Raw genomic sequence first — 115,343 nt, forward strand, 5'->3', positions numbered from 1 at the left:
GGGGATTACCGGATTACCTTGAATGCGGTAACGGCGGATGAGAACAAAATCATCTTTTTGTATACAGCGAATGTCGCGAAAGGACAGGAGATCTATGGTATTAGCAGTGCGAGAATCAAAAATCTGGAAACCGGATATGATCTTGAGAACGGGGGCGGGATCGGCGCCCATGCTAAAAACAATGGACACGATGATAAGCGTATTTTCTACGGGCAAGGCGCTGTCTATCTGGACCGGAGCAAGCCGTTCCCGGAGCAGGTTGAAGCCAATTTCCTGATTGCCTCGATGAATGAAGGGAAAATGAAAGATCTGGGGAAGAGCAAGGGTGTGAATTTAGCCGATGTGCATTACTCCCCGAGACTTAAGATCAGCTTCAAGCTTGACCCGAAATTCAAACAGCAGAAGACCGTCATTATCCAGCCGGAGGAAGATTTCATGCTGGAGGGCGTTCAGGTGATGCTGCAGCAGGTTGAACTCTCCCCCTTGATGATCCGCACTGTAGTCAAAATTAAAAATGAGTCTGAGGTTACATGGGAGAACAGGCAAAAGATATTTGGCGCCGCATACGGGGAAAAAATTCTGTCGATAACGAAGTACGGGGACAACGAGATCGGGTCGTCGCTCGGCTCTGGCACCCATGAAGGCTTTGTACAGAATTTCGGCAGCAATCTGCTGGATAAGCCGAAGTCAATCCATTTGATGATGAAGACAGGTACAGGCAAGAATACCAGAGAGATTAACTTGCCGATTCTGCCGTGAATCCCTTTATCTATTCCCATCTCTAAAAAAAAGCCGAAACTTCCGATATCGGAAATTCCGGCTTATTCTCTCAGTATATTACTTCGCGGAGACCAGTGCTAAGTAGCTAACCGGACCAGTGGACAGCTTGATTTTGGTTTTGCCGTCATTGCTGTACCGGTACAGACAATCGTTATCCAGACCATTGATGTAATACAAGCCGGGAATATTGTCTGTAATTACAGAGTAATCAGACTCAACGCCCGTCATTTTGGTCAAGGATGAATCGGCATTCAGGACGTAAGCATCGGCTGCGGTGAACAATACGGTGGTGAGTGCGGCTCCATTCTTAACCGTTCTGATATCTTGAACATTCGTCAGCGGCAGCGCCTTGGAGGAGGTGATTTTGCCGTTGGCCAGCGTGCTGATGTAGGCTTTGCCTTTCGAATCTGCATAGACCAGCTTATTCGCGGCAATCTCGCTGATGCTGATCACGCTGTTCTGGCTGAGCTGCAGGATTTTCCCGTTCTTATCGATCAGGAAGCCCTTGCCGGTGTTATAGTCCAGCTCATCGCCGGTGGCGTCGACTTTAATGCCTTTGTTGAACAGAAAATAATGGTCGGACCAGGTACCGGCAATAGCGGCGTTGGATTGAAGCGGATTATTGGCATTGGCTGCTTTGGGAGCTCCACCGGTAAGGGGGAGGGTATAGAGCACCATGGAGTTCAGAGAATACTCGGTTTCGGCAGGTTTGTTGTCAATCATAAGGTTAATACTTGTAGCGTATGGATGATAAAATTTGCTCTTCTGAATAGCTCCGCTGGCAATCCACTGAATGACCCCGCTCCCGTCGCGGGACCTCGAAGCAACCCAGGTTGTGTTGTTCTTCAGCGCATTGTAGTAGATCCGCCCGCTCAAGACGTCGAAGGTCCGGAAATTCACATCGGCATTGTCTGCTATCAGTGTAAGCTGTGAATCATCGTCAGCGTCGGCCAAGGTGCGGTAGATGTGGCCTGTATCATCCAGGAAGTACAGATAAGGACCATCGAACAGGTAATAGAGGATATTCCGGTCCCCGAGGAAGTTAGTAATTAAAGCATCAGGATCGCTGAGGGACAGACGCTGTATCCCCATAGCGCCATCATAGTAAAAATACAGATATTTCCCGGTCGAGTCTAATCCGTTGCCGTCATAGTTCTCTGCGATCTTCTGTGTCTCACTTCCATCTGTCGTTACACGGTATAGAACATCGTTAGAGACATAATACACATATGATTTCGTAGAAGCAGCCGCTGCCGCCGTGTGTGACGGTCTGCCTCCCCCAACTGTACCGAGTGACGCCAGTAGCAGTACAAGCAGAAGGACACCTGTTTTTCTGGATAGTAAGTGTAAAGCCTTCATAGTCATTCTCCCCTTCAGCCAATGTGGTGAACATACGAACAAATCCTGTTCTAATAAGATATCGGAGAAACCCGCCGTTTCGAATATACAGCTTAAGCCCTAAAAGGCTTGCATGAAAGAGAAAATAAACCGTTGCGCTGGGACTCGTGGTCCGGTAGCATCAATGGGATAAGCAATAGATCAGGGTGGCCTGCTGAAGATAGATCAGGCTTTTCTTGAACCCGAATCCGGCAAAATATGGCGAAGCAATCACCTCTTCACTGACCTCCTCATTGCGGAAGAAGGGAGGACAGGGGTTCAGCAGCGCTCCGGGTCTTGTCTGCTTCATCCGGTCCAGTGTAATTTGATAGGCGCTGATATACTCCGGCGTGAGGAAATCCTTGGGCAATGAATCGGTAAGAATCACATCGCTCTCCGCTAACACGCTGTCCAGGCTCGTATGAAAGGTATAGCCCGGGTGACTGCCGCTGGCCATCTCATGACCTGGCGTGCAGACATGATGGAAGGATAGATTCAGGGCTTGCGCCGCCTCCAGCCAAGTTCTTGATATATTGCCGGGCGGTCCAACGAAGGTGTAGGTCAACTCCCGGTAGTTGTCCCGGAGGGTGCGCAGAGCATACAGGTCAGCCATAATCTCGCAGGGATGATTATGTGCGGTCATTGCATTAATAACGGGAACAGAGGCGTGTGAAGACAGCTCCTCCAGTTTGCACAGATCCGGGATTCTGGCAATGATGCCATCCCCCCAGTTCTCCAGGTAGCGGACGATATCGCCCGGCGCTTCTTTCTTGTCAAGCGTCTCCGGCGGAAAGGTAATGCAGGCCCCGCCCAGATCACTGATGCCTTTCTCGAAGCTGACCCTTGTACGCAGACTGGTCTGCGGGAAGAAGAGAATCATGGTTTTGTCTGCGAGCAGCGGTTCTGATTTTCGCAGACGAAGCCGGTCGGTTAATTCAAAGATATCCAGAATCTGCTCTGAAGTAAGCTGGTTGATATTCAAAAAATGCATCGGTGTATCCCCCGGTAGATGAGAAATCAGCAATAATTGCCGGTTGAATAAATATACAATAATCAGGAATAATATACAACCCATTTAATGTTAAAGAGTACATTCTACCGGCAGTTGAATTCAGAGGGGATGCGGCTGTTCAACCAGCGATTGATAGGAATATGTATACTGAAATGCTATGCTGTTTTCAACAGTGCGCACTGTACATTTTATGATCTTGGAGGGATAGCATGCTCGACTTGCGTAGAATTGGGGCTTATATATCGCGGCTTCGCAAAGACCAGGACTGGACCCAGCTGGAGCTTGCCGATCAACTGAATGTTAGTCATCAGGCGGTATCGAAATGGGAGCGGGGCGACTCGCTGCCGGATATTGGAACACTTCCGCAGGTTGCTAGGTTATTCGGCAGAACGGTAGACGATATTCTGAATGCAGGAGACCACGCAGACAGCCGGGAGCACCCGCACATAGGCTTGATTGTTGAGAAGTTCGCAGAGAACAGGCCGGGCCAGGTGGCAGAGCTGGTCAATACCGGTAAGCTGGAGATGGATGAGCTGGTAGAAGTAGCGCCGTTTGTAAAAGCAAGTACTCTGCAAAAGGTTACAGAAGGCATAGACAGCAGCGTGATTAAGCTAGAGGTGATCATGCGGCTGGCTCCTTTCCTTGGAACAGGTACACTAGATGAACTGGTTCATCAGGCGGAAAAGGAAGAAGTGACATGGAGTGCCATTACCGGGCTCGCTCCGTTCGTTAGCAGAGCCACCTTAAGCCGGCTGGTGGATACATCAATTGACGATTTCTCAGAGGTAGACGATCTGGTTGGCATTGCCCCGTTTCTTGAAAGAGAACATCTGGACCGGCTGGTTCAACAAACAGAAGGGCGCAGTCCAAGCTGGCAGTCCATTCAAGAGCTGGCTCCCTTTATAAGCAGGGGAACGTTAGGCAGCTTGGTAGACCGGGTTGCGGATGGCACTGCCGATGCACACCAGATCATGAGTCTTGCCCCTTTTCTGGACAGGGTTGGCCTGGAGAAGCTGCTGGACGGAGTCGAAGCTGAATATCTTAGCCCGGAGCTGCTGGCGAGCCTGGCTCCATTCCTTGATCAAGGAACATTGAGCAGAATGGTTACAAGCTTATTAAATAAAGCAAAGTAGACATAAGTGGAAACGGCTTTGCCGTCCTTTTAAAGGACGGTACCGTTTCAGCGAGAAATAGAAGAATAAGTTATCGTGTCACACATATTTGCAAAAAACAGAGCACCGGCCTATCCTGCGCCGGGCTCTGTTCTGCGTTAAATCTGGAGAAGCGTTGCTACAGCCCGAGCGTATTGCCCTTTTCCAGCCGCTGAATCTGCTGTTCGCCGTTATCTGCCAGCTCCCGGAACTGGATAATCGTCTCACGCATCTTGGGGAGCGCCTCCTGCTTGTAGGTGCTGATCGAATCCAGGGCAGAGAGGACGTCGGTGAAGGCCTGCTTCAGCGTATCGACCGAAATACTGGTTTCGAGCGATTGCTTGTGGATAGCTGCACCCTGCTCCTTTAGCATTCTGGAGGTGCCGCTGATCAGATTGTCGGTGGTCTGGTTCAGCAGCTCGATTTTTTGGAGGACGATCTTCTGGTTATACAAGGCGCTGGCCACTGTAACCGAAATTTTGAGCGCAGATACCGTAACATTCCTGGCTCTGTCGACTCCGCGGATCAGTTCCTTGTTGTTGCGGATGACAACCTCAATAGCCATAATGCCCTGCTGATTGACCACGAGCATCTGCTGCAGATCCATCACCCGCTGGCGCAGCGGGAACAGGACCTCCTCCGTAATGAACCGCACCTTATCCTCATCTTCACTGCGCTGCTTGGCCGCTTCAATCTGCTTCTCGATTTCCTCATCCATCAGGATGCCGAGCTGAATCTCCTTCTTAAGCCGCTTGGTCAGCTCCCGCAGGGTCTGCTGTTCAATCTCAAGGGTTGTGTTGTCATTCTTCAGCACGGCTTTGCCTTTATCCAGGGATAGAATAATATCTGAGATGACGGCATCAGCCTTTTGATATTTGGCGAAATAATTACGCAGGGGGTGGAAAAACTTGCCGAGGAACCCGCTTTTGGCGAAATCGACCGCGCTGGGGTCCAGATCCTTGAGTTGCTGATGCAGCTCGGTTAATCCCTTGGCGACCTGGCCGCCTTCATCCCCGGTCTTGGACAGATTGCCCACCGATACCTGAAGCAGGGAGTTCTTCTCCGACGAGGAGCGCATGGTGCCCATCCCGAAGCTGTCAATCGACTGCAGCACGGCCTTGCGTTTCTCGAGAGACTCGAAGTCCAGCTCCAGGATACTGGAGACATTATTAATCGCCTGCTCCTTAAGCCGGGTGACTTCCTCCGGCTCCGGCTGGACCTGCTCCTCGATGACCGATTTCAGCTTCTCGGGGCTGGGAATTTCCATGGTGAATGACATATGAACCCTCCTTCAGAATATAAAGTCTACATTTGCACGTTGAGCAGGTTTCCGATTTTGTAAACTACATCCTCTGTGTCAGCGTTGATATTGGCCGCCTCGTTGATGCTGGAAATGCTCTCCAGTGCCTTGATATTGGCATTATACCCGATGGTGTATACCGGAATTTTGTAAGTCTCGATCAGGCCCCGGATATCATCCAGGGAATGGCCTTCGTTGGTCTCCCCGTCGCTAAGCACGAAGATCAGGGGCTTCATATCCGGGTTCACCGCCAGCTCATCCTTCAGCATCTTCATCGCAACCACCAACCCGTCGAAGGTAGCCGTGCCGCCCACAGGCTGAAGGCTGTTAATCGCTCCTACGAACATGGACTGCTGATTGGTGTCATACTTGCCGATGGGCAGATTGATGGTCACATCACTGGAATAGGAGACAAAGCCGATGCTGTTGTCCTTGCCGAGGAATTTCTGGCCCTTCAGCAGAGACTCCTTGAGACGGTTCAGCGGCTCGCCGGCCATGCTGCCTGAGACATCGGCTACGAACACTGCAGCAATCGGTTTGCTGCCGTTCTTTTTCTCCTTCCAAAGCTTCTGGGCTGAGGAGAGAATGGAGCCGTCAACCGGTGCCAGCTCGGAGACGTAGTCCGCCAGGCCGTTGAAGCCCTTGTCCGCAGCCGTCTTCTGGTACTTATCCTGCTGGACGAATTCGCCGAACTTCTTGATGATCGCCAGCTTCTCCGGCGGCAGCTGCCCGAGTGCATACAGCGGGCTGTCATGTCTTACCCCGAACGGGGTGAATACATAGCCGCTGGTCAGATCCTTCGCATTGACGAAGGTCTGATACTCAAGGACGAAGGCATCCAGCATGCCGGATTTCGCCGCTTCCCGCATTTGCAGGGTGGTGGAGGCGATGAAGGGCACGTTGGCCTGGAACTTCTCGAAGCCTTGAACCGCCTTGTCTCCCAGCAGATCCGTACTGTCGAACGTACTCAGTGCGGTGACCAGGAAATTAAGCCCCGTGGAGCTGGCAAAAGGATCGGTGTACCCCATCGCCAGCTCATTAGCCGCAATGGCATCAGTAATCGTCTTCACGTTGATCGAGCCGTATTTATCGACCAGCTGATCGTATTTCTGTTTGCTCATTACCACTCCGGCTACGTTGCCGGTCAGGCGCTTCGTAACCAATTCGGCCTGCACGCCGCTGGCTTTGACCATCTCGCCCCATAGCTCATTAGAGGGGGTGAAGGCGTCAGGCACATATTTGCCGGAGCGGATATAATCGGCGGCCGTTCCTGAAGCGATATTGCGGATGGCGACAGAGACCGGCTTGCCGTCGACCACGGGATTGGAAGCGTTGAAATCAGCGGCGACCTCATTCAGCCAGCCGTCATTGCCTGTTCCTGACTTCTCCGTGGAGGAGAAAATCTCGACGAAGCTGTCCGTGGTGCTCTCTATGGAGATGGGGAACTTGGAGATATCGGGCAATGAATCGCCGATGGATGCCGGATCAAGATCGATCTGCCCTTTTACAGGCTCAGCACTGGTCACGTTGATATCCTTATAGATGCGGTTCAGTCTTTTGTCGGCGTCTTCGGCAGAGATTTCTGTCTTGGATTTGCCCAGATTGGACGTTAAGGTAATGCCGAAATAGACAAGTGCGAAGACGGAGGCGGCGATAATGCCGAGTATGAGCAGTGTTTTGCCTTTCCTCATAGGTTCATCTCCCTTTCCTTACTGATAGAGTTTCGTCTGCCCGATGAGGGCGGTCAATTCCTGCATGCATGGCATGTCTTCCACATTGGTATAATCTGCGCTGCCCAGCTGGGTAATCTCCAGCAGCAGCTGATCCAGCTTCAGCAGAATTTCCTCATTGGCCCCGAGGCTGCCTTTGACATAGGAGAGATATTCGTTGTATAACGCGGTTTTCTTCTGAATCAGGGAGCTGGAAAACCGGGTTGAAGCGTTACTGGCACTGAATCTGGCGAACTCCGCGGCATCGAATACACTGAGCTTGCCCAGCAGCCCCCGGATATTCAGGTAGAAGAGCTTCTCAACCTCCATAATGACGGAATGAAACTTGCGGAAGCTGAGCTCAGCCGGATCGAACCTGCGGCCCAGCACTTGGAGCAGGGCGGACTTCTTCTTCTCAATCCGCTCGATCTGATCCAGGGCGAGGAAGATATCGTCCTTCAGCACCTTCACATTCCGGTGGCGGCTCAGGCCGGCAATATAGTCCTCCCGCGTCTCTAATTGCACGCTGGCGGGCGTGGCAGCCGGAGGTCTGAAGAGCAAGGTGTAACTCCCGTATAGGACGACCAGCAGACTGATGATTAGCAGGGTTACTGCCGATGCCGTTTCCAGCGGACTTCCACCGATCTCGATACCGAGCAGGCCGGGAGATAGAACGATGACATTTAAGATGACAACTCCGGCAATCATGCCGAGGAGCTTAACGGGCCCGGATCTGTTCAGGATCTACACCTCCTCCATAGAAGTATATTTGGGGATAGCAGCTTGAATCACATGAATTGGGTTGGAATGAAGGCTATTACAGACTGCTACGTATCGAAACTTGTCAATGTTTCAAATTTTTACGATCGCGCCGGATTGAGGACGGGTCTTCACCATATGTAAGGCTCCTTTCGAATGATCTGCTGAATTGAGTTATATTTTATCATAATTTGGGAGAGCAGGTTCTGCCTTTGTTATTGTTCATGGCTGGAGAATTGATTAAACAGAGGTCTATGTCCCCTGAATTTCAAATTTAAAAGAATTAAGGCTTGACGCCAGCTTACTTGGCGTGTAACATATGAAGAGTCGTCAACCCGGCACTTAACTCATAACTCTATATTGTTCTCGTATAACCCCGCAGCTATTCAGCTTTCACAGGGCGGGGGTTTCTACAGGAAGCCTACTCTTCCTAACTACGATGATAAGGACCATGAACCAGTGGTCCCTGTCCCGGAGTTAGGATTTTTTGCGTGTTGCGGCTGTAATTCAAGTTCAGACGAAACAGAAGATTCAGGAGGCATAACAGACATGAAAGATATGAAATACTTAATCTCCGTACTTGTAGGGGCTATGAGCTACGGCATTTTATCAACGATTGTTGTATTGGCCTACGGGCAGGGTTACAAGCTGGGAGAGGTGGTCGGCACCCAGCTCTTAACCGGCTGTATTCTCGCCTGGCTGCTTGCGTTATATACCAAGCTCAGAGCGAACCGCAAACAACGCGGCACAGCGAACGTTACGGCACCCGCCAAGGCGGTTCCCACCCGGCTGACCTGGAAGCACAGAGTGCTGCTGATGCTGGCCGGTGCGCCAACCGTGGTTACCGGTCTGCTGTATTACCAGTCGCTCCGGTATATTCCGGCTTCGCTGGCGATTATCCTGCTGTTCCAGTTCACCTGGATCAGTGTGCTGATTCAGGCGGTCAGCAAACGTCAACGCCCTGACAAAATCACGGTGCTGACGCTGATCCTGCTGTTCGGCGGAACCCTGCTGGCTGCAGGTATTCTGAATCAGGGCGCTGCCGAGTTTAACCTGCTGGGGCTGATGCTCGGACTACTATCGGCAGTAAGCTACTCCATGTTTATTATCTTCAGCGGCAAAGCCGTTCCATCGGCCCATCCGGCCTACCGGAGCGCCTGGATGGTCACTGGCGGCCTGGTGCTGCTGTGTATCCTGTTCCCGCCGACCTTCCTGTTTAACGGCATGCTATGGGGACCGCTGCTGCTGTTCGGCTTCCTGCTGGGCTTGTTCGGCGCCTTTATCCCGCCGCTGCTGTTCGCTATCGGGGTTCCGCATATCGGCGGCGGTATGGCCGGTATTCTGGGCGCCGTCGAACTGCCTGTGGCTGTCTTAATGTCCTCGTTCGTATTGCAAGAGCATGTAAGTCTTCTGCAATGGACCGGAGTGGTGCTGGTGCTGCTGGGTGTGGTATTGCCGGAGCTGTATAAGCTGCGGTGGGGTAATGCTCAGAGCATGAGTTCGTCATCGGTCTGAGTTCAGGCGACAGGAAGAGGAGTGTTCCCTGTGAATAGGGGGCACTCCTCTTTGCAGGTTGATAGATTATGTAAGCGCAAACATTTTTGTTGCCAAAAGTGTAATTCAGTGCTATTCTGAATTTGGGATTGTTACTGCAAAGGCAAAACCCAAAACATGGTCACGTGTTTTGGGTTTTGCCTTTCTTTATGTTAAGGACCCTGCGGGACGCCGTAAGGATTCCTTGACCCGTCTAACATCCTGTAAGCAGTGCCAAATGAAATTCGGGGTAAAGGAGGGCAGCTTGGTTGATTATCGAGAAGATTTTCAATAACAATGCCATTATTGCCAAGGATTCAGGTAAGGATGAATTGGTTGTTATGGGACGCGGCATCGGCTTCAAGAAGAGCCCGGGTGATCCGGTGGATGTCTCTCTGATCGAGAAGACATTTGTACTGAAGCGAAATGACGCGTCCGAGAAATTCAAGGCCTTAATGGCGGATGCCCCCGCCGAATATGTAGCCTTAAGCTATGACATTATCGAGTATGCGAAGCAGACGCTGAAGGCCCGCCTGAGCGATTATATTTATGTGACCCTGACGGATCATTTGACTCATGCGCTGAGGCTTCATGAGCAGGGCATCCATAATGACAATCCGCTTCTCTGGGAGATTCAGCGCTGTTATCCGAGGGAGTATGCCATCGGACATCATGCTATGGGGATGATTGAGCAGGATACGCGTATCCGCCTGCCGGAGGATGAAGCCGGGAACATTGCACTCCACCTGATCAACGCGCAAATGAACAGCTCGGGCAACAAGATTGCAGATCTTACCAGGCAGACCCAGCAGATTGATGACATCCTCAATATTGTTAAGTATTCCTATAACAACGAAATTGATGAGCATACCGTCAGCTACGAACGGTTCATCACCCACCTGCGGTATTTCTTCCAGCGTTCGCGCAAGCAGGAGTCTGAGGAGTCCGTGGACGATTTTCTGCTCAAGCAGGTGAGGGTGAAATACAGGAAGGCGCATAACTGTGTGCTCAAAATCGAGAAGTATCTGGACCTGAAGCTCCTGGATGAAGAAATCCTGTATCTGACGATTCACATTCAGCGGGTAACGCAAAGACAAACTGAATAAAACCACTTGGATTGTTACTGGTCATGCAGGCGAAACCAAATCAGGCAGGAAGCTGCCGGGATGGTTTCGCCTTTTGCTTATCATTCATCAGGAAACGGGAGGATGTACTATGAAATATGAGGCACTAGCCAAGGATATTATCAAGCATGTCGGCGGCAAGGAGAATATCAACGGACTCAGCCACTGCGTGACCCGTCTGCGCTTCAAGCTGAAGAATGAGGCGGTGGCGAATACAGATGTGCTGAAAAACATGGATGGAATTGTAACGGTCATTCAGAGCGGCGGCCAGTATCAGGTCGTGATCGGCAATCATGTGTCCGAGGTCTATGCCCAGGTGATGACAGCGGGCGGATTGCAGGAAGGCGGATCAGAGACAGCCTCCGGCGAGAAAATGGGTCTGTTCAACAGCTTCATCGACATGATCTCCGGCGTATTCTCGCCGACCCTTGGCGTACTGGCTGCGACCGGGATGATCAAGGGCTTCACCGCCCTGTTTCTAACTGTGGGACTCCTTACCAAGGAGTCGGGGACCTACCAGATTCTGAATGCGCTCGGGGATTGCCTGTTCTATTTCTTCCCGATCTTCCTGGGGTATACCTCGGCTAAGAAATTCGGATCCAACATCTTTATCGGGATGGCGATAGGCGCTACGCTGGTGTACCCGTCCTTCGGCACGATCACGGCGGCGGGCGAACCGCTGTACACGCTTTTTAGCGGAACGATCTTTGAATCGCCTGTGTACATTACCTTCCTGGGGATTCCGGTCATCCTGATGTCCTATACCTCCAGCGTTATTCCGATCATCATCTCGACTTATATTGGCTCCAAGCTGGAAGCCTTCTTCCGAAAAGTAACGCCGAGCGTGGTACGTACCTTCCTCGTCCCGTTCTTCACCCTGCTGGTCACCGTTCCGCTGGCGCTGATTGCCATCGGACCGGTCTCCACCTGGGCCGGACAGCTGCTGGGGCAGGGAACCTTGTTCCTCTACAACCTCAGTCCGGTTATTGAGGGGCTGCTGGTAGGCGCGTTCTGGCAGGTCTTCGTCATCTTCGGGCTGCACTGGGGTCTGGTGCCGATTGCCCTCAATAACATGGCTGTACTGAAATCCGATCCGATTCTGGCGGCTTCCTTCGGCGCTTCGTTTGCCCAGACCGGTGCTGTGCTGGCGATTATGCTGCGGACCAAGAATGCCAAGCTGAAGTCATTGTCGATTCCGGCCATTATCTCAGGCATCTTCGGAGTTACGGAGCCTGCCATTTACGGTATTACGCTCCCTCGCAAGAAGCCGTTCATCTTAAGCTGTGTCGCGGCGGCGGTCGGCGGCGGTATCGTCGGTCTGATGGGCACCAAAGGCTATATTCTCGGCGGTCTGGGGATCTTCGGTATCCCAAGCTACATTAGTCCGGACGGGATGGATAAAGGCTTCTACGGCGCGATTGCCGCCATTGTAATCAGCTTCATTCTCGGGTTCATTCTTGTCTTCTTCTCCGGGTTCAAGGATGAGGAAGCGGCGGAGAGCAAGAGCGGCGGGACTGCCCGGAGCGTTTTGGTGAAGCAGGAGACGGTGGGAAGTCCGCTGAAGGGCCAGATCAGAGCCTTGTCGGAGCTGACGGACGAAGCTTTTTCTACAGGCGCAATGGGCAAAGGGATAGCGATTGAACCGCTGGAAGGCAAGGTGTACTCTCCCGTTGACGGGGTACTTACCACCTTATTCGCCTCCGGCCATGCGATCGGCATTACCAGTGATAACGGGGTCGATATTCTGATTCATGTCGGGAAGGACACGGTCAAATTGAAGGGCAAACACTTCACCCCCCGGGCCAAGCAAGGCGATACCGTCACCAAAGGCCAGCTGCTCATGGAGTTCGACGTTGCCGCGATCAGAGAGGCGGGCTATACGCTGACCACGCCTGTGATCATCTCCAATTCCGGCGAGTATCTCGATGTCATTGAGACGGACCAGAAGAGCATCGATTACCGCGAGAATCTGCTGACCGTCATGATCTAACCGGTATCCTAATCCAATCTCAGGAGGAACGAATATGAATAACAACGTGAATGTAAGTGTGAACAACAGAAGTTTTCCGGCAAATTTCCTGTGGGGCGGGGCAACGGCTGCGAATCAGCTCGAAGGCGGGTTCGATGCGGGTGGCAAGGGGTTAAGCACAGCAGATGTCATGACCGCGGGAACGCATACGGTCTCCCGGAGAATTACTCCGGTGCTGGAAGCCGGGGCTAATTATCCGAGTCATGAAGCGGTTGATTTCTATCAGCGGTACGAGGAGGATATCGCGCTGTTCGCCGAGATGGGCTTCAAGGTGTTCCGCATGTCCATCGCCTGGTCACGGATCTTCCCGAACGGGGATGATGCCGTGCCGAACGAAGAAGGGCTGAAGTTCTATGATCGGGTGTTTGCCGAACTCCACAAGCACGGGATCGAACCGCTGGTGACGATCTCCCATTATGAAGCACCTTACCATCTGGCTGAAGCCTATAACGGGTGGGCGGACCGCAGAACGATCGATTTCTACGTCCGCTACTGTGAGGTGATCTTTAACCGCTACAAGCACAGCGTGAAGTATTGGCTGACCTTCAATGAGATCAACATTCTTACCATGCCCTTCGGGACATTCATGGCCGGGGCGATGAAGCCGGAGGGAAATGCCGAGCTGACGGCATCCGCGCAAACTGACAATGAGCAGCTAAGATACCAGGCGCTTCATCACCAGTTCATCGCCAGTGCCAGAGCCGTGAAGCTGGGACATGAGATTCATAAGGATTTTCAGATCGGCTGTATGATTGCCTACATGTGCTCTTACCCGCTGACCTGTAATCCCGAGGATGTGCTGCTGGCCCAGCAAAAGGATAATCTGAGTAATTTCCTCTGCTCCGATGTTCAGGTGAGAGGTGCTTATCCGGGCTTCGCGCTGCGTTACTTCCGGGAGAAGCAGATTGAGCTGCAGATGGAGGCAGGTGACGGGCAGATTCTTAAGGAAGGCTGTGTGGACTTCTACACCTTCAGCTACTATTCGTCCACCTGCGTGAGTGCAGCCCCGGATCAGGAGTCGGTTGGCGGCAATATGTCGCTGGGTTTGAAGAACCCGTATTTGCAGGCAAGCGCGTGGGAATGGCAGATTGACCCGCAAGGCCTGCGGTGGTCCCTGAATAATATCTACAACCGTTACGGACTGCCGATGATGGTGGTGGAGAACGGGCTTGGCGCAGTAGATACCGTAGAAGCAGACGGTTCAATCAAGGATAATTACCGGATCGACTATCTGCGGGAGCATGTCCGGGCGATGGGGGAGGCGCTGGCTGACGGCGTGGATTTGATCGGATACACCTCTTGGGGCTGCATCGATCTGGTCAGTGCAGGCACCGGAGAAATGAAGAAGCGATACGGCTTCATCTATGTGGATAAGGATAACGAAGGCAAGGGTACTCTGGACCGGTCCCGCAAAGACAGCTTTTTCTGGTATCAACGGGTAATCGCCAGTAACGGAGCTGAGCTGGAGTAATCTGCGTCTGCCGTCAGCTCACTTTTACAAATATCTGTCTGCTGTTTCAGTCCGTCATCCCTACGGTATATGATTATTAATAAACATTAAAGGGGATTTCCTATGATCATAAAAGGGATCGAGAACATGGACGGCGGCAATATAATGAGCCAGATTCAGCAAGGCGGCAAATTCGTGATCTACACGTATTGCTTCTCTGTTGTCCTGATGACGTTCAGACGTAGCTCGGGCATCTATTTCATCAAGGCGGGCGAGGGCTCCGTCAAAAAAGGATTGAAGTACTCCCTGCTGACCTTCTTTGTGGGCTGGTGGGGGATTCCCTGGGGACCGATCTATTCCATCGGCGCGTTTATCACTAACTTCAAGGGCGGCAAGGACGTCACGAATGAAGTGTTAGCCGCCCTGTCGAATCAGAACGCTTCATAATAAAAGTACACATAGGAGAAGCTGTCCCGCAAGCCGTGAAATATGGCTGGTTGGGACAGCTTCTTGTGTTAATCATTTTTGCTGCTGCATACTGCGATATAATTCAGGTCCTTGCCTGTGGTGTTGAAGAAGGTATACATTTTCTTAAACTGCGCGCGGTTCTCCTTTTTGAGAGCATTCTTGAAAATACGCAGCGTACCGGCCACCCCTTCATCCCGGATCATCCCCTTAATGCTCATCAGCGACATCGTTCCGGTTACATGCTCAACCCGTTTGAAGCCGGTCTTGTTGAACAGGCCTTCCCAGTCTGCTACAGGCAGCGGTTCTACGTTCACATGAATGGTTTTCCGCAGCTCTGCCAGCTCCTCCGCCATATTCTCCTTTGCAAAAGTGATGTCATGCGTAAGCAGCACACCGCCCGGCTTCAGGACACGGAAGTATTCGGCTACCGCTTTTTGCTTCGCCGCCTGGTTCAGCATCGTCAGCATGGCTTCATTAATGACGACATCGAAGCTGTTATCTTCAAAAGGGAGCTTCATCGCATTCGCTTGTCTAACGTTAATGTACCCCTCCAGCTTCGCATCTCTGATGTTCTGCTCTGCCTTCGCAAGCGCCCTGGGGTCCATATCGATTCCAGTAATTTGGCATTTGTACTCCCGCGCAAGCTGGATAGAGGTGGTGCACATGTTGCAGGCTACTTCCAGTACCCGGCTGTCCTTATTTAGCTTCGCATGCCGGATCAACCAGTTCGTAGCAGCGACACCGCCGGGCCGCAGCCGCTTTTTACCGAGCTTGGCGAGGAAATTATGACCGACTTCCTTTTTCAACATGTCTCAATCCTTTCATCTCCGGCTTCACTACGATCAACAGCATTTGGAAGGCTTCTGTTGCATACAACGCGTGGGGAATATTGGCGGGTAAAATAAGGGTCTCCCCTGCCCGTACTGTATAAGGCTTGTCGTCAATCGTAATCCGTGCTTCGCCTGACAGAATATTGACCATGGCATCGCCGGGAGAGGAATGTCCGCCAATCGATGAACCTGTATCTACAGAGATCAGTGTCATGGCAAGGCTTGAGCGCTGAACCAGGGTCAGGCTGGATACCTGCTCCTGCTCTACAGTAATGATTTTGCGCAGATCCATGACTTCCGCTTGCGGGAGTCTTTTAATAAATTGCTCTTGTTCTTGTTCCATATGATTACCTCCAGGTTAAATGCTGATTTGCAGGAATTTGCAGCTGCTCTGTGCATTGAACTCATGCCAGGTGCCGGCCTGCACGATGACTGCTGCCCCGGCGGTTAATGCACAGGACTGGTCAGCGACAAGCATGTGAAGCTCACCCTCCAGAACGTGGATGATCTTGGATCTGGGCGAGGTCTCCGAGCTGATGGATTCGCCGGTGTCCATGCCGTACAGCACCCAGTCCTGGGCTTCCGCAGTGGTGGCAGCACCTTCAGGGAAGTGAAGTGTTCTGCTGGAAATCTGATAGGGCCGGATACTGATCATGTGACTGAAATGAACGACCGTTCCTTCCTTGATTTCACTCATAATGTCCTCCTGTATATTGCTTGATACTTAACATTTGATATAATGAGAATTAAAGTGAGAATCGTTCTCATTTATTGAATTGTAGCAGAGTTTCTAAGATGACTCTGTTGCCATGGCAACAGGAGGCGATAAATTTGCAGCAATATATGAACAAAATTCAAAATACAGTCCTGTTCAAAGGATTCCGGGGCAGCGAGGTGCAGCAGGCGCTCGGTTGTCTGCAGGGGTCGATTAAGGATTTCGGCAGGAAGGATTTCATATTCAGGCAGGAGGAGTACCTGGAGGCGGCGGGCATCATTCTGGAGGGGAATGTCCTGCTCTGCAAGGAGAACAGCTCCGGCACGCGCTTCATCTTCTCAGAGCTTGCGGACGGGGAGATTATCGGGGAGACAGCGCTTCGTCAGGAGCAGGAGCCCAGCGGCTATGAGGCGATAGCCGGGTCGGCATGCCGGATTCTGTTCATCCGAATGAACAACATCATCCGTCCGGGGCACACGACCTGCCATCTTCGCGGCCGGATTATTGAGAATATGCTGGCACTGCTGCTGGAGAATAACCGCTCGATGTATCAGAAGCTTGACCTGGTCTCCCACAAATCGCTACGGGAGCGGATCATTCACTACCTGAGCATTCAGGCCCGCAAAAACAATTCGCCCGCCTTCGAGATCCCGTTCAGCAGAAGTGACCTGGCGGATTATCTGACGGTGGACAGAAGCGCCTTATCCCGGGAGCTGCAGCGGATGGCGCAGGACGGGCTGATCCGGTTCACGCGGAATCAGTTTGAGCTGCTTACGGTAGACTATGAGCTAAGGTGGTGATCTGTGGTATCCTCACTGGAATAACCACTTAATTATTGATAGCACCTTATAATATGTTATAATGAATTTCTGATTTCATACTAAGTAGAATAGAGGTCGCCAAAGGATGAAAGTAAAAATTAACCGCAATGCAGCTAAGGTTCTAAAAGATATGTTGAACAGCCCGGAAGCGGAAGGCAAGAAAATCCGCGTGGTCATCACCCAGAATCACGGAGATCACGGACACTATGATGTAGCGCTGGATACACCTACTGAGCACGATGAAGTGGTCGCTACAGATAAGGATATCGAGATTCTGCTGGATACGCGCGAACCGCTGCTAGACGGCGTCTGGATTCAGTATTTCTATGTTCCGCAGGAAGGCTTCTTCATCACCAATCCGTCTACCGGATTCCTGGAGAAATAAGCGGCAGTTAACTATGATCTGTGCTGCCTTAGGGGCGGCACTGTCTGAAACAGCCTCATCCGGCTGGTCAGACGGTGCCGTCTTTTTGTGCTGGGCGAAAAGTCGTTGCAAAAGTATGCATTATCGTTGAATGCCTATATTAGCGGAGCGCGGATTTTTTATTATACTGTTCTTGTAAGCGATTACACACATATAGCTGGGGGGAAATTCTAGTGAATAAGAAAAAAGCAATGACACTGATGTCCAGTATCCTGATGGTCTCTCTGCTTAGCGCGTGCGGAGGCAGTAACGGCAATGCCGGCTCGGAGCCGAAGGCCTCAGCCGCAGCAACGGAAGCTACAGGAACGAATGCCCAGCCAGCCAAGGACGCCGGTGCAGTGGATACATCCCAGCCTGTAACCCTGAAGATGATCTTCGTAGGTCCGAAGCCGGTTGATTACGATCAGGTATTCGGGGAGATCAATAAGAAGCTCAAGGAGAAAATCAACGCCACACTGGAAGCCGAATTCCTGGACTGGTCCGACTGGGCGCAGAAATATCCGCTTAAGCTGGCGGCTAACGAGGACTTCGATCTGATCTATGCCGCCAACTGGGCAGGCTATAACGACCAGGCACTCAAGGGAGGGTTCCTGGAGCTGACGAACGAGCTGCTGGAGAAATATGCTCCGATGACCTGGAAGGCGATGCCTGAGGTAGCCTGGGGTCAGGCGAAGGTGAACGGCAAGCTGTATATGGTGCCTCAGAACCGCGGCGAAACCGTGGAGAAGCTGATTCTGTACCGCGAAGACCTGCGCAAAAAATATAATCTGCCGGAGATCAACAGCCCGGAGGCGTACGCCAACTATCTCAAGACTATATCCGGAAAAGAGAAGGGAGTTACTCCATTCGTACCGGAGACTGGCGACTGGAAGCTGCATAATCTGGACCGGATTCTGCTCAAGCAGCAGAACGAATGGAATCTGTTCGACCTCGATCTGCCGATGGGCTTCAAGCTGGATGATCCGGCCGGTAAAGTGTTCAACTTATATGAGACTCCTGAATTCAAGGAGCTTGTCTACTATTATAAAGATCTGGCCGAGAATAACGCCTGGTCGAAGAGCGCACTGAACAGCAAGCTGGATCATCAGCAGGAATTCAAGGCCGGCAAGGCAGCCTCCATCACCCACAATCTGGGTACGCTTGGCGCCTTGATGACCGATATGCGGGAGAAGAACTCTCCGTATGAGCTGGCTCTAGCCGATATCAATCCGGATAAGAAAAAATCGGTGGCCGTCTCTACGCAGAACGGCGTAGCGATTCACTCCACCTCCAAGCAGCCGGAACGTGCGCTGATGATGATCGATCTGCTCCAGAACGATAAGGAACTGCATGATCTGATCATGAACGGCATCACGGCTGTACACTATAATCCGGTCGGCGAAGATAAATTCACGAACGCCGAGAAGAATGCCAACTACACCGGCTTCTCGAACTGGGGCTTCAACTCCCCGCTGAACCGGGATAATGCCTCCTTCCCAGATGAAGCGAACGCCCTGACTGACAAATGGGAGAAGGAGGTCTATCACTATCCGCTGGAGACCTTCGTCTTCGACAACAGCAAGGTGAAGACAGAGGTGGCCAATGTCGGCAATGTGATGCTGCAATACGGCATTCCGCTGGAATACGGAACGGTGAAGGATGTAGACGCGGGTCTGGCCAAGCTCCAGCAGCAGGTTAAGGCCGCCGGTATCGATACCATCATCGCAGAGGTGCAGCGTCAGATTGATGAATTCCTGGCGAACTCAGGCCAATAACCTGACAGCTCGGTTATAGCTTATACGAACAATAGGACAGCGGTTCTCCCGTCTTGGGGAACCGCTGTTTCATGTTTTTTAGGCCCGTTCATTTTGCCGGGCCGTCATTCAGCTTGTGGTGCGGGCCGGCGGGATGCTCTGCGGGTTGTTGAACACATTGCCGGGATCATATTTCGCCTTGACTCTGCGTAATCTGGCATAGTTCGTTCCGTAATAGACCGGGCCGGAAGGCTTGATGCCCTGGTCAGGCACGTTGATGTAGCTTCCTACGATGAACGGCTGCAGCTTGCGGCGGGTGTTGCGGACGTAGAATATATTTTTGGCGGCGTCCGATTTCTTGACCCAGGAGCTGTTCCACTCCACATAGAATTTGGCCTTGCGCCAGTAGAAGGCGGTAGATTTAGGAGATTTACGGCTTACCGCCCCACCCCAATTGAGGAAAAAGAACCCGGCGTCCTTCCCCTCCACCTTCTCCAGGAACTCACGCATCGGCTTGAATGCCTGATCCGGGAACGGTTTCCTGCCGAAGCCGCTGGAGAACTGGTTACTGACCCGCTGGGTCTGCACCGGATCGGGAGCGAGCATGAAGCTGACCACCTGCGGATAAGGCAGGGAACGGATCGTTTGGACCGTGGGCGTTCCTACACTTGTAATGGGCTTCAAGAGGCGGACAGCCTCAGCCTTAGATCCGAGGAACAGTCCCAGCATGCTGACATTTCCACCCTTTTTGGGACCGATGGATAATTCGCTGCCCAGTCTCGTATTCACTGCGGGAGCCCAGCGCTGCCAGGTCTTAAGGACCTTCTCGAACTGGCCCCAGGGCCAGGTGATGCGGAATACCGTTGCTGTGGCAGGAGCCGGGCGTACTTTGAATTTGTAACGGGTGTACACGCCGAAGTTGCCTCCGCCGCCGCCACGGGAAGCCCAGAGCAGATCGGCATTCCTTTTCTTATTTGCAATAATGATTCTGCCCTTGGCATCGACCATTTCAAGCTCCACCAGATTATCGCTGACCAGCCCCAGAGTACGCTGAAGCGGGCCGATGCCGCCGCCTAGTGTAATGCCCCCGATTCCAACGGTAGGACTGTCCCCATAAGGTGACATATACCCTTTCCGGGCCAGCGTATGGGCGATTCTCCCGACCGTATTTCCGGCTCCGACGACGGCTGTCCCGGTTGTGCGGCTTAGCTTAATGCTGTTCATTTCACTGACATCAATGACGATGCCGCCGTTCACCTGGGACAGATTGACCTCCAGCGCATGTCTGCCGCCTCTGGGACGGATGGGAATCCCACGTTCGTTGGCCCATTTGATAGCATTCACTACATCCTGGGTCTTCTTGGCGAACACGAATACTTTGGGGAATCGGTCGGTATGCGGGTCCCAATTTTTGCGCGCGGCCTCATAACCCGGATCACCTTTGTAGATGACGCGTCCGGTAAGCTTCGTTGCTGAGTTCACTGGTTTCCAGCTCCTTTTGAGCGAATATGGGCATAGATATGACTTTGACTAGGTTAATGTATGCGGGGCTTTAGTCTATGGAGTGGGCTATAATACGGGCTATTAATGAGAATGGTTATCAATTATAATGTGATTAACCGTCAAAGGATACAGCGGAATAAAGATAAACGGGGAATAGTGATGAAGCTGAACGAACATATACAGTGGTGGAACCATGCATCGGTCAGGATTATGGATATCCGCAGAGGGAGGCTTCCGGCAGGCTCGGCGCTTCCATATTATCAGCTGCCTTCGAGTGCGTTCCTGTATGCTGCTCAGGGACAGGCGCAAGTGCAGCTGGATGAGCTACAGACTACCTTGAGACGTAATCAGCTTGTGCATGGCGGGCGGGGGGCTATTCTTGCGGTGCGTGCAGATGAAGCCTTCGAATACTTCCTGGTGCTGTACAAGGCAGTGCTGATGCTGCCCCAGTCCAACAGAGTGATAAGTCTGCTGGAGCAGGAGAATCCGGCCAGGCTTCAATACAGCTTCAGTCCCGCTTACACGCATCCCTTGCTGGACCGGCTTGAGCGGATGTACATAGAGTGGTTAACCGCAGATCCTCTGCAGCATCTCTATGTGAGATCGCTGTTTCTTCAATTTGTCCATGAAGTGCTGGTTCAGATGAAGCAGCAGGGGCTTGTTCCGGTTCAGCCGGACCTGCTGGCTCAAGCACTGCGGTACATGCGTGAGCATTACAGGGAGCCGATCACGCTGGACACTCTGGCTGAACAGTTTGATTGCAGCGTAAGCTATCTGAGCAAGCTGTTCAAGAGCCGGATGCAGGCAGGGCCCATCCGTGTACTGACACAGATCCGCATGGAGAGAGCTGCGCATGATCTGCTGTATAGCGGATATACCGTGCAGGAGATTGCGGAACGGACAGGCTATCCCGATGCCCATACCTTCAGCCGGAATTTCAAGAAGCAGTATGGCTGCCCGCCGGTACAATTCAGAATGAACATGGACGCGGAGCTGCTTGTACAAGGATCGCCTGTCGTTCATCCGATTACTGCCCTTGTAGCTCATAATTCCAAGTGCTATAGTATCCAAAGTAGTGAGAACTATTATCATTTACAGCGAAAAGGGGGATTACCAGTGATGCGGGGAACGAAGACGGCATCTATGGCTACAGCGGTTCTATTATTGTGTGTAACCTTGCTGCTAAGCGCATGTTCGGGGTCTGGTGCAGGAACATCGGCGAATAACGGTGCGGCAGGTAACAAGGCGCCATCATCCTTGAGTACGGCCATTCCTGGGGGCGAAACGGCGGCTCCGGGCTCCAATACAGGCAGTACGGCTGCAGCAACGAAAGTTTATACTGACGGCAAGGGGGAGGTTACCATTCCGGTAAATCCGCAGCGGATTATTGATCTGACAGGCAGCGCCATCGGCAATCTGCTGGTGCTCGGTGTGAAGCCGGTCGCAGCTTCGGATGACTCCTTGAAGAATCCGTTCCATGCGGGTCAGCTGGATGATATCGTTAATATTGGAGCGGAACCGAATGCTGAGGCTATTCTGAAGCTGGACCCGGATCTGATTCTGACTTTTGACTATATCGAAGAAGCCCAGTATGAGCAGCTTGTCCAGATCGCTCCGGTGGTCCGGCTGAAATACGGCGGGGGCACTCCGCAGGATCTGCTTCTGGAATTCGGCAAGATTACCGGCAAAGAGGCGGAGGCACAGCAGTGGATTGACGGGTGGAACGATAGAATTGCTGAAGTGAAGCCGAAGATTACTGAAGTTGTCGGTGACCAGACAGTATCGATTCTCCAGCCTTATGCGAAGGGCATCTATGCCTGGGGCAACAAGGGAGGAAGAGGCGGTGAGATTCTGTACGGGGACCTCGGCCTTAAGGCACCGGAGATTATCCGGACCACTTTGATTGACGGGGAAGGCTTCGGCGGGAACTTGTCGCTTGAGCTGCTGCCGGAGTATGCGGGAGACTATATTTTCACCAGCAACTGGGGCTGGGATGACGGGGATGCGAATGTTGTGTATGGCAGCAAGGACTGGAAGTCACTCCCGGCTGTGAAGAATAATCGCGTCTATTTCATTGATGAGAAGGGCTCCTATTATAATGACCCGATCTCTCTGGAAGCACAGCTGAAATTCATTGTGGAGAGCTTTCTGGGAACGGGACAATAATCCGGGTGTTGCGCATGAACGCGTAAGTAAGCCGGAATGATAAGGGGATCAATAGGCTCTTTGGAGCATGTTGATCTTTTTTTCGGAGACAGAGCTGCTGTACAACTTAATATTTACATTTCGTGTAATGTATATATACTTAACTTTTGAAGGATTCATATCTCCGGGTTAACCGGCAAGGGAGGATATTACAGACATGACATCAACCATTAAAGTAGGCATCGTCGGATACGGAAATTTGGGTAAAGGGGTACAGCAGGCTATTGAGCAGAACTCCGATATGGAGCTGGTAGCCATATTCACCCGCAGAGATCCGCAGCAGCTGGCAGACATCACAGGAACGCGCACCGAGCACATCTCAGCCGCCGAGCAGTACATAGGCAAGATTGATGTAATGATTCTGTGCGGCGGTTCCGCAACAGATCTGCCGGAGCAGACTCCGCAGCTGGCCCGGTTATTCAACACGGTGGACAGCTTTGACACTCATGCCAAAATCCCTGATTTCTTCGCTGCGGTGGACAAGTCTGCCCGCGAAGGCGGCAGCGTAAGTGTGATCTCCACCGGCTGGGACCCGGGCATGTTCTCCATGAACCGGCTGCTGATGCAGTCCATCCTGCCGGTAGGCGAGGATTATACGTTCTGGGGTACAGGAGTCAGCCAAGGGCATTCGGATGCGATCCGCCGGGTTCCCGGTGTGAAGGCAGGCGTGCAATATACCGTGCCGGTCCAGGAGGTTATTGACAGCATTCGCGGAGGCGAGACTCCGCAGCTGTCCACCCGCGAGAAGCACCGCCGGGAATGCTACGTAGTGGCTGAAGCAGGAGCAGACCGCGATGCCATTACCCGGACGATTGTGGAGATGCCGAACTATTTCGCCGATTACGACACAACGGTTCAATTCATTACGGACGAGGAGCTTGCTGCTGAGCATTCAGGGATGCCGCATGGCGGCTTCGTCATCCGCAGCGGAGTGACCGGAGGCGGAAGCAAGCAGATCGCCGAATTCGGGCTGAAGCTGGACAGCAACCCGGAATTCACCGCCAGCGTGCTGGCAGCCTATGCCCGTGCTGCTGTACGGCTGAAGCAGGAAGGCCAGACAGGAGCTAAGACTGTATTCGACATTCCGCTCGGCCACCTGTCCCCGAGATCGGCTGAGGAGCTGCGGCGCGAGCTGCTGTAGGCTACAAGGAGAGGGATAAATCCCGTTGATGGGGCCGGAAGTTGGCTGGATGGCTGAAGGAGAGGGATAAATCCCATTGGTGAGGCCGAAAGTTGGCTGGAGGGCTGAATTAAAGGGATTTATCCCATTGGTGGGGCCGGAAGTTGGCTGGATGGCTGAATTAAAAGGATTTATCCCGTTGATGAGGTCGAAAGTTGGCTGGATGGCTGAATTAGAGGGATAAATCCCATTGGTGAGGTCGAGTACGGCTGAGCGAGAGTAATGAGGAGCATTAGTGCACCTGAATTCACCGGAAGTCGGCTATATGAGCGAATGAGGAGCACAAGTGCTCCTGTTAGTACCTGAATCTGCTATTCGTACGCATACGTCCAACCGGATGCCCTCAGCATAACTACTAGCGAGCACAGGATCACCAACAAACCAATTGCTCAACCTAAAAAAGAGGTGTCCCCAGCCAAATGGCTTAGGGACACCTCTTCTTGTATCATTTAAGTCTATAACAGTTACACAATACCCTGCGCCAGCATGGTATCGGCAACCTTCAGGAACCCGGCGATGTTGGCACCGGCAACCAGGTTACCGGCGACGCCGTAATCCTCTGCTGCCTGAACGGTTCTGCTGTAGATATTTTTCATAATGACTTGCAGCTTCTCGTCCACCTCTTCGAAGGTCCAGGACAGACGCATGCTGTTCTGGCTCATCTCCAGGCCCGAGACCGCTACACCGCCGGCATTGGCTGCCTTGGCTGGAGCAAACAGCACCTGGTTCTCCAGGAACAGCTCCACCGCTTGGAGAGTGGTCGGCATATTGGCGCCTTCGCCAATGGCCTTAACTCCGTTCAGAATTAGAGTCCGGGCGGATTCCAAATCGAGCTCGTTCTGCGTGGCACACGGCAGAGCGATGTCGCAAGGCAGGCTCCAGATTCCGCTACAGCCTTCAACATACTCGGCATGCGGGTGCTCCTTCACATATTCGCTGATGCGCAGGCGATCTGTTTCCTTCAGTCTTTTGACCGTATCCAGATTGATGCCCTGCGGATCATGAATGTAACCGTTCGAATCACTGCAGGCAATCACGTGGGCCCCCAGCTGCTGAGCCTTCTCGATGGCGTAGATGGAGACATTCCCGGAACCGGAGATGACCACCTTGCTGTCCTTGAAGCTTGCTCCGCGTGATGACAGCATCTCTTGCACGAAGTATACACAGCCATAGCCGGTAGCTTCCTTGCGCGCCAGACTGCCGCCATAGAGCAGCCCTTTTCCGGTAAGAACACCGGCAGCATGCCCGCCGTGAATCCGTTTGTATTGGCCGAACATATAGCCGATCTCGCGCGCGCCTACACCGATATCCCCTGCAGGAACATCTGTATCCTGTCCAATGTGGCGGTACAATTCCGTCATGAAGCTCTGGGTGAAGCGCATAACCTCTTGATCCGATTTATCCTTGGGATCGAAGTCGCTGCCGCCCTTGCCGCCGCCCATGGGCAGGCCGGTCAGCGAGTTTTTGAAAATCTGCTCGAAGCCCAGGAACTTGATAATCCCGAGGTAGACCGAAGGATGGAAGCGCAGGCCGCCTTTGTAGGGACCGATGGCACTGTTGAATTGAATGCGGAAGCCGCGGTTAACCTGCGTATTACCGGCATCGTCCACCCAAGGGACGCGGAAGGAGATGCTGCGCTCAGGCTCAACCAGCCGCTCGAGAATCCCGTGCTTCATATACTGGGGGTGGCGGGTCAGAACGGGGGTGATGCTCTCCAGGAATTCCTGGACAGCCTGGTGAAATTCTGGCTCATGCGGGTCGCGCTTCTGGACCTCTGCATAGATCCGCTGCACGTACTGCACAGCCTCATTTGATACTTCTGACGATAGTGTAGGAACGATGGACACTTTGGCAAGCACTCCCTGTCTGATTGTAATTCGGGCTATCCCGTATTTAATTAGAATTTAAAAGAATTCTATAAAACCTTACATCAATTTGCCAATCAATTATTTTTGGCATAGTCATTAAGAAATTCTATGAACCTTACATACTATGCCAGCTATATGCGGCAGAATGTTAATAAACCTCTGGTCAATTCAAGATTGCAGCTCCCCCTGAATAGGGTATATATAAATATTGGAAACAGTATAAAGCATTGAGAGAGAGGCGTAAGCATATGCACTTATTAACTGTAGCAGAATTAGTAGATGTGGAGAACCACGCCTGGGAAGAGATCAGGGAGCTGCTGAGTCAGGGATCGCGCACCTACCGGCTGGAGGCGGCAGAAGCGGAACAGGCGGTACAGACGCTGGTCCGCTTGCAGGTCAGCACGAAATCCTATCTGGGAGCGATAGCCTACGAGACAGGAGGAATTGTGTTCGAGCATGGCTGGATTACGCTGCTTGGCGCGGGAGCCGAAGGCATCTTCGGAAGCCTGACCTCATGGAATGGCCTGTCTACAGCGGACAATATTCCTCCCCTGCCGGGAATGCTGATTGTGGCCTACGATGCGGCAGGCGGCTTCTTCGGCCTCGATACGGGGCGGTTCGGGCAGACAGGTCATATCTATTATTATGCCCCGGATGTCCTGAAGTGGGAGACAACGGAGCTGACCTATTCAGGCTTCATCGGCTGGCTGGCAGAAGGGGACTTGGATCTGTTCTACGAAACCTTCCGCTGGGAGGGCTGGGAAGAGGAGGTCCAGCAGCTTGAGCCGGGCCAGGTCATGGGCTATTACCCGCCGCTGTGGACGAAGGAAGGCAGCGGCCGGCTTAGCAGCAAAGAGCCAGTATCTATTCTGGAGGCCTGGCATTCAGCGGGAAGTGAGGGCACGGAATGAAGAAGAGTAAGGCGGGCAGAGAAAGGCTTAAGGTCGTCACGATTGCCGAAGAACCGCTGGAATGGATACCATATGTCACTGCAGCACGTGGAAGCCAGGATATTGTATATGAACGGCTACCAATATACCGGGGGGAGATTCTGGGGTTGCCGAAGGAGGTGGAGGCGCTGATTATAGCCTCTGACCTTCAGGGAATGGCTCTTCATGACAACGGCGAATACGGCGGCTCTCTGGTGGGTGAGAAGCTTCCGGAGACGCTGGAGCATCTGCTTCAGCTCCATCTGCCGGACGTCAATCAGGATAAGGTGCTGGTATGTTTATGCGGGGATTTATACGGGGATACTGCCGTAAGAGGTTCGAGCGGCGACCCGCTCCCGGTATGGAGAGCCTTCCGCAGCAGGTTCCAGGCGGTGCTGGGTGTGAACGGCAACCATGATGACCTGTCCCCTGAAGGAGAAGCTGAGCTTGCATCTACAGGGGGAATTCACCTGTTCTCTAAGCCGTCAGTCCTGTTGCACAAGGGATTGATGGTAGCGGGACTAGGAGGAGTTACGGGAAGAGGAGACCGGCCCAACCGCACCCCGGAACCTGAATATTTGGAGACGCTGGGACACCTGCTCCAGCGCGGGCCCCATATTCTGCTGCTGCATCAGGGGCCGGAGGTGCCCGCAGCAGGACTTCATGGACATTCAGCGACCCTCGCACAATTGGAAGCTGGACCGGAGCTTCTGGTCTGCTGCGGACATATTCATTGGCACCAGCCGCTAGCTGAGCTAGGGAACGGTACACAGGTGCTTAACACGGACGGAAGGGTGCTGATCTTCACCGCTGCCAGCCCGGACTGACATGAGCCGCCGCCGGGAACAAATGCTTCTATTTTGTCCAAGTCTTGTCCGTAAACTTTACAAACAGCATCGGAATAGATATAATTTAGGTATAACTTTCAGGGTTTGAAACAACAGAAAGGGGCCTAACGCCATTAGGCTCCTTTTGTATTTCCGGCCCATGTTAACAGGAGGGCGAAAGTCATTCACAAGGAAAAGATTATGGTATGTGTTCATTACGGCCCGCATGGCGAGCGTTTGATCCGGCGTGGAGTCCAGTTATCCGAGTTGATCGGGGCACCGCTGTATGTGCTCAATGTGGATAGTTCAGACAGTGATGAATATAATCAAAGCAAAGAAATGTATATGGCGGTCTGGAAGCGTCTGGCTGAAGAAGCCGGTGCTGAATTCATGGTGCGCAAGCGCCGCGGCCGCAAGACCACGGATGTGATCGTTGAAGCGGCAGAAGAACATGAAGTCACTCAGGTTATTATCGGGCAATCGGCCCAGACCTTATGGCAGGAGCTGACTAAACGCAACTTCGTCAATGAACTGATCAGCAAGATGAAGATGATGGATCTGCATGTAGTGGCAGTTCAGCGTATGCGCGCCGGTCTTGAAGAGACCCATGAAGAAGGGGTAACCGCTTATTTGGTGAAGAACGACGGAATGTATCAGCTCAGCGATGAGCCGGAAGGTTCAGACTTCATCAAAGGCAAATTCTTCCACGAATTACACACTGAATTTGAGAATGGCTTGTTCAAAATTGAGCAAGATGGTAAAGCAAGATATTTGCATATCTGTGAAGGCAACTTGGCAGATCCACTATAATTAGTCTTGTTGACAGGAAGTAAGTACCAGTGTTCACAACCTATATCACTGAAGGGAAAAGGAGGCTTGCCTTTGCTGCATATAACCGTTCTTGTTCCGTTTCTTATGGCCCTGCTGATAGCGCTTCTACGCGGGAGGGTACGCAAGCTCCACAGAGGATGGCTTGTACTGGCCGCACCGCTGATGTTATTTATCTACTTCTTTACCCGTATTCCGGTCATCAAGGGAGGGGATCTCGGATATGAGACATTGCCATGGATTCCTTCCCTTGGGATTGATCTGGTCTTCCATCTCGATGGATTAAGCCTGCTGTTCGCCTTGTTAATCACGGGAATGGGCACCCTGGTCTTTATCTATTCCATCTTTTATCTGGACAAACGCAAGGAAGAGCTGACTCCTTTCTATGTGTATCTGCTGCTGTTCATGGGAGCTATGCTGGGAGTCGTCCTATCCGATAACCTGATGGTGTTATACGGATTCTGGGAGCTTACGAGTGTCTCATCTTTCCTTCTGATTGCCTACTGGCACCGGAGACAGAAATCACGCTACGGCGCGCAAAAGTCGATGCTGATCACTGTCTTCGGCGGTCTGGCGATGTTCGCAGGCTTCCTGATGCTGTATGTGATGACAGGTACCTTCAGCATCCGCGAGATCTGGAGCCAGGTGGGCGACATCAGCGGACAAACGCTGTTCATCCCCGCAATGCTGCTTATTCTGCTGGGTGCCTTCACCAAATCGGCCCAGTTTCCGTTCCACATCTGGCTGCCTGATGCAATGGAAGCGCCGACTCCGGTCAGTGCGTATCTGCATTCAGCAACCATGGTCAAAGCCGGTTTATATCTGGTAGCACGGTTCAGCCCGGTGTTTGCGGGGCAACATGAGTGGTTTTGGATAGTGTCGGGCGTCGGCCTGATCACCTTGATCTATGGATCGATCCAGGCGATGAAGCAGACGGACCTGAAGGCTCTGTTAGCTTATTCTACAATCAGCCAGCTCGGTCTGATTATGGGATTACTCGGCATGGGATCGGCAGCTTCCTTTTATACAGGGGAACAGGCTGTATTCTATACCGCCGCAACAACGGCAGCACTCTTTCATTTAATTAATCATGCCATATTCAAAGGTTCGCTCTTCATGGTGGTCGGAATTGTCGACCATGAGACGAATACCCGTGATCTGCGCAAGCTGGGGGGGCTGGTGTCCCTGATGCCGGTAACCTTCACGTTAGCGCTGATCGGCAGCTTCTCAATGGCGGGCCTTCCGCCGTTTGCCGGATTCCTGAGCAAGGAAATGTTCTTCACGGCTGTGCTGAATATCAGACAGCTGGATATCTTCAGCCCCGGGGCCTTCTTTACAATATTCCCGGTGCTGGCGTGGATTGCAAGCATATTTACCTTTGCATACAGCATGATTATGGTCTTCCATACCTTCTTTGGCAAATATCAGCCGGAGAAGCTGGACAAAAAACCGCATGAAGCGCCCCTCGGCCTTCTGCTTCCGCCAGTAATTCTGGCACTGCTGGCCGTGATCACCGGCTTCTTCCCGAACATACTGTCGGGGACACTGATCGTGCCGGGGATGAATGCCATTCATCCGGAGCTTGCAGCCAGCTCGCCTTTTTACGTCAACATCTATTTCTGGCACGGGTTCACCGCCGAGGTCTGGATGACGCTGGGAGTGATCCTTCTCGGGATTATCGTATACCGCGTATATGGCCGGTTCAGCCTTGTGGATAAGGAATGGCGCAGCGGCCTCACGCTGACACAGGTATATGACGGGAGTATCCGGCTCGTGGAGGGACTGTCCCGTGCGGTGACAGGGCTATACATGACCGGTTCGATGCGTCATTATCTGATGTATATTTTCACCCTGATTATCGCCGTAGTAGGCGGTACTATGCTTTATTCGGAGGGCATTACGTTTGGCCAGGGGAGCTACGCTCCGGTCACCTTCTTTGAAGTTGTTGCCGTACTGGTCCTGCTGACCGGTGCGCTCGCTATACCATTCGCGAAGTCCAGAGTCTCGGCGATTCTGCTTACCGGAATGGTCGGTTACATGGTGACGCTATTGTTCATCCTGTTCCGCGCACCCGATCTGGCCCTCACCCAGATGATTGTTGAAGTGGTCTCGGTCACGCTGTTCCTGCTCTGCTTCCGGCATCTGCCGAAGCTGAAGCGGGAGAAGGTCAGGCTGCGGGTCAAGGTGCCGAGGCTGATCATCGCCTTAGGCTTCGGGATCACGATGACGCTGGTGGCGCTGGCCGCGCTAGGCAGCAGTCCGTTCGAGTCTATCTCAACCTACTATGTGGAGAATAGTTATAAGCTTGGCGGCGGCAAGAACATCGTCAATGTCCTGCTGGTGGATTTCCGCGGCTTCGATACCATGTTCGAAATTACGGTGCTGGGGCTGGCGTCGCTGGCCATCTACTCGATGATCAAGCTGCAGCTGGAGCAGGATCATACGCCTGTTCTGACCAGAAACAAACCGGAGGAGAGCACGCGCCGCTATACCCGCAGCAATGATGTGTTGCTGCAATCGGTGGCAAAAGTAGCCTTCGTGATCATCATCACTTTCTCCCTGTATCTGTTCTTCGCGGGTCATAATCAGCCGGGCGGCGGCTTTATCGGAGCCTTGATGGCTGCTGCGGCGCTGGTGCTGGTCGCGATTGCCTTCGGTACGGAGTTTGTGGAGAAGGTGCTGCCGGTCGATTACCGCAAGTTAATCGCAGTCGGGATTATGATCGCTTTTCTCACCGGAATCGGTTCCTTTGTCTTCGATGCTCCGTTCCTGACCCAGGCCTTCGGTTACTTTGAACTGCCGGTCATGGGCAAGACGGAGCTAACCACGGCGATGCTGTTCGATCTGGGAGTCTACCTCTCGGTGATTGGTGTCACGATGAATATTATCTTTACGATCGGGAGGGATAACTAATGGAGATCCTTATTGCCCTGGCGATCGGTGTCTTGTTTACCGTAGGTGTCTATCTGGTCCTGTCCAAAAGTCTGCTCCGCATCCTGCTCGGGACGACGCTGCTGACGCACGGCGTTCATCTGCTGCTGCTGACGATGGCAGGCCTGAAGACGGGCGCTTCACCTCTGCTTGGCGAGAAGGCGGACAGTTATGTCGATCCGCTGCCGCAGGCGCTTATCCTGACTTCCATTGTAATCAGCTTTGGGGTATCCGCGTTCTTCATCGTTCTGGCCTACCGGGCTTACCGCTCGGCGGGGACGGATGATGTGGAAGGAAGCAAGGGGGAGAGACCATGAACAACCTGCTTGTACTGCCTTTGCTGATCCCGGCCTTTACGGCGGTCATCCTGATTTTTCTCAAGGAACGAATTAAGCTGCAGCGTATCCTCAGTGCCATCAGTGTGCTGGTGAATATCGCAGTAGCGCTTATCATTATGTACCAGGTCCATACAGATGGGATTCAGACGCTGTATATGGGAGGATGGATTCCGCCTTACGGCATCGTCTTCGTAGCTGATATGTTCGCAGCGCTGCTCGTCTTGACGGCTGCGGTGGTAGGGGCAGCTTGCCTGTTCTTCTCCTTCGCCAGCATTGGAGAGGAGCGGGAGCGGTTCTACTACTATACATTCTTCCATTTCCTGCTCACCGGTGTGTTCGGCTCGTTCCTGACAGGTGACCTGTTCAACCTGTTTGTCTGCTTCGAGGTGCTGCTGGTTGCCTCCTACGCCATGATTGTTCTGGGTGGAACCCGGATACAGCTGCGTGAGACGCTCAAGTATATCCTTGTCAACGTAATTTCCTCCACCTTGTTCGTAGCGGCGATTGCTTATCTGTACGCGGCGACAGGCACGCTGAATATGGCTCATCTGGCCATCCGTGTGGGAGAGGCCGGGCAGGGCGGAGTCATGAATGTGATTGCTGTACTCCTGCTGCTGGTGTTCTCGCTCAAAGCAGGCCTGCTGCTATTCTTCTGGCTGCCGGATTCGTACAGTGCTCCTCCGCAGGCGGTAAGGGCATTGTTCGGCGCACTGCTTACCAAGGTGGGGCTGTATGCCATCACCAGAACGTTCTCGCTGATTTTTGTCCATGACATGGGCCTGACCCATTCGCTGATCGGCTGGATGGCAGGGGCCACTATGATTCTTGGAGCCATAGGGGCACTCGCCTATAATGATCTAAGCCGGATCTTCAATTATAATATTGTCATCAGTGTCGGCTTCATCGCCTTCGGTATCTCCGTGGCTACCCAGGATTCGCTGAGCGGGGTGGTATTCTATCTGATGCACGATATGGTTGCCAAGGCACTGCTGTTCTTCCTGGGCGGTCTGATTGTCGCAGCTTCGGGGACGGAGCAGCTGAGGCTGATGGGCGGTCTGATCCGCCGGTATCCGTGGACGGGCTGGATGTTCTTCGTCCTGACGCTGGCGCTGGTCGGCGTTCCTCCGCTTAGCGGTTTTGCCGGGAAGGTCATGATGGTCCGCAGCGGCTTCGGGGAGCAGCATACCGCGCTTGCGCTTATCGCTCTGGCTTCCAGCTTCGTCGTCTTATATTCACTGATCAAAGTCTTCCAGCAGGTATTCTGGGGAGGCGAGAAGAGCGATGAAGAGATCCGTCCTCTGCGCTACAAAGCTATGATGGTACCGGCTGCGGCACTGTTTGTGCTCGTCATCCTGATGGGTATCGGCGCCGAGTGGGTGAACGGCTATGTGGGGCAGGCAGGCGCAGTCCTCGCTGATCCGGCAGCGTACATTAATGCTGTCATGAAGGAGTAGATGAAGATGGCCTTTCAAATATTGTTGAATCTCATGATCGCCTTCCTGTGGATGTTCCTGAATAATGACTGGACGGCCTCCGGCTTCATCGTCGGTTATGTGCTGGGGGTGGCCGTACTGGTGGTCATGCGGCGCTTCTTCGACGGACGGCTGTACCTGGGCAAAATATGGGCGATTCTGAAGCTGATGGCCTTGCTGCTCCGGGAGCTGGTGGCCTCCAGTTATGTAGTGGTGAAGGCGGTTCTTCGCCCGAATCTCAATATCCGCCCGGCTATCCTGATGTACCATACGGAGCTGGAATCGGACTGGGAGGTGGCGGTGCTGATTACTATGCTCTGCCTCACGCCGGGTTCAGTCGTGCTGGAGGTGTCCAAAGACAACCGGACCTTATACATTCATGCCATGGACATACAGGATGTGAAGCAGTTCGATGCGAATATCCGTAATACCTTTGAGCGCGCGATTCTGGAGGTGACCCGTTCATGATTCAATCGATTCTCATGGTGGCGCTGTCGATCATGGTCATCTCCATAGCTATCTGTGCCTGGAGGCTGGTCAAGGGGCCGTCACTGCCTGACCGGGTAGCCGCACTCGATACCATCGGTATCAATCTGCTGGCGATGGTCGCCGTCCTCTCGGTGCTGTTCAAGACGCAAGCCTTTATAGAATATATTCTGCTGATTGGAATCCTCTCTTTTATCGGGACGATGGCCTTGGCCAGATATATCGAAAGGGGGGTGGTGTTTGAACATGGACATGATCAAGACGGTCATTGAGTATGTGTTTGTCCTGCTGATTCTGACCGGAGCCTTGCTTAGCGCAGTCAGCTCTGTAGGTCTGATCCGCTTGCCCGATGTATACCTGAGATCACATGCCGCCGCCAAAAGTGCTACGCTCGGTGTGCTCTGTGTACTCAGCGGCGCATTCCTCTATTTCGCCTTCTTCCTCGATTTCATCAGTGCGAAGCTGCTGCTCGGAATCGTGTTCGTATTCATGACTTCTCCGCTCTCCGCGCATCTGACCGGCCGGGCGGCCTACCGCTCCGGGGTTCCGCTCTGGAGCCGCCGCGTCCAGGATGATCTCAAGGAGGCGCTGGAGAAGGAGCAGGAACAGGTGAAGACCGATTCATCCTCATCATAGATTAGTATAAAAGCACAAACAGGGATGCTCAACGGCCGTAATGGGTCCGAGGGGCATCCCTGTTTACTTACTGCTGAGCTTGCTGCGGAATAGTGTCTTTGTACGCCGTCCGTCTGCGGTACAGGTGCAGCAGCAGATACGAGGCGACGAACGCTGCGGTTACCAGCCACAGCGGAATTCGCGGGTCGAGCTTGTATGCCCAGCCTCCGATAATGCCCGCAGGTGCGGTGAAGACCAGGATCAGGACTGACAGCATGGAGAAGACCTTGGCCCGCTTCTCATCCTCAATGGCGTTCTGCACGGCTGCCTCCAGATAAGGAGAGCTGATCATCAGGCCTACGGCGGCCAGGATGGTGCTCAGCCCGATCCAGACAAAGCTCGCTGACGGGTAGACAACCAGCATGGCATTCGACAGAGCAGATAAGCCGAAGCCAGCCATCATGGCACGGCTTGCGCTCTGATCCGGTATTCTGGGCATCAAGAGCCACAGGGTCAGCAGCATGATGACAGAGGATACCGCCGGGAACATAGACAGGATGCCGCTGTCCAGATGGATGTAATCTGCCAGATACAGGTACAGGTAGGTGCTTTTCAGCGTAGCCTGGAAGTTGAACAGAATGTATACGCCGAAGATCAGCAGCAGATTGCGCTCAGCCCCCAGATCACGGAAGGCGCCGCCGTATTCAATCATACTCTCTCTAAGGCCAAGCTCCCGGGTCTCCTGCCTTTTGCGGATGCCTGCCTCGGTCTCCCGGGTAGTCAGATGACGGCCCACGAACTGGAAGGTCATGAAGAGGAAGGCCAGCACGTACATGATCCTCATGCCCGTGACCATGCCATACTGGTGGACAAGCAGACCGCCCAGCGGTGCGAACAGGCCTCCGATCACCCCGATGATCTGCAGCAATGTGAATACATAGGTCCGGTCAGCGGGCCGGGTATCTTCAACAATCAGGCAGTAAAAGGCGATATGCGGCACACGCTGGAAGCCGTTAATCACTGCAGCTGCGGCGAAAAACCACAGGTTCTGGGAGAAGGCCCATAACAAGGTGGCAAGGCTCCAGCTAAGCAGGTCAAAATACAGAATAGCCCGCTTGCGTCCCAGCCGGTCCGTCAAATAACCGCTGAGCAAAGAGGAGAATACCTGTACGATGAGTCCGATGGTCGTTATCCACCCGATGTTCACCTCGGTCAATCCAAGCTCATACATGTACAGGGTGGCATAGGTAGAGAACATGCTGTAGGGAATCAGGAAAAAAGGCTCAAAGGTCAAGCAGCCCCGGCTGTTTCCCTCCAGCCGCGGAAAGAAAGGTTTTGCCATGATGAAATCCTCCAGGGAACCGTTTCAGGTCAGTTTATTTTCCATAATGGAATAGATGCTTTCTATATTGGAATTGTTTGTATGGCGACCGCGCGTTGAAGCTGTGCAATAGTCATGGGTGATCATCCTATCTGAATGTATAGTGGATTCTGAAGTAGAGTGGTGTATCGCGACCTTTATATATTAACAAAAATAGTTCCAAGAAGGAGTACAAATGAGGAAAAAGAATGTAAAGAAGATGCTGTCGGTTATGCTGTTGGTGTCGGACCCTATACAGGATCTGCGAACGGGAAAAACGGTGCAGTGCAGGTGGAAGTTACCTTCTCGGAGCATGCCATCGACGCTGAAGCTGTCAGCAGAGGCAGTGGCGGATGAACTTAAATAAGCCCGGCTGTCCCTATAGTGGAAAAGACCAAGTTGCCATGAGATAATATGTTATCCGAAAATTAGATAAGGTGGTTAACATGTTTATCATCATTGGGCTAGTATTCATTGCTTTATACGCGTTAATTGTCTTCTATATTGGCTGGAGCGGCTGGGGCTGGATCAAGCCGGTCGTCTCCGGACGGTTCCGGCTGTTCTACATCATTGCGCTGATCTTCCTGGCCAGCTCGCTGATCCTCTCCAGAGTGGTGGCGGGGTCAGCGGTCTTAAGCGTCATTGGCAGTTACTGGCTGGCCGTATTCAGCCTGCTGCTCATGCTGCTGCCGCTAGTGCACCTTACGGTCTGGCTGACGAAGCTGGTCAGGCTGCCACGCCGGGCCGTTCAGAAATGGTCCGGTATTCTAACGCTGGTGGCGCTGGTGAGCCTGCTCGGGTATGGAAGCTATAATGCATACAGCCCGGTTGTGCGTTCCTACGAGGTACAGATTGACAAGCCGGGTCCGGCCAGCGGTAAGCTTCATCTCGTGATGGCTTCGGATATGCATTTCGGTTATTTATCCGGCAAACGCCATGCGGAGCGGATGGTACAGGAGATTAACGCCTTGCACCCCGATCTGATACTGCTCCCGGGCGATATCGTGGATGATGATGTCAGGCCGTATAAGGAGAAGGGACTCGGCGCTGTGCTGGCGAAGCTTGAAGCTCCGCTCGGAGTGTATGCTTCCCTGGGAAATCATGACCGGTTCAAGGGCGGGACGGAGGAGATCATCAGCCTGCTGAAGGAGAGCGGGATGCAGGTGCTTTATGATGAAGACGTCGAGGTGGGCGGCTGGCTGACGCTGATTGGACGGAAGGACTACAGCGATAAGGAGCGGGCCAAGCTGGCTGATCTGACCAAGGACATAGACCATTCCAAGCCGGTGTTCATGCTGGAGCATCAGCCGGTGGAGTTCGGGATTGCTCAGGAGCAGGGTGTGGATCTGATGGTCTCCGGCCATACCCACCGCGGGCAGATCGCGCCGGCCAATCTGATCACCTCCAGAGTGTTCGAGAATGACTGGGGCTATCTGCAGAAGGGGCAGCTTCATACCATCGTGTCTTCAGGCTATGGCTTCTGGGGTCCGCCGATCCGCATCGGGTCGCGCTCAGAGATCGTGTCCATTCAAGTGCAGTTTTCTAACGCAGACCAGTAAGTTGACAGGGCTGACCCGACATGGGTTAGCTCTTTTTTTGGATAAAGATTTACAAATACCTGTAGATCAGCTATATTGTACTGGTACAATAAGTACACTGTTCACGCAAGGAGGCAGCGTGTGGAGATCATCATCAGTAGTAACAGGAACAAGCCCATTTATGAGCAGATCACCTCGCAGATCAAAGGCAAGATTATGAGCGGAGAGCTTCAGGCAGGAGATCCCATACCTTCGATGCGTGCCTTGGCCAAATCCATTCAAGTCAGTGTCATCACCGTACAGAAGGCGTATGAGGATTTACAGCGCGACGGCTTCATTGAGACTACGGTGGGCCGGGGGAGCTTCGTTTCCGCCGTGAGCCAGGCCCTGTTTCAGGAAGAGCAGCAGAAGCAAGTGGAGGAGCATCTGATCACAGCGGCCGAGATCGCCCGCGCAAGCGGAATCAAACTGGAAAAGATGGTGGACATGCTGACTGTCTTTTATACGGAGGGTAATCATGAATCTTAGTTTGGAAATCACCGGACTGACCAAGTCCTATGCCGACTCCGGCTTTATGCTGGACAATGTATCATTAGCAATTCCCAGCGGAACCATTATGGGGTTCGTGGGTGAGAATGGAGCAGGGAAGACGACAACAATCAAGTCTATTCTGAACACGGTTCATAGAGACAGCGGGACGATCCGGCTGTTAGGCCAGGAGATGACGGATAGGGATACTGCATTACGCGAAGACATCGGGGTTGTGCTTGATTCAGCTAATTTCTCGGCGATATTGACCCCCGGCAAGCTTGCTAAGGTAATGCGCGGAATCTACCGGCAATGGGATCAGGAGGTCTATGTGAAGCTCACGGAGAAGTTCGGCCTGCCTATGGACCGCAGGATCAAGGAATTCTCCCGGGGCATGACGATGAAGCTTGCCATAGCCGCCGCCATGTCGCATCATCCCAAGCTGCTGATTCTCGATGAGGCTACCTCGGGACTCGACCCCATTACCAGAGAGGAGATTCTGGAGGTATTCCTGGAGTTCGTTGAGGACGAGCATCACGCTATACTGATGTCTTCTCATATCACAAGCGATCTGGAGAAGATCGCCGATTATATCACCTTTATTCATCGAGGGAAGATCATTCTGACTGCGATGAAAGATGAGCTGATCTATGACTATGGTGTGGCCCGCTGCACCAGCGACCAGTTCCGGCGTATTGCTGAAGGTGACAGGCTGGCTTACCGGGTGAAGGAGCATCAGACCGATGTGCTGGTGAAGGACAGAAGAGGCTTCGGGCAACAATACAGCGGGATTACGGTGGATCAGGTATCCATTGATGAGATTCTGCTGCTGCTCGTAAAGGGGGAGAAATAATATGCACGGGCTGCTGTTAAATAATTATTACTCACTGCAAAATAACATCAAATCCTCCCTCGGCATTGCGCTGCTTCTGTCGCTGGTTTCCTTTGCCGGGGTGGATCACAGTGTACTGAATGCAGTCATCGCGGTGCAGATTTGGATTTTTGTGTTGAGCATCGGGGCCTCCCTGCAGATGGATGAGGCTTCTAAATGGAACCGGTTTGAACTCACCATGCCGATCAGAAGGAGAACGGTCATCCATGCGAAGTACCTGTCCTTCCTGATGTTAATCCTCATGGGCACCGCTGTAAGTCTGGTTACTCTGGCATTAACCTATGTAAGCAAGGGAGACATAGCACATTTGAACCTGTCCACCGGGTATACCTTCGGTTTATCTTTATCTATCTCCACCCTGGCGATCTATTATCCGGTCATTCTTAAATTCGGTGTGGAAAAAAGCGAGCAGATGGTGATGATTTCGGCAGGTCTATCGGTGGGCCTTCGTTTCCTGGTGTGGATGCTGCTGAACCTGTATATGAACGATGTGAACTATAATGGTCCTGAGACCGGGTATGCCACCCTGCTCCTTGCTGTTCTCATGTTCGCGGTGTCCTATCTGATTTCCGTGCGGATTCATCGGAATAAAGAATTCTGATGATCACCGGATTCCGATTGCGATTGGGAGACTATCAGCCTTGCCGGCTCTGCATAATCCCCTTATAAACTTCTATAGCGAACGCCCGGGACCGCTTCAGATCTACTATGGCATCTTCATCGGGGAGGTGAATGTCTTTGTCAGACCAGTCCGCGCGTTCCGGCAGCCAGGTACGGATATAGCTGCCGCCCGGATCATGGGTCTGGGATTGGGTGACCGGATTCATCACCCGGAAATAGGGAGAGGCATCAAAGCCGAGCGAAGAGCTCCATAGCCAGCCGCCACGGTTCTGGGCGTTGTCGTAATCGCTTAGCTTCAGCCGGAAATAACGCTCGCCATAGATGAAGGGACAGCCCAGATTCTTCGTCAGGAACATGGCCGTTATCATCCGCAGCCGATTAGGCATCCAGCCGGTCTCATTCAGTTGGCGCATGGCAGCATCGATGACCGGAATGCCGGTCTTGCCCTGAGCCCAGGCCTCGAAGTGCCCGGTCCCTAGCGCAGAGAGATCATATACATTCTCATAGGTGAAAAAATCCTTGTCCAGCCGTGCCTGACCCAGATAGAAATCCCTCCAGGCTAATTGTCTCAGCCAGTCTTCGCCGATATCCTCTTCTTCAGTAAGCCTGCTGTATAGGGTCCGTGCCGAGATCGCTCCCGTATTCAAATGTCTGCTGATCCGGCTGGTCCGTTCTTGCGCGTAATGATCGCGGTTGACCTTGTAATCCTGCAGATCCGCATGCAGGAAACTCTCGAGCACATGATCCGGGTTCATCTGCTCTGCAGCGGGAGCCAGCGCTGTAAGCTCCCGGGCAATCTCTTCGGGAAGCTTGAAGGAATCTGCGAGCTGCGGGTGAAGATCAACGGTTCGCAGACGGCTTAGCCCGGCAGAGTAAGGCGGCTGGAACCGCTGCGCGAGAAAAGTACGCCAGCGGCGGTAGAAGGGAGTAAACACCTTGAACGGCTCACTCCGGCCGCACCAGTCCATGAATGCTTCCAGATCACAGAGCATGCTGTCATGCCGGGCATGGAACCGGAGGTTCAGCGCATTGGCGGTGTCCTGCAGCAGCTGGTCGCGCTTAAGGGCATAAGGGGTATAGTCCGCATGTAGGCTGACCTCCTGAACAGGGTGGAACTGTGCCAGCCGCCGGAGGATCACCTCCGGCTCCCCATACAGGAGATGGAGCAGCTTGCCTTCTTTCGCATATTCCTGCTGAAGCCGGGCAACATGCTGAAGGAAATTCTGTCCGCTATGCTCCAGATAACGCTTATTCCTTAGCAGAAACGGCTCCATTATTAATACATGCAGCGAGTCTTCCTGCGCCGAAGCGATGGCATCGAAGGCCGGCAGATCAGAAGTCCGCAGGTCCTTGCGGTGTATGAATAGAATCATAGATGTAGTTCCTTTCCGATGCAGATGTGATCTGTTAAATTCTAAACGGTATGGCTGGCAGATACAACTGGGTTAAACCCTGCATATGTTGATGGTTTATGGGATCAAATATTCCAAAATAAGGGATCTGCCACTTCTGTGTTGCTAAAGCCTGCTTATTCGTTACGGTATCCCAGGCTGGATATACCCGCATTGCCATTTTTCCCGGTGCATTATCGGTTGCCAGCACGCCATGTTTTTTCAGCAGGTCCTTAGGAAAGACAAACTGTCCAAGCTCCCCGCTAACGGGATGGAAGGTGTTAATGACCAAGAAATCAGGGGCATCGGCATAGGTGAAGGCCTGGTTTTTACGCTCGGCATTTTTTTCCCACATCGCGACAAATTGACCGGTCTTCGTGGGGGTGATTTTGGCCACCCGAAACCGGACCGACAGGGCACCCAGCTGGAATGTACCGGCTCCATATTCGGCATTCTGCGGTTCTTCACGTATGGAATCGGCAATGAAGCCGGCTGGTGCGTACAATGTTTCATTAATATAAGCTAATGTGGTGTGGAATTTATTCATGCACTGGCCCTTCTTCCATGAAGATAATCATGTTGCTTCTCCTAAAGATACTATCAGTGAAATCGCCCGAAAGGAAATTTTCCGGTAATCGCAGAGGTTTTTTGTTAGAATAGGGGGACTGCAGGATTTTACTCGACTAAAGGAGAGATTATATTTGTTGTTGAAAAAAGGATTTACAGTTCTGCTATTGGCATTACTGCTGCTATCGGGCAGCATTACAGCATTTGCGGCTGAGCAAGGCAGCGTAGGAGCATGGGGAGCTACCCCATCCGGCATTCCGCTGACCGGGCTGGAAGCTTTTGTAGACGATTATGTAAAAGAGTACATAGGAAAGCAGACCGTAGGCGCGTCCGTTGTGATGGTGAAGGATGGACAGGTCGTGCTGTCCAAGGGGTACGGCTACGCCGACGTGGAACAGCAGATCCCCGTTTCCCCGGATACGGTCATGGAATGGGGCTCTATCAGCAAGCTCGCCGTATGGACATCCGTAATGCAGCTGGCTGAGCAGGGCAAACTGGATCTGAATGAAGATATCCGTAAGCTGTTGCCGGAGCATTTCCTGACCAAGCTGGAGTACGACGAGCCGATCACCATGCTGCACCTGATGAACCACAACGCCGGATTTGAAGAGTATATGTTCGATATGGCCTACCAGTCGCCTGAGGAAGTGCGGTCGCTGGAAGGGGGACTGAAGCTGGCTCAGCCAGCACAGATCTACAGACCGGGGGAGGTGGTCGCTTATTCGAACTACGGCAACTCACTGGCTGCCTTTATTGTGGAGAGAATCAGCGGGCAGCCTTATCATGAATACGTCCAGCAGCATATTTTTGAGCCGCTGGGCATGAAGCATTCGATGGCGTATTCTGTGGTGGAGGACCGCCCGGAGCTGCTGAAGCACAAGGCCAAAGGGTATTTCTTCGCCGGACCAGGCTCCTTCAAGCAAGGCCCGTGGAATTATATGTCTATGTACCCTAATGGCGGCAATAACGGGACTGCGGAGGATCTCGCCAAATTTGCCATGGCCCTCATGCCTGCAGCCGGAGAGCAATCTCCGCTGTTTCAGAAGTCAGGAACGTTGGCTACGATGCTGACCCGGAGTCATTCCGCTGCGGAAGGCATGCCTGGCATCGCCCACGGGTTCTGGGAGTATCCCGGGGCACACTGGACGCTGGGACATGGCGGGAACACGATTGCTTTTGCCACCAACCTTATGCTTGTGCCTGAAGACCGGTTTGCAGTTGTCGTCATGACGAATCAGGCGGGTGAATCCCATATTGTTCATGGTCTGACCAAAGCAGTTGTGGGACAACGAGCGCAGACGGAGGCAGCGGTTCTGCCAGACGTGTCAGAGGTGGAAGGCCGATTCGTCGCGGCGCGCCGTCCCGGTCATGGCTTCATGAAGCTGTTCCCATATCTGACGATGATGAAGCTTGAGCCTCAGGGAGCAGATCAGCTTAAGGTGTCACTTGCCGGGATGAGCGGAAGCTATCAGCAGGTTCAGCCTTACCTCTATGAGAAGACGGGTGGGGATTCAGGACTGGATGCCTGGCCGATGCTGTATGCCACAATGAAAGAAGGGAAGGTAGCGTCTGTCTCGGTGTACACCTCCGATTATCTGCCGTTGTCTCCGGGCCGGTCCATGCCTGTATTGCTGATCAGTGCAGCACTTGCGTTGCTGGCCATCATCTATTTTGTAATTGCTCCGTTTGTGTGGCTGGTACAGATGCTTATGGGCAAAAGGAGAGCACATCGTAACCGTCCTGCACCCCGATCCGCCAACCGGAAGCTGACGGCCGGACTGACCTTAACCGGTACCGGTCTGGTGGTGAACAATCTGGTGCTGGCCTTACGGATGCTTAGCAACAATGAACGTGCCTATGCGGAGGTGTATCCGCAGATTATAGTGAATATTGCGCTAACCGGACTGGCTGCACTGCTTATCGCTGCGCTGTTTATAACCTTGATGAAGCGCCGGTCCCCGTCTGTCTCACCGGCCCGTAACCATTGGCCGGCCATCGTGCCCATGGTGATGATGGCAATTCTGCTGGCCCAGCTGGTATTCTGGGAATTTTACAGTTAAGTCGCAGGGGAAGGGAAGAAGCGGCTATCTGAGGACAAGAAGCCAGGGTGCGGGGGAGAGCGGGCGTACGTTTTTCCACTTGCCTGCTACTATAGAATTACTTATTACATCCCACGTGTGCGACAATCATCTGTTCGTGGCGATGGACAGAATACCTTTCATTTTCTGTATAAATGGCTACGCTGTCCTTAAGAGGATGGCGTAGCCGTTCTCATTTCTGCAATAGGGCTAAGCAGCCTCTCACTTGAACTGTATCCCCAATTATTATTGATGTCTAACCTATGTACAATTTATTGGGTTCGTTAGCGATAGAAGTCCACCATATCTCCAAACAGCCGTTTAATAAATTCGAGCTCGCTTTCGTTATATCTTTCCAAAAATTCGTACATTCTTTGCTTTTCCTTCGCATGAAGCCCCTCATGAGCAGCAAATAGCTTTTTGCCGATAGGCGTTAGCCGAAAATACACTTCCTTTTTGTTGTCGTTGAACTGGGCTTTTCGCACCCAACCTGCCTTTAGTAATTTATTTGCGATCTTGGAGGTATTTCCTTTACTTAAATTGATTCTCTCCGCGATGGAAGTGAGATTGATCGGCTCCTGCTCTCCGATGCACGCAATGGTGTGCAGTTCCGTCATATTCAAGCTGAATTCTGATTCAATATGCTTCCGGATATCCTTCAGGTATGTGGCAGTTATTCGGGTTTCATATTGCTCTTTATGCTCAAGAAACTGAACGAAAAATTCATGAATGGCAGTTTTGTTTTTACTGGCAGTATCCATCATTATGCTGGCTCCTCGACTTATTTGTTTTATTATAGCATAGATTGTTCTCTGAGAAACATACGGGCATACCCATATTGGGATTGGGGTTGACATGGTAAAGAGTAAACAAGTAGAATGATATTGTTTCGTATGAAACTAAAATTGTATATAATTTTTATCACACTTGTTTTAACGGGCAATATAAAAGGTTCTAACGAAACAATAATTGATGAAGGAGGTTTGCCGGAAGTACTTGTCCACTTTTCAAGAGGAAATTTATAAATATGGAAATGGAGCGTACCTGCCTATGGAAATCGCAAATCCGAAGACCTTGAATGATAAGGTTACATCTGTAATTTCTCATGTCGTGGTAACTACTGCTTCCAAATGGGCCTTCATCTCAGGTCAGGTTGCTGTAGATGAAACAGGATCATTGGTCGGTTCAGGGGACTATTATGCGCAAGCGATTCAAGTGTTCACCAACCTTAAGTATGCATTGGAAGCCGTGCGAGCGGATCCCTTGTACATTGTAAAAATGAATATTTTTGTTGTAAACCACAACCCGGAATTGATTTCGATTATTTTTGAGGCAGGATTTCATGTGTTTGGCCCTAACTGGCCGAAGACAGCAAGTACCTATATAGGCGTTCAAGCACTAGCCGATCCTGAATGGCTTATCGAAATAGACGCTATCGTGATCTTCCCATAATGTTTAAGAAAAGAGGGTTTTGATATGAAATATGAAGTCATCCTGATCGGTGGCGGGCCTGTCGGCATGATGCTGGCCGGGGAATTGGCATTAGCCGGTGTAAAGGTCTGCGTCATTGAGCGATTAAAAGAGACAACCCCTTATTCACGTGCGCTTACCGTACATCCTCGAACTCTTGAAATAATAGATATGCGTGGAGTGAAATCACAATTAATCAGTCAAGGCCGCTTACTTTCGAGAGGACATTTCGCCGGATTAGAAACTCCTTTGGATTTCACGGTGTTGGATTCTTCTTCCAATCACACTCTCTTTTTACCGCAGAGTGAGACGGAGAAGGTGTTGGAGGAATGGGCGCTTAGCCTTGGCGCAGAGGTCTGGAGAGAGGTTGAGGCTCTATCTGTAAACCAGGACGAGGATGGGGTTGACGTTAAGATCGCAGGACCTCATGGAGAAACAACGTTAAGATCAGCTTATGTGGTAGGTACGGATGGAGCCAGAAGTTTGGTTCGCAAGCATGCAAATATATCATATGAAGGTACAGATGCGACCTTCACGGCGATTCTGGGGGATGCCGTTCTATCTGATTTGGCTCCTATGAGTGTCATATCCCGGATTACAGAACAAGGATTGGTCAGTATCATGCCGATCAATGATCATATGTATCGGGTCTTGATGATCGATATGGAGAGACGTAACATCTCTAAGGATGAGCCCGTTACATTGGAAGAGTTTCGTTCATCGCTCATCCGTACGACCGGAAGCGACCTGGGATTGAACGATGTGAAATGGATGTCCCGTTTCGGAAATGCGACGCGGCAAGCGGGACGCTATCGGAATGGTCGATTGTTCTTGGCGGGAGATTCGGCGCACATTCATTTTCCCGCTGGTGGACAGGGAATGAACGTCGGCTTACAAGAAGCGATGAACTTAGGTTGGAAGCTTGCAGGAGCAATCAAAGGCTGGGCTCCGGACTGGCTATTGGACAGTTATCATGCCGAGCGCTTTCCATGGAATACGGCCTTGCTCCGGAATACCGAGGTCCAAACCCTGCTTCTGGACGTGACTCCCCCTATCACGGAACTTCGAAGCATGTTAGCTAAACTGATTCAAATACCGGAGGCTAATTATCAAATCGCCGCACAAGTTTCCGCAATGGATGTACATTATGATCCAGACGCCGAAGCGCCTCCCCATCCTTTAAACGGGAAACGTTTCAAGGATCTAAGCTTAAAGCTGAAAGGCGGGCCATTGATTAACGCCTATCCGTTACTACACAAAGGTACTTTTCTTCTGCTGCATTTTCATTCTAATGAACAGAATAGCGGTCAATGGGAAACGTATAGCAACCTTCAAGTTGTACATGCCTCTTTGGCTGAGGCTGACGAGGATTGGAACGACGTCCACACGGCGCTTATTCGTCCGGATGGACATATTGCCTGGGCGATTCCTCTATCCGTTCCAAATCCAATACAAAGCATAAATGAAGGAATCACTCGCTGGTGCGGAGACAGTACCGTGTAGTAATTCGTTCGAGGTGCGTAACTGATTCGCTACCACGTTCAAGGATCTAATGTATTAGGGCTTGCAATTACAAACAAGCGACCCTCCAGAGGACGACAGCCCCGGTGGATCGCTTGTTTGTGTTAACGGTATTATTTGGCCCGTAAGACTTAGCCTTTGACCCCGCCGACAACCATCCCTTTAACGAAATACTTCTGCAGGAACGGATAGACGATGATAATCGGCACACTCGCTACGATAGTCATCGTGGCACGGATAGAGGTCGGTGTAACGGTCGCTTTGTTGCCCTGCGCGTTCGCAAAGGCATCGGCTGCCGAGGAGCTGGACATCGCGGTGTTGGATGTTGACAGCATCTTCATCAGCTCGTATTGCAGCGTACTCAGGCTTGGCGTGGAGGAGTTGTACAGGAAGACGTCAAACCAGGAATTCCACTGATAGACCGCTACGAACAGGGAGACGGTAGCCAGCGCCGGAACGGTCAGCGGAAGCACAATGCGCGAGAAGGTGATGAAGTCGCCTGCGCCGTCGATTTTGGCCGATTCCATCAGTCCCTCAGGCAGTGCCTCAATGAAGGAGCGGATGACGATCATATTGAATACGCCGATGATGCCCGGAATGATATAGACCCAGAAGCTGTTCAGCATGTTCAGCTCTTTGATCAGCAGGTAGCCTGGAATCAGACCACCGCTGAAGTACATGGTGAAAATAAACGTGACGGACACAAACTTCTTCAGCTTATATTCCGGACGGCTTACCGTATAGGCCAGCATCGCTGTACAGAATACGGAGACCACAGTGCCGATGACCGTCCGTGCTGCAGAGACAAACGTTGAAAAGAAGATGTTGGATTCACTGAATACATACTCGAAGTTGCGCAGCGTCCATTCACGAGGCCAGATATAAATATCCCCGCGGACAGAGTCATTCGCTTCATTGAACGATAGAGCAAACATATTCAGAAACGGATAGAGGGTAACAATAACCAAGAGAATCATGAAGATCGTATTGCATATATCGAAGATTCGGTCACCAAGCGATGAATTCCGGTATGAATTGGTTTTGGATTTAGCCATTACTTGTGTCCTCCTTTCTAGTACAATCTGCTTTCGCCCATACGCTTGGCGATATTATTGGCTGCGATCAAGAAGATGAAGCTGACCAGCGTCTTGAACATACCCGCTGCGGTGGCAAGCCCGAAGTTGTTCATCTGCATCCCGTACTTCAGTACGAAGATATCCAGATTCTCCGAGTAGTCGAGGTTCATCCCGTTACCTAACAGGTACTGCGCCTCGAAGCCGGACTCTAGAATATGGCCCAGGTTCATGATCAGAATCAGAACGATAACCGGCTTGATACCCGGCAGGGTAATATAGAACATTCTTTGCAGACGGGATGCCCCGTCAATCTCAGCCGCTTCATATTGAGAAGGGTCGATGGAGGTGATGGCTGCCAGATAGATGATGGTATTCCAGCCGACATTCTTCCAGACTTCCGTAACCCCGAGTATTCCCCAGAAGTACTTGCCTTCGCCCAGCCACAGAATTGGATGATCAATAAGCTGCGCTTTGACCAGCAGCACATTGATGATCCCTTCCGGTGCCAGTGCCATTTGCACAATATTGGCCGCTACGACCCAGGAAATGAAGTAAGGCAGGTAACTGATCGTCTGCACGGTGCGTTTGAAGAACACATTGCGCAGCTCATTCAGCAGCAGGGCCAGTACGATGGCTGTAACAAATCCGAGAACCAGGTTAATGGAGCTCATAACCAGAGTATTACGAAGGACGCGATAGAATTGCTGTTCCTGGAACAGGAATTTGAAATTGTCCCAGCCGACCCACTTCTGGTCGAACAGATCCTTGGCTGGCTTGAATTTCTGAAAAGCAATGGTCCATCCCCATAGCGGGAGGTATTTGAATATAATCACCCATAACAGAAAGGGCAATGACATCAGCATCAGCATTTTTTGTTTAGATAGCTCTTTAAAAAAGGTTTTGAAGCGCGAAGTACCGGTATTATTCGATTTTGCCAACTGCACAGCGGTTTTTCCCACCTGTACCGTCCCCTTTCCAAGCTCCATATTCTCTCTTTGCTAACAAGTGTAGAAGGGAAAAGTGAAGGCTGTGCTTCACTTTTCCCGGTTCATCATGCTGCATCTGGGAAGCGGACGCTTACCATTTGCCGTCGATGCGGTCCTTGATCTTGTTAGTCATGAATTCTTCGTAGCCCTTAGCATCGAGCTTGTTGTATTCGGCCAGGTATTCACTCCAGACCTTTTCAAATTGGCCAGGGGCAGCAAGCACCATACGAGGATAGTACTTCTGCTGCAAATCGCCGGCTCTCTGGCTGAAGAGCTGCTCAGGGGAGCCAGGTTCTTTCTCAATACTCCAGGCAGGATACCATGGACGCTCTACCGGCTCGGCATAGAAGTCGGAGAAGGTCTTCAGGTTGTATTTCTCCAGCAGTGTTTTGTCGCCATCTGTATAGTTGATCGCTGCAACTTCCGGCTGGTTGAACGGAACGTGGGCGTTGCCGTCATCATACACGGAATTGTCGCCATAACGCGGCCATTCATAATCGAAATATGCGAAGCCGAATTTACGTTTGAAATCATTGTCGTTGCGGTTTGTCAGCTGTTCTTCGCTCATCACCATACGGCCTTCAGCGTTCTTCGTGTAAGTTTCGCCTTCAATGCCCCACTCGACAAGCTTCTGGTTCTCATCGGTCAGCAGGTTGTCAAAATACTTGATGATACGGACCGGATCTTTTGCGCTGACAGAGATACCCAGCCCGCGGTTGTTCACGAAGGACGGAGGATCAACATAAGCATCTTTAATGCCTTCGTCAAATACGATCGGAAGGGCAACGTAACGCAGATCGTCATTACCGGCGGATCTCAGATTGTTCGTGGCGTCGTTAATCTGCCAGGAATAGTTGACATATCCGAGTACACGGCCGGAGGTCAGCTTCGCCAGATACTGGTCTTTGTTCGCTGTGAACGTCTCAGGGTCAACCAGACCCTTGCCGTTCATTTCGTTCAATTTAGCCAGCCAGCGCTTCTCATCTTCGGTTCCCTGATACAGCTTGGCTTCATGAGACTCCATGTCCACCAGGACGCCGCCTTCATTCGGATAACCGGCCAGATGCATGGGCTGGTTGGTGATGGTGAAGAATTCACCGGCTGTACCGGCGAAAGTAGCGAAGCCGATGGTGTCTTTACCATCCACCTTAGGGTACTTAGCTTGGTATTTCTCAATCAAGTCAAAGTACTGGTCAAGCGTCTTCACTTCCGGGTAACCGAATTCCTTAAGGACGCGTCTCTGCATCCAGAAGGTGCTGCTTGGATCTGGCGGCGATAAGTATCCGTTTACATTTGCAGTGAAGGGAAGGATATAGATATTGCCTTCTTCATCCTTGATCTTGTTCATGTAGTCGCCATAGACACGCTTGATGTTAGGGCCATATTTCTCAATCAGATCATTAAGCGGAATGTATGCACCGGCATCAAGCAGCTTGGCCAGCTCGCCGACTGGAGAGATGACATCAGGATAGTCGCCGCCGGCAATCATAACACCGGACTTGGTGCTTCCATCGCCAACTACGTATTCCATTTTCCAGTCTACACCTGTCTGTTCCTGAAGCTTCTTACCGATGGTGGTATCACTGGCCATGGTATCCTTGTTGGCCCCGAAGCCGAAGTAAGTGAATGTTACCGGTTCTGTGCTGACTTCGCTGTTTTCTCCGCCGGACGCGCTGTTCTTTTCCCCTGAGTTGCCGTTGGAGCAGCCAACTACGAGGAGTGCGGACGCCATAACAACAGCCAGTCCGGTTTGCAACCATTTCTTTGTACGCATTTCATATCCCCTTTCTTTTCTTTGTGCTATTGAACATCCTCATTATAAAAGAAAGCGTTTAACTTTGTTACAGGGCAAACCTTAGATCAGTCTTTGAATAATTAAGGTATACCCTATATTTATTTATTCTCCAGGGGCAGACGCAGCAAAATGCGGGTTCCTGCTCCGGGCTCGCTCGTGATGGAGAAGGTGAACGAATCCCCGTAGGTGATTCTCAGTCTGGTGATTACATTCTTCATCCCGATCGAATCACCCATGGCGGACGCATCCTCCAGGTAATGCATAAGCTCACTGATTTTTGCCTGGTCCATGCCTACGCCGTTATCTGCAATGACGAAGACAATCTGCCCGTTCTCCTGGGCGATCTGAATGTTGATATACCCGATGCCGGCTATATTCTCAATCCCGTGAATACTGGCGTTCTCCACATACGGAAGGAAGGCCATCTTCGGAATTTCAATGTCGAGCAGTGACTGGTCCACCTCGATGTGATATTCAAGCTTGTTGTCGAAGCGGTATTTCTGAATCTCCAGGAAGCTCTCGATTAATTCAAGCTCCTCGCGGATCGTAACGAAGCTGCTCTTCCACATGATAGATTTGCGGAAAATCTTCGCCATGTTCTGAATCGTCCGGGCCGTCTGAGTCTCGCCCTTCATCATACTGCGCATCCGGATCGTCTCCAGCGCATTGAACAGGAAGTGAGGGTTGATCTGGCTGTGCAGTGCATGCAGCTGAGCCTGCCGTTGCCGCAGCTCCAGCTCCTTCTTCTGTATTTCTGCAACATATACATCATTGATCAGGTTTTCAATGCGTTTACTCATCCGGTTGAACTCGACGGTAAGCTCGCCAATCTCATCCCGCTCCAGGTGGTAGGGGATAAGTCCGAAGTTTTTGTCTTTTACAGACTTCATATGCCTCAGAATGTTCTTAATACGCGTGTGAATAGAACGCGACATGATCATAATTACGATGGTAGGAACCAGGAAGTTAATACCGGCAAACCAGAGGATAAATTGCCCGGATTGTCTGACGTCAGACAAAATAAGGGTCTCATCCAGGACGCCGTAAATCGACCAGCCGCTTAGATAGCGGTTATTCTGGTAAGTTTTGTCGATTACAATGGCCTGCTTAGGCTTGGGAATCTCAGTTGGGGTCAGGGTGTGCGCCGCAGTAATCAGCCCGCTGGGCTGACCGCTGGAGAGACGGCCGAAGCGGGCCTGGCCCGACGGGTCGAGAATATAGAAATCACCGCTGAAGCTGGATAAATCCAGAATCTGCCGGATATAGTTCATGTTCAGGTCGATTTTGAGCACATGCTCGTAGGTCTCCAGCCTGCGGTCGGTAAGGCGCTGGATCACGCTGATGCTGTCGGGCGTTACATAGAGATGAGGGTGGGTGTTACTGAATTGGCTAATTTGCTTATACCAGTCCTGCTGGCGCATACTGTCCTCCAGCTTAATGATATGGGCTGAGGCCAGAACGGTTGGGTTGTCGGTCATAATCACCGAGGAGCTCAGCACCTTGTTCTCTTTGTCGGTCCGGTTGAACAGATTCGATATGGCATTCAGCGACTCCACATAGCGGTCCGTTGAAGCATAGGTGGTATTCAGATGCTGGATCAGCTGCCGGTCAATAGAGTAGAGGTAGGATATGCCTGCTGCATCCTCAATCACGGTCCGCAGCTCAGCCTGCAGCAGATTCATCGCCTGCTCGGCATCCGCGGTCTTCTGATTCTTGATATTGGCGGTGGTCACCTGATAGAACATTACATTGGTCAGGATGATCGGGATGAACACGCATACAATGTAGATGACAATCAGCTTGCTTCTAAGCTTCATATGATTCAGACGGAAGTTGAACACGGCAGGGAGCCTCCTTATTTACTGCCCAATCATCATATTGCGATAATCGGTCGGCGTCATATTCTCAAGCTTTTCAAACTGGGTGGCAAAATAATCCGCATTCTGGAAGCCGACCAGCTCCGCGATTTCGTACATCCGCTTCTTGGTTTGCCGCAGCAGGCGTTTGGCCTCCTCAATCCTCAGGGTCAGCAGGTATTCATTGAAATACACACCGTAGGTTTTGCGGAATAACTGTCCAAGATAGACCGGGTTCATATCAAAATCAGCGGCAATACCCTTGAGGTAGATATTTTCACGGTAATGCCCGTCGATATATTTTTTGATCCGCTCAATATTGCCTTCGCTCTTGCCGCCGCGCTTCTCTGCGATATATTCTGCGGCTTCGGCGATAAACTGCTGGAATATCTCCTTCAGCTGCTTCAGATTGCGGTATTTCAGCGGCCAGTTGAGCAGCTCATGCACCGATTGCAGCGTATTCTCGTCACCTTCGAGCTGCCGTATAATATTAATGATGGCAATCATGCTGCGCCGGATCGTGTTCGTCACCGCCCCGGGGGCGAAGTAGCGCTCTTGGAACATGGTGAAAATAGCGTCCACAGTTGAGCTGTAGCCCTTGTTGTCATTGGCTTCGACCTCGTAAATCAGCTTACTGTGCAATCCTTCATCGATGTCGAAATAGTATAAGGGAAGCTCCAGTAGCTCGTCCGCCATATATATGCCCTCGAAGCCGGCGGCAAAACGGTACTGGAGGCATTGCTCGGCACTGGCCCCGGAGTCTGCAATCTGCTTGAGATGGCTTACCTTCCGGCCAACGAACAAAGCAATGCTTGTTCCAACCTCCCGTTCCAGTGCATCCAGCATCGTGCGGTAGTCTCCCCACGGGGATGGATTAGGTTCATCAAGCCAGTGGCCGGGTACGATCACCCCGTATTGATTATTCGTGCGTACATGAAGGAGCAGGGTCTGAGCCTCTTGCCGGAAGTAACGCAGCAATGAGTCCTTCAGTGCAGGCAGGTAATCGACTTCTCCGGCGGGGAGCTGATCCTGCATTTCTGCGATGAGATACGTATAGGAAGAGGTGAGAGGAAGCTCCAGCGCGTAGGCGATCCGCCCCATGACCTGGTCGTCGGGTTCTGTCTGCAGCAGGCTTTCGATGACCGTCTCGACCAGAGGCTTTTCACGGGTGATGGAGAGAAGCTGCTTCTTGTTCAACATATGGGCGATTTTGCCTAGGGCTACTGTAAGCTCCTGTTCGTCAACCGGCTTGAGGATATAATCGGACACATTGTACCGGAAGGCTTGCTGGGCATAAGAGAAGTCGGCATATCCGCTCAAAATAATAAAAATCGGCTCCTGCACAAGGTCCGTCTTCACTTTCTTGATCAGTCCCAGCCCGTCCAGCACGGGCATACGGATATCGCATATCACCAGCTCCGGGTTCAATTGTTCAATCAGGGTAAGCGCTTGCTCCCCGTTCTCGGCCTCACCGCAAATTTCGAATTGCGGCGAGCATTCGCTTAGAATCCGGATCAAGCCCTTCCGCACAAAAACTTCATCATCTACAATCAGCACCTTATACAATGGACTTCCTCCTTGGGGTTATTCTGGATTGCTTGGTCTTGTTCCATCCTCGGTCAAGTCGCAGTGTGATCATTATAAGCTAATTCCCTGACAGAATTCGAGTGGAAACGACTTTTTATTCTAGCACCTGCTGGAATATCCTCTTAACATGAAGAGCCTGCATCGTTAGACACAGGCTCTTCGGTATTGTATTTTCCGCTATGCGATTAGAACACAATGTGCCAAAGCGAGTTGCGCGGGCCAAATGTATGCGGAAAACCGAACACATATCGACTTACGGGCGACCTAGACTACTCCTATCCTGCCGCATATGGAAGCATCCATCCGTACTTTTACGAACTCTGCGTGCTCAGTATGTCTCTTCTGCGCTCAGCATGCCTCACCCTGTGTAAGCCCGGCTGCTCCGCATTGGGTGAGCCGGGTCTTTCCCGTATAATAGTAGACGTTACGCCGGAAGTCACATTAGAGCTTACCCCGGCGTATGAACTCTAAGCATTAGGAAGGGAATGAAGAAACGTTGACTTATACGAAACTGTTGGAACGAAAAGGCGAAATTCTCAAGCGAACCGTGGAAACCTGGATCATGAAAGAGAATCGTGACGGGCTGGACCGTCAAGAAGCCCATATCTACAGGAATATGGTCAAGGAGCTTCATCAGAACGAGCAGGAACTGAATGTGGCACGTGTGGAGGAACTGGATAAGAGCCCGGATTCGGACCTGGATGGAACAGCTTCCGCTAAGCGCGAGCTTGTATCACAAGGTGTATGAACCCGGTAGCCTATGAAGCTGTATTATTACCAAATCATACAATGAAAAAAGCCGCCCGGCTTCGCTTGATGCGAAGGAAGGGCGGCTTTTCGCTGAAATAAACTTCATGTCAGGGCAGCCTGATCCGGTAACAGCTGGCAGCGGCCACCTCTGTGCCTTTGGTTGTAGCGAAGCTATAGTGATCGCTGAAGGCGTAATGAATCCCGCCGCGAGTTACCCAATTACCGCTCACAGCAGCGATTTTGCCGTGAGAGATAGCGTGTTCAATCTTCAGTGCGGTGAGCTCAGGAACTGAAGCTGATCCCTGGAGAACGGCAGACAACGGATAACGTTCGCTGCCTATAAGTTCTACAACAGCATCGGCTGTCAGCAGATGGCCTAATGTCTTGGTATCTCCAGTGATAAGGGCGACTGCTAAATCTTCAGCCAGCTTGTTCTTTGGTGAATTGCCGCACATGCCGCTTAATTGTATTTCCATTGCTCGTATGTCTCCTTCCATAATGTGTGAATGGACAGTCTAAAGTCTCACTATACGCCGGTAGACTAGGCAATCCATCAGATCCGGCCAATCCAGCTCAGCTTCATAAGGATCGCGGAAAGCAGTCGCGGTTGGGAGATACCCGAGAGCGACACCCTGGCCGCCGTGCAGATTGCAGCCGCCGTCGCCGCCTTTACCTGTGATGCCGTCCGGTGTGAGAACCAGCTCCTTTTTGTAAGGATCGCCGGGGAAGAGAAGACCGAACGCATTCGGCAGCTCAAGCGGGTAGGGGCCTGAATTACCGGTCTCAGCAGAACCGGATACATGCCTAAGACGTATGGATTCGTCAATCTCTTCACCCCACGGGAACAGTGTCCTTGCCCCTGCGCTGTACAGATACTCCCATTCATCCTCAGTCGGCAGGGTGAAGCCCTCCGGCAGCTCCGACTCGTACCATTCTTCGAACGATTCGCTGTCATCGAACAGGAACACTACGATCTGTTCCCCGTCCCGCTCCAGCCGGAAATACTGGGAGTACTCATAGCTGGTGTGCGGACCCTGACGGAACTCCTCTATAACTTCGAGAATATCCCTGTCTTCTTCAGGGTCCAGCTCCTCAACCGCATATTCATACCAGCCTGCGGAAATAGGGTGACGCTGGACAAGCACTGGTCCGATCACAGCCTCGCGGACAGGAGACATCTCCGCATACATATGTGCCTCCGCCCGGCCCAGGGTCACAGTGTCGCCCGGTACGTACACATATTCACTGTCCTCATATCTGAAGACACCTGTTTCTATGGACTGTCCGTAACGTTCGAACCTTTCGAGGCGCAGCCATATGAAGCCGGCGGGCAACTGCTTAATCACCTCCTGCATCCGGTGCTTTTTCTCTTCGTTCGTTAATTGCCCCCATGTGGCGCGGTTCCATGCTTCCATGTCATACTCTCCTCCCGGGAATCGGCATTGTCAGCCTGATTACTGTCATTGTAATGGACAGCCCGGGTTACTGGCAAACGCGCCGGGAATGCGGCCGGACACACTGGTTAGATAGCATCCATTTATAACCTGTCCTTATGGTTGGTGTGCTCATATAATAGTTTAGATTGGAACACAAATACATAGACAACGAGGGATGGAAGTATGAAATCAAAACGCTTGAAATTTTTCACCGCAGGCTTTGCGCTATTACTGGCGGCACAGGTACTGCTTCCCGGGCGCTCATCGGCGGCAAAAGTTATGGAACAGCTCCCGAAGCCGGAATGGAGCTATACGCTGCCGGATGGCCTTAGCTTCTGGGGCACTATAGACACCTTACAGAGCAAGCAGCGGATGTTCATTCCGCTAGTCAAGACCGTAACGATGTCACCGGGCAAGACGAAATCTTCCGGCATGCTGTACTCATCCATTGACCGCATTAACGGTTCTGCCAACTGGGTATATGACTATTCGGACATGGCCAACGACAAGCCGTTTACTGCTCATCGTTTTTATTCTGCCAGTAACGGCTACAGCTATTTCTATAAAATGTGGGGCGGCAAACCCTATGATCTTACCGTTGTTGATCCGAACGGCAAACGGAAATGGACCAAAATCATAACCGGGTCCTACTCGCCGGTGGTGCTGGATAACGGAAATATTGTGATTCTAACCTTGGTTAGCGGCAATGTCGCTTCTCGTGGTATTACCGAGTACAATCAGGACGGGAAGCAGGTACGCAAGCTTAAGCTGACCGGCAACTGGACCGCAGGGATGCTAGAAGTGCTTCCAAACGGGTATGTGGTACATACTGAATACGATAAAAATAAAGTTAGCGTATACCGGAGCTTGGGCGCTCTGACGACACCGCTGGCTACCTACACTGTTCCCAAAACGGTGAACAACCCCTATTTCCAGGTGCAGCCGCTCCGTGGAGGGTCGTTCCTGATACAGATGAGCAGCGCGGATACCTGGCTGTTATTCGGCTATGACGCTAACGGCACCAAGAAGTGGGTGCGTCCTGTGAACAAGATGGATCGGATTGATACGACAGGCAACAACTATCTGATCCGGAGCGACAACGTCTACAAATTGTACAGCAAAGACAACCAATTGCTTGGTAAACAACAGATCGGTGAAGCCGGGGACCGCGAATGGTACAGCCGGATAACGCCATCGGGCGAGATTACGGTCGAGAAGCAGTACCAATGGCAGGAGCGTCCGGCTGTGATTGATCCTGAGACCTTTGAGGGGGATATAGCGAAGGAAGATTTCTATGTGCTTGACCCAGGGAACCTGCAGATCAAATATCATCTCTCCACAAGCTGGCATGACTACGAAACCGGGCATAATTACATTTATGCGGGAGACGGGGAACTGTACATTTCGAGGAGTTATGCGCCTAAGACGATAAGCAAATATATGTTAAAATAGCACCGAGCCGAGCATATGCCTCCGAATGATAAAAACAAAGCCAAGCGGGAGATCCGCTTGGCTTTGTTTTGGCATATTCCGCTACTCCAGCTTGAACTGCCGCAGCTCCTCCTCCAGCTTCAGGGAGATCACGCTCAGCTCCCGGGATAGTTCCGCGACCTGTTCAATACTGCCAAGCTGCTCTTGTGTGTTGGCGCTGACCTCTTCGGTGGAGGCGGAATTCTCCTCGGTGGTGGAAGAGATGACCTCAATCGCCTGCAGGATTTCATCCTTATGCTTGTGGACAATCGAAGTGTTATTGCTGATCTGCAGCATCCGAACCTTCAGCTCCTCGAGGTCACTGTTCAGGCTGAAGAAGAGCTGCTTCGCATTCTCTACGGAGTTGGCGTTCTCTTCAGCAATCGTAAGGTTAAGCGTAGTGTGTTCTACTGACAGGTTTGTTTTTTCCTCAATGGCGCTGACCTTCTTGTATATTTCCTCGGTAGCCCGGGCCGTCTGCTCGGCAAGCTTACGCACCTCACCCGCCACCACGGCAAAACCTCTGCCATGTTCACCTGCCCGGGCAGCTTCAATGGAAGCATTAAGAGCGAGCAGATTGGTCTGGGTAGCAATTTGATTCACTGTGCCTACGATACCCGATATCTCATGACGGCTCAGATCAATATCCTCAATGAGGGATGACATCGCCTGTGTGGATCTGTGATTGTCTTCTGCGGCTTTGGAGAGCTGTTCCACCAAGTCAAGGCCTGAACTGCTGAGCTGCGCAGAGGTCTGTACCATGGTTCCTACAGCCTTGGCTTCACTGGTGATTTCGTCAATTTGATCCGATAATGCACCGGTTTTGTGGAGAATGCTCTCAGATTCAGCGGACTGGTAGTTGGTGGCATTCGCAATTTCATTGATGGCCGTAGCCGTTTCGTTCATAGTTATCGCGGTTTTGGTTGAGATGGCTTGCAGGTGGTGGGAGGATTGGGCCAGCACCTGAGTCGTATTATGGATGACCTGAATCATGCCTTGAATCTTCTGGACCATGCCCGCAATGCCATGAGCAATCTGTCCGATCTCATTGCGAGAGGCGTCACTCAGCTGAACCGTCAGGTCTCCGTCTGCAATCCGTCTGATAGCGGCCAGCAGTTTTGGAATGGAGCGTAACAGGTAGCGCAGTGTGAGATAACAGATGAACACCAGGACAACAGCGGCGACAGCAAAACCGGTAATGGTTATCCGGGTGAAGGCCGTCAGCTCGCTAAGCGCCTCTTGCCGGGTAATGGTTAAGCCTACAGACCATCCGGTATCCTTGCTGGTGGCATAGCCGATATAACGGGGGTCACCATTATCATCAATAAGCGATACGCCGGATTCGCCGTTAATCATTTTTTTACCGATGGCTCCGAGATCGCCCGGACTCTCTGTAATCTTCTCCTTCAGAACCTTGGCTTCATCCGGGTGGTAGAGAATATCGCCAGAGCGGGTAGCCAGAATGGAGAACCCGGTGCTTCCCAGGGAGTAGCTCTGCATGATCTGGGGGATGTCATCGAAGGCAATATCTGCGGCAATGAAGCCGATCATTTGGCTGCTCTCATTCAGAATCGGATAGAAAATGCCCATCAGCATTTTGCCGCTAATGACGTCGGCGTAAGGTTCAGAATAATAGAGACCCTTGGATTCGGATACAGGCTTGAAGTAGGGGCGGGTGCGGATATCAAAGTCCGATTTAGAGGTCAGACCGTCATGTTGGAGGAAATATCCCTTCCCGGATAACCCGGCCACCCAGGCATCTGCGAAGGAGGGCTCAGACTTTACAATGTCCGCCAGTGTGGCGAGTGCTTCTGCGGCGTGGGGGGAAGTGGTGATTTGATCTGCTGTAGTGCTCTCAATATATTTTTGAAAAATCGAGTTGGTGGACATTTGTTTGACCAGTGAGCCCTTCTCCTTGAACAGGGCATCGAACTGGCTGACAATTCCCTGTGTTTTGGTCATCAGCATCGACTCTTGCTGGCTTACTAGAATGCTTCGGGTGCTGGAATAGAAAAAGGTACCCAGGATCGAGAAGACGACAAGAATAATGACTAGCAGTACAATGGCCAATGTGTTGGCAATGCTGGTTGAGCGGACTGGCCGTTTTGGAATTAGCTGTGACATAGGTCATCTCCCGGATATGTATTAGAGCGAAAGCTCTTAAATAATATGTCGGAATATGGCGGATATTCTTGTAGAGTGAAGTATGTTATTTCACAGAAAAAACCGGCTGGGAAAAGGTTCCAAGCCGGTGAGTAGTCTATTAGGCCGTGCCGGTTAAATGATAGGACATCCGCCGCAATAGTCATGATCCGCTCTGAGTTTATAGGCCAGACAGCAGGTAGCCTTCACAGATATCGTATCGTGCGGAGGGTGGGGGTCTCTCCGGAATTTGGGTGTGATATGGAATGGATTGCTGCGAAGTCCGAATGCCTCCGGCGTCAGCTCCCAGAGTACAGCTTGGAATTGCCTGTGGATCTGGCTGCGGCTGCACTCATTGGAGGCGTCAAGAGCATCCTCTTCGATAAAAGTATACAACTGATTATAGACATGCTTCCACAGCATCACCGCTTTGGTCTGTGAAGCCTCGGCAAGCGCAGCTATAATTGGTCTGACCTCGTTCGTGTAGAACAACCCTAGCTCATCTATGATCTCATTTCCATTCCTGTTCCGGTTGTAGATACCCTCCCGATGGTTATGGATAGGGAAGGCGAATTCGGGATACCCATCCGTGCGGACGAGCTGCACAGACAGGTTATTCAGTCGCAAGGCATGAGCCAGCGGGTCTGCGGCTGTGAGCAGTGCGTATTTGGCTCCGCAGATCCCGGCGATCCATGTGCAGAAGATGGCTGCCGCTATACGTTTATCCTCAGTCCCGAGCATGGAAGCATAAGTGGTAAGCAGATGCTCAGCATGTGCGGGCATACATAATTCTGTCAGTCGTAAAGTAACCACTGCGTTCTCAATAGGTTCGGGGAAGATGAAATAACGTTCAGCCCCCTGGAGCCCGTCAGTGTTGCCCATCTGAAGTCCCCCTTTATTTGGAGTTGCCTTCAAAGGCCTGAAGCACCGCATCTACCGCATAACGGTTAGCCAGAGGAGACATCCCCAGGTTGAACCAATCCTTGCCGGCCATGGTGTAGACCTGGTTCTTTTTGACCGCCGTCATGTTCTTCCATAATGGACTCTTCAGCAGATCTTCATAGGTTTTCTTCACCCCGGCATCGTCCTCGTTATTCAACTGAAGGAAGATGTGATCGGGATTATATTCCGGCAGCTTCTCCAGGGAGATGGATAAGGAAGGATCTTTAGTCGGGAAATTCGGGATCATCTCCAGCCCAAGCGTAGTGTGAAGGAATTTTCCGCGGTCAATCTGATCCCCGTAAAGAACGAAGCTGCCCGGCATCACCATCATGTACATCACCGTTTCATTACCCACCAGATCATCCAGCTTCTGCTTGGCTTCTGCCTCTTGAGCCTCCAGATCCTTAATTACCTTCTCTGCAAGCTCCGTCTTGCCGAGTACCCCGGCGATATCCTTCAGCTCATCCCGCCAGCCATCGCGCTGCGGCAGCAGAACCGTCGGAGCGATCCCCGACAACTGGTCATAATCCTTAGCCGACCACCATGTAGGGGCGAGGATCAGATCAGGATTGGCAGAGAGAATCATTTCAAAATTCGGAGTTTGGGCTATGCCCATCTTCAGCGTATCCTTGAAGGGCTCCTCTAGATAAGTCGGGAACTCCTCCTGGTAGTTCTGTACAGCAACGGGCGTAACCCCCAGGGCCTGCAGGAATTCCGGGTAGACCACAGACAATCCAATCACTCTGGCCGGATGGGCGGGGATTTTGATCTCGCCTTTCTCACTGCCTACTACCCGGGAATCTGCTTCAGCGTCTGCGGCCACCTTGGCCTGTCCACTGTTGTTGGAGCAAGCCGTCATGACCAATGTTAATACTATCGCCATGCAGAACACCATTCTTTGTCTCATCTGTCGCATATCTTCACTAACCTCCTGAGTATCAATACCTGTCTTCCCACCTGAGAGTGAGAATCAATATCACTGTTAGGAGTATAAAACAATCTGAAGGATTCGACTATTGACAATCACGCCAATATTTCATGTCTGATTACGCCAGAGTGCCAGCGCGGAGTCAAGAACCAGCTCCTGGGTGAACGAGTTATACTCTGTCCAAGGGTAGGGAGGGAGGTATTCGATTCGTGAAAACCCTGCGGGATCAGGGGGCAGCAAGGACTCTCTGTCCCGGAACGCAGACCATACGGCCTGCGAAGCTGCATCCTCATCCACTATGAACAGCAGCTTGTCCGCATCTGACGACCACAGCTCCTCCGGGGTTAATGTCTGATTGCTCAGTCTACGGTCCACAACGGACGCCGGAATGAAATTCAGATCATCATAGAACACCTCAGCTAAGCTTCGGGTAGACAACACAGTGATGGACTGCCCGGATATGCGGGCAAGGAGCAGCTTGCCCATGGCTGAACCTTGACCTAATTGCGCCCGGATGCTCTTGGCCTTACGCTCATAGTTGTTCAGCCAAGCGGCTGCTTCCGGTGCTCTGCCCACGCATTCTCCAATGAAGTGTAATTGCGTGCGCCAATCCGTTTGGAGCGTAGACACAAAGAACGTGGGGGCGATCGCCTGAAGCTGCGGTAGCATCCTCCGGCTGACCGATGGTTCCAGCCCCAGAATATAATCAGGGCGTAGGGAAGCAAGCTGATGGATGCGGATAGCGTCATCTAGGGCAAGCGGCAGCGCCGCATCTGTCTCATATTTACGGCGGTAATATTCTGTCCAGGGATGGTCAGCCGGTGCGGCGCAGGGAATAATATTCAGGGTAAGCAACGTCCCAATCAGGCTGCCGTGGTAGGCAACGATCTTCAGCTTGGCATTCCGCATGAAGGTCGCGGGAGCTACACCGGTAATTTGCTTGAATTTGCGCCGGAAATAAGGAACGTCCTTGTAACCGACATAAGCGGCGATATCCTTCAATTCATAATTCGAATGCGGCAGCATAAGACTTCTTGCTTGTCTGATCCGGTATTCGGTCAGGTACTCGATCGCGCTGAGACCATAGGTCTGTTTGAACAGCCGGATGAAATGCCTGACGCTGGTGCCTGCTTCAGCAGCAAGCAGACCGATGGATAGCTCTTCACGGTAATGCTGCTCTATATAGGTCTTGGCGCGTTCCATAATCGTATCGGTATCGCTAGGCTGCAGCTGCCTGGCATCGCTGAGCAGACTGAACAGCAGCTCATAGAATCTGCTCTGGGCAAGCAGCTGCTGTAAGGGGTCAGTACTGCCAAGGGAAGCGGTGATAGCCTCGCAGTGTTTGCTGTATGTAACTGTTGAAGACATCGCTGTTTCTCCTTCCAGGGGGAAGGGGAGCAGGGGCTCCGTTGAGCTTGTCCGGCCCGGTTGTACAGGCAGATTCCGCTGGCTAAATACATCGAACCGCAGAATGAATATATTCGGTTCGCCCGAACTGTCCAGGCAGGCTTCGATTAATTGCCCCGGCAGGCAGACAAAGGCAGCTCCCGCTCTGAGTTCGCCATACTTGCCGTCCACAGTGATCCAGCCCCGGCCCGAAACTGGAATCAGGAGCAGATGCGATTCAAGGAATTGCAGTCGGAGTGAACACCCTCCCGTGAGACTGCTGTTCTGCTCGCTGCTCCGAAGCCTGAACCACATCTGATCAAGCTGTCCGAAGGCTCCCGCAGGCGGGATTCCATCCTTACTGTTCATTCTTTGCACCCCCGTTCGCTATACGCAGCTTCAATTCATAACATGTATTATATCTCACTTGATGGGCACATCCTATTTTGGAGAGGCGTAGACACCCTGATCGAGCAGGTGCCGAAGCTGCAGGAATAGACACTCTCCTCAGAATAATGAGAAGAGTGCCTTGAAGTCACAGGATTCCCCGCATAATTAATTCAGTCATTTTCAGTCATTAGAAACTCCATCCGTTGTTAAATCAGGTGAACTTTCTTCTGGTGCAATGAACTCGTGAATGATATGACGGAAGGATTCGTGATTATCATAGCTGTTGTACATGCGCCAGGCCAGTGTGTGGGAGCTGCCAAAAAATAACCGCTCAAACTGGATTTGTCGCCCCCCGAATGCACCCGCTCCCAGTTCCCAAGCAAGCCGGAATAGAGCGTTTCGGAACCGCGCCTCCGAAGCCGTACCCTTCAAATACTGGCTGAGGTACGCACCAGCGCTTGTATCGAAGTCGGACTCCGAGAGGATCATGATGAGACCGCTTGAACTGAGATTTTGAACCATTTCAATCAGTTCTGGATAAAACTCCGAAAAGTGAACGGACGAAGCCAAAAGTGGACCTTTGTCTGGAACGAGATATCCGAATTTGTCTGGGGAGGCCCTTATTTCAGAAGCAAGTCTCAAGGCTTTGAAGGTCTCTAAATAGGTTATCGTTCTGGAAATAGGCTGAATAGTATGGGGCTCAGGGATAATGTTTTGTTCTTCTGCCAAAGATTCCAGCAACCCGAGAAAGAACTCTGTTTTTGCAATATAGCGGGTGATGATTTGATGGGCCAGATGCGTATGGAAGTGACTCTCGCCGAATAATCGGGAACAGTACATTTCATCTCCGTAATAAAATACACGGTCATGAGGGATAAGAACGCGGTCAAATATGACTAGTGTATCCATTTCTTCATATCTTGAGCTTAGCGGATGATCGTAGGCAGATGAGGCTGCGTAGCTTTCACGGCAAAAAAAAGTCATCCCGTGCAGATCATTAGGTACTGCAAAGGCAAACGCGAACGGATTATCATCATCCACAAACGAGGGGGAAGGGGTCGGGAATACAAGCATTTCATCGCAGGTTGCCCCTTGTGTTGCCATCATAAAAGCACCGGTTACAATCATCCCTTCATCATTGATTTCAACGACTTTAGCAGCGATAGAATCCTCTGTAGCATCATGCTGGCCGGATATTTTGCTTGCTTGAGGCTGGATGAAGGCATGGGATAAGGTAATGTCTTGATCCCGGCAGTAAGCATAGTACTTCCTGAGGTTCTCAGCATATTTCGGATTTAGCTCCTCAAGGATATCGGCCGCTGTAAACAGAGACATGAGGGCTGTATTCATATAATCCGGCGAACGTCCTAAAAATCCATGATGGCAGCTGGACCAGAGTTCAATCATTTTTCTGCGGCGCTGTAAATCTTCAGCATTCTTGGGTGGAAGAAAAGATAGACCAACAGGCTCTCCTGTAGCGGGTGAAGGGTAGGTCATCTGTGCTAAATAACGCTCATCACACTGCATGTTGTACATTTCGGCTTGGGTTTGTATGAGACCTTGAAATGCGGGATGCTTGGATAAAGGGCCTTCGATCCGTGTTCCTTTGTAAAAGATATTGATATTTTGCCGGTCGATACGTTCGATGTATTGGCTACCTGTTTTAATAGGCACACGGTTCACCTCTTTAAAAGACAGCTTTCACTAAAAAAAGCCGTGATATTGCTGTTATTATACGTAACCATGATCTGCTTTGTACATTGTCCGTAGATCGTGTGAGAGAGCCCTAATCCATCTGCAATTTCAGTGAGCCCGAATATGTTGTATAGCATTCTTTTACCGCCTGCTCCAAAAAAGATATAATTACGTTAATGCTCCATTCCAGATAGAAAAGGTGAACCACGCTATGAATCCATTTATGAGAAAAGTCAATGTTCCTTACGTCAAATTCCGCAAAGCCAACACCCTCCGAAATGTCTCGACCCAGCATGATTGGCAGCACTGGGCGGGCTACCGGGCTCAGATTCAGCAAGTTCTGGAGCGAACGCTGGAACATAACCGCTGCGGGCGCGGGCATATTTTACTGCTCGGGGCCGGGAACGGAAACGATGTGCCCATTTCGTATATCGAGTCTATATTTGAACGGATCACGATCGTCGATATCGATGAAAAAGCGCTGGACCGCTTTCTGGCCAAGTCGGCACACCCGGAAAAATACGAACGGGCAATCATTGATCTGACCGGAGTAGGAACGGAAGTGTCTTCACCGGATGACTTGAAAGCAAAGGTTGACGATTTGCTGCCCAAGGTGGATTTTTCGCCGTTGCATCCTCCTTTTGACGTGGTCATGAATTTATGCTTCACGACGCAGCTCATTTCCGCCTTTTTTTACCGGAAGAAAAACAAGGTTGCCCATAAACCGGAATTCAGCGCTCAGCTGGATCGGCTGCTTGAACGGATTCATATCAACATCTTTCAATCTTTGCTGGGCCTCCTGGCACCGGACGGGGTGATTGTCCATTTAACCGATACTCTGCTGCTGCAGCGCATATCAGCAACCGGCTATACCAGCCCGGCTACTGTGAAGACTCTGGAACTGACGGGAGGAAATCTCCGTGAAAACTTGGACCTGATTTACGGGCATCTGCCGGAGATGGCGCAACAAGGCTTATGCCTGCCGGGAGCATTTGTCCACGTTCATCCGCAAATTATGCGGTTGTATAAAGTTGAATTAAGGTTTTCGCTGCTGTGGGAGTTCGTCCATGATGAATACGAAGACAGGGATTACTTTGTGAGTGCGCATGTGCTGACCAAACTGTAGTAGAAGGTAGTCGGACCGGTCATAGGTAGACCTGACGGAGGGGAGTGGGGCTGCTAACCCGGAACGTTTGCAAGTTGTTGACAGGAAAGCCCAAAGAGGGCTGGGAAAGGTCACTTCCTCCTAACCTTTCCCAGCCCCCAAACCCGCGTCCGACGCGGCTCCTCGGTTCTTATCGGTCGCTTAGCTTTCGATAATTATGCTGTCCAGTTTGAGATTAACCGGATATGCAAGGGTATCTCCAACTGGGCATTTGCTTTCCAGGAACCGTACAAATTCTTCAACCTGTTCTTTGGGCGAATCTGTTTTGATTCGGAATGTATACCGAATGTCAGAATAGCCCGGACGTACCTCCGACCTGTTGAAAAAGCCATCCAGGTCAAGATCGCCTTCTACTTCCACGAAGAAATCCTTGAGGTTCACGCCGAATTTAGGCGCATACACTCTGGCCACGATAGACTGACATGCTCCCAGCGAGGCCAGCAAAGCTTCGACCGGATTCATTCCGGTATCGGTTCCGCCCAAGCTTTTGGGCTCATCGATAATAAACTCAAAGCTTCGGGAGGCTACTTTCACTTGGACTCCGTCTTGCAAATGCGCAGATGCTTTAAAGGTTTGGAGAGCGGCCATTTTTTAAGTCTCCTTTTGTAGTTTAGTTAATATTAAATCACACTAATCCGATGTGATTATTTTAATTTGAATGCAGCACACTGTCAATCCTTAAATTACTAACTTGTCGAACTCAGGAACCGCGTGCGCGAAAATGCCAAAAAAGGGCCGTGGGCAGCCTGCCTCCCGGCAACCTGTCACAGCCCCAAAATTCGAGTCCGATGCAGTCAATCGGCTCTTACTCGTCTCCTGCCGCCACCGGGTTATCTTCATAGCTGATCCAGTCACTCCAGCTCCCCGCATACAGCCGCACCTTCGTGTATCCCGCCTTCTCCAGCGCCAGTATATTCGGGCAGGCTGTAACACCTGAGCCGCAGTAGACGATGATCTCGCGGTCTTTGTCGAGTCCGTCAAAATGCTCCTCAAGTTGCTCCGCGTTCTTGAAGCTGCCGTCTGCATTCTGCGTATCTTTCCAGAAGTAGTTCAGGGCGCCCGGAATATGTCCGGCCTTTTTGTCCAAGGTCTCGTTCAGCCCGCGGTAGCGGTCATTCGCGCGGGAGTCGATCAGAACGGGAAGAGCGCTAGGTGAGGATGATACACCTGTGCCATCATTCGTCTGGACCTCAGCTTTTGCAATCGTTCCAGCACCTACCGTTTGCTCCGAAATCTCCCTCACCTCACCAACGCCCGCCACCATCTGCGGCTGAACATTGGCTACGAACGAACTGGGCACGCGAACCGGCTGATGATCCGTCACCGGATAATTGCCCTCTTTCCACTGGCTGAAGCCGCCCTCCAGAATGAAGACCTGCTCATGCCCGAGGTAGCGCAGCAGCCACCACAGTCGGGCGGCGTTCATGCCGTTCTCATCATCATAAGCGACAATCCGTGAACCGTTGCCGATGCCGAGCTTAGACAGGCGGGATGCCAGCACTTGCGTGTCAGGAAGGGGGTGCCGGCCGCCATGCTCACTAACAGGAGCAGACAGGTCGAGTTCCAAATCGAGATAGACCGCGCCTGGAATATGCTCTTTATTATAACGTTCTTTGCCCTCCTGAGGCTTGCCCAAGGTGAACCGGCAGTCTACAATAGTCTGTTCAGGATCATAGAGTCTGGCGAGCAGCCAGCGTTTGGTTACGGTAGAGTCCACATGCATCCCATCCTTTACAAGGTTCAAGTATGATATGGAGTATATTATAGCTGATTATTGCATCCCCGCATAACCGCTCCGTCAATCTAACCATTTGACACTGCCCCGATCTGATTCTACAATGGCTGGATACATAACCTATTTCGGAAAGGGGCATAAGCCTACGGAAGCCATCGTGAGTCAGGTCTGGCCTGAATGGAAGGGAACCTTGCGTAAACGGAGCGGGGGCTGGAATAACACCACTTACTTCGTGGAGAGCGGGAAGCGCCGCGCGGTGCTGCGTATCTACGACACCCATAAGGACAGGAACAAAATAGAATTCGAACATACTGTTCTCCTGAAGCTGGCCGGTGCGGGTCTGCCGTTCAGCACACCTCTTCCGATTCGTACGGCCAGTGGAGAGACCTTGGTTCAGCTCGAAGAGAGCGGGAAATTCGCTTGCTTGTTTGCTTACATCGAAGGGGAATCCCCGTCCGGGCAAGCTGCGGATTACTATGAGTCCTTCGGAGAAGCGGCAGGCATCTTGTCCGCTGCACTGGGTGAGATCGATACGGGCATCCCGTCCGTATACCGTCCGTACTACGAGCTGCGGACCTCCTATCCGCTATGCACCCCTGAAGCGCTGCATGGTCTGGTAACGGACCCGCCCGAGTCTCTGAAGGAGCTGCTGCCGGAGCTTACCCTATTAGTGGATGCTTACGACAATGTGGCTGACTCTCTGGAACAGCTTCAGAGCCTGCCGCATCAGCTGGTGCACGGCGATCTGAATGCTTCCAACCTGCTGGTGGATGAAGCGGATACGGCCCGGGTGACGGCGCTGCTGGATTTTGAATTCTGCACCCGGGATGTACGGGTTATGGATGCTGCTGTAATCCTGTCGGCCTTGCTCAGTCATGAGGACTCGGAGCGGATCATCCGTGATTTCTGGAGGGGTTATAACAGCAAAGTTACACTGACTCCCGAAGAACTGGCGGCTATTCCAGTGCTTATGCTCCTGCGCAAGATAGACGTATTTCTGCATTTTGTCACCCGCTACTGGGAAGGGACCGATGAGGTGAATGTCCTGCAGCAGCAGGTGAGGGAGCTGGCGGCAGAGGTAGCTGCTATGTAGGCGGGAAGCTGCAAGTGTAGGCACCAGGACCAGCAGCAAAGGCAAGTTTGCGGCTGTACGTTTTTAAGTAATAACATTTAGAGTCCTGATCGGATTGCAGCTTCCAGACCCCGGTTCTCACACTATTCAGCCTGTAGTTTGCCAAGACCTGAAAGCTGCCAATGTTAGACTGAACCTGCTCGTACAACGCTGTTGGATGGATATCCAGTGGCTTCATATTCTGTTGGTCCTCCTCGTGGAATGCCATATTTACCATAATACACCTTCTGGCGCGATTGTGCGGCCTTAAGCCTTCACTCCAGCCAGCCCTCCGCTGTACGGATATTAATAATTCTGCGGGAGGCCGGGAGATAGCGGAGGGCGGTTATGTGCGGCTCGTAAGCCAAAATAAGGCTATTCATATAGCCGTTTACACGGAATCTTCCCTGGTTCGAGGTGTCTACGACGAGCGTGCAGCTGCTGTTGGGCCCACAGCTTTTGTAGGTGTTGGTAATCTGGACAGGCTTCTCGGTGAAGCGGCTGCTTGTCCAATACTGCAACAGATCGGCTGACTGCTGTGGAGCCTGGAAGACCAGGGTAAGCAGCAGCAGGACGGCAGCGGGCCAATTCAAGAAGCTGAAGTAATAGAAGAAACGGTAGCCGCCTTTGAATTTATCTTTGGCTCTGACCGTAATGTCGTACAGCTTCAAGGTTAACAGGAAGCCAGTGAGCCACAGCACCGCAGCTTGCACGGTTTTGGCCGTAATCAGCCCCTGCTGCACCCCAAGTCCCAAGGCTGTGACATAATAGCGGTCAGCAAACGCCAGTGTGTATAAGGCAAGAGCCCCTACAGCCAGGAGCCAGAAATACTTTTGGAAAAACGGCTTGAGATGCTGCTGTGCGGTATTCTTCACCGGCCGGGAGCGGGAAGGGTCTGGCGCGCCCGGGTTCACTTTTGTACTGGAAAATTTAGATAGTCGCAATTTGATCTTCTCCTTGATATAGTTCTTAACTATTTAAGACACACTAAAGAAATTAACAAAAAGCAAAAAGAAGCGGAGGGGAAATTTGGAACTGTAGGAGCGGTAGCGACCGCCTTTGTGTTTGAATTTCTACCGCTAACAGTGGTTTTAATCAGGAAAATTCAAACACAACAGCGGCCGGAAGTCCAAATGTTCACCGCAGCGACGACCAAGCTTTGAGTTCTAATCTTAAGTGAGTCTTTAATAATAGTTTTTCCATGATTACCCGTATTCTAATCTATTGAACACAACAGGGCACACTCCGGCTGGGCGATACCGGAGGGTGCCCTGTTCAGCGTGCGTATTCTGTTAGATTAAGCGGTAGCCTGCAGGAAGATCCCCGCTGCTGCGGATACGGCGGATCTGGTCCAGCGTCAGTCTCTGGTTGGTAGAGATGATTGATTCTACGTCATTGCCGGAAATGAAGTCATCCAGATCACGGATGCTGTGGTTGCCGCGAAGCACGCGGAAGCTGCCTCTGAAGCGGGTTCTGCTGAACAGAACGAGTGTAGCATTGCTGCTGGTGGAGAAGAAGCGGAGACTTTCGATTCCATCCAGAATATTGTCCGTATCGCGGATGCCGAGATTGCCTCTGTAGATTCTGCTTCTTCCCCGGAAGTTTTCTTCACTATACACTGTGAGTCTAGGATAAGTCTGCGAGATATGAACCTCTTTGTTCATGTGTATTCCTCCTTGAAGCGGTTTTGGCAAAAGCAGCATGATACTGCCACCTGCAATACTATTCTATGTATGCTGATAGCGGTTGGTATGGTTAGAACCCCTGCACGGATAGCCTGTTTACATAGTGCTTCAGGAAATTTTTCACAAACCTGCTTTACAAACCAAAACCACTAGTGTACTATTTAACTAACACACCAATACAACGATGAGCATACACCTGTTTCAGCTCAGCAACAACCTGTGGAATTGCTATTCCACCCATACCTATCTTCACAAGGAGGCTGTCATGAATTCAACCGCTCTTAAGGCTCAGGGGCCGTCTGGCCCGGCGCAAGAACAGACCGTCCTGGAAATGCAGGGTGTCAGTAAAGTGATTAAAGGTAAGGCCATTGTAGATAACCTAAGCTTCAAGATTCAGAAGGGAGAGATCGTCGGGCTGCTGGGACCGAACGGCGCCGGCAAAACGACCACCATCCGGATGATGACCGGACTGATCCGCATGAGCGGAGGGGATGTTCTGATTCACGGGCACAGCATCCGCAAGGATTTCAAGCAGGCGATCTCACAGATCGGGGCGATTATTGAGAATCCCGAGTTCTATCCGCATATGAGCGGGTACGATAACCTGCTGCAATATTTACGTATGAGTGACGGAGCCGGGGCATCTCGGATTAAGGAGGTCGTGGAGCTGGTGGGACTGCAGGAGGCGATGAACAAGAAGGTTCGGGCCTACTCACTCGGTATGCGCCAGCGTCTGGGGATTGCTCAGGCCTTGCTCCACTCGCCGAAGCTGCTCATTCTGGATGAGCCGACCAACGGGCTGGACCCCGCCGGCATCCGGGAGATGCGCGACTATATGCGGAGAATAGCAGAGGTAGAGGGCATTGCCATTCTAATCTCCAGTCATATGCTGGCCGAGATTGAACAGATCTGCCACCGCGCGGTGGTCATTCAGAACGGCAAGCTTGTAACGGTGACACAGCTTACGGAAGTGCCAGAGGCGCAGAGTGAGGTAGCGCTTGCCATCCGGGTAGACAAGATTGAAGCTGCACGGACTGTGGCCGGAGCCCTGCAGGGCGTCAAAGTCACTGGAGCGGATGAAGCCCATTCCGAGCTGCATGTGCAGCTGCCGGATGGAGCCGTACCGGAGCTGGTGGCGGCACTTAGCGAAGCCAAGGTCGGCATATACCGGATTACTGAGAATAGACAAAGTCTGGAAGAGGATTTCCTGAAATGGACAGGGGGCAACCGCATTGCGTAAATTTAATCTGCTTGTGCTGAATGAATGGCTCAAAATATCGAAGAAACGCAGCAATATCATTCCTTATGTCATCCTGCTGGTGCTGTCGCTGGCAGTGGGCTATATGACTCGTACATTTGCCGCAGATATGTATGCTTCAGCGGCGGATTTTACAGCGGATTCCCTTCAGCCCAGAGGCATTGGCCAGCTTCTGGCCATCCTGATCATCGTCGGGACGGCGGGAATTGTATCCAGGGAATACAGCCAGGGAACGATCAAATTTCTGCTGATCCGTGCCCGCAGCCGCACGGCGATTCTGGCTTCCAAATATGCAACTGTACTGCTCTATACACTTAGCATGCAGGTAGTTGCGACGGTGGGGCTTTTTCTCTCAGGAGCGGTCTTCTTCGGACTCAGCGGAGGGGAAGCGGGAATCAGTGAGATCCTTACTTCGCTGCTGTATTCAACTGTCTACTGCACCGTCTACGCTACGATCGGGTTCATGCTGGGGATTCTGACGAAATCAACGGGCGTAACGATCGGGGCGACCATCTTCGCCACCACGATTGATAAGCTGGTTATTTCCCGTGATTTCTACAAATATGTGTTGTTCCCTAATCTTAATCTTGCAGCCTATCAGGATGGCGGGGCACCGATGCAGGGAATGACACTGAGCTTCTCCATTATCCTGCTGTGCATCTACATGGCGCTGTTCCTGCTTGCAGGCTTCGCCGTCTTCAGACGCAGGGATGTTGCTTGATGGTGATCGAATTCGATAATAACCAGCCGATTTATCTCCAGATCATGAATTACATCAAGGGAGAGATTATCACCGGCAAGCTGAAGCCTGGAGATAAGATTCCTTCTGTCCGTGAATTGGCCGCTGAACTGCAGATTAACCCGAATACCGTGCAAAGAACATTTCAGGAACTGGAGCGTGAGACCATCGTGGAGACCCGCCGCGGTATGGGCAGATATGTGACCGGAAGCGAAGAGACGATTCTGACCATCAAGAAGGAGATGGCACAGGAGGTGCTGGACCGTTTTATCCGCGGAATGCAGGAGCTTGGCTTCCAGGGCGAAGATATACTAACTGCAGTGGCAGAGAACATTCACCAGCGGGACCAAGAACAGGGGGAGTAAGAAGAGTGGACGATATAGTTGACATTCAGAATGTAAGCAAACAGTTTGGCCCCAGACAGGCGCTGAACCAAGTCTCCTTCAAGCTGGGCAGCGGCACCATCACCGGCCTTCTGGGAAGCAACGGCAGCGGCAAAAGCACGCTCATGAAGCTGATCGCCGGACTCGCCTGGCCCGGATCGGGCCGGATCTCAGTCCTCGGGGTGCCCGTGGGCGTAGAGAGTAAGAAGCTCGTCTCCTTCATGCCGGATGTGCCGGTAACGGAGTCATGGATGAATATCGGGGATGCGCTGAGATTCCAGCAGGATTTCTACCCGGATTTCGATCAGGCCAAGGCGCTGCGGATGCTGGATTTCATGAATCTGCGTACAGCGGATAAGGTGCGGACGTTATCCAAAGGAATGAACGAACGCCTGCAGCTGACATTAGCGCTCTCCCGCCGGGCCAGATTATATCTGCTGGATGAGCCGATTGGAGGCGTTGATCCGGTGGCCAGAACTAAGATTTTGAATGCGCTGATGGAGTTCTATGAAGAGGACAGCAGCATTCTGCTCTCTACCCATCTGGTGACGGATATCGAACGGATCTTTGATGAGGTGATTTTCCTGAAGGAGGGGGAGGTTGTACTGCATCGTCCGGTGGAGGAGCTTAGACAAGAGCATGGGAAGAGTGTAGATGAGCTGTTCAGAGAGGTGTTTGCCGAATGCTGAAGCTATTGAAATATGATCTTAAACGCAGAAAGGAACGCATTCTCGTCTTCATTGTAATTGCGTTACTCGCGCAGACCGGGCTGTGGATCTCCAGTGCAAAGATAGACGTAAACCTGGCCTCCCTGAACCTGGCTGTATACTGCATACTGGCCATTTCGATGATATTTATAGCGGTCACCGGATATTTCCGTAATCTTAAATCCTATCAGCGGCGGCTTCTGCCGGTTACTGCACTGCAGACGGTCCTGTCTCCCATGCTGTTGGCGCTGCTGCTGATTGGGGTGGTGATCCTCCTCGGTCTGGCCCATCTGGGGATCTACGAGCTGCTGTACACGATGGATTTCCTGCCCGGTAATCTGCTGACGGCTGGCCTCCGCGCATTGCTGCAATCGGTCTGGTCATCCTTATTTCTAATGGTGATGGTGATGTTTTCCTTTACAGTAGCCTTTAGTCTGCGTATGAAGGGGAGAATCTGGATTGGCGTAGCCCTTCTGGTCACACTGGAGAATGTATTTGGTTATCTGGAGAAGTTTCTCTTCGACAGCTATTTCAGCGGTCTGGATAATGCCTTTAACTTCGAGATTTACCCTGGAAGACTCCAGTCCGGTAGTGATTTCACTATACAGTATCTTCCATTCAATCAAGGGGCGCTGCTGTTTGAAGTGGCGGTGGTCTGCCTGATGGTCTATGGAATGGTTACGCTGGTGAGGAGAAGAATCGAAGTGTAAAAGATACGTTCCTATTTCACGCAAGCAAGGCTCCTAATCAGCCTTGCTTGCGTTTGTGTGCATCAATAAGGCGAGGAATAGCTATAAGCCTTGCGCGCTTCTTCCGCTGGTCCAGAGCTCCAGCTCCCGCAGCAGCTGTTCTTCCTCGTCTTCCTGCAGGTCCAGCCTTACCCCGTACTGGTATTGCCCCAGGCCGAACATCCAGCCCCAGCGGACACTGCCTTCATACTGCAGCTTCTCTTCCGCCAGCTGAAAATGAATAATCAGCTTCGTATCCCCTGCGGTGAAGCGGAGGTTCAGCGACGTGCGGACCTTACAGCCGGAGCGGCTAAGGTCAAGCAGAATACCTTCAGTCAATTTTCCCGCTCCCGGTCCCGAATTACTGGCGGGAATTTCAAGCCAGCAATCGATGGGCTGGTTCATTACATATCGGAATGGTTCTTTTCTGCTGGAGTCATCCATCATTTACCTCCGCTATTTTATTTGCTATTATATCGAAACGGCTACACTTGGACAATCTCCTAAAGTAGTATATTTAAAGAATAATATAGTATCTGTTATACCATACCTTTGCTCCAATACCCAGATAAAGAGGTGCTTAAACTATGTATCAATACCATAATGAAACCTTTAATGAGCATAATTTTGATTACGCAGCATTGCAGGATGGAGAAATAAACGGCTGCACCTTTGAGCGCTGCTCCTTTCGGGGAGCTTCTATGGAAGAGATGACCTCCACTGGCTGCCGGTTTGTCGATTGCGATTTCACCGGTGCCCTGCTGAATGCTTCGCTGCACACGGATGGCGCGTTCACCAACTGCAAGTTCACCGGAGCCAATCTGTTCGTGGCGAAGTTCGAGAACTGCAAGATGGTCGGATCGGATTTCGCCAATGCCTATATGGACGGTATTACACTGAGCGGAGGGGACTGGGCCTATACGAATCTGCGCCATCTGAATCTCAGCAGGCAGGATCTGCGGGGCATCCGGTTCACCGAGGCAGACATGCAGGGCTGCGATTTGCAAAAGGCGGATCTGCGCGGGGCGGATTTAAGCCGGGTGCAGCTTGCGCAGTGCAAGCTTACAGGGGCCGATCTGCGTGACGCCAAGCTGGAGGGGATTGACCTGAAGAGTCTGGATCTCAAAGGAGTGCGGCTGGATGTGGAGCAGGCTGTGCTACTGGCCCGTTCCATGGGAGCGAAGGTAGGGTAACGACTCAAGAAAAAACGGCGGTGTGCCGGAAAGCTGTATTATATTTCTGCCGGACTCTTCCGATAAAGAAATATCGACCCATTTCGACATGTTGCCGCAAGATATCTTCAGTGGTCGGAAGCATGAACAAGGTCATCGGAAGAGGAGAGTGTACATGTCATTAAGTCTTCGTACTTTATTTTCAACAGCATTTGCGGTTATTATCATTCTGATCACGGCTATTCTCAGCTATGTCATCGGCAACCGCTCCACCACTTCTGTGGAAGTCAGTATCGGCAGCTCCCTGGCCGCAGAGGCCAATCAAATGTCCGAGAAGCTTGATCAGTTCATGTGGTCACGTTCCGGTGAAATAGAAGTTTTGAGTAAGCTGAATGCTTTTCAGGAGCCCGTTGAACAAGCAGAGGCCGGCGGATTGCTGAATCAGCTGAAGAAGAGTCTGCCGGTATTCACTTGGGTGGGCTTCCTGGATAAGACAGGGAATGTGGTTGCTTCCACGGATCGGATTCTACAAGGAACGAATATCAGCCAGAGGCCTGTCTTTCAGCAGGCGCTTAAGGGAACCTTCGTCGGGGATGTCCACGATGCGGTGCTGCTCTCTAAGCTGTTGCCTAATCCTACAGGGGAAGCCCTGCAGTTTGTTGATGTGAGTGTGCCGGTCATGGACAAGCAAGGACAGACAAGCGGCGTGCTGGCGGCACATCTTAGCTGGGAGTGGTCACGTGAGGTCGAGGCCTCCATTGTGAATCCGCTCAAGGAACGGCTTAAGGGCGTGGAGGTGTTCGTGGTCAGTAAGAAGGACGACACCATTTTATTGGGACCAGAAGCCCTCACCGGCAAAAGAATGACGGCTGCGGTCCTGCAGCAGGCCCGCAGCGGCAATAGCTCATACGTGATCGAACAGGAGCGGGGCCGTGACTCCTATTTAACGGGATACGCCTATGGCGATGGTTACATGAACTACCCGGGCCTTGGCTGGACGGTCATTATCCGTCAGCCGGCAGACATCGCTTTTGCCTCAGTCCATCAGCTTGAACACTTCATACTGATCAGCGGTCTGCTGACCGCTGCGGCCTTCGCACTAATCGGCTGGCTGCTGGCCGGATGGATCAGCCGACCGTTGAGGGATATCACCCGTACAGCCGACCTGCTCAGCTCCGGTGCCGATGTGGAGATCCCGGCCTCTACCCGGTTCAAGGATATGGCGATTCTGTCGGCCTCCCTGCAGGGCCTGGTGAACAACCTGACCAAGACAGAGACTAAGCTGAGCTATATGTCGGATATGGCGCTGCATGATAAGCTTACCGGCTTGCCCAACCGGGCAGCACTGGATGAGTTTTTGGCCCATGCGGTCACTAAGGCCAAGCAGAAGCGGACGACACTAAGCTTTTTGTATATGGATCTGGACGGCTTCAAAAAAGTGAATGACAGCTTCGGCCATGCGGTTGGAGATGCCTTGCTTCAGGAGGTGGCCTTCCGGCTGATGGATTGTACGCGGGACAATGAGATCGTTGCCCGGCTGGGCGGGGATGAATTCGTGATTATTCTGAATACCTCGGCGGGCAAACCGATGAAGGAAGCGGAGGTGGTGGCTTCACGGATTATCAGCAAGATCAACCAGCCGATTCTGATTAAAGGCGAGGAGCTTCGTGTAGGCTGCAGCGTAGGTGCTGCTGTATGGACTCCGGACGGCGGAGATACCACCCTGACCCTGCGGCTCGCAGACGAAGCATTGTATATCTCCAAGCGGAGCGGGAAGAACCGGATTACCTTCGAGGCGGCATCTTAGGATCAGCAATCAACAGCAGACAGCAACAACAAACAACCTTTTATCGGCAGGATGGGGATGCTTCTCTTGTGCCGGAAAAAAGGTTGTTTGACGTTGTCTCATTACGTTCAGCGTAACCGCTTACGTGGATTAGACCATCTCTTGATCCACAGAAATCCTTCGTCGTCCCGGAAAAACTTAATGCCTATCCAGCTCAGCGGTGTCCAAATTTCCTTGAAATAATATGAAGGCATAGTAAATTAGTCCCTCCGATATAGTTAATTATTACTAGTTTAAGCCAGGATGGAAGATTTAACAATACTTTTTTTACATATAAATCCCATATTGTGCGTTCGCCCAGTTTTTTTGGGACTACAGGCATATGATGTAGAGGAATCAAAGCTGGGCATGTGCGTAAGAAAGGGGGGCTTCAGATGAGTGGAGGTCTGAGAACGTCAACAGCGACCATACTGGTGTTGTTTATTTTGCTGATTATTATCCTTAGCGTATTTTAGCGGTAGGGGATATAGGGGGATTGAAACAGCGCCGGGGCATCCGCTCCGGCGCTGTTTGCATGCGTATAAGCCGCAGCTTACTTCCATATACATCATAACAGGGATAAGCACAGGCAGTTTGGCAGGGTGGGGCATTCAATATAGTAGGAAAGGAAGTGATGCAATGACAAGCTCCGAATTTATCTCCCGGATCGCATCCTTCGCGGTAGCCGATATGAAGCGCAGCCGTATTGCAGCTTCGCTGACGATTGCCCAGGCGGCGCTGGAATCCGGCTGGGGAACGAGCGGCTTGACGCTGAAGGCTAACAATCTGTTCGGCATCAAGGGCAGCGGGCCTGCGGGCAGCCTCGCGCTTCCGACAACGGAATACAGGAACGGCCAAGCTGTACAGGTGACTGCGCAGTTCCGTTCCTATCATAACTGGGGAGAATCTATAGCGGATCATTCCGCACTGATTACCGGTGGAGTGTCCTGGAACCCCAAGCTGTACAGCAAGGCTATTGGAGTCGACGGCAAAACAGCCGCCCGCGAGATTGCTGCTGCAGGCTACGCAACGGACCCGGGTTATGCGTCCAAGCTGATTCAGATTATGGATTCCTATAACCTGTATCAATATGACGAGCTGAAGGAGGATGAAGAGATGTCGGCTGAAGATAAACAAAAAATTGCGGCGCTGGAAACCGAGCTGCGGGAACTGAAGGAGCTGCTGGCAGGGCTGTCTGTCAGCAGAGATACACTGAAGGCCGGCGTTCAAGAGCAAGGCCAAGCCATTAAAGGCGTCGCGGAACGTCTGGCTGTCATTGAGGGCCGTACAGTAATGAATGTGCCGGCCTGGGCTGAGCCTGCGGTACAGGCAGCGTCTGCCGCCGGTCTGCTGGATACGCCGTCAGGAGGAAGCTATGATTTCTACCGGCTGCTGACCGTATTGAACCGCGCCGGTCTGCTGGTTACAAGCAAAGGGGTGTAGCCGTTATGTACAATGATGCACTTAACAATGTACTAGCTTTTGCATCCGTATTGGCGGTATTCGTCATGGCGCTGGTCCAGCTCGTCAAGAACAGCGTTAATCTTCCGCGCAACGTGGTTCCTGCGGTGGGGCTGGCCATCGGCCTGCTGGTAGGAGCGGCTGCCTACCCTTTTACAGACATGGATCTCATTCTTCGTCTATGGGCCGGAGGCCTGGCCGGATTATCGGCAACGGGACTGTTTGAACTGGCGTTCAATAAGCGGAGCGGGACTACCCGAGAGAATTAATACGGTGTAAATCCGAATATAATGAATTTCATTGGTAGATTCATCCAATCATTAATAGAGTTCTGTAAATACACTGATAAGGAAGAAAGGAGGTGCTTGATATGGGAACTTATGTTGATGGCAGAACCTCGCAAAATGCAAGTACTGCCAACTCTATTGCAATTCCAATTTTGGTTATTAATACTCCGCAGCTATTCGGTCAAATTGGCCTAATCACGGCTGGGGTAGGTGCGAATCCGCGTGTAATGCTCAAAGGAACAATATCGTTTCAGCTTCCGCTTGCGCTGGTTGGTGTCACGATTACGATTGTCAGAGGGACCGTAATTACAGACCCTGTGGTATATTCCGCTACCTCCACTTTCAATCTTAGTGTGCTGGCACCGCAGGTTATCACCTTCTCGGCAGATGATTTCCTTCCTCCGGTCACTCCGCAGTTAACCTATACTGCATTTGTCAGTTCGAACCTGCTTGGTACAGTTCGTGTAGGTCCGGAGAGCTTCGATGGAATCCTGGTATCCGATTAAGCAATAGCATGGGACATCCTGGGCTGCCCGCAACGACGGGCGGGCAGGATGCCCTTGTACATACGCCCCAAATTATGTCCGTTTCGCCCAATCTGATAAGGCTGCTTACTCATATGCTGTTCTGTAGTCAACAATATGAAGGAGGTAATCTCATGGGTGCAGATTGCGGATACGGTGGCAATGTAGGCGGCGTGAATACTTGTGGAGTAAGTCCTTGGACATCGACAGGCGCGATTCTGGTTCTTTATATCCTGCTCGTTATTATTCTGAGTGCCTGCTTCTACTAGGAGATCCAATCAGTCAGCGCAGTCCCGGCAATCCGGGACTGCGCTTGTTGCAGGTGCAGGATGGACAAGCTTTGCTGCATGACGGTGAATTTAAATTCGCCTTGCCCCGAATGGATGTGCGATAATAGAAGTCATTGTCTTCAGGGCAATTAGTGCTGGCATGAAAGAGGTGTACGATGGAAGAGAAGGAAAAGATATATGCTATCCTCAAGCGGATTGAAGCGGAACAGGCGGTTAATCAGGAGGTAATGGAACTTGAAGCCGAGGCCTTCGCCGATATTATGGAGGAGCTTATCGACAGCCGGATGGTGGAGAATATTAAGATCTCCCGATCAGGCAGCGGGATCGTGACCGTTAGAACTGCTGAAATCAAATTGACCCGGCGTGGTCATGATTTTATTTTATTGAAGGAGTCTGGCAGAATTTGAACGGAAAATAGAAGTCATTACCCGGCGCTGAAAGAGGCCGGGCTATTTTTTTTGACTAGGGTCCCGGCTTGATTATAAATACGGGAGATCCCAGGCCGGAGACATAAGGAGCTTTATTTAGCTTTGATCTCTGACAACGCCTTATCCATCTGCGTTTCATTCGACTGTACGGCTTCACTGTCCACAGTATCAGCTCCGCGGAAGACATTCTTGGTGTTCTGGTAAAAGTCAAAGGCAAACTTCTTAATCGCCTCACCGTCAGGGTGATTGCGCTCAACAACGGTAGCCTTAAACAGGTTCGTCAGCATGTATCCGGCGTCTTCGCTGTGTGCGAGATAATTCCCGGCGGTGTACTCCTCCACGATCTGGGATTCAAAATCCTTAAGCTCCACCGCCGACGGAGTGTATGATTTTGCCAAAACTTCTGCGGCGTCTGCTTTTTGTGTGGCCTCCGTATCCGTAGTCGCGATTTGTTGGATAGCAGATTCCCAGTTCACTGCCCCCTTCCCGGTGGATGGTTCAGCGGCTGGTGCTGGCGTGGGCTGCGCTGCTGTTGGCTGCGCTGTCCCGGCGGGAGTGGGGGTAGCCTGATTAGCCGGAGCGTTGCAGCCTGCGGTTAGTCCAATGACACCGCCGAATACGATTACTAGGGCAAGGGACGACATCTTTTTATACAAGGGTTTCTTCATAGCGGTTCCTCCTGAATCTATCGGATATCCATATACTATATATGTAACCTTGTGTTGCCTGATTGAACTACGCAGCCTAATTACAGTCTTCACCTTAAATGGATAATACATTCCTTGAGAGGGAAGCGGGGATAAATGACAAATATGAATATTTTGTGAGTCTGTAGAACTAAGCCATTTGACCTGCTATAATTGGTAAAAAATAGAATAGTAAAGAGGTGCTACTGTAAAATGAAGCGGAAACTGGCAACGCTTTTTGTAGTGTTGATGTTGGCTCTATCCTTAAGTGTGCAGCCATTATCGGCAGCAGGCAAGACTCAGAAGGTGAAGGTTACGTTTGTAAGTGCAGACCTGGTAGAGAATAATCATGTAGGTAATGAGTGGTGGTGGGGCGGATTCGTCAATGGAGAGGAGCTTGAGGAAGGGAATTCAGTCACGCTGGATCTCAGTTCAACAGCAAGCATCAAGCTTCGTGCTGAAGCGCAGGAACAGGATAAGATTCCGGATGAAGGCTCAGCGAGCGCGTCGATTAAGGTGTCAGCCCTGAAGGATACCCAGAACAAATCGCTGACAGTGAAGGTAGTCGAAAACCGCGGGCGGTATTCCGGGAACACTGCCTCCTGGAAGTTTGTTTTCAAGATCGATAAGGTCAAATGACAAGCTGAAATGAAGTAGAATAATACATTTGATTCTGGTACAATCTAAATATTAAGTTTGAAGGAGCGGAGCACATGGATAATGATTTGGTGCAGGTATTAAGATCCGTTATTCGTGAAGAATTAGTTCCTGTTAAGGCGGAATTAGGAACCGTCAACGAGCGTTTAGATCGAATAGAGACAGAGCAGCAAACAATGAAGCAAGATCTGCAAATAATGAAGCAAGATCAGCAAACAATGAGGCAAGATCAGCAAACAATGAAGCAAGAACTGCAAACAATGAAGCAAGATCAGCAAACAATGATGCAAGATCAGCAAACAATGAAGCAAGAACTGCAAACAATGAAGCAAGATCAGCAAACAATGATGCAAGATCAGGAGCAGATTAAACGTGCTGTGCTGGAAACAAACGAACGGCTCATCAACGTCGAGTCTTTATTGGAGAATCAGCACAGAATTATCGAATTGCTCTCAGCGCGCTCCATTGAGCAGGAAGCCAAGCTGAAGCGGATTATATAAGAAGTATATACTCAGCAAGCCCACGCATCTTGATTTCAAGGCGGGGGCTTTTTTGCGTGAAACAAAAATCGAGGCTCCCTTTCGGGAGCCTCTTTCATGGGAGAGGAGAAACCGGACGAAGAGCTTATGGGGAAACGTAAGCCTGCTCCGCGGTTGTCTACGACATTTTGTGATGTCGATAGTTACAGGATGACCCGGAAGCGGGAGTTTTATACATTTGCCTGCCAAATTTCTTCAGCTCCGCATTGTGACAAAGTCGGACAATCTTTTTATTTCATGGAATAATTGTGGTACTATAGGCTTGGACTTATGCCCTGTAACGGCATAGTAATGTAGAGACATAAAAGCTAAAAAGCAGGTGGATGATCGGTGAGAGTCATATCGGGAAGTGCAAAAGGCAGGCCGCTTAAAAGTGTTCCAGGCAATGGCACACGGCCTACTACCGATAAAGTAAAGGAAGCGTTATTCAGTATGATCGGGCCTTATTTTGAAGGAGGTACGGTGCTTGATCTGTATGCCGGTACCGGAGGTCTGGGGATCGAAGCCCTGAGCAGAGGGATGGAAGCCGCGGTGTTTGTGGACATGGAGCAGAAGGCGATTGACACGGTGCGTGCAAACCTGAAGGCGGCCCGGCTGGAAGCGCAGGCTGAGGTCTACCGCAATGATGCGGGAAGAGCGCTTGGGGCACTCGGGAAGCGGGGGAGAGCGTTTGATCTTGTTTTTCTGGACCCGCCTTACCGTATGAAGCATGGAGACGAGCTGATGGTTACGCTGGCGGACAAGCTGCTGCTGAACCCTGATGCAGTGATCGTGCTGGAGCATGAATCGGGGTATACCTATCCCGAGGATATACCAGGGTTCGTGAGAACGAAGCAATCCGTCTATGGAGAGGTTACGATCTCTATCTACCGGTATGAAGCTGCTGTTCCAGAAGCTGCCGCAAACGGCAAGGAGGTTAATGATGAGTCTGCAAATTAGAAAAGAGCGTGTCGCCATCTATCCCGGAACCTTCGATCCGGTTACGCTGGGGCATATGGACATTATTCACCGGGCCGCCAAGCAGTTCGACAGGCTGATTGTGGCGGTGCTGAACAACCTGAGCAAGAATCCGTTGTTCTCTGTCGAGGAACGGACAGAGCTTCTGCGCCAGGCGACAGCGGATATACCGAATGTTGAGGTGGACAGCTTCCGTGATCTCCTGGTTAACTATGTGAGGCAAAAGGATGCGCAGGTTATTGTCCGGGGAATCCGGACCGTTACGGATTTTGAATACGAGCTGCAGAATGCTTCCATTAATCATAACCTTGACCCTGAAGCGGAAACTATATTTATGATGACCAATCCGAGATACTCCTATCTTAGCTCCAGTGTGGTGAAGGAGATTGCCCACTTCGGCGGGAAGGTCTCGGATTTTGTAACCCCTGAGGTGGAGCAGGCCATGAAGCTGAAGTTCAGCCGGATGGACGGCGGCTCGAAGTAAACAGCTTCACAGCAGCTGAGAGCAACAGCAACAGCATAACAAGCAGGGTCTGAAGTCCCAGGATCTGTGGGGCCAGGGTCCATATTCTTAGCGAAGTGCCTATGTCTTGGGGCTGTACGGCCGGGGGAGAGCCGGCTAGAACCGGCAGCGCCGCAGACTGAATATGGAGCAGTGGTGTCCACAGCAGGAGTGTGAATGCAAAGGCCAATAGTCCATGCAGCAGCCTGACTGCGGTGAACGGGAGGAAGCGGACATTCGCTGCCTTCAGCACTGTCAGTGCCTGGAGCTGGGCGCAAATGCCGCTCCAGGCCAGTCCGGCCGACAGCAGTGCCGGGCCAAGAAGACCGCCTATGAGGAAGCCTTCGAGTCCTGCTGCGGCCGAAGTCATTGACCGGGCTCCCAGATGAATCTCAAGCATGCTTGCTGTAACCAGAGCCGGCAGCTGAGGGAACAGCCGGGTAACAATACTTACGACAACTGCGAACATAATCATATAGCCGCCTACAATCATCAGGCTCTGTACGGCGGAGGATACGGATTCACCGAGCACCTTGCCGAAGCCCCGTCCGTCCCTTGAACGGGCCTCTGCTGCTGCCTGATGGATACGCCGGGGCAAGGATGGTTTTTTGGCGTTAGAGCGTCCGCCGGTAAGGCTGGGATCACTTTCTTGCGGAATAGATGAGGTTATCTTATGGGAGCCATTGAAGCAGGCGGATAGAATTCCTGCGGCTACCCCTGACAGCCAGTGGATGGCCAGCAGGGCATACCCGGCGGCTGGACTGTGCAGGAAGGCTGTCCCGACCACAATAAGCAGTGTGACCGGACTGGCATAATGCACGATAGCCGCCAGCCGTCCGGCCTCCTTGTCCGTAATGTCCCCCTGCTTGTGCAGCTGCATCACTCCTCCGGCTCCTGCCGGGAAGCCGGCGGTAAGGCCGAGCACCAGCGTCCAGCCGCCCGCCCCGGGAAGCCGGAAGCACCGCTTCATCAGCGGCTCCAGCAGGACACCGATACCATGCACGAAGCCGGATGCGCTCAGCATCTCTGAGAGGATCAGGAAGGGCAGTAGCGCCGGAAAGACCAGGGTCCACCAGAGCGTAAGGCCCGTAAGTGAAGCCTTGAATGAGGCTTCAGGTGCTATGACTATTGCTATAGCTAGCAGAATGGCTGCAGCCCCGGGTATAAATGGAGCTGAACCCGACAGGAAGCGTCTGGATCTAAAGTTTATCATTAGAGTTATCCCCTCTTCATAGCTTAGGACATGGGCACATCTTGTTATCAATTTATGCAGGGGAGACAACCATCATGCCATAGCCGGAGTGAAGCTCCAGGCTAAGGTACCACATTCTAAGTGCCGGGGTATCATCCGCAGGAAAGAAGGGGAAGAGACTTGAGGCAGTACAAACGCCGGGTAGGCATCCGCGCTTCAGCCTATTTATTTTCATTCGTAGTCATTCTCTATGTTGTGGTCTTTATGAATACGCCTTACATTGTATATCAGCCGGGAAGCGCCTCTGAGGTGGCACCGATGATCAAGGTTGAGAATGCCGATCCGCAGGAGCAGGGAACCTTCATGATGACTACGGTCTCTGCAAGCTATGCGAATGTGGCTCTTCTAATTGCCTCTGTGTTCAACTCAAATGCCGAGGTAGTATTGAAAGAAACCCGTCTGCAGGATAAGACGGAGCAGGAGTATGCGGCGGAGCAGGTGTTCTATATGAATAGTTCACAGTCCTATGCCGTGCAGGCAGCTTATCATGCGGCAGGTGTACCCTATGAGGATGTCGTGGATTATCTGTATGTGTTCTCCGTACCTGAAGCTGCCAATCAGGACCGGTTCAAGCCGGGGGACAAAATCATCAGTGTAGGCGGACAAAAGGCAGCCGATCCGGCCGCGCTGTCCAAATTGCTGTCGGTTCATCAAATCGGGGATTCCGTGGAGGTATCGCTCCAGCGTGACGGCAAAGAGATCAAGGAACAGGTCAAGCTGGTGGGGGTCAAGGATAAAGACGCTTCGGCTGCCCGGCCGGGCTTCGGCGTCGTGATTGGTGCGGTTCAAAAGGTGGAGCCTAAGGAGGAAGGCAAAGCTGTTAGTTTCGTGGATACCAACGTGGGCGGACCTTCTGCCGGACTGATGTTCACCATGGAAATCTACAACCGGCTTACGCCGGGGGATCTCACCAAGGGCCGGAAGGTAGCAGGCACGGGTACGATAGATGCGGAGGGGAACGTGGGGCCGATCGGCGGTGTGAAGCATAAGATTGTAGCGGCCGACCGCAAGGGGGCGGAGATCTTCTTCGTTCCGGTTAAGAACTACGACGAGGCCAAGGCAAAAGCCGATCAAATCGGCACGAATATGAAGCTGGTTCCTGTCTCAACCCTGCCCGATGCCCTGAAATACATGGAGGAGCTGCCGGTCATCAAATCCTGACCGGCGGCTCAAGATAATCACTGTACAGATCGCTGCGCAGCGGGTCGGCATAAGCCCCGGCGAACACAGCGGCCGCCTGGAGGTCACGCTCGAGCATGGGATGGGCGTATCGGGCAGGGCTTGTAATCACCGGAAGCGCTGCTGTCTGCTTCATCTGCTTTAGCAGCTCCCGGCCGCTCTCGCGGAAGCCGAGAACCCTTATGTAGCCGGGACCCCGGGAGAGAACGGAGGGGGAGAGCTCTGCTTTGCTGTGGTTCAGCAGGGTGTGGAGCAGCAGACGCTGGAGCCTGGTAAGGGTATAACGTCTGCTCTTAAGCTCCTGCAGCAGACCGCCGATTGTGAACTTATCCAGCTGGCGCATGCTTCGGAGCAGCCGGTTCTCCAAGCCTTCGTTCATATCCTGCACTGTGTGCAGCTCCGCAGCGGAGCGCGTATAGAGCACATGGCGCAGCGGCCCGGCGAAGTCTTCTAGCAGTACCGGGCCCCGGCCTGCGTCACGCTCCCGCTCCAGGATGGACAGGGCATACTCCGGCATATAAGCCGCCGGTGATCCGCCCTCCAGCAGCAGCCTGCGGATGGCTGTTGCACTGGCAATGGCCGACCCGCCCTCCAGCGGGTCGTGGAAGCCCGCGCCGGTCCGCGGCACGGTCAAGGGCTCGATCGCGCTGCCCAGCCGCCTTAGCGCGATCAGGTAGTGCAGGCCGAGGCTGTTGTTGGGCTGCCGTAATATATCTTCGGCATCTTCCGGTGTCTCCTCTCCCATGAAAGAGGCCCTCCAGGCCGCCGCCGCCGCCGCGCTGTAGGCGGCGGGGAATCCCGCGCCCTCAGAAAGGCGCGCGCGGATCTCCTCCTTAAGCGCACTGCTCTCTTCTGCCAGGAAGCCGGCCAGAGGCAGCAGCACGCCCAAAGTGCCTGCTTCGGAGCCGAAGCACAGGCTGTCGACGACGCCGGTCGCCTCCAGCAGGGATACCGCTCCGAAGGCGAACCATTCCGCCGGCTGGACGGCGTACGCCACCGGCAGCTCAATGACCAGATCGGCGCCCATATGCAGCGCCATCTCGGTGCGGGCACGCTTGCTGACCGCCGCCGGCTCGCCGCGCTGGGTGAACGGTCCGCTCATAATGACAACGGAGCGGTCCGCTCCCGAGATTCTTTTGGCCTCGGTGAAATGATGGACATGCCCGTTATGTAAAGGGTTATATTCGGCTATAATACCTACAGTTGCCACAGTTGCTTCACGCCCCATTCTGGTATTTATAATGTATATCATAAATTGTCACGCTCCCTGAAACAATATAAAGGGAAAGTGGTTGACAAAGTCAGGGAATAATAGGTATAATAAATTTTGTTTGTTTGGAGTGATAGTAATGAACATTCACTTTCGCAAATTAGCGAATGCCGACGAGCCTCTGGTCCTCCACGAAGTTGTGGATGTCAGCGGGATTGTCACAGGGCGCAAGGATATACTTGCTGTTGCACCACTCTCAGTAGACCTTAAAGCGCTGCCCGCGGGAACCGATAGTGTGAACGTGGTGGGAACACTGAACGGAGAAGTGGACATGTTATGTTCACGTTGTCTCGGTGAGGTCAAGAGCAAGCTGAACATTCCTTTCGCTGAGACCTTCAAGTGGCTTAAGCAGCCAATTCTTCCGGAAGATGAAGATGAGGAACTCATTTACATCACAGATGAGATTGTGGATCTTATCCCGTATGTGGAAGAAAATTTCGTACTGCACTTACCGGATTCGGTATTGTGCAAGGCAGACTGTCTTGGTCTTTGTCAGAAATGCGGACAGAACTTGAACGAAGGCACCTGCAGTTGCGACAACACAGTGATCGATCCAAGACTCGCTGCGTTGAAAGGATTCTTTACCAAGCAAGATGACTAAGAACAAATCCCGAGGAATTGGGTTACAACAAAATCAGGAGGTGTCTAACAATGGCAGTACCACAACGCAGAACGTCCAAGACTCGCCGTGACAAGCGTCGTACTCACTTTAAACTGGTTGTTCCAGGTATGGTGAAATGCGAACAATGCGGAGAGCTGAAGCTTGCTCACCACGTATGTAAAGTTTGCGGAACATACAAAGCAAGAGAAATCATCAAACAATAGTTTGCATTTAAGAGTAGCACTTCATCTGCCGGTGAAGTGCTATTTTTATGGAAATAAAGCAGGGAACGAAGCTTACATGCCTTGCACTGCGCCGGTTTTCAGGCGCTTTTCAAGCCAAAGCTTTATTTTTGCGCCGGCATGCTTTATACTACATATTAGTACCTGGTTCTAAATGGTAAGGAATAACAGAGAAACCTAACTACAGCGGCCACTCTTACGGGCCGGAAAGCTGCACATCAGGCCTGTGCCGGGAGGTGAGCCGCTATCGAGCGGATGTCCAAGAAGGAACGTCAGCAGCAGCTGCTGGCTATAATAGAAGGGAACCCGTTTGTAACTGACCGGGAATTGACCCGCCAGCTGAAGGTAAGTATCCAGACGATCCGGCTGGACCGGCTGGAGCTGGGGATTCCCGAGCTGCGTGAGCGGATGAAGCAGATGGCGGAGCATTCCTATGATCAGGTGCGTTCCCTGCCAGCTGATGAAGTGGTCGGTGATATTGTGGATCTGCAGCTGGATAAGAGCGGGATTTCGATCTTCGAGATCCGTGATGAGCATGTGTTCTCCCGCAACGGGATTGCCCGTGGCCACTACGTCTTCGGCCAGGCGAATTCGCTGGCAGTAGCCATAATTAATGATGAGATTGCCTTAACGGCTTCGGCCGACATCCGGTTTGTGCGCATGGTCCGGCTGGGAGAGAAATGCATTGCCAAGGCGCAGGTGCGCTCACTTGCGGGCCGGAACGGCAAGGCTGAAGTGGATGTATTTACATATGTCGGAGAAGAGCTGGTATTTCAAGGCCATTTTATAGTGTATCGTTCAGCAACTGAAGAGTACAACGAAGGGGGAAACCGGAGTGCGGATCGCCATTGATGCCATGGGCGGGGATAATGCTCCTGAATGTAATGTGGAAGGCGCGCTGGCAGCGGCTGCGGAGTGGAATGACATAGAGATCGTACTGGTCGGTGATGAAGCGCGGCTTGAGCCGCTGCTGAAGACTAAGCCTTCCAACGTTACCGTACGTCATGCGGGGGATGTGATCGGTTCGGATGAAGAGCCGGTGAAGGCGGTCCGCCGCAAAAAGGACTCATCCATGGTCGTAGCCGGACGGATGGTCCGCGAGGGTGAGGCCGATGCCATGATCTCCTCTGGGAATACCGGAGCATTGATGACTACAGGACTTCTGGTAGTCGGAAGAATGGAAGGGATCGAGCGGCCGGCGCTGGCCCCGATGATTCCGACGCTGGATGATGTCGGTGTGCTGGCCCTGGATCTTGGAGCCAATATGGATGCCAAGCCGCAGCATCTGGCACAGTATGCCCTGATCGGCAGCATCTACCGTAACAAAGTGCACGGCATTGCGAAGCCCCGGGTAGGCCTGCTGAACGTAGGGACGGAGCCGGGCAAGGGGAATGAATTGACCAAGGAAGCCTATCCGCTCCTGGAGGCGCTGCAGGGCATTCATTTTGTCGGCAATGTGGAAGCGCGGGATGTGCTCACCGGAAGCTGCGATGTGCTGGTCTGTGACGGCTTCGCCGGTAATATACTTCTGAAGACGCTGGAAGGAACAGCCGGCGCGATGTTCTCCCTGCTGAAGGAGCAGTTCAGCAAATCGCTGAAGACGAAGCTGGGGGCGGCGATCCTGATGCCGGAGCTTAGAAGCCTGAAGGGGAAGATGGATTATAAGGAACACGGCGGAGCGCCGCTGCTCGGTCTTAGCGGCCTGGTAGTGAAGGGGCATGGTTCGTCCGACGGCAATGCGGTGAAGAATGCGGTAAGACAGGCACGGATTGCGCTGAAGGCGGATCTGGTGCCTAGTATATCGAAGGAAATTAGCGGGAAGTGAGTGAAGACATGAGACAATTACGTCCGGTAGGAATTATTGGGACTGGCAAATATGTGCCTGAGAGAATATTAACCAACAGCGATCTGGAGAAGATCGTCGAAACGAATGATGAATGGATTGTCAGCCGCACGGGAATCCGGGAACGGCATATTGCAGCCCCGGAGCAGGCTACCTCTGATCTGGCCTATGAAGCGGCCCTGAAGGCACTGGAATCCGCAGGCATGAAGGCTGAGGAGCTGGATCTGATCATTGTCGCTACAGTAACACCTGATAGTGCTTTCCCGTCCACAGCCTGCATTCTGCAGGACAAGCTGGGAGCCAAGAACGCGGCCGCTTTCGATCTGTCGGCAGCCTGCTCCGGGTTCGTCTACAGTCTGGCTACGGCAACCGGCTTTATCCAGAATGGAATGTATAACAATGCGCTGGTAATCGGTGCAGATACGCTGTCGCGCATTACAGATTATACAGACCGCAATACCTGCGTGCTGTTCGGTGACGGTGCCGGTGCGGTAATCGTCGGCGAGGTTCCGGAAGGACGCGGCTTCCAGTCCTTCGATCTTGGGGCGGAAGGCTCTGGCGGCAGCCTGCTTAATCTTGAAGCGGGCGGCTCGCGTCTGCCAGCTTCCCAGCAGACCGTAGAAGACAAGAAGCACTTCATCTATATGAATGGCCGCGAGGTCTTCAAGTTCGCAGTACGCGTCATGGGATCGGCCACGGAGCGTGTGCTTACCAAGGCGGGATTGACTAAGGAGAATATCGACTTGTTCGTGCCGCATCAGGCCAACATCCGGATTATTCAATCCGCAATGCAGCGTCTGGACCTGCCGCCGGAGAAGGTTGTAGTCAATGTTGATAAATACGCGAATACCTCCGCAGCCTCTATTCCGCTGGCTCTTGTAGAAGCAGCCGAGGAAGGCCGGATGAAAGCAGGCGACGCTGTGCTTATGGTCGGCTTCGGCGGCGGACTTACCTGGGGAGCTTCTGTGCTGATCTGGTAAGAATCGGGGCATTAATAATAGTGACGCAGCAGCTCAATCCGGGGAATATCCGGGCTCGCTGCAGCTAAAGGGAAGGAGCTGTATACCTCATGAGCAAAATCGCATTTGTCTTTCCCGGTCAGGGTGCACAGGCAATCGGTATGGGTAAGGATGTATATGAAGCATTGCCTCAGAGCCGTGCAGTCTTTGAAAAGGGTGACGAGGTGCTTGGGTTTCCGCTGAGCGGGCTTGTATTTGAAGGGCCGGACAGCGAGCTTAAGCAGACGGTGAACACTCAGCCGGCACTGGTTACAGCCAGTGTGGCTTATCTGAAAGCGCTAAGCGGCCTTCAGGTTACGCCGGATTATGTGGCAGGCCACAGTCTTGGCGAATATAGCGCTCTTGTGGCAGCCGGCGTGCTGTCCTATGAAGATGCTGTAAGGCTGGTCCGCCTGCGCGGACAATTCATGGAGGAAGCAGTTCCCGGAGGACAGGGGGCTATGGCAGCGGTGCTTGGAGCAGACCGTGAGGCGCTTACAGAATTATGCAGCAGTATTACAGCGGCGGGTACTCCCGTTGAACTGGCGAATGTCAATTGTCCGGGACAGATTGTGGTCTCCGGTTCCGTAGCCGGTGTAGATGAGGTGGTCCAGCGTGTGAAGGAAGCCGGCGGTAAACGGGCAATTCCGCTGGAGGTTAGCGGGCCGTTCCACTCCTCATTAATGAAGGGTGCGGCTGAGCGGCTGGCTGCCGAACTCCAGAAGGTAACCTTCAATGCTCCTGCTATGCCGGTAGTGGCCAATGTGACTGCTGCTCCGGTGACAGACCCTGAAGAAATCCGCAAGCTGCTGGTAGAACAGGTATATTCTCCGGTACTCTGGCAGGATAGCGTGGAATGGCTCATTGGCGCAGGTGTAGATACTTTTGTAGAGATTGGCTCCGGCAGCGTGCTGGCTGGCCTGATCCGCAAGATTGACAGGAAGGTCAAGGTTGTGAATATCAACAGTCTGGAGAGCGTGCAGGCTGGCTGGTAAGCCGCTTGGCCTAACCGCAGCCGCATGATTATCGAAGGGGGACAACATAGCATGTTTGCAGCACTAAAAGGTCAGACCGCCCTTGTAACCGGAGGGTCCCGGGGGATCGGCCGCAGCATTGCCTTGGCACTCGCTGCTCATGGCGTGAAGGTCGCGGTGAACTATTCCGGCAGCCTTCAGGCGGCTGAAGAGACCGTAGCCCGGATTCACGAGCTGGGCTCGGAAGGAATCGCTCTGCAGGGGAATGTCGGCCGCAGCAGTGACGCCGAGAACCTGGTCAAAGAGGTTATCCAGACCTGGGGGAAAATTGATATCCTGGTGAACAATGCGGGCATTACCCGGGACAATCTGATCATGCGTATGAAAGAGGAAGAATTCGATCAGGTCATCGAGACGAATCTGAAGGGCGTCTTCAACTGCCTGAAGGCAGTAACCCGCCCGATGATGAAGCAGCGTTATGGCCGGATCATCAATATTTCCTCGGTTGTGGGCGTGACGGGGAATCCCGGACAGGTGAACTATACCGCTGCCAAGGCAGGGGTAATCGGCATGACGAAGTCTGCGGCCCGTGAGCTGTCTTCACGTGGAATCACCGTGAACTGCATCGCGCCAGGCTTCATTGATACCGACATGACCCGCGAGTTGTCCGATGAGGTTCGCAGCGAGCTGATCAAGGGGATTCCCTTGGGAGAGCTTGGGCGGGCGGAGGACATTGCGAATGCGGCGGTATTCCTGGCTTCGGAAGGGGCAGCTTACATGACAGGCCAGACGCTTCATGTGGATGGCGGAATGTACATGTAAGGCTTCGCAGGCGTCAGATCATTACGGGGGAAGATGGACAGAGGCGGCCAGGGCAGCGTTTTTTATGCTCTATGGTATTTTGACTTCATATCTCGTATAATACCAAAAGAGGAGGTGAACCGGATGTCCGATGTATTGGAGCGTGTAACACGCATTGTCATCGACCGCTTAGGTGCCGATGAAGCAGAGGTAACATTAGAAGCGTCTTTCAAAGATGATTTAGGTGCTGATTCTCTTGATGTTGTAGAATTGGTAATGGAATTGGAAGATGAATTCGACATGGAAATCTCTGATGAAGATGCAGAGAGAATTACGACCGTGGGTGAAGTTGTGAAGTACATACAATCTCATACCTAGAGTCATATGATTGAGGGTCCCGTTCCTGCCAGGGCGGGACTTCTCCTCATTTTACAGTTCTTTCAGTTAAGCTTCCGCGAAGAGACGCATGAGCATCTTTATGAAGATAATACAGAACCGCAGATTAACTAATCCTGCGGCGACTGCAGTTTATATAGACATCTGGTATGTTTGCGTTTACACATTGTAGAGGTACACAGCCTATAGACGGGGTGATTATGTTTGAATCATAGAGTAGTTGTAACTGGTATGGGTGTAATGACTTCGCTGGGTAAGGATCTTGAGACGTTCTGGGATAGCCTCATGAGCGGCAAGTCCGGAGTATCCCTGGTTGAAGCTTTTGATGTCAGTGAATATCCAACAAGAATCGCTTCCTCGGTCAAGGATTTCGATGCGGAAGCACGCTTCGGCCGCAAGGAAGCCCGCAAGATGGACCGGTTCGTACAATTCGCGGTTGCTGCCGGTGAAGATGCGCTGAAGGACAGCGGACTTACGATCGGTGAAGATATCGATGCAGAGCGGATCGGGGTATCTGTCGGCTCTGGAATCGGCGGCCTCGGCACATGGGAAGATAACCACAACCTGCTGCTCGAAAAAGGCCCGAAGCGGGTCAGCCCGTTCTTCATTCCAATGATGATTGCCAACATGGGCTCCGGCCAGCTGTCGATCAATCTCGGGGCCAAGGGACCGAATACAACGACAGTGACCGCTTGTGCAACAGGCAGCCACTCCATCGGGGAATCCTTCCGTCTGATCCAGCGCGGTGATGCGGATGCGATGATCTGCGGCGGTGCGGAAGCAACCATTCGTCCTACAGGAATGGCAGGCTTTTGTGCAATGAGAGCCATGTCTACCCGTAATGACGAGCCGGAGAAGGCCAGCCGCCCGTTTGATGTGGACCGTGACGGCTTTGTCATGGGCGAGGGTGCGGGAATCCTGATTCTCGAATCCCTGGAGCACGCCGAGAAGCGCGGAGCCAAGATCTATGCCGAAGTCATCGGATACGGTCTCAGCGCCGATGCCCACCACATGACGGAGCCTGATCCTGACGGTGCAGCACGCTGCATGAAGATGGCGATCCGTGATGCCGGTATTAATCCTGAGGATATCGACTACATCAATGCGCATGGTACATCTACACCGGTAGGCGATAAATCCGAGACAGCCGCTGTGAAGAAGGCGCTCGGAGAGCATGCGTACAAGGTTGCGATCAGCTCAACCAAATCGATGACAGGCCACTTGCTTGGCGCTGCCGGCGGGGTGGAAGCGATTATCTGCGGGCTGTCCCTGCAGAAGGGGATGATTGCCCCTACCATCAATTTGGACAACCCTGACCCGGATTGCGATTTGGACTATGTTCCGAATGTGCCACGTCAGGCGGAGCTGAATATCGCGATGTCGAATTCCTTCGGATTCGGAGGACATAACGCGACCGTTATTCTCAAAAAATATAATAAGTAAGGGGAGACAGTGCAGTGAAAGGAGACCTGAAGCAGTTACAAAGCCAACTTCAAATCCAATTTCACGATCCTGTACTTCTGAAGCAGGCTTTCACCCATGCATCTTATGTGAACGAACACCGGTTCAATCAGCATCAGGACAACGAGCGCCTGGAGTTCCTGGGTGATGCGGTGCTTGAGCTGACGGTGTCCGAATATCTGTATAATCTGCTCCCGGACAGACCCGAAGGAGAATTGACCAAGCTGCGTGCTGCGATTGTCTGTGAGCCGTCGCTGGTCCGGTTCGCCGAGACCTTGGGCTTCGGGCGGTATGTACTGCTGGGAAAAGGGGAAGAGCTTACGGGCGGGCGTACCCGCCCGGCTCTGCTGGCTGATGTGTTCGAAGCCTTCGTGGGAGCGCTCTATCTCGATCAGGGACTGGAGACAGCCCGGAGATTCCTGGATAATCACGTATTTCCGCTGGTTGAAACCGACGGTAAGCTGCAAATGCAGATGAGCGACTTCAAGACAGAGCTTCAGGAACTGATACAGCATCATGGGATGGGTACGCTGGAATATCGGATTATTGAAGAACGCGGACCGGCGCATGAGCGTGAGTTCGTCTCAGAAGTATATATGGCCAGCCGTTCACTCGGCAGCGGCAGCGGCCGCTCCAAGAAGGAAGCGGAGCAGCAGGCAGCGGCAGCGGCGTTATTGCTTCTGAAGGAAGATGGTGCCTGAAGGCACATTTGAACATCTGAAATGCGGAGTAGAGCAGCAATGGTCTGAATGCCGGCGGTTCGGCGGAAGTCAGACTTTTGCTGCTCTTTTTCGAAAGATCAGAAATGATATGTTTTGGAGTAAACATCGAAGCAGGTGCACCACTTTGTGGGGTTGTTTTGGCAACGAAACACTATGTTATAATGGGTCAGAGGTGATTGGCGAGTTATGTTTCTGAAACGGATTGAATTAGCGGGCTTCAAATCATTTGCCGACAAAACGGAGATGGAATTTGTACGCGGAATTACGGCTGTAGTCGGTCCGAACGGCAGCGGCAAAAGTAACATATCCGACGGCATCCGCTGGGTGCTTGGGGAGCAGAGTGCCAAATCCCTGCGCGGCGGCAAGATGGAGGATATTATATTTGCCGGAAGTGATGCCCGCAAGGCGGTCAACTACGGTGAGGTCTCGCTGACGCTGGATAATGAGGATCATGTGCTGCCGCTGGATTTCAGCGAGGTGACCGTGACCCGGCGTGTCCACCGCAGCGGAGACAGTGAATACCTGATCAATAAACAGGCCTGCAGGCTGAAGGATATTACAGAGCTGTTCATGGATACCGGTATCGGCCGTGAAGCTTATTCAATTATCGGACAAGGCCGGATAGAAGAGATTCTCAGTACCCGTTCGGAAGACCGGAGGGGTATCTTTGAAGAGGCCTCAGGTATTGTTAAATATAAATCACGCAAAAAGGATGCCGGCCGCAAGCTCGATGAGACCGAGCAGAATTTGCTGCGGATTCATGACCTGATCAGCGAGCTGGAGGATCAGGTGGGACCGCTGAAGGACCAGTCCGAGAAGGCGATAAGATACAAGGAGCTGCGGGAGCAGCTAAAGCATCTGGAGATTTCGGTATATGTGCATCAGATCGAAGGCATACATACATCCTGGCAGGAGGGTAACGCCCGCCTGGAGGTGCTTAAGACGGAGCAGCTGGAGCTGTCCACTGTAGTCTCTGCCCATGATGCCAAGCTGGAGAGCGGCCGGGCAGAGCTGCGTAATCTGGAGCAGGAAGTGGAGAAGCTGCAGGAACAGCTGCTGCGCAGCAGCGAAGCCAACGAGAAGAGCGAAGGCTATGGAGAGCTGCTCAAGGAGAGGCGCAGGAATCTGGAGCAGAACCGGGAACAGCTCATGCAGACTCTGGGTTCTGTAGGTGAACGTTCCGAGGGGCGGCAGCGTGAGCTGGCGGAGCTGGAGCATAAGCTGAAGCAGACCCGGCAGACGCTTGCGGAGCTGCGGGCACAGCTGGCGGATGAGGAATCGAAGCTGCAGGGTGTGGCCGGCGGCATCAGCCAGAGCAAGGAAGAGAAGCTGAAGAGTGCTCTGCTTGAGCTGATGAACCTGATGGCTCAGGCGCGCAACGAGATCCGCTATGCGGATCAGCAGAAGGAGAGCCTGGAGCGGCGGATGAGCCGCAGCCAGGAGGAGAGCGGCAAGTGGACAGCGCGGCTGGCGGAGCTGGTCTCTGCACAGAGCGGGCTGAAGGATAAGATTGCCGCGCTAGGCAAGGAAATCGGGCTGCTGCGCGGTGCGTACATTACGGAGAGCGAGCAGACCGGCAAACGGCAGAAGCTGCTTGAAGAGACGCAGAGCGGCCTGCGCAAATGGGAGCAGAAGCGCGAAGCCCAGGTGTCCCGGCATGAGACGATGAAGGAAATGCAGGATGATTTTGACGGCTTCATGCTTGGGGTCAAAGAGGTGCTGAAGGGCGCGCGCAAAGGACAGCTAAATGGTGTACACGGGGCAGTTGCCGAATTGATCTCCGTTCCCGAGAAGCTCGAAATGGCAATTGAGACCGCCATGGGTGCTTCCTTGCAGCATGTGGTTATGGAGAATGAAGCGGTGTCCCGGCAGGCGATTGCTTTCCTGAAGCAGCGTCAGCTCGGACGGGCGACCTTCCTCCCGCTGGATGTTATCCGGCCCCGGCAGATTACCGGCAGTGACCGCAGCATGGTTCAAGGTGCCGAAGGGTTCGTCGGTATCGCCTCGGAGCTGGTCGGCTATGAAGACAAGTATGGAAGCATTATCGGAAGCCTGCTCGGCAATGTCGTAATCGCTGAGAGTCTGGAGCAGGCGAACCGCATTGCGGCCAAATGCCAATACCGCTACAGAGTGGTTACACTGGAAGGCGATGTGGTGAATGCAGGCGGTTCGATGACGGGCGGCAGCCAGCATAAGAAGAACAACAGCCTGCTTAGCCGCAAGCGTCAGCTTGACCAGCTCTCCGGCGAGATTGAAGAGAGCGAGCAGCAGATTGCCAAGCTGAAGCAGGGGATTAGCCGCTTGCGCGCTGAACAGGACAAGGGCTCCCAGAAGCTGGAGCAGCTGCGGCATGACGGTGATGAGAAGCGGCTGGAGGAACAGCGTGTATCCGGCGATCTGAAGCAGCTGGAGCAGGAGCTGCGGCATGTGCAGGAGCAGGTCGAGGGCGCAGGCGCGGAGCGCAGCGGCTTCGAGCAGGAGGTACGCGGGTTGGACGAGGCCCGCAAGCAGGCGGAAGCTGAGCTGTCCCGGCTGGAGAAGGAAGAGCAGGAGGCGCACGCAGCTATCCGCAGTGCCGAGTCGGACCGCAAGGCGAATGAATCGGCCAAGGAAGAGCTGCAGGGCAAGCTGACCGGGATGAAGGTCACGGAGGGTAAGCTGGATCAGGAGATCTTCTCGCTGGAGGAGCAGCTGCGCCGGATGAGGCAGGATGCCGGCTCCCAGGAGAAGGAGCTGCGCCAGAGCCGCAGCCTGCTGATGACCATCGAGCAGGATCTGGAAGAGAATGCACGGGAGACCGTGAAGCAGAAGGAAGAGGTCAACAGTCTGAGGCTGAGCAAGGAAGATACGTCTGCGAGGCTTGACCTGGCCCGTGCCGACCGCGCGGCGATCTCGCGCAAGCTGGAGCTGGCGGAAGGCGAGACCAAAGACCAGCGGCAGGCGCTCCGGGCGGTCGAAGACAAGCTCCGTTCCACGGAGGTTGCCGTCGGGCGGCTCGATGTGGAGCTGGACAATATTCTCCGCAAGCTGAGCGATGACTACGAGCTGAGCTATGAGCTGGCGAAGCAGCGTTATCCGGTGCCGGAGGATGTGCCTGCGGCACAGCTGGAGGTGCAGCGTCTGAAGCGCAGCATCTCCGGTCTGGGCGAGGTCAACCTGGGCGCGATTGAAGAGTATCAGCGGGTGCATGAGCGGTATACTTTTCTCAGCGGGCAAAAGGATGATCTAGTGGAAGCCAAAACAACGCTGTATCATGTGATCCGTGAGATGGAAGAGGAGATGTCGAAGCGCTTCAAGCAGACCTTCGATGCCATCCGCCGCGAGTTCGGCACGGTGTTCACGAAGCTGTTCGGCGGCGGGCGGGCAGATCTGCAGCTGCTGGACCCTGAGCATATGCTCGATACAGGGATTGATATCGTTGCCCAGCCGCCGGGCAAGAAGCTGCAGAATCTCCAGCTTCTCTCCGGCGGAGAACGCGCCTTAACCGCGATGGCTCTGCTGTTCGCCATTCTGCAGGTCAAGCCGGTGCCGTTCTGCGTCCTGGATGAAGTGGAAGCGGCGCTGGATGAAGCCAATGTGGTGCGCTTCGCCCAGTACCTGCGCGAGTTCTCGGAGCAGACGCAGTTCATCGTAGTGACCCACCGCAAGGGAACGATGGAGGAAGCCGATGTGCTCTATGGCGTAACGATGGAGGAAGGCGGCGTATCCAAGCTCGTATCTGTCCGGCTGGAGGATGAAGAGGCTGAAATAGCTTAAAGATACAGACGCAGGATTCATGAAGTGATCCCTATAACCCTTTAGGAGGAAGCATAAGCATATGAGTTTTTTCAAAAAACTGAAAGACAGCATCTCCGGTAAAACGGAAAGCGTAACGAAACAGTTCCGCGACGGTCTGGAGAAAACACGCAAGGGCTTCGTTGAGAAGGTCTCGGATCTGATTATCCGCCGCAAAAAGATCGATGAAGAATTCTACGAGGAGCTGGAAGAGATTCTGATCGGCGCCGATGTTGGCGTGAATACGGTCATGAATCTGGTGGAGGAGCTGCGCGCCGAAGTGAAGCAGAAGCGGATCGAGGACGCGGCAGAGCTTCAGCCGATTCTCTCCCGCAAGCTGATGGAGCTGCTGCGCGGAGATGATGACAACAGTCTGAACGAGAATCCGGACGGCATTACCGTGATCCTGTTCGTCGGCGTGAACGGAGTCGGGAAGACGACGACCATCGGCAAGCTGGCGCACCGCTACAAGCAGGAAGGCAAGAAGGTTCTGCTGGCGGCAGGCGACACCTTCCGTGCCGGAGCCATTGAGCAGCTTGAGGTGTGGGGCAAGCGTGCCGGTGTGGATGTGATCAAGCAGCAGTCGGGCTCGGACCCGGCAGCGGTGATGTTCGATGCGGTTCAGGCTGCCAAGCAGCGCAGTGTGGATGTGCTGATCTGCGATACGGCAGGCCGGCTGCAGAACAAGAGCAATCTGATGGAAGAGCTGAACAAGATCTTCCGTGTCATTCAGCGCGAGATTCCAAGCGCCCCGCATGAGGTGCTGATGGTGCTGGATGCCACCACCGGGCAGAATGCTCTGACCCAGGCCAAGCTGTTCGGCGAGAAGAGCGGCGTGACCGGTCTGGTACTGACGAAGCTCGACGGAACGGCGAAGGGCGGAATCGTGGTAGCGATCCGCCAGGAAATGAACCTGCCGGTGAAGCTGGTCGGTCTGGGCGAGAAAATGGAAGATCTTCAGCCGTTCGACTCCGACCAGTTCGTGCATGCCCTGTTCGCAGGCATGATCTCGGAAGAAGCAGATTCGGAAGAATAACTGCATAACGGCCATTGCACCCTCCCTAAGGAATGAGTCATTCCTTAGGGAGGTTTTTTGTGTTTTCATCCAGTTCCTCTACATATTAAAAAAACAACATATGAAAAATTCATAATAGTACTGCTTGTCAGCACTCCGGCATACAATTGGATGTGGAATGAACGCGGAGCACCCCGAAAAGCAAGTTTAAGAGAAAGGAAGCGATTCCAAACCGGCAGAATGGTGCGGAAACTCCATTTTGCTGTTATATATATTGACATGGATAATATCATTTACGTATTATGAAGGTAGTAAATCATATTTTCGTGGTGAATTTTTAAAATTTGAACTTATTTGTTAAGAAACATAACACGTTATACTGATCCGAGAGGAGTCGGGCTCATGTCCAAACTAGATCCTTTGCCCGGTCTGTCTCCGTATCCGCTGCAGCATTTCTATGATGAGATGTATGCGGATGAACGGAACGTCCGGCCTCATTACAAGCATGTGAACCGCATGTTTTCCGGGATGAGCCCCGAAGAGCTGCAAGGCAAGCAGAAGCTGATGCAGCGTCGGATGATGGAAGAAGGCATTACTTTTACACTGTACAACCCGGCACAGGATCAGCCTATGGAGCGGACGATTCCCTTCGATATGATTCCGCGCATTATCCCCAAGGGGGAATGGGAACGGCTGGAGGCGGGGATTGTACAGCGGATTACCGCACTGAATCTGTTCATTCATGATATTTACCATGAGCAATATATTGTGAAGGACGGAATTGTGCCGCGGCGGATGGTGATCTCGAACTGTTATTTCCGGCCGGAAATGTCCGGACTCCGTGTACCCGGCGGTGCGTACATCACCACTTCAGGCATCGATCTGATCCGCCATCATGACGGCGAATATTATGTGCTTGAGGATAATCTGCGTACACCTTCGGGCTTCTCGTATCTGTTCAAAGGCAGATCGCTCATGAACCAGCTGTTTCCTGAGCTGTCGTTTGCCAGCTCCATCCGCGATGTGGATCACAGCCTGAACCGTTTCCTGTCCGTGCTGCGCAGCCTGTCCCCGTCCCGGACCAAGGACCCGGTCATTGCCCTGCTGACACCGGGGGAGTACAATTCGGCTTATTATGAGCATGCTTTTCTGGCACAGCAGATGGGCATTCATCTGGTTGAGGGCCGTGATCTGGTCGCTCAGGACCACAAAATCTACCTGAAGGTGATGAACGGTCTGCGCAGAGTGGATGTGCTGTACCGCCGGCTGGATGATGATTTCATTGATCCCTTGGCTTTTCAGCCCAGCTCGCTGCTTGGGGTTGCAGGTCTGATGAATGCCTACCGGGCAGGAAATATCGCGATTGCCAATGCGCCCGGAACCGGGGTAGCCGATGACAAGGCCATGTATGTGTATGTGCCCGATATGATCCGCTACTACCTTAATGAAGAGCCGATTCTGGGCAATGTGCCGACCTATCTGCTGTCACGGCCGCAAGAGCGCCAGTATGTGCTGGATCATCTGTCTGAAATGGTGGTGAAGGAGACGTCTCTCTCCGGGGGCTACGGCATGCTGATCGGAAGTGAGGCATCGAAGCAGGAACTTATCGACTTCCGGCTCAAAATACTGGCGGAACCGGAGCGTTATATCGCCCAGCCGATCATGTCACTGTCCCGTGCGCCGGTCTTGTCGGACGGCAGTATGGCTCCGCGGCATATTGATCTTAGAGCGTTTGCGCTGATGGGGGCCGACCGCAAGCCGCATGTCATTCCAGGGGGACTGACCCGGGTGGCGATGCGCGAAGGCTCGCTGGTCGTGAACTCTTCCCAAGGCGGCGGAGTGAAGGATACCTGGGTAATGGCCTAGAGACTTTTCTAAGGTAAAGGGGGGGCTAGAATGCTGAATCGCAATGCGGAGGCTCTATTCTGGATCGGCCGGTATATTGAACGGGCTGAGAATCACGCCCGGCTGATCGATGTACATTACCATATCCAGCAGGAAGAGGATTACCAGGAAGAGGGCCACAAGTGGTCGCGCCTGATTGATGCACTTGGGGTACGAAGCGAATATCTGCGGCAGTTTGAAAGCTTCATTGAACAGGACGTCTTATCCTTCATCACACTGGACATGGGGAATACCAATTCCTTGTTCTCCTGTGTGCATCAGGCCAGGAATAATCTGCGCACGCTGCGCCAGCATTTGCCGAGTGAGCTGTGGGATATTATCAATGGCTTCAACCTGTGGCTCGGTGAACAGTCGGTAACGGATATCATGCGCGGCCCGCATCAATTCTATCAGCAGGTCAAGGAGCGGGCGGCGATGTTCCTCGGCGCGGAGCAATCGGTGATGCTCCGGGGCAATGAATGGCATTTCATCGAGAGCGGCCGGTTTCTGGAACGGGCGGAGAATACGACACGTATCCTGCAGACCGTCACGGTATCCTGCAAGTCGAAGGCTATCAATTCCATCTATACCCAGCTTCAGGCTGTGCTGAAATCGGTGAGCGGCTATCAGTCCTTCCGCCGGTATTACGCCGATGATATGTCGCCGGAATGCATTCTGGAATTCCTGATCGTGAACCCGCTCTTCCCGCGTTCAATCCGCTTCTCCTTTCACAAGCTGGAGGAGCATCTGGCCAAGCTGGAGCTGGATTCTTCAGAGAAGGGCTCAGGGCATGAGAAGGTGATCCGTCAGGCGGGCAAGATCAAGGCGGAGCTGGATTATATGGAGAAGGAAGAGATGTCCGGCGACCTGACCCTGGATGTGCTGGAGTCACTGATGATATCCTGTCAGAGGCTCGGCCGAACGATGGACGGTGCTTTTTTTCGCCGTGAAGGAGTCTCGGTATGAAAATACAGATCAACCACACAACCACCTACAGCTACCCCGAGCCGGTGACGGACAGTGTCAATGAGATCCGGCTGACGCCGCGCACGAACTACCGGCAATCCTGTTATCACCATGAGGTGGAGGTGCATCCGCCGGCTAATCTGCTGACTTATGAGGATTTCTTCGGCAACCGGGTCCATGCCTATTCGGTGAACAAGCCACATACGGAAATGGTGATTCACACCAAAGCGACCGTGGTCACGCTTGACAAGGCGCAAGGTGCCGACCTGCCGCATATTCCGCTGGAGGAGCAGGTAAAGCTGCTGAATGACGAGAAGTTTCAGAACCGGTATATTGAGTTTATTCTGCCTACCCGGTACACCGAGGTGACGCCGGAGCTGGTGGAATTCGCGTCGCAGCATCCTTTTGAGGAAGCCGAGGATATGTACGAATGGACCCGGAAGCTGTCGTCGACCATCTACGAGCAGTTTACGTACGATCCCGAGGCGACGAGTGTCAACACTACAGTGAAAAGAGCACTGATGCTAAAGCGCGGAGTCTGCCAGGACTATGCACATCTGATGATTGCGGTCTGCCGCAGTGTCGGCTTGCCCTCGCGTTATGTGAGCGGGTACCATTTTGTCGGGGACCTGCAGGGGGGCAACGCCAACTTCGAACAGGCCTCGCATGCCTGGGTGGAGACACATATTCCGGGTACGGGCTGGCTGGGCTTCGATCCGACCAACAATGCTGAAGTAAGCTGGCGGTATATCAAGCTTGGACATGGACGGGATTATAAGGATATCGTTCCGGTCAAAGGCGTATACCGCGGAGCAGCGGGCACGCTTACGGTGAAGGTGGATGTACGGCAGCTGGAGAATTGAATGAGTCAGAGGAGACCCCGCAGCTGCGGGGTCTTTGTTGCTGACGGTAAGCTGCTCATTAGGCCCTGTTAATGGATGCGCTGTGCATGTTGCACAAGGTTTGTGCAATTTTTTGCATAATCTGATTATAATCAAGCATCAATTGGGTAATCTTGAAACAGAGCCATTACATGCAGAATGGTATTCACGGAAGGAGAGTGTACATATGAGCCCAAATATAGCAAAAAAGCAGCGTTTTCAAGGGAAAACAGCCATAATCACAGGTGCGGGCTCGGGAATCGGCAGAGCGGCAGCGATCCAGCTGGCACGTGAAGGTGCGAATGTCGCCTTGTTCGATCTGGTGAACGAACGTACCTCGATCCTTGAACAGAAATTGAATAAGCTGCGCAGGGACTGCGCGTTAGCGATTGATGTGGATACTTCGGATGCCGGCCGGATGGAGGAAGCGGTGCGCAGAACCGTAGAGCATTTCGGAGGCCTGGATATTGTGTTCGCCAATGCGGGCATTAACGGAGTGGTCGGGCCGATTGAGGAGCTGAGCGTAGGCGATTGGGAGAAGACCCTCTCTGTCAATCTGACAGGCACCTTCCTGACGCTGAAATACAGCATTCCCCATCTGAAGGAGAAGGGCAAAGGCAGTATTATTATTACCAGCTCCATCAACGGCAACAGCAGATTCACCAGCTTCGGCTGGTCACCATACAGCACCACTAAGGCCGGCCAGGTCGCTTTTGCCAAGATGGCTGCACTGGAGCTGGCCAAGTTCAAAATCCGGGTCAATGTCATTTGTCCGGGAGCGATCGCCACGAATATCGACGAGAGCACGGAGTGGAACGATGATGTGGAGTCCATTGTCATTCCCATTGAATTCCCCGACGGTGCACAGCCGCTGGCTGACGGTCCGGGCAAACCGGAGAATGTGGCCGATCTGGTCGCGTTCCTGGCCTCGGATGAATCCATTCATATTACCGGCTCGCAGATTGTGATTGACGGTGCGGAGTCGCTGCTGTCTTAGGCATATTCTGCCGCCCGTTTCTGTTATGAGACACTGCCATGATTGGCGGTGTTTTTCTTTTGTCACAAACAATCTAATTAGATGGTTGTAAAATAACAAACGAAATGATAATATGTCTATATAAAAGTAAACAAAGGGTGTGGTGGTCCAGTTGGAAGGAGAGAATGAAGCAGTACGGATATCGGAGAAATTCTGGAATGCGTCCATTGCAGAATTGAAGCAGGGCTATAATGTGGAGACGGAAGAGCGGACGGAAAAGTATCATTGTCTGGTCTGCGGGGCTGCCTTCGAGAAGGGCTTGATCTATAAGGATGGAGAACAGTATTACGAAGCGGAGAAGTTCGCAGCCCTGCATGTGGACAGAGTTCATGGCGGGATGTTCAACTGGCTGCTGACGCTGGACAAGAAGCTGAGCGGGTTAACCGATTTGCAGAAGGGGCTGCTGCAGGCCTTCCGCCAAAGTCTTAGCGATGCAGAAGCAGCCAAGGAGCTGGGGATCGGCAGCACCTCCACAGTGCGTAACCACCGGTTCACGCTTCGCGAGAAGGTGAAGCAGGCCAAGCTGTTTCTGGCGGTTATGGAGCTGGCTGAGGAGAAGCCGGGAGCTTCATCGTCTTTTGTGAGTATACCGCGCACGGCTGTGATGGTTGATGAACGGTTCGCGATTACCGAGCAGGAGAACGCCGAGATTCTGGGCACCTATTTCAAACAGGGGCCGGATGGCCCGTTGTCAGAGTTCCCTAAACGGCAGAAGCGGAAGGCGGCGATTCTGCGCCATTTGCTTCAGCGTTTTGAGACAGGGCGCAAGTACAGTGAGAAGGAAATCAATGCGGTGCTCGAAGCTGCTTATCCCGATTATGTAACGCTCCGGCGTTATCTGATCGATTACGGGCTGCTGGACCGTGAAGATGACGGAAGCAGCTACTGGGTGAAATTATAACGGAGAGAAGAAGGGGAGAGAAATAATGACAGATAAATCCAGACGCAAGGAATTGGGATACAATTATGCACACTCGCACAGGCCAATGGGGGTATACCGGATTGTGAACACCGGCAACGACAAAATGTATGTGGGAAGCAGCCTGAATCTGGACGGGGTCTGGAATAAGCATAAGTTCATGCTGGATATCAAAGGCCATGACAACAAGGCGCTGCAGGAAGACTGGAATGAACGCGGGGAAGCGGGCTTCCGCTTCGAGGTGCTGGAGCAGATTAAGCCGGAAGAGGATTTCGTGGCCGATGTGCAGGAGCTGAAGAAATACCGCAAGATGCTGCCGGATATGGAGAGTAAATGGCTGGAGCAACTGTCTCCTTACGGGGAGCGCGGATATCATAAGCAGAAATAGCTTTCTGCCTGGTGATAAGAAGCGATAACTTACAGGCAAACCGGGAATGAATTTCAGCAGCACCCGTGCTAAAATAAGGACAAAGCGGTAGCGGCGGGCATGCCGGATGTAAGCAGGATGTAATAATAGGAAATCCTCAGCTGCTGATGAAAGGAACGGTGTGGATGGCTATATTATCTTGGCTTGCAGAACAAAGAATTCAGGAAGCTATGCGCGGCGGAGAGTTCGCCAATCTGCCGGGGCACGGCAAGCCGCTTGCGCTGGAGGATCTTTCCGGCGTACCTGAGGAACTGCGGATGTCCTACAAGATTATGAAGAACGCCGGATTGCTGCCCGAGGAAGTGACGCTGCGGGCAGAGTGTGTAACGCTCGAAGAGCTGCTGGTGGCTTGCCACCGAAGCGGCAACAGCACTGCCGAGGAACGAAAGGAGCTGGAGGGCAGGCTCTCCCTGAAGCGGCTGCGTCTTCAGATGCTTTTGCAGGAACGGGGGCTGGAAGGCAATGCTGCATATGCGGATTACGGGGACGCGATCGGGCAACGGCTGGCTGGAGTGGAACGGGATGGTAGGGAGTAGACAAGTATTGGAAGATGAGACCTCCGGTTCATGGAACCGGGGGTTTTTGGTGCGAGATTATAGGGGAGCTTGGTGTTGAATGGGTCATCCTCTTCCAGCAGCAATGAACCGCTTGATATCTGGAATGAATTCGCCGATGATAGGGAGATATAGATTAACTTAACCTTGAGCAGATGATGGAGAGATGAAATGAAGCAGCTTCCGATTATGCAGGTGCTCCCTGACCTGAAGAGAATTCTGACAGACCGTGCAGCGGCGATTCTGATTGCCGAGCCTGGAGCGGGGAAGACAACGGCGGTGCCGCCTGCTTTTTTGGAGGAGCCTTGGCTGGCCGGTAAAACCATTCTGATGCTGGAGCCCAGACGCCTGGCAGCGCGTTCGGCCGCAGCTTATATGGCGTCCTGTCTGGGGGAGAGTGTGGGTCAGACCGTAGGCTATCGCATGCGGATGGATACCAAGGTGGGGCGGAATACACGTATTGTTGTTGTGACGGAAGGCGTGCTGACGCGAATGCTCCAGAGCGATCCTTCGCTGGGGGATGTGGGGCTTGTGATCTTCGACGAGTTCCATGAGCGCAGCCTGCATGCGGATCTTGGACTGGCACTCGCGCTTGAAGCACAGAGTGTGCTGCGCGAGGATCTGCGCATTCTGGTGATGTCGGCGACCTTGGATGGAGAACGCGTAGCTTCTCTACTGGGTGAAGCGCCGGTCGTGCGTTGTCCGGGCCGGACGTATCCGGTGGAGACGGTCTATGTGACGGACAACGCCGGTGGCTCCACCCCCGAGAAGTCCGCAGCCGCCGCTGTCCGCCGGGCGCTTGCTGAGCAGCCGGGGGATGTGCTGGTCTTTCTGCCCGGCGAGCGGGAGATCCGCCGGACGGAGCAGGAGCTGGCATCAGGAAGCCTGCCGCCGGGAACGGTACTCCGGCCGCTCTATGGCCAATTGCCGCAGCACCAGCAGGATGCGGCGGTGGCTCCTGCGGTGGAAGGCGAACGGAAGGTCGTACTGGCAACCTCCATTGCCGAGACGAGTCTGACCATCGAAGGGGTACGCTCGGTGATTGACACGGGGCTTCGCCGGACGCAGGTATTCTCTGCGCGTACCGGCATGCCGCGCTTAACGACGGTACCGGTCTCGAAGGCCTCGGCCGATCAGCGGCGCGGCCGGGCAGGCCGCACAGCGCCAGGCGTCTGCTACAGGCTGTGGAGCCGGGAGGCGCATGATCATCTGCCGGACGATAACGTGCCGGAGATCATGGAGACCGACCTGGCGCAGCTCGCCCTGGAGCTGGCGCTGTGGGGCGTGCGCGATCCGGGAGCGCTCGCCTGGCTGGATGCGCCGCCTGCCGCGCCTTACGCGCAGGCGACGGCGCTGCTGCGCCAGCTCGGCGCGCTGGACGCCGGCGGCGCCATTACGCCGCACGGCCGCAGCATGGCCGTGCTTGGCGCGCACCCGCGCATCGCGCATATGCTGCTGCGCGCGGCAGACCTTGCAGCCGCGCCGCTCGCCGCCAGGCTCGCTGCGCTGCTGCAGGAGCGGGACCTCTTCCGGGGTCCCGCGGCTCTAGACAGCGACCTCACGCTGCGCGTGGAGGCGCTGCTCGGGTTCGAGCGCTCCGCCGGCAGCGGCGGAGCGGACCCGGCGGCCTTGCGCGCGGTGCAGCGCGAGAGCCGCAGCTTCCTGGCGCAGCTGCAGGCAGCGCCGGGCGAAGGGCCCGGCGACATCAGCCGCAGCGGCCTGCTGCTGTCGTTCGCCTATCCCGACCGGATCGGGCAGGAGCGCGGCAATGGCGCGTTCCTGCTCTCCGGCGGCCGGGGGGCGGCGATGCGCGAGGGCCAGCCGCTGGCGCGCTCGCCCTACATCGTGGCACCCGGCGTGGATGACCGTGCCGGGCAGAGCCGGATTATGCTTGCCGCAGCGCTCTCCGAGCAGGACCTGCTGAAGCATCATGCGGACAGCCTTCTGGAGGAGCGCGAAGTCTACTGGGACAGTGAGAGCGGAAGCGTGAAGGCGCGAAGAGTGACCCGGCTGGGGGCGCTCATTCTGAAGCAAACGACCCATGAGCGGTCTACTCCCGAGGAGACGGAGAGCGTACTGCTGAAGGTGATCGCGGCGGAAGGGCTACAGCTGCTGCCATGGGAGAAAGGGACCACTCAGCTCCGGCAGCGGATGGAATTCATGCACTCACTGCGGGCCGACTGGCCCGATATGTCGGATGAGGCGTTGACGGATACATTGGAGGAATGGCTGGCACCCTTTATACAAGGGATGCGGAATCTCCGTGATTTACAGCGGCTGAAGCTGACGCAGGCGCTGGAGGGGATGCTGGACTGGAACAGCCGCCAATTGCTGAACAAGGAGGCGCCGACGCATATTACGGTACCGAGCGGTTCGCGGGTTCCCCTGGATTACAGTAATCCCGGAGCACCGGTACTGGCAGTCAGGCTGCAGGAGATGTTCGGGCAGACGGATACTCCGCGGATCGGCGGAGGGAAGGTCCCGGTGCTGCTGCACCTGCTGTCTCCGGCGAGAAGGCCGATGCAGATCACCTCAGATCTGGCCAGCTTCTGGCAGAACACCTATTTCGAGGTGAAAAAAGATCTGAAAGGCCGTTATCCCAAGCACTACTGGCCGGATAATCCGCTGGAGGCAGCACCGACTAACCGTACCCGTCCTTCCAAATAGAATGTGGCGGTGATCAGGCATTAATGCATCCGAAGAAGCTTTTCCTGTTTGGGCACCGCGTGAACGGGTAATACAATAGCGAACAACAATTACGAAGGAGGGCTTCAAGTGACAGAGAAAATTATTGGCGTATTCGATACGGAACAAGAAGCAACCAGAGCAATTGAAAGTTTGCAGAGACAAGGGTTCACGAACGATGAGATTTCAGTCATAACGAAGGATCGAGATGACCTGAAACACATCTCCGAAGATACAGGAACGATGGCGCCGGAAGGCGTTGCTACAGGTGCGGCTACCGGCGGCGTAGTGGGCGGAATTACCGGCCTGTTGGCCGGGATCGGTGCGCTGGCCATTCCGGGAATTGGTCCAATCCTTGCTGCAGGCCCAATCGCAGCTACACTAACAGGGGCTGCCATCGGAGTAGGAGCAGGCGGACTGGTGGGCGGATTAATCGGACTCGGCATTCCTGAGGATGAGGCCAGAGATTACGAAGGCTACATCGACAGCGGCAAGATCCTCGTCCTGGTCGATGACAACGGCCGTGGAAGAGATATCCATACCGTGTTCCGGGGGAACCGTTCACTCAACTCGGGCCGGTACGACAGCCTGTACCCGGAGGATACAGTGGCGGACCGCGGAGCAACTAACCCTGATCTGGTCCCTAGGGACACAACGGTTGGCAATACCTTGGGCAACAGAGGCTCGATGAATGCAGACCGTGACCCGGACCTCTACAACCGCGACAAAATCTAAAAATTAGAGCAGGCTTAAGCCCGCTCCCATAGCATACTTAAGGACTGCCTGCGGCGAACATGCCGGGGCAGTTCTTTGTGCTTGTTTTAGGCTGCTGTGAGGGTACTGGGCCAAATATCCTAATTGTGCTAGAGGATGATTCTGGTCATGATTAGATCTGTTTGCTCCTCGTCACCCATATAGAAAGAGTGAGTTCCTGTCTGTACGAAATTCAATTTTGTATAAAAGGCAACTGCGTTTCCGTTTTGTTCCCAAACCCCCAGCCAGAGCTTCCTCTTATTCTTTTCGGCCGCGATTTCCACCGCTTTCTCAATCAGCTTTTTCCCTAGCCCCAGTCTATGAAAGGGCCTTCTAATATAGATCCGTTCCACTTCAAGCGAGTCCTTGTCCATATGTTCAGTTTGGGCATCATCTGCGTTAACCTTCAGGTACCCGGCAATTTCTTCATTATAATAGATGAAATAAAATTCAGAATGGCGGTTGGCGCATTCTTTTTTTAATTGCTCTGTACGAAATGCTCTTTTCAAATAAGCTTCCATAGCTTCTGGTGAATTTTGATTTTTGAAGGTGTCCGTAAACGTTTCAATACTGATTTTTTGCAAGGTCTCCAGATCGCCGGAAGAGCATCTCTTTATCAAAATAGTCATCTATAATTCTCCTTTTGTATAATCAATAGTCCCGTTTGTTTCCCTTTTTTACATATTCCCAGTCTTTTTCCACATTGGACCTGACTCTTTGCAGGAGTGTTACCAGGGTTTCTGCCTCACTTTCGGAGAAGCCGGACAGCGCTACACTATTAGAATAATCGTTCTCTCTCTTGAGCAGAGGGTAGACGGCCTGCCCTTTCTCAGTAGGGATCAGCCTCTTGATTTTTTTGTTGTGCCGATCTTCATTTTTTTCAATAAAACCGTTAATCTCAAGCTTCTGTATAGCGCGGGCAGCCGTTGTCCGGTCCACTTTAATCATTTCAGCCAGCTTCTCCTGGATCATCCCCGGATGCTCACAGATCCGCACCAGATACAAATATTGCCCCCGGGTAAGATCATATTGCTTAAATTCGATATTGCTGATGGAGTCCAGTGACCGGGCAATCATTCCAACCTCGCGTAGAATCTCCTTCATAATCGCAGCTCCATTGATCATTTATTTTCCAAGCCTATAGTTTAAAAATAATACATGAATTTTGTTGCAATTACAACAAAATAAATAAGAGTAATCGTCTGTGGAGAGGCAGAGAGGGGGGGTTATTCATGTTAATTCATCATATGAAAAATTCACAATAACGACCCCGACATATTAATAAAAGACTTATTGCGTCCACAATAACCTTTTTTCTGCAGAGGCGTTAAACAACGGGTGTCAGGGGACGCAAGTTAAAGTCGTTCTCTATTAATATAATTTCATCATATGAAAAATTCACAATAGAAGAATAAAACCACCCACCGTATCTACCTATACCATCTAAACGCCTCACAACATCCGTACCTATCTTCTTCAAAACGGAAAAAGTAAACCTAAACTCCGCACCGAAAAAATGAAACTATAAAATATAACTTGTTGTGAAAGCTGGGAAATAGAGTTTATACTAGAGTTGTAGCTGGAAATGCTACCCACATCATTTGACTGCCGGATTTAAGTGACAAGGGTCTATGGCTGTTCTTCTCTAAGGATTCCACAAAAAAACACCCCGGGAGGTGTCTTATGGCGTTTATGATTGCCCAGCGGGCGTTTATAAAAGTATATCTGATTACGATGGTGGAGCAGCACAAGGGGTATGGTTATCAGATGCTGGAGGATTTGCGCAGAGATTTCAAAGCCCATGGTTATTCTCCTCCCCAAAGTGAAATCTACCGTGCCCTGCATGAGCTGGTGCAGCAGGGGATACTCTACCGCACCAAGCAGTTGAAGGGAAACGACCCCAAGGTCGATTTCCAGGAGATTGTCCTGTATCATTTCACCTCGGATGGGGAGGAGAAGGCCAAGCTCTACAAAAAGCAAGTGAAGACCGACCTCGACCGCTGTCTGGGTATCCTTAATAAGGCGGTCGCTGACAACTTCTGAGCGGGCTTCCGGCGCTTACGAAATTCGTTAGCCCGGAATTAAGATTCTGGCTTCGGCCTGCCGGATCAGGTATCCTCTTCTTCAGAATCCTGGCCCGGCGGGGTTACCGGCGAGCTTGCGCTGCCATAATCCTCCACGGCTTCCCAGGCACCGGCGTCATCGAATCTGCCGCTATTCTGCTGACGTCCTTCGCCTGCACCGGCTGGCGGCGGGGTCATAACCTCTTCTTCCACAGGGCGTGCGCCGGTGTCACGGCTGGTTGGGGCATGCTCCACGGTATAGCGGGTGTAGGGGATGGCCTCAAGCCGCTCATAAGGAATCTCTTGCTTGCTGGCTTCGCAGATGCCGTACGTTCCGTCATCCATCCGCGCAAGAGCAGCCTCGATCTCCGTTAATTCTTCGGATAGCGAGGTGTTGATGGACAGGTCACGGCTGCGTTCAAACGTCTCCGTTCCTGTATCGGCGGGATGGTTATCGACTGAAGAGAGCTCGCCCGTAGAGAGGATAAGGGAATCGCCAAGCAGGCTGTCTTCTGCTCCATTGCCGGAGAAATGCTGCTCCAGCTCTGCCTTGCGCTCCTCAAGGGCTGCCCGGAGTATATTCAATTGGTCTTTGGTTAAGTGGCTCATGTGTCATCTTCCTTTCAGCTGGATTAGTAGTTACACTGTCGTAATCTTACCTTACCCTAATGTGTTATAGGGCAATCAGCAGGCATCCCTATGCTGAATTGTAACTTTAGTGATATTTTCATGCTGCTTTCACCCTGTTATAATAATACCTGCCGGATGAATGCAGCATACACTTGGAGGTTATGAAATGGACGAACATATGAAACGGCGGCTGGATAAGCAGAGAAAGCTGTTCAGCCAGCTCGGTATTACCCTTGATGCACTTACCATTCATGAGAAGGAATTCAGTATGAAGCTTCGCGGCTATGATGCCGAAGAGGTGGATACATTCCTGGACAGCGTCATTAAGGATTATGAACGGTTCTATGCTACCATAGCGGATCTAATGGATAAGTGGCAGGAGCAGCAGATTGAGATGAAAGAGCTGAAGGCAGAGGTGAAGACCGCAGCCACTCCGGCCCCGGTTCCGATTATTAAGGGAATTGATCCGCAGGATCTGGAGGATATCATCATCAAGCTGGAAGCCAATGTGCGTCAGCTCAAGGACAGATTGCCTATGCCCCGCACGGAGGGGTATTTGTAAGCCCTGTGCAGCCACAGCGTGAGAGACAACAATATGCAGCATAAGTATAACTCTGGACGGGGGTTGGACCATTGCCGGAGAAGCATGCTTGGAGCTTGAAGATCCGCGGCAAAATCGCACTTGGATATGTCATCATACTATTAATGCTGGGGCTATTTCTGATTATAGTCTCTGGCCGGATTAACAGCCTGGAGAAAGAAACCGTGTTCTTGAGCGATCATGATATAGAAGTTCATGAACTTACATATCAAATTGAGAAAAATGTACTGGATATGGAGACCGGACAGCGGGGGTACGTCCTTACCGACGATGAGTCATACCTGGCGCCGTATAATGACGGGCTGGTGCAGTGGAGGATTAATGCAGCGAAGCTGAATAATCTCATTGCCGATAACCCGAAGCAGGTACGGAATCTGGACACGATTACGGATAATATCGAGAAGTGGGTCGATGTCGCCGGACAGCATGTGGTTGAGCTGAAGAAGAATGGCCATACGGAAGCGGTCAACGCTTTTTTTCGCAACGATACGGGAAAAAACCTGGTCGACACGATCCGATCCCAGTCCGATTACTTCCGTGACATCGAACGTACGCTCACGAACGACCGGATCAGCAACCTGAAGGACAGCAATCATAAGCTGCTGATTACCATGTACATATTGTGGGGATTGGTGGTCGTACTTGCGCTGCTCATCACTTATCTGCTCTCGGCCAGCATTGTGAATCCGTTGCACAGCGTCATACAGGCCATCAACAGTATTGCCTCCGGCGGTAACCGCTCGGAGCGCATTAAGGTGAAGACTCTGGATGAAATCTACGACCTGGGCGAAGCGACGAACGGGCTGCTGGATAACGTGCAGCGGGAGCAGTGGACGAGCGAGCAGCTCACCTCCATGTCGATTGCCCTGCAAGAGACCATTGATATGCCTTCGCTGTGCAGAATTTTTGTCAGCCGGTTGTCGGTTATGCTGGAAATGCAGTATGCCACTATATACGTCGTGAATAACGAGGAACTGTTCGAGCGCATCTATTCCTATGCAGGCGCAGAGAATAAGGAAGAACGCATCGGGCCGGAGGTTATTCAGCCGGGAGTAGGCCTGGCAGGTCAATGTGCGCTGGATCAGCGGATGAATGTGATTGAGCAATTGCCTGATGACTATATCTCCATCAGCTCCGCGCTAGGCAGAACGCCGCCGAGATTCGCTGTGATTGCTCCGATTATTTTTGAGAACAAGACCGTTGCTGTCCTGGAGATTGCTGCGCTGACCCGTTGGGCGCCTTACCATTTCGAGCTGCTGAAGGAATTGCTGGACATGATGGGTGTTACCGTGAATTCGGTGAAGACCCGGATGGAGATCCAGAGGCTTCTGCATGAGTCGCAGGTGATGAACGAAGAGCTTCAGGTTCAATCCGAAGAGCTTCAGACCCAGTCCGAGGAGATGCAGATGCAGACGGAGGAGCTTCAGAGTCAGACCAGCGAGCTGCTAACCGTGAACAAGGAGCTGGAGAACCAGAAAGCGGTAGCCGAGAATGCAGCGATCGAGCTGGAGCGGTACAATGAACAGCTGGAGCAGAGCTCGCGCTACAAGTCTGAATTCCTGGCCAATATGTCGCATGAGCTGCGTACTCCGCTGAACAGTATGCTGATTCTCTCGCAGCTCCTGACGGAGAACCGCAATCATACGTTAACCGAGGAAGAATTGGGCTATGCCTCAGTCATTTACAATTCCGGCAGTGATCTGCTTAGTATGATTAACGATATTCTGGATCTCTCCAAGGTGGAAGCGGGCAAAATGCTGGTGGAAATGGACGCC

General features: G+C 52.5%; 112 protein-coding genes (2 of these 112 running past the window's edge). 74 read left to right on the forward strand and 38 right to left on the reverse strand.

The window, feature by feature from the left end; translation table 11 throughout:
- Positions 1-759, forward strand: partial view of a DUF4179 domain-containing protein gene (locus MKX51_RS13135; protein ID WP_340992667.1) — the 3' portion only. 381 nt of this gene lie to the left of the window's left edge; only the last 759 of its 1,140 coding nucleotides appear in the window; the start codon falls outside the window, past its left edge; its stop codon occupies positions 757-759.
- Positions 760-837: 78 nt separating this feature from the next.
- On the opposite strand, the gene MKX51_RS13140 is transcribed toward MKX51_RS13135, so the two are convergent.
- Positions 838-2,139 carry a DUF5050 domain-containing protein gene (locus tag MKX51_RS13140; protein WP_340992668.1) on the reverse strand — a complete coding sequence of 434 codons (1,302 nt, stop codon included), beginning with the start codon at positions 2,137-2,139 and terminating at the stop codon, positions 838-840.
- 160 nt (positions 2,140-2,299) lie between these two features.
- Positions 2,300-3,148 carry an ornithine carbamoyltransferase gene (locus MKX51_RS13145; protein WP_340992669.1) on the reverse strand — a complete coding sequence of 283 codons (849 nt, stop codon included), beginning with the start codon at positions 3,146-3,148 and terminating at the stop codon, positions 2,300-2,302.
- Positions 3,149-3,378: 230 nt separating this feature from the next.
- Here MKX51_RS13145 and MKX51_RS13150 point away from each other — a divergent pair, with 230 nt between their 5' ends.
- A complete protein-coding gene (locus MKX51_RS13150; RefSeq protein WP_340992670.1) occupies positions 3,379-4,302 on the forward strand; it encodes a helix-turn-helix transcriptional regulator in 924 nt (307 codons plus the stop codon).
- A 157-nt stretch (positions 4,303-4,459) separates the two neighbouring features.
- Here the strand turns inward: MKX51_RS13150 and MKX51_RS13155 are convergent, their stop codons facing one another.
- From MKX51_RS13155 to MKX51_RS13165, 3 genes are read right to left on the reverse strand one after another with little or no spacing between them, the layout of a single operon-like run.
- Complete coding sequence (locus tag MKX51_RS13155) at positions 4,460-5,599, reverse strand: toxic anion resistance protein (RefSeq protein ID WP_339313992.1); 1,140 nt, start codon at positions 5,597-5,599, stop codon at positions 4,460-4,462.
- 26 nt (positions 5,600-5,625) lie between these two features.
- A complete protein-coding gene (locus MKX51_RS13160; RefSeq protein WP_340992671.1) occupies positions 5,626-7,311 on the reverse strand; it encodes a vWA domain-containing protein in 1,686 nt (561 codons plus the stop codon).
- Positions 7,312-7,329: 18 nt separating this feature from the next.
- The gene (locus MKX51_RS13165; RefSeq protein WP_340992672.1) at positions 7,330-8,037 is read right to left on the reverse strand and encodes a hypothetical protein; all 708 of its coding nucleotides are present in this window, start codon (positions 8,035-8,037) and stop codon (positions 7,330-7,332) included.
- Between the two features lie 609 nt (positions 8,038-8,646).
- Here MKX51_RS13165 and MKX51_RS13170 point away from each other — a divergent pair.
- From MKX51_RS13170 to MKX51_RS13190, 5 genes are all read left to right on the forward strand, one after another.
- Entirely contained in the window at positions 8,647-9,603 is a 957-nt protein-coding gene (locus MKX51_RS13170) for a DMT family transporter (protein ID WP_340995601.1), read from the forward strand.
- 287 nt (positions 9,604-9,890) lie between these two features.
- Positions 9,891-10,727 carry a BglG family transcription antiterminator LicT gene (gene licT / locus MKX51_RS13175; protein ID WP_340992673.1) on the forward strand — a complete coding sequence of 279 codons (837 nt, stop codon included), beginning with the start codon at positions 9,891-9,893 and terminating at the stop codon, positions 10,725-10,727.
- A gap of 109 nt (positions 10,728-10,836) precedes the next feature.
- On the forward strand, positions 10,837-12,735 hold the full coding sequence (locus MKX51_RS13180) for a beta-glucoside-specific PTS transporter subunit IIABC (protein ID WP_340992674.1): 1,899 nt from the start codon (positions 10,837-10,839) through the stop codon (positions 12,733-12,735).
- Between the two features lie 34 nt (positions 12,736-12,769).
- Positions 12,770-14,245 carry a 6-phospho-beta-glucosidase gene (locus MKX51_RS13185; protein WP_340992675.1) on the forward strand — a complete coding sequence of 492 codons (1,476 nt, stop codon included), beginning with the start codon at positions 12,770-12,772 and terminating at the stop codon, positions 14,243-14,245.
- Between the two features lie 102 nt (positions 14,246-14,347).
- A complete protein-coding gene (locus MKX51_RS13190) occupies positions 14,348-14,671 on the forward strand; it encodes a hypothetical protein (protein WP_340992676.1) in 324 nt (107 codons plus the stop codon).
- Positions 14,672-14,739: 68 nt separating this feature from the next.
- Here MKX51_RS13190 and MKX51_RS13195 read toward each other — a convergent pair whose 3' ends face one another.
- The 3 genes from MKX51_RS13195 to MKX51_RS13205 are packed head-to-tail and all read right to left on the reverse strand — an operon-like array spanning position 14,740 to position 16,219.
- Positions 14,740-15,498, reverse strand: coding sequence for a class I SAM-dependent methyltransferase (locus MKX51_RS13195; RefSeq protein WP_445322066.1), 759 nt, complete (start codon positions 15,496-15,498; stop codon positions 14,740-14,742).
- Positions 15,476-15,865 (reverse strand): cupin domain-containing protein, encoded by a 390-nt coding sequence (locus tag MKX51_RS13200; RefSeq protein ID WP_340992678.1) that lies wholly within the window; start codon positions 15,863-15,865, stop codon positions 15,476-15,478. The genes MKX51_RS13195 and MKX51_RS13200 overlap by 23 nt, the downstream gene beginning before the upstream one ends.
- 15 nt (positions 15,866-15,880) lie before the next feature.
- On the reverse strand, positions 15,881-16,219 hold the full coding sequence (locus MKX51_RS13205; RefSeq protein ID WP_340992679.1) for a cupin domain-containing protein: 339 nt from the start codon (positions 16,217-16,219) through the stop codon (positions 15,881-15,883).
- 134 nt (positions 16,220-16,353) lie between these two features.
- Here MKX51_RS13205 and MKX51_RS13210 point away from each other — a divergent pair, with 134 nt between their 5' ends.
- From MKX51_RS13210 to MKX51_RS13220, 3 genes are all read left to right on the forward strand, one after another.
- Positions 16,354-17,037, forward strand: coding sequence for a Crp/Fnr family transcriptional regulator (locus MKX51_RS13210; RefSeq protein ID WP_340992680.1), 684 nt, complete (start codon positions 16,354-16,356; stop codon positions 17,035-17,037).
- Between the two features lie 106 nt (positions 17,038-17,143).
- The gene (locus MKX51_RS13215; protein ID WP_036729071.1) at positions 17,144-17,443 is read left to right on the forward strand and encodes a heme biosynthesis protein HemY; all 300 of its coding nucleotides are present in this window, start codon (positions 17,144-17,146) and stop codon (positions 17,441-17,443) included.
- Positions 17,444-17,655: 212 nt separating this feature from the next.
- On the forward strand, positions 17,656-19,236 hold the full coding sequence (locus MKX51_RS13220) for an ABC transporter substrate-binding protein (protein ID WP_340992681.1): 1,581 nt from the start codon (positions 17,656-17,658) through the stop codon (positions 19,234-19,236).
- Positions 19,237-19,344: 108 nt separating this feature from the next.
- On the opposite strand, the gene MKX51_RS13225 is transcribed toward MKX51_RS13220, so the two are convergent.
- Entirely contained in the window at positions 19,345-20,697 is a 1,353-nt protein-coding gene (locus tag MKX51_RS13225; protein WP_340941163.1) for an FAD-binding oxidoreductase, read from the reverse strand.
- Between the two features lie 180 nt (positions 20,698-20,877).
- Here MKX51_RS13225 and MKX51_RS13230 point away from each other — a divergent pair, with 180 nt between their 5' ends.
- Together MKX51_RS13230 and MKX51_RS13235 are read left to right on the forward strand one after the other, a co-directional pair.
- Entirely contained in the window at positions 20,878-22,884 is a 2,007-nt protein-coding gene (locus tag MKX51_RS13230; RefSeq protein ID WP_340992682.1) for an AraC family transcriptional regulator, read from the forward strand.
- A gap of 196 nt (positions 22,885-23,080) precedes the next feature.
- Positions 23,081-24,064 carry a diaminopimelate dehydrogenase gene (locus MKX51_RS13235; protein WP_340992683.1) on the forward strand — a complete coding sequence of 328 codons (984 nt, stop codon included), beginning with the start codon at positions 23,081-23,083 and terminating at the stop codon, positions 24,062-24,064.
- Positions 24,065-24,567: 503 nt separating this feature from the next.
- On the opposite strand, the gene gdhA is transcribed toward MKX51_RS13235, so the two are convergent.
- Positions 24,568-25,944, reverse strand: coding sequence for an NADP-specific glutamate dehydrogenase (gene gdhA, locus MKX51_RS13240; protein ID WP_340995603.1), 1,377 nt, complete (start codon positions 25,942-25,944; stop codon positions 24,568-24,570).
- Positions 25,945-26,219: 275 nt separating this feature from the next.
- Between gdhA and MKX51_RS13245 the strand changes: the two genes are divergently transcribed.
- The 9 genes from MKX51_RS13245 to mnhG all read left to right on the forward strand — a co-directional run bounded on the left by MKX51_RS13245 (position 26,220) and on the right by mnhG (position 34,418).
- On the forward strand, positions 26,220-26,882 hold the full coding sequence (locus MKX51_RS13245; protein WP_340992684.1) for a DUF2625 family protein: 663 nt from the start codon (positions 26,220-26,222) through the stop codon (positions 26,880-26,882).
- Positions 26,879-27,727 (forward strand): metallophosphoesterase family protein, encoded by an 849-nt coding sequence (locus tag MKX51_RS13250; protein ID WP_340992685.1) that lies wholly within the window; start codon positions 26,879-26,881, stop codon positions 27,725-27,727. Before MKX51_RS13245 ends, MKX51_RS13250 begins: the two co-directional genes overlap by 4 nt.
- Before the next feature lie 201 nt (positions 27,728-27,928).
- Complete coding sequence (locus MKX51_RS13255) at positions 27,929-28,537, forward strand: hypothetical protein (protein WP_340941157.1); 609 nt, start codon at positions 27,929-27,931, stop codon at positions 28,535-28,537.
- Between the two features lie 66 nt (positions 28,538-28,603).
- Positions 28,604-31,468: a Na+/H+ antiporter subunit A gene (locus MKX51_RS13260; protein WP_340992686.1), complete on the forward strand. Its 2,865-nt coding sequence runs from the start codon at positions 28,604-28,606 to the stop codon at positions 31,466-31,468.
- Entirely contained in the window at positions 31,468-31,803 is a 336-nt protein-coding gene (locus tag MKX51_RS13265; protein WP_036729053.1) for a Na(+)/H(+) antiporter subunit C, read from the forward strand. Before MKX51_RS13260 ends, MKX51_RS13265 begins: the two co-directional genes overlap by 1 nt.
- On the forward strand, positions 31,800-33,278 hold the full coding sequence (locus MKX51_RS13270) for a Na+/H+ antiporter subunit D (protein WP_340941153.1): 1,479 nt from the start codon (positions 31,800-31,802) through the stop codon (positions 33,276-33,278). Before MKX51_RS13265 ends, MKX51_RS13270 begins: the two co-directional genes overlap by 4 nt.
- Positions 33,279-33,284: 6 nt before the next feature.
- A complete protein-coding gene (locus tag MKX51_RS13275) occupies positions 33,285-33,764 on the forward strand; it encodes a Na+/H+ antiporter subunit E (RefSeq protein WP_340941151.1) in 480 nt (159 codons plus the stop codon).
- Entirely contained in the window at positions 33,761-34,054 is a 294-nt protein-coding gene (locus tag MKX51_RS13280) for a Na(+)/H(+) antiporter subunit F1 (protein WP_340941149.1), read from the forward strand. The genes MKX51_RS13275 and MKX51_RS13280 overlap by 4 nt, the downstream gene beginning before the upstream one ends.
- Entirely contained in the window at positions 34,029-34,418 is a 390-nt protein-coding gene (gene mnhG / locus MKX51_RS13285) for a monovalent cation/H(+) antiporter subunit G (protein ID WP_340944560.1), read from the forward strand. Before MKX51_RS13280 ends, mnhG begins: the two co-directional genes overlap by 26 nt.
- A 67-nt stretch (positions 34,419-34,485) precedes the next feature.
- Here mnhG and MKX51_RS13290 read toward each other — a convergent pair whose 3' ends face one another.
- Positions 34,486-35,739, reverse strand: a complete 1,254-nt coding sequence (locus MKX51_RS13290) for an MFS transporter (RefSeq protein ID WP_340941148.1) — start codon at positions 35,737-35,739, stop codon at positions 34,486-34,488.
- A 464-nt stretch (positions 35,740-36,203) separates the two neighbouring features.
- Here MKX51_RS13290 and MKX51_RS13295 point away from each other — a divergent pair, with 464 nt between their 5' ends.
- The 4 genes from MKX51_RS13295 (at position 36,204) to MKX51_RS13310 (ending at position 39,316) form a co-directional block, all read left to right on the forward strand.
- Positions 36,204-37,316 (forward strand): metallophosphoesterase, encoded by a 1,113-nt coding sequence (locus MKX51_RS13295; protein ID WP_340992687.1) that lies wholly within the window; start codon positions 36,204-36,206, stop codon positions 37,314-37,316.
- 120 nt (positions 37,317-37,436) lie between these two features.
- Positions 37,437-37,823 (forward strand): GntR family transcriptional regulator, encoded by a 387-nt coding sequence (locus MKX51_RS13300; protein ID WP_340941146.1) that lies wholly within the window; start codon positions 37,437-37,439, stop codon positions 37,821-37,823.
- On the forward strand, positions 37,813-38,676 hold the full coding sequence (locus tag MKX51_RS13305; protein WP_340992688.1) for an ABC transporter ATP-binding protein: 864 nt from the start codon (positions 37,813-37,815) through the stop codon (positions 38,674-38,676). The genes MKX51_RS13300 and MKX51_RS13305 overlap by 11 nt, the downstream gene beginning before the upstream one ends.
- Before the next feature lies 1 nt (position 38,677).
- Positions 38,678-39,316: an ABC-2 transporter permease gene (locus MKX51_RS13310; RefSeq protein WP_340992689.1), complete on the forward strand. Its 639-nt coding sequence runs from the start codon at positions 38,678-38,680 to the stop codon at positions 39,314-39,316.
- Positions 39,317-39,350: 34 nt separating this feature from the next.
- Here the strand turns inward: MKX51_RS13310 and MKX51_RS13315 are convergent, their stop codons facing one another.
- Positions 39,351-40,709 (reverse strand): cryptochrome/photolyase family protein, encoded by a 1,359-nt coding sequence (locus MKX51_RS13315; protein ID WP_340992690.1) that lies wholly within the window; start codon positions 40,707-40,709, stop codon positions 39,351-39,353.
- A gap of 34 nt (positions 40,710-40,743) precedes the next feature.
- A complete protein-coding gene (locus tag MKX51_RS13320; RefSeq protein ID WP_340992691.1) occupies positions 40,744-41,274 on the reverse strand; it encodes a MepB family protein in 531 nt (176 codons plus the stop codon).
- 154 nt (positions 41,275-41,428) lie between these two features.
- On the opposite strand from MKX51_RS13320, the gene MKX51_RS13325 reads away from it, so the two are divergent.
- A complete protein-coding gene (locus MKX51_RS13325; RefSeq protein WP_340992692.1) occupies positions 41,429-43,354 on the forward strand; it encodes a serine hydrolase domain-containing protein in 1,926 nt (641 codons plus the stop codon).
- A 302-nt stretch (positions 43,355-43,656) separates the two neighbouring features.
- On the opposite strand, the gene MKX51_RS13330 is transcribed toward MKX51_RS13325, so the two are convergent.
- Positions 43,657-44,136, reverse strand: a complete 480-nt coding sequence (locus tag MKX51_RS13330; RefSeq protein ID WP_340992693.1) for a MarR family transcriptional regulator — start codon at positions 44,134-44,136, stop codon at positions 43,657-43,659.
- Between the two features lie 232 nt (positions 44,137-44,368).
- Here MKX51_RS13330 and MKX51_RS13335 point away from each other — a divergent pair, with 232 nt between their 5' ends.
- Together MKX51_RS13335 and MKX51_RS13340 are read left to right on the forward strand one after the other, a co-directional pair.
- On the forward strand, positions 44,369-44,824 hold the full coding sequence (locus MKX51_RS13335; RefSeq protein WP_340992694.1) for a RidA family protein: 456 nt from the start codon (positions 44,369-44,371) through the stop codon (positions 44,822-44,824).
- A gap of 24 nt (positions 44,825-44,848) precedes the next feature.
- Positions 44,849-46,345: a monooxygenase gene (locus tag MKX51_RS13340; protein ID WP_340992696.1), complete on the forward strand. Its 1,497-nt coding sequence runs from the start codon at positions 44,849-44,851 to the stop codon at positions 46,343-46,345.
- A gap of 149 nt (positions 46,346-46,494) precedes the next feature.
- Here MKX51_RS13340 and MKX51_RS13345 read toward each other — a convergent pair whose 3' ends face one another.
- The 5 genes from MKX51_RS13345 to MKX51_RS13365 form a co-directional block, all read right to left on the reverse strand.
- On the reverse strand, positions 46,495-47,418 hold the full coding sequence (locus MKX51_RS13345; RefSeq protein ID WP_036729010.1) for a carbohydrate ABC transporter permease: 924 nt from the start codon (positions 47,416-47,418) through the stop codon (positions 46,495-46,497).
- 17 nt (positions 47,419-47,435) lie between these two features.
- Entirely contained in the window at positions 47,436-48,398 is a 963-nt protein-coding gene (locus MKX51_RS13350; RefSeq protein ID WP_051493410.1) for an ABC transporter permease, read from the reverse strand.
- 118 nt (positions 48,399-48,516) lie between these two features.
- Positions 48,517-50,199 carry an ABC transporter substrate-binding protein gene (locus MKX51_RS13355; RefSeq protein WP_340941130.1) on the reverse strand — a complete coding sequence of 561 codons (1,683 nt, stop codon included), beginning with the start codon at positions 50,197-50,199 and terminating at the stop codon, positions 48,517-48,519.
- A gap of 119 nt (positions 50,200-50,318) precedes the next feature.
- The gene (locus tag MKX51_RS13360) at positions 50,319-52,061 is read right to left on the reverse strand and encodes a sensor histidine kinase (RefSeq protein WP_340941129.1); all 1,743 of its coding nucleotides are present in this window, start codon (positions 52,059-52,061) and stop codon (positions 50,319-50,321) included.
- A gap of 18 nt (positions 52,062-52,079) precedes the next feature.
- Positions 52,080-53,633 (reverse strand): response regulator, encoded by a 1,554-nt coding sequence (locus MKX51_RS13365; protein ID WP_340995605.1) that lies wholly within the window; start codon positions 53,631-53,633, stop codon positions 52,080-52,082.
- Positions 53,634-54,225: 592 nt separating this feature from the next.
- Here MKX51_RS13365 and MKX51_RS13370 point away from each other — a divergent pair.
- Positions 54,226-54,411, forward strand: coding sequence for a hypothetical protein (locus tag MKX51_RS13370; RefSeq protein ID WP_340992697.1), 186 nt, complete (start codon positions 54,226-54,228; stop codon positions 54,409-54,411).
- A 109-nt stretch (positions 54,412-54,520) separates the two neighbouring features.
- Here the strand turns inward: MKX51_RS13370 and MKX51_RS13375 are convergent, their stop codons facing one another.
- Complete coding sequence (locus MKX51_RS13375; RefSeq protein ID WP_340992698.1) at positions 54,521-54,889, reverse strand: hypothetical protein; 369 nt, start codon at positions 54,887-54,889, stop codon at positions 54,521-54,523.
- A 39-nt stretch (positions 54,890-54,928) separates the two neighbouring features.
- Positions 54,929-55,828 (reverse strand): formylglycine-generating enzyme family protein, encoded by a 900-nt coding sequence (locus MKX51_RS13380; protein ID WP_340992699.1) that lies wholly within the window; start codon positions 55,826-55,828, stop codon positions 54,929-54,931.
- A gap of 204 nt (positions 55,829-56,032) precedes the next feature.
- Here MKX51_RS13380 and MKX51_RS13385 point away from each other — a divergent pair, with 204 nt between their 5' ends.
- Positions 56,033-57,301: a hypothetical protein gene (locus MKX51_RS13385; protein WP_340992700.1), complete on the forward strand. Its 1,269-nt coding sequence runs from the start codon at positions 56,033-56,035 to the stop codon at positions 57,299-57,301.
- Positions 57,302-57,382: 81 nt separating this feature from the next.
- Here MKX51_RS13385 and MKX51_RS13390 read toward each other — a convergent pair whose 3' ends face one another.
- The 5 genes from MKX51_RS13390 to MKX51_RS13410 all read right to left on the reverse strand — a co-directional run bounded on the left by MKX51_RS13390 (position 57,383) and on the right by MKX51_RS13410 (position 64,781).
- Entirely contained in the window at positions 57,383-59,443 is a 2,061-nt protein-coding gene (locus tag MKX51_RS13390; RefSeq protein ID WP_340992701.1) for a methyl-accepting chemotaxis protein, read from the reverse strand.
- A gap of 153 nt (positions 59,444-59,596) precedes the next feature.
- Positions 59,597-60,343: a (2Fe-2S)-binding protein gene (locus MKX51_RS13395; protein WP_340992702.1), complete on the reverse strand. Its 747-nt coding sequence runs from the start codon at positions 60,341-60,343 to the stop codon at positions 59,597-59,599.
- 13 nt (positions 60,344-60,356) lie between these two features.
- Positions 60,357-61,319, reverse strand: a complete 963-nt coding sequence (locus MKX51_RS13400; RefSeq protein ID WP_340992704.1) for an ABC transporter substrate-binding protein — start codon at positions 61,317-61,319, stop codon at positions 60,357-60,359.
- A gap of 120 nt (positions 61,320-61,439) precedes the next feature.
- Positions 61,440-63,086, reverse strand: coding sequence for a helix-turn-helix domain-containing protein (locus tag MKX51_RS13405; RefSeq protein ID WP_340992705.1), 1,647 nt, complete (start codon positions 63,084-63,086; stop codon positions 61,440-61,442).
- Between the two features lie 201 nt (positions 63,087-63,287).
- Positions 63,288-64,781, reverse strand: a complete 1,494-nt coding sequence (locus MKX51_RS13410) for a 4-hydroxyphenylacetate 3-hydroxylase family protein (protein WP_340992706.1) — start codon at positions 64,779-64,781, stop codon at positions 63,288-63,290.
- Positions 64,782-65,013: 232 nt separating this feature from the next.
- Between MKX51_RS13410 and MKX51_RS13415 the strand changes: the two genes are divergently transcribed.
- Entirely contained in the window at positions 65,014-65,928 is a 915-nt protein-coding gene (locus MKX51_RS13415; protein ID WP_340992707.1) for a hypothetical protein, read from the forward strand.
- A 180-nt stretch (positions 65,929-66,108) separates the two neighbouring features.
- Here MKX51_RS13415 and MKX51_RS13420 read toward each other — a convergent pair whose 3' ends face one another.
- Both MKX51_RS13420 and MKX51_RS13425 read right to left on the reverse strand, forming a co-directional pair.
- Positions 66,109-66,555, reverse strand: a complete 447-nt coding sequence (locus MKX51_RS13420) for an OsmC family protein (protein ID WP_340941110.1) — start codon at positions 66,553-66,555, stop codon at positions 66,109-66,111.
- A gap of 217 nt (positions 66,556-66,772) precedes the next feature.
- Complete coding sequence (locus tag MKX51_RS13425; protein ID WP_340992708.1) at positions 66,773-67,684, reverse strand: sulfurtransferase; 912 nt, start codon at positions 67,682-67,684, stop codon at positions 66,773-66,775.
- A gap of 175 nt (positions 67,685-67,859) precedes the next feature.
- On the opposite strand from MKX51_RS13425, the gene MKX51_RS13430 reads away from it, so the two are divergent.
- The gene (locus tag MKX51_RS13430) at positions 67,860-68,795 is read left to right on the forward strand and encodes a phosphotransferase (protein ID WP_340992709.1); all 936 of its coding nucleotides are present in this window, start codon (positions 67,860-67,862) and stop codon (positions 68,793-68,795) included.
- On the opposite strand, the gene MKX51_RS13435 is transcribed toward MKX51_RS13430, so the two are convergent.
- The 3 genes from MKX51_RS13435 to MKX51_RS13445 all read right to left on the reverse strand — a co-directional run bounded on the left by MKX51_RS13435 (position 68,788) and on the right by MKX51_RS13445 (position 70,477).
- Positions 68,788-69,012: a hypothetical protein gene (locus MKX51_RS13435; RefSeq protein WP_340992710.1), complete on the reverse strand. Its 225-nt coding sequence runs from the start codon at positions 69,010-69,012 to the stop codon at positions 68,788-68,790. The genes MKX51_RS13430 and MKX51_RS13435 overlap by 8 nt on opposite strands.
- 76 nt (positions 69,013-69,088) lie before the next feature.
- Positions 69,089-69,757 carry a hypothetical protein gene (locus MKX51_RS13440; protein WP_340992711.1) on the reverse strand — a complete coding sequence of 223 codons (669 nt, stop codon included), beginning with the start codon at positions 69,755-69,757 and terminating at the stop codon, positions 69,089-69,091.
- Between the two features lie 348 nt (positions 69,758-70,105).
- Positions 70,106-70,477: a hypothetical protein gene (locus MKX51_RS13445; protein WP_340941105.1), complete on the reverse strand. Its 372-nt coding sequence runs from the start codon at positions 70,475-70,477 to the stop codon at positions 70,106-70,108.
- Positions 70,478-70,763: 286 nt separating this feature from the next.
- Here MKX51_RS13445 and MKX51_RS13450 point away from each other — a divergent pair, with 286 nt between their 5' ends.
- Genes MKX51_RS13450 through MKX51_RS13470 form a run of 5 tightly spaced genes read left to right on the forward strand, consistent with a single transcriptional unit; the run spans position 70,764 to position 74,295 of the window.
- Positions 70,764-71,738: an ABC transporter ATP-binding protein gene (locus tag MKX51_RS13450; RefSeq protein ID WP_340992712.1), complete on the forward strand. Its 975-nt coding sequence runs from the start codon at positions 70,764-70,766 to the stop codon at positions 71,736-71,738.
- Positions 71,731-72,477: an ABC transporter permease gene (locus MKX51_RS13455; RefSeq protein ID WP_340992713.1), complete on the forward strand. Its 747-nt coding sequence runs from the start codon at positions 71,731-71,733 to the stop codon at positions 72,475-72,477. Before MKX51_RS13450 ends, MKX51_RS13455 begins: the two co-directional genes overlap by 8 nt.
- Positions 72,477-72,860 (forward strand): GntR family transcriptional regulator, encoded by a 384-nt coding sequence (locus tag MKX51_RS13460; RefSeq protein WP_340941101.1) that lies wholly within the window; start codon positions 72,477-72,479, stop codon positions 72,858-72,860. The genes MKX51_RS13455 and MKX51_RS13460 overlap by 1 nt, the downstream gene beginning before the upstream one ends.
- 5 nt (positions 72,861-72,865) lie before the next feature.
- Entirely contained in the window at positions 72,866-73,567 is a 702-nt protein-coding gene (locus MKX51_RS13465; RefSeq protein ID WP_340992714.1) for an ABC transporter ATP-binding protein, read from the forward strand.
- Positions 73,561-74,295 carry a hypothetical protein gene (locus tag MKX51_RS13470; protein ID WP_340992716.1) on the forward strand — a complete coding sequence of 245 codons (735 nt, stop codon included), beginning with the start codon at positions 73,561-73,563 and terminating at the stop codon, positions 74,293-74,295. Before MKX51_RS13465 ends, MKX51_RS13470 begins: the two co-directional genes overlap by 7 nt.
- A gap of 81 nt (positions 74,296-74,376) precedes the next feature.
- Here MKX51_RS13470 and MKX51_RS13475 read toward each other — a convergent pair whose 3' ends face one another.
- Entirely contained in the window at positions 74,377-74,652 is a 276-nt protein-coding gene (locus MKX51_RS13475) for a PilZ domain-containing protein (protein ID WP_235218399.1), read from the reverse strand.
- 248 nt (positions 74,653-74,900) lie between these two features.
- Between MKX51_RS13475 and MKX51_RS13480 the strand changes: the two genes are divergently transcribed.
- From MKX51_RS13480 to MKX51_RS13515, 8 genes are all read left to right on the forward strand, one after another.
- Complete coding sequence (locus MKX51_RS13480) at positions 74,901-75,506, forward strand: pentapeptide repeat-containing protein (protein WP_340941098.1); 606 nt, start codon at positions 74,901-74,903, stop codon at positions 75,504-75,506.
- Between the two features lie 154 nt (positions 75,507-75,660).
- Positions 75,661-77,292: a diguanylate cyclase domain-containing protein gene (locus MKX51_RS13485; protein ID WP_340992717.1), complete on the forward strand. Its 1,632-nt coding sequence runs from the start codon at positions 75,661-75,663 to the stop codon at positions 77,290-77,292.
- A 413-nt stretch (positions 77,293-77,705) separates the two neighbouring features.
- The gene (locus tag MKX51_RS13490; protein WP_245368211.1) at positions 77,706-77,786 is read left to right on the forward strand and encodes a YjcZ family sporulation protein; all 81 of its coding nucleotides are present in this window, start codon (positions 77,706-77,708) and stop codon (positions 77,784-77,786) included.
- Between the two features lie 163 nt (positions 77,787-77,949).
- On the forward strand, positions 77,950-78,753 hold the full coding sequence (locus MKX51_RS13495; RefSeq protein ID WP_340992718.1) for a glycoside hydrolase family 73 protein: 804 nt from the start codon (positions 77,950-77,952) through the stop codon (positions 78,751-78,753).
- A gap of 5 nt (positions 78,754-78,758) precedes the next feature.
- On the forward strand, positions 78,759-79,040 hold the full coding sequence (locus MKX51_RS13500; protein WP_340992720.1) for a holin: 282 nt from the start codon (positions 78,759-78,761) through the stop codon (positions 79,038-79,040).
- A gap of 101 nt (positions 79,041-79,141) precedes the next feature.
- Positions 79,142-79,564 (forward strand): hypothetical protein, encoded by a 423-nt coding sequence (locus tag MKX51_RS13505; RefSeq protein ID WP_340941094.1) that lies wholly within the window; start codon positions 79,142-79,144, stop codon positions 79,562-79,564.
- 152 nt (positions 79,565-79,716) lie between these two features.
- Entirely contained in the window at positions 79,717-79,851 is a 135-nt protein-coding gene (locus MKX51_RS13510; protein WP_209873522.1) for a YjcZ family sporulation protein, read from the forward strand.
- 176 nt (positions 79,852-80,027) lie between these two features.
- Complete coding sequence (locus MKX51_RS13515; protein WP_340941093.1) at positions 80,028-80,279, forward strand: YjcQ family protein; 252 nt, start codon at positions 80,028-80,030, stop codon at positions 80,277-80,279.
- A 113-nt stretch (positions 80,280-80,392) separates the two neighbouring features.
- Here MKX51_RS13515 and MKX51_RS13520 read toward each other — a convergent pair whose 3' ends face one another.
- Positions 80,393-80,968 carry a hypothetical protein gene (locus tag MKX51_RS13520; RefSeq protein WP_340992722.1) on the reverse strand — a complete coding sequence of 192 codons (576 nt, stop codon included), beginning with the start codon at positions 80,966-80,968 and terminating at the stop codon, positions 80,393-80,395.
- Positions 80,969-81,199: 231 nt separating this feature from the next.
- Between MKX51_RS13520 and MKX51_RS13525 the strand changes: the two genes are divergently transcribed.
- The 4 genes from MKX51_RS13525 to coaD all read left to right on the forward strand — a co-directional run bounded on the left by MKX51_RS13525 (position 81,200) and on the right by coaD (position 83,623).
- Positions 81,200-81,625 carry a hypothetical protein gene (locus tag MKX51_RS13525; RefSeq protein WP_340992723.1) on the forward strand — a complete coding sequence of 142 codons (426 nt, stop codon included), beginning with the start codon at positions 81,200-81,202 and terminating at the stop codon, positions 81,623-81,625.
- A gap of 74 nt (positions 81,626-81,699) precedes the next feature.
- Positions 81,700-82,143: a hypothetical protein gene (locus MKX51_RS13530; RefSeq protein WP_340992724.1), complete on the forward strand. Its 444-nt coding sequence runs from the start codon at positions 81,700-81,702 to the stop codon at positions 82,141-82,143.
- Between the two features lie 369 nt (positions 82,144-82,512).
- On the forward strand, positions 82,513-83,121 hold the full coding sequence (gene rsmD, locus MKX51_RS13535; RefSeq protein ID WP_340941088.1) for a 16S rRNA (guanine(966)-N(2))-methyltransferase RsmD: 609 nt from the start codon (positions 82,513-82,515) through the stop codon (positions 83,119-83,121).
- Complete coding sequence (gene coaD, locus MKX51_RS13540; RefSeq protein WP_339256363.1) at positions 83,105-83,623, forward strand: pantetheine-phosphate adenylyltransferase; 519 nt, start codon at positions 83,105-83,107, stop codon at positions 83,621-83,623. The genes rsmD and coaD overlap by 17 nt, the downstream gene beginning before the upstream one ends.
- On the opposite strand, the gene MKX51_RS13545 is transcribed toward coaD, so the two are convergent.
- Positions 83,595-84,854, reverse strand: coding sequence for a nucleoside recognition domain-containing protein (locus MKX51_RS13545; RefSeq protein ID WP_340992726.1), 1,260 nt, complete (start codon positions 84,852-84,854; stop codon positions 83,595-83,597). The genes coaD and MKX51_RS13545 overlap by 29 nt on opposite strands.
- Before the next feature lie 159 nt (positions 84,855-85,013).
- Here MKX51_RS13545 and MKX51_RS13550 point away from each other — a divergent pair, with 159 nt between their 5' ends.
- On the forward strand, positions 85,014-86,054 hold the full coding sequence (locus MKX51_RS13550) for a SepM family pheromone-processing serine protease (protein WP_340992727.1): 1,041 nt from the start codon (positions 85,014-85,016) through the stop codon (positions 86,052-86,054).
- On the opposite strand, the gene MKX51_RS13555 is transcribed toward MKX51_RS13550, so the two are convergent.
- Positions 86,044-87,282: a tRNA(Met) cytidine acetate ligase gene (locus MKX51_RS13555; RefSeq protein WP_340995606.1), complete on the reverse strand. Its 1,239-nt coding sequence runs from the start codon at positions 87,280-87,282 to the stop codon at positions 86,044-86,046. The genes MKX51_RS13550 and MKX51_RS13555 overlap by 11 nt on opposite strands.
- Before the next feature lie 139 nt (positions 87,283-87,421).
- Here MKX51_RS13555 and MKX51_RS13560 point away from each other — a divergent pair, with 139 nt between their 5' ends.
- The 21 genes from MKX51_RS13560 to MKX51_RS13660 all read left to right on the forward strand — a co-directional run bounded on the left by MKX51_RS13560 (position 87,422) and on the right by MKX51_RS13660 (position 110,256).
- Positions 87,422-87,943, forward strand: a complete 522-nt coding sequence (locus tag MKX51_RS13560) for a YceD family protein (protein WP_340941084.1) — start codon at positions 87,422-87,424, stop codon at positions 87,941-87,943.
- Between the two features lie 50 nt (positions 87,944-87,993).
- Positions 87,994-88,167, forward strand: coding sequence for a 50S ribosomal protein L32 (gene rpmF, locus MKX51_RS13565; RefSeq protein ID WP_019911234.1), 174 nt, complete (start codon positions 87,994-87,996; stop codon positions 88,165-88,167).
- A 273-nt stretch (positions 88,168-88,440) separates the two neighbouring features.
- Positions 88,441-89,037, forward strand: coding sequence for a transcription factor FapR (fapR, locus tag MKX51_RS13570; protein WP_076077798.1), 597 nt, complete (start codon positions 88,441-88,443; stop codon positions 89,035-89,037).
- On the forward strand, positions 89,021-90,010 hold the full coding sequence (gene plsX, locus MKX51_RS13575; RefSeq protein ID WP_340941083.1) for a phosphate acyltransferase PlsX: 990 nt from the start codon (positions 89,021-89,023) through the stop codon (positions 90,008-90,010). The genes fapR and plsX overlap by 17 nt, the downstream gene beginning before the upstream one ends.
- Before the next feature lie 8 nt (positions 90,011-90,018).
- Positions 90,019-91,008: a beta-ketoacyl-ACP synthase III gene (locus MKX51_RS13580; protein ID WP_340941080.1), complete on the forward strand. Its 990-nt coding sequence runs from the start codon at positions 90,019-90,021 to the stop codon at positions 91,006-91,008.
- An 89-nt stretch (positions 91,009-91,097) separates the two neighbouring features.
- Positions 91,098-92,021: an ACP S-malonyltransferase gene (gene fabD / locus MKX51_RS13585; protein WP_340941079.1), complete on the forward strand. Its 924-nt coding sequence runs from the start codon at positions 91,098-91,100 to the stop codon at positions 92,019-92,021.
- Positions 92,022-92,072: 51 nt separating this feature from the next.
- Entirely contained in the window at positions 92,073-92,822 is a 750-nt protein-coding gene (gene fabG / locus MKX51_RS13590) for a 3-oxoacyl-[acyl-carrier-protein] reductase (RefSeq protein ID WP_036728883.1), read from the forward strand.
- A 123-nt stretch (positions 92,823-92,945) separates the two neighbouring features.
- Positions 92,946-93,179 (forward strand): acyl carrier protein, encoded by a 234-nt coding sequence (gene acpP / locus MKX51_RS13595; RefSeq protein ID WP_036694165.1) that lies wholly within the window; start codon positions 92,946-92,948, stop codon positions 93,177-93,179.
- A gap of 222 nt (positions 93,180-93,401) precedes the next feature.
- Positions 93,402-94,640, forward strand: a complete 1,239-nt coding sequence (fabF, locus tag MKX51_RS13600) for a beta-ketoacyl-ACP synthase II (RefSeq protein WP_081751295.1) — start codon at positions 93,402-93,404, stop codon at positions 94,638-94,640.
- Between the two features lie 14 nt (positions 94,641-94,654).
- Positions 94,655-95,359 (forward strand): ribonuclease III, encoded by a 705-nt coding sequence (rnc, locus tag MKX51_RS13605; RefSeq protein ID WP_036728876.1) that lies wholly within the window; start codon positions 94,655-94,657, stop codon positions 95,357-95,359.
- A gap of 207 nt (positions 95,360-95,566) precedes the next feature.
- Positions 95,567-99,136, forward strand: a complete 3,570-nt coding sequence (gene smc / locus MKX51_RS13610; RefSeq protein ID WP_340992728.1) for a chromosome segregation protein SMC — start codon at positions 95,567-95,569, stop codon at positions 99,134-99,136.
- A gap of 61 nt (positions 99,137-99,197) precedes the next feature.
- Positions 99,198-100,190, forward strand: a complete 993-nt coding sequence (gene ftsY, locus MKX51_RS13615) for a signal recognition particle-docking protein FtsY (protein ID WP_036728871.1) — start codon at positions 99,198-99,200, stop codon at positions 100,188-100,190.
- Positions 100,191-100,571: 381 nt separating this feature from the next.
- Positions 100,572-102,035: a circularly permuted type 2 ATP-grasp protein gene (locus MKX51_RS13620; protein WP_340992729.1), complete on the forward strand. Its 1,464-nt coding sequence runs from the start codon at positions 100,572-100,574 to the stop codon at positions 102,033-102,035.
- A 30-nt stretch (positions 102,036-102,065) separates the two neighbouring features.
- On the forward strand, positions 102,066-103,019 hold the full coding sequence (locus MKX51_RS13625; RefSeq protein ID WP_340992730.1) for an alpha-E domain-containing protein: 954 nt from the start codon (positions 102,066-102,068) through the stop codon (positions 103,017-103,019).
- The gene (locus tag MKX51_RS13630; protein WP_340992731.1) at positions 103,016-103,882 is read left to right on the forward strand and encodes a transglutaminase family protein; all 867 of its coding nucleotides are present in this window, start codon (positions 103,016-103,018) and stop codon (positions 103,880-103,882) included. Before MKX51_RS13625 ends, MKX51_RS13630 begins: the two co-directional genes overlap by 4 nt.
- A 205-nt stretch (positions 103,883-104,087) precedes the next feature.
- On the forward strand, positions 104,088-104,897 hold the full coding sequence (locus MKX51_RS13635; RefSeq protein WP_340941074.1) for an SDR family oxidoreductase: 810 nt from the start codon (positions 104,088-104,090) through the stop codon (positions 104,895-104,897).
- Positions 104,898-105,048: 151 nt separating this feature from the next.
- Positions 105,049-105,837 carry a DUF2087 domain-containing protein gene (locus MKX51_RS13640; RefSeq protein ID WP_340992732.1) on the forward strand — a complete coding sequence of 263 codons (789 nt, stop codon included), beginning with the start codon at positions 105,049-105,051 and terminating at the stop codon, positions 105,835-105,837.
- 25 nt (positions 105,838-105,862) lie between these two features.
- Positions 105,863-106,243 (forward strand): GIY-YIG nuclease family protein, encoded by a 381-nt coding sequence (locus MKX51_RS13645; RefSeq protein WP_340992733.1) that lies wholly within the window; start codon positions 105,863-105,865, stop codon positions 106,241-106,243.
- 164 nt (positions 106,244-106,407) lie between these two features.
- Entirely contained in the window at positions 106,408-106,818 is a 411-nt protein-coding gene (locus MKX51_RS13650) for a DnaJ family domain-containing protein (protein WP_340992734.1), read from the forward strand.
- A gap of 189 nt (positions 106,819-107,007) precedes the next feature.
- A complete protein-coding gene (hrpB, locus tag MKX51_RS13655; RefSeq protein ID WP_340992735.1) occupies positions 107,008-109,503 on the forward strand; it encodes an ATP-dependent helicase HrpB in 2,496 nt (831 codons plus the stop codon).
- A 108-nt stretch (positions 109,504-109,611) separates the two neighbouring features.
- Positions 109,612-110,256: a general stress protein gene (locus tag MKX51_RS13660; RefSeq protein ID WP_340992736.1), complete on the forward strand. Its 645-nt coding sequence runs from the start codon at positions 109,612-109,614 to the stop codon at positions 110,254-110,256.
- Positions 110,257-110,384: 128 nt separating this feature from the next.
- Here the strand turns inward: MKX51_RS13660 and MKX51_RS13665 are convergent, their stop codons facing one another.
- Both MKX51_RS13665 and MKX51_RS13670 read right to left on the reverse strand, forming a co-directional pair.
- On the reverse strand, positions 110,385-110,903 hold the full coding sequence (locus MKX51_RS13665; protein WP_340992737.1) for a GNAT family N-acetyltransferase: 519 nt from the start codon (positions 110,901-110,903) through the stop codon (positions 110,385-110,387).
- A 22-nt stretch (positions 110,904-110,925) separates the two neighbouring features.
- On the reverse strand, positions 110,926-111,378 hold the full coding sequence (locus MKX51_RS13670; RefSeq protein WP_340992738.1) for a MarR family winged helix-turn-helix transcriptional regulator: 453 nt from the start codon (positions 111,376-111,378) through the stop codon (positions 110,926-110,928).
- A gap of 579 nt (positions 111,379-111,957) precedes the next feature.
- On the opposite strand from MKX51_RS13670, the gene MKX51_RS13675 reads away from it, so the two are divergent.
- Entirely contained in the window at positions 111,958-112,317 is a 360-nt protein-coding gene (locus tag MKX51_RS13675) for a helix-turn-helix transcriptional regulator (protein WP_340941066.1), read from the forward strand.
- A 65-nt stretch (positions 112,318-112,382) separates the two neighbouring features.
- Here the strand turns inward: MKX51_RS13675 and MKX51_RS13680 are convergent, their stop codons facing one another.
- Positions 112,383-112,946 carry a TraR/DksA C4-type zinc finger protein gene (locus tag MKX51_RS13680; RefSeq protein ID WP_340992739.1) on the reverse strand — a complete coding sequence of 188 codons (564 nt, stop codon included), beginning with the start codon at positions 112,944-112,946 and terminating at the stop codon, positions 112,383-112,385.
- 187 nt (positions 112,947-113,133) lie between these two features.
- Here MKX51_RS13680 and MKX51_RS13685 point away from each other — a divergent pair, with 187 nt between their 5' ends.
- Together MKX51_RS13685 and MKX51_RS13690 are read left to right on the forward strand one after the other, a co-directional pair.
- Positions 113,134-113,529, forward strand: coding sequence for a DivIVA domain-containing protein (locus MKX51_RS13685; RefSeq protein ID WP_340753844.1), 396 nt, complete (start codon positions 113,134-113,136; stop codon positions 113,527-113,529).
- A 71-nt stretch (positions 113,530-113,600) separates the two neighbouring features.
- Positions 113,601-115,343, forward strand: the 5' portion of a protein-coding gene (locus tag MKX51_RS13690; RefSeq protein WP_340992740.1) for a CHASE3 domain-containing protein. Its footprint extends 1,002 nt past the window's final position; 1,743 of the gene's 2,745 nt are visible here — the first part of the coding sequence; it begins with the start codon at positions 113,601-113,603; its stop codon lies off the right edge, out of view.

This window comes from Paenibacillus sp. FSL M7-0420 (genome assembly GCF_038002345.1).
Lineage (GTDB): Bacteria > Bacillota > Bacilli > Paenibacillales > Paenibacillaceae > Paenibacillus_AQ.

Excerpts from the sequence above, each read along its gene's own strand:
- MKX51_RS13500 (WP_340992720.1), top strand. The coding sequence starts at position 78,759 with ATGTACAATGATGCACTTAACAATGTACTAGCTTTTGCATCCGTATTG.
- MKX51_RS13675 (WP_340941066.1), top strand. The coding sequence starts at position 111,958 with ATGGCGTTTATGATTGCCCAGCGGGCGTTTATAAAAGTATATCTGATT.
- MKX51_RS13290 (WP_340941148.1), bottom strand. The coding sequence starts at position 35,739 with ATGGCAAAACCTTTCTTTCCGCGGCTGGAGGGAAACAGCCGGGGCTGC.
- MKX51_RS13385 (WP_340992700.1), top strand. The coding sequence starts at position 56,033 with ATGAAATCAAAACGCTTGAAATTTTTCACCGCAGGCTTTGCGCTATTA.
- MKX51_RS13545 (WP_340992726.1), bottom strand. The coding sequence starts at position 84,854 with ATGATAAACTTTAGATCCAGACGCTTCCTGTCGGGTTCAGCTCCATTT.
- MKX51_RS13505 (WP_340941094.1), top strand. The coding sequence starts at position 79,142 with ATGGGAACTTATGTTGATGGCAGAACCTCGCAAAATGCAAGTACTGCC.
- MKX51_RS13650 (WP_340992734.1), top strand. The coding sequence starts at position 106,408 with ATGGCTATATTATCTTGGCTTGCAGAACAAAGAATTCAGGAAGCTATG.
- MKX51_RS13490 (WP_245368211.1), top strand. The coding sequence starts at position 77,706 with ATGAGTGGAGGTCTGAGAACGTCAACAGCGACCATACTGGTGTTGTTT.
- MKX51_RS13370 (WP_340992697.1), top strand. The coding sequence starts at position 54,226 with ATGAAAGAGAATCGTGACGGGCTGGACCGTCAAGAAGCCCATATCTAC.
- MKX51_RS13245 (WP_340992684.1), top strand. The coding sequence starts at position 26,220 with ATGCACTTATTAACTGTAGCAGAATTAGTAGATGTGGAGAACCACGCC.
- MKX51_RS13145 (WP_340992669.1), bottom strand. The coding sequence starts at position 3,148 with ATGCATTTTTTGAATATCAACCAGCTTACTTCAGAGCAGATTCTGGAT.
- MKX51_RS13340 (WP_340992696.1), top strand. The coding sequence starts at position 44,849 with ATGAAATATGAAGTCATCCTGATCGGTGGCGGGCCTGTCGGCATGATG.
- MKX51_RS13255 (WP_340941157.1), top strand. The coding sequence starts at position 27,929 with ATGGTATGTGTTCATTACGGCCCGCATGGCGAGCGTTTGATCCGGCGT.
- MKX51_RS13330 (WP_340992693.1), bottom strand. The coding sequence starts at position 44,136 with ATGATGGATACTGCCAGTAAAAACAAAACTGCCATTCATGAATTTTTC.
- MKX51_RS13155 (WP_339313992.1), bottom strand. The coding sequence starts at position 5,599 with ATGTCATTCACCATGGAAATTCCCAGCCCCGAGAAGCTGAAATCGGTC.
- MKX51_RS13215 (WP_036729071.1), top strand. The coding sequence starts at position 17,144 with ATGAAAGTAAAAATTAACCGCAATGCAGCTAAGGTTCTAAAAGATATG.
- MKX51_RS13630 (WP_340992731.1), top strand. The coding sequence starts at position 103,016 with ATGAAAATACAGATCAACCACACAACCACCTACAGCTACCCCGAGCCG.
- MKX51_RS13185 (WP_340992675.1), top strand. The coding sequence starts at position 12,770 with ATGAATAACAACGTGAATGTAAGTGTGAACAACAGAAGTTTTCCGGCA.
- MKX51_RS13445 (WP_340941105.1), bottom strand. The coding sequence starts at position 70,477 with ATGAACAAAGAGGTTCATATCTCGCAGACTTATCCTAGACTCACAGTG.
- MKX51_RS13560 (WP_340941084.1), top strand. The coding sequence starts at position 87,422 with ATGAACATTCACTTTCGCAAATTAGCGAATGCCGACGAGCCTCTGGTC.
- MKX51_RS13390 (WP_340992701.1), bottom strand. The coding sequence starts at position 59,443 with ATGTCACAGCTAATTCCAAAACGGCCAGTCCGCTCAACCAGCATTGCC.
- MKX51_RS13160 (WP_340992671.1), bottom strand. The coding sequence starts at position 7,311 with ATGAGGAAAGGCAAAACACTGCTCATACTCGGCATTATCGCCGCCTCC.
- MKX51_RS13580 (WP_340941080.1), top strand. The coding sequence starts at position 90,019 with ATGAGACAATTACGTCCGGTAGGAATTATTGGGACTGGCAAATATGTG.
- MKX51_RS13205 (WP_340992679.1), bottom strand. The coding sequence starts at position 16,219 with ATGAGTGAAATCAAGGAAGGAACGGTCGTTCATTTCAGTCACATGATC.
- MKX51_RS13375 (WP_340992698.1), bottom strand. The coding sequence starts at position 54,889 with ATGGAAATACAATTAAGCGGCATGTGCGGCAATTCACCAAAGAACAAG.
- MKX51_RS13310 (WP_340992689.1), top strand. The coding sequence starts at position 38,678 with ATGCACGGGCTGCTGTTAAATAATTATTACTCACTGCAAAATAACATC.
- MKX51_RS13395 (WP_340992702.1), bottom strand. The coding sequence starts at position 60,343 with ATGGGCAACACTGACGGGCTCCAGGGGGCTGAACGTTATTTCATCTTC.
- MKX51_RS13345 (WP_036729010.1), bottom strand. The coding sequence starts at position 47,418 with ATGGCTAAATCCAAAACCAATTCATACCGGAATTCATCGCTTGGTGAC.
- MKX51_RS13180 (WP_340992674.1), top strand. The coding sequence starts at position 10,837 with ATGAAATATGAGGCACTAGCCAAGGATATTATCAAGCATGTCGGCGGC.
- MKX51_RS13265 (WP_036729053.1), top strand. The coding sequence starts at position 31,468 with ATGGAGATCCTTATTGCCCTGGCGATCGGTGTCTTGTTTACCGTAGGT.
- MKX51_RS13530 (WP_340992724.1), top strand. The coding sequence starts at position 81,700 with ATGGATAATGATTTGGTGCAGGTATTAAGATCCGTTATTCGTGAAGAA.
- MKX51_RS13470 (WP_340992716.1), top strand. The coding sequence starts at position 73,561 with ATGCTGAAGCTATTGAAATATGATCTTAAACGCAGAAAGGAACGCATT.
- MKX51_RS13495 (WP_340992718.1), top strand. The coding sequence starts at position 77,950 with ATGACAAGCTCCGAATTTATCTCCCGGATCGCATCCTTCGCGGTAGCC.
- MKX51_RS13510 (WP_209873522.1), top strand. The coding sequence starts at position 79,717 with ATGGGTGCAGATTGCGGATACGGTGGCAATGTAGGCGGCGTGAATACT.
- MKX51_RS13230 (WP_340992682.1), top strand. The coding sequence starts at position 20,878 with ATGAAGCTGAACGAACATATACAGTGGTGGAACCATGCATCGGTCAGG.
- hrpB (WP_340992735.1), top strand. The coding sequence starts at position 107,008 with ATGAAGCAGCTTCCGATTATGCAGGTGCTCCCTGACCTGAAGAGAATT.
- MKX51_RS13355 (WP_340941130.1), bottom strand. The coding sequence starts at position 50,199 with ATGCGTACAAAGAAATGGTTGCAAACCGGACTGGCTGTTGTTATGGCG.
- MKX51_RS13415 (WP_340992707.1), top strand. The coding sequence starts at position 65,014 with ATGAATCCATTTATGAGAAAAGTCAATGTTCCTTACGTCAAATTCCGC.
- MKX51_RS13250 (WP_340992685.1), top strand. The coding sequence starts at position 26,879 with ATGAAGAAGAGTAAGGCGGGCAGAGAAAGGCTTAAGGTCGTCACGATT.
- MKX51_RS13270 (WP_340941153.1), top strand. The coding sequence starts at position 31,800 with ATGAACAACCTGCTTGTACTGCCTTTGCTGATCCCGGCCTTTACGGCG.
- MKX51_RS13635 (WP_340941074.1), top strand. The coding sequence starts at position 104,088 with ATGAGCCCAAATATAGCAAAAAAGCAGCGTTTTCAAGGGAAAACAGCC.
- MKX51_RS13625 (WP_340992730.1), top strand. The coding sequence starts at position 102,066 with ATGCTGAATCGCAATGCGGAGGCTCTATTCTGGATCGGCCGGTATATT.
- fabD (WP_340941079.1), top strand. The coding sequence starts at position 91,098 with ATGAGCAAAATCGCATTTGTCTTTCCCGGTCAGGGTGCACAGGCAATC.
- MKX51_RS13280 (WP_340941149.1), top strand. The coding sequence starts at position 33,761 with ATGATTCAATCGATTCTCATGGTGGCGCTGTCGATCATGGTCATCTCC.
- MKX51_RS13480 (WP_340941098.1), top strand. The coding sequence starts at position 74,901 with ATGTATCAATACCATAATGAAACCTTTAATGAGCATAATTTTGATTAC.
- MKX51_RS13515 (WP_340941093.1), top strand. The coding sequence starts at position 80,028 with ATGGAAGAGAAGGAAAAGATATATGCTATCCTCAAGCGGATTGAAGCG.
- MKX51_RS13680 (WP_340992739.1), bottom strand. The coding sequence starts at position 112,946 with ATGAGCCACTTAACCAAAGACCAATTGAATATACTCCGGGCAGCCCTT.
- MKX51_RS13685 (WP_340753844.1), top strand. The coding sequence starts at position 113,134 with ATGGACGAACATATGAAACGGCGGCTGGATAAGCAGAGAAAGCTGTTC.
- ftsY (WP_036728871.1), top strand. The coding sequence starts at position 99,198 with ATGAGTTTTTTCAAAAAACTGAAAGACAGCATCTCCGGTAAAACGGAA.
- MKX51_RS13295 (WP_340992687.1), top strand. The coding sequence starts at position 36,204 with ATGTTTATCATCATTGGGCTAGTATTCATTGCTTTATACGCGTTAATT.
- MKX51_RS13435 (WP_340992710.1), bottom strand. The coding sequence starts at position 69,012 with ATGAAGCCACTGGATATCCATCCAACAGCGTTGTACGAGCAGGTTCAG.
- MKX51_RS13450 (WP_340992712.1), top strand. The coding sequence starts at position 70,764 with ATGAATTCAACCGCTCTTAAGGCTCAGGGGCCGTCTGGCCCGGCGCAA.
- MKX51_RS13670 (WP_340992738.1), bottom strand. The coding sequence starts at position 111,378 with ATGAAGGAGATTCTACGCGAGGTTGGAATGATTGCCCGGTCACTGGAC.
- MKX51_RS13165 (WP_340992672.1), bottom strand. The coding sequence starts at position 8,037 with ATGATTGCCGGAGTTGTCATCTTAAATGTCATCGTTCTATCTCCCGGC.
- MKX51_RS13275 (WP_340941151.1), top strand. The coding sequence starts at position 33,285 with ATGGCCTTTCAAATATTGTTGAATCTCATGATCGCCTTCCTGTGGATG.
- fapR (WP_076077798.1), top strand. The coding sequence starts at position 88,441 with ATGTCCAAGAAGGAACGTCAGCAGCAGCTGCTGGCTATAATAGAAGGG.
- MKX51_RS13305 (WP_340992688.1), top strand. The coding sequence starts at position 37,813 with ATGAATCTTAGTTTGGAAATCACCGGACTGACCAAGTCCTATGCCGAC.
- MKX51_RS13620 (WP_340992729.1), top strand. The coding sequence starts at position 100,572 with ATGTCCAAACTAGATCCTTTGCCCGGTCTGTCTCCGTATCCGCTGCAG.
- acpP (WP_036694165.1), top strand. The coding sequence starts at position 92,946 with ATGTCCGATGTATTGGAGCGTGTAACACGCATTGTCATCGACCGCTTA.
- MKX51_RS13525 (WP_340992723.1), top strand. The coding sequence starts at position 81,200 with ATGAAGCGGAAACTGGCAACGCTTTTTGTAGTGTTGATGTTGGCTCTA.
- rpmF (WP_019911234.1), top strand. The coding sequence starts at position 87,994 with ATGGCAGTACCACAACGCAGAACGTCCAAGACTCGCCGTGACAAGCGT.
- MKX51_RS13665 (WP_340992737.1), bottom strand. The coding sequence starts at position 110,903 with ATGACTATTTTGATAAAGAGATGCTCTTCCGGCGATCTGGAGACCTTG.
- smc (WP_340992728.1), top strand. The coding sequence starts at position 95,567 with ATGTTTCTGAAACGGATTGAATTAGCGGGCTTCAAATCATTTGCCGAC.
- MKX51_RS13380 (WP_340992699.1), bottom strand. The coding sequence starts at position 55,828 with ATGGAAGCATGGAACCGCGCCACATGGGGGCAATTAACGAACGAAGAG.
- MKX51_RS13520 (WP_340992722.1), bottom strand. The coding sequence starts at position 80,968 with ATGAAGAAACCCTTGTATAAAAAGATGTCGTCCCTTGCCCTAGTAATC.
- mnhG (WP_340944560.1), top strand. The coding sequence starts at position 34,029 with ATGGACATGATCAAGACGGTCATTGAGTATGTGTTTGTCCTGCTGATT.
- MKX51_RS13485 (WP_340992717.1), top strand. The coding sequence starts at position 75,661 with ATGTCATTAAGTCTTCGTACTTTATTTTCAACAGCATTTGCGGTTATT.
- MKX51_RS13645 (WP_340992733.1), top strand. The coding sequence starts at position 105,863 with ATGACAGATAAATCCAGACGCAAGGAATTGGGATACAATTATGCACAC.
- fabG (WP_036728883.1), top strand. The coding sequence starts at position 92,073 with ATGTTTGCAGCACTAAAAGGTCAGACCGCCCTTGTAACCGGAGGGTCC.
- MKX51_RS13400 (WP_340992704.1), bottom strand. The coding sequence starts at position 61,319 with ATGCGACAGATGAGACAAAGAATGGTGTTCTGCATGGCGATAGTATTA.
- MKX51_RS13320 (WP_340992691.1), bottom strand. The coding sequence starts at position 41,274 with ATGAATAAATTCCACACCACATTAGCTTATATTAATGAAACATTGTAC.
- MKX51_RS13190 (WP_340992676.1), top strand. The coding sequence starts at position 14,348 with ATGATCATAAAAGGGATCGAGAACATGGACGGCGGCAATATAATGAGC.
- MKX51_RS13140 (WP_340992668.1), bottom strand. The coding sequence starts at position 2,139 with ATGAAGGCTTTACACTTACTATCCAGAAAAACAGGTGTCCTTCTGCTT.
- MKX51_RS13235 (WP_340992683.1), top strand. The coding sequence starts at position 23,081 with ATGACATCAACCATTAAAGTAGGCATCGTCGGATACGGAAATTTGGGT.
- coaD (WP_339256363.1), top strand. The coding sequence starts at position 83,105 with ATGAGTCTGCAAATTAGAAAAGAGCGTGTCGCCATCTATCCCGGAACC.
- MKX51_RS13420 (WP_340941110.1), bottom strand. The coding sequence starts at position 66,555 with ATGGCCGCTCTCCAAACCTTTAAAGCATCTGCGCATTTGCAAGACGGA.
- MKX51_RS13460 (WP_340941101.1), top strand. The coding sequence starts at position 72,477 with ATGGTGATCGAATTCGATAATAACCAGCCGATTTATCTCCAGATCATG.
- MKX51_RS13170 (WP_340995601.1), top strand. The coding sequence starts at position 8,647 with ATGAAATACTTAATCTCCGTACTTGTAGGGGCTATGAGCTACGGCATT.
- MKX51_RS13200 (WP_340992678.1), bottom strand. The coding sequence starts at position 15,865 with ATGGAACAAGAACAAGAGCAATTTATTAAAAGACTCCCGCAAGCGGAA.
- MKX51_RS13405 (WP_340992705.1), bottom strand. The coding sequence starts at position 63,086 with ATGAACAGTAAGGATGGAATCCCGCCTGCGGGAGCCTTCGGACAGCTT.
- MKX51_RS13315 (WP_340992690.1), bottom strand. The coding sequence starts at position 40,709 with ATGATTCTATTCATACACCGCAAGGACCTGCGGACTTCTGATCTGCCG.
- MKX51_RS13150 (WP_340992670.1), top strand. The coding sequence starts at position 3,379 with ATGCTCGACTTGCGTAGAATTGGGGCTTATATATCGCGGCTTCGCAAA.